The sequence below is a fragment of the Cupriavidus sp. AU9028 genome (genome assembly GCF_019795295.1).
In the GTDB taxonomy this organism is placed as follows: domain Bacteria; phylum Pseudomonadota; class Gammaproteobacteria; order Burkholderiales; family Burkholderiaceae; genus Cupriavidus.
In genome coordinates this window covers 1-114,219 of sequence record NZ_JAIMCG010000015.1, presented here as the reverse complement: position 1 = coordinate 114,219, position 114,219 = coordinate 1, and the positions used below count along the sequence as shown (strand labels likewise).

Here is a 114,219-nt window from a genome sequence, read left to right as displayed (position 1 = left end):
TGCCCGCACTACGTGTTGCTGCCCGCGGCGCGCGGGTCCGGGAACAGGCGATCGGTCAGCTCGCGCGCCTGCATATGAATGAGGTCCTTGTTGACCTCGTCCACTACCACACCGGCGACCTGGCTCGGCAGCATCTTGCGCAGGCGGCCGAGGAAGCGCGGTGCAGCGGCAATCCGCAGCTCGTCATAGCGGCGCTGTTGCAGCGACTCGCCGAGGAACTCTGCCACCCGTCGGGCGAATGCCTCCGCTTCCAGGTGCTGCTGCTCCTCGCCGGCGGAAGCCGTCACGCTGGACGGGCCAAGCAGGTGGTGCTGCGTGTTCTGGCGCGTCTGGTCATTGCCGCCGCCCGAGCGGCGCCCGTAGGCATCGCGGCGAAGGTCGGTGCCTTCCGCATGCGCGGCGGGATGGGTCAGCTCCTGGACGGGCGTCAGTTCCTCGCCAGGCTTTTTTCCTTCGAGAATACGGGCGATGGCTTCGTCTGCGACGAGAACCCAGGTGGTCTTCATACGTTGCTCCTAGTGTCGTCGATGCCTGCTCAGGTGCAAGGGGCGTGCCCGTGGGGAAGGCGCCCCCGCGAGTTGCCCTGCCGGCGGGGCCGAGCCCGGCGTGCGGAGGCACGATGATAAAAATGCGGGGCGGCATGTAGGAGTTGCCTGCCCGCCATGCCGCCGCGCCGTTCAGGCGTCCGGCGGATCGCCGTCCTTGGCCGACGTCACCACCTTGACGTCCTTGAACTTCTCGCGGTCCTGCGCGTTGTCGCCGCCGCCTGCGGTGGTCCCGTCCCCCAGCGTGTTGCCGCTGCCCGAGGTACCGCCACTGGCCGCGCCTGCGCTGCTGTCGGTCGCATCGCGGCTGCCGACGCCTCCCGCCATGCCGCCGCCGGTGCCCGGGCTGGTCGCGCCACCGCCGGTGTTGGCCCCACCGGTGCCACCGCTGGTGCCGCCGGTCATGCCTTCCCGGCTGGTGCCGCCCGAGCCCTCGCCGCCCTGCATGCTGCCCTGCTCGGCGGCACTGGACTGGCCGCCGGGGGCGCCGCCCGTGCCGCTACCCGTGCCGGTGGCGGTACCCGCCGCGGTGTCCTCCGACATGGCGGTTTCATCGGTATTCGCCGCTTCCGGATCGACACGTCCGTTCTGTTGCGCGCCCGGCATGCCGCCGCCCTGGCCCGGATTGTTCTGCTGAACCATGGTGTCCTCCATCTGGTTAGACTGAGTGTTGCGCGCACCCGAGGTGCGGCGCATGGCGGGAAAGGTGCAAGAAACCTGCCATCGCGGCATCACGCCGCGGGCTGCGCCACGCTGCCGTGCTGCCCCTCCTGATCGGCGCGCAGATAGCGCGGCAAGAAGCGGCGGATATCGCCATCGGGAAAGCGCACGTCGACGCGCTCCAGCGTGGTCGCAACGACGATGCCGGCGCCATAGCGGCGGGCCCGCACCCGATCGCCTTCCGCAAAGCGCGGCGCCGGCACATGGCCCGCGCCCTTTTCCGTCGTGCTGCGCGTCTGGGGCAGCGGATCGACCGGATGGCACGCCGCCTCTTCGGCCCGCAGACAGCTGTCACAGGTGCCGCAGCGCTCGGGCCCGCCCTGCTCGCCGTAGTATTCGAGCAGCATCGACCAGCGGCAGCGCCCGCTGCGCGCATAACGCAGCATCGCTTCGAGCACCGCGCGGTCCTCGCGGCTGCGCGTCTCATACTGTGCGGCGATCGCCTCGACGGCCGCAGTGACGCCGCCGCTGCCGCCACCACTCTCGCCTTCCGCGGGCGCCTTCGCCTCGATCCGGCGATAACGGCCGCGCCGGTCGCGCTGCGCCACGCCCGCATCGCAGAGCATCTTCAGCGAGACCTGCAGCTTGCGCTGGCCCACCTTTGGCAGGGCCTCCCGCAGCACCGCCGCGGTGACCGGTCCCTGCTTGCCGGCCGCATCGAGCGCGCGCACCGCTTGTTCCAGCGTATCGACCGAGGGATACCGGTTGGCGAGGAAGAACTGCTGTACCTGCTTGTCCCGTTCATCATGCAACAGCGTGCATTGCGCGCGTTCGCCGTCGCGTCCTGCCCGCCCGGTCTCCTGATAGTAGGCGTCGAGGCTGCCAGGCAGCTGCGCATGCACGATGAAGCGGACGTCGGGCTTGTCGATACCCATGCCGAAGGCATTGGTCGCCACCATCACGCGGACGTCGCCCGACATGAAGGCGGACTGGCTGTCGCGGCGCTGCGCCGCAGTGCACTTGCCGTGGTACAGCGCGACACTCTCGCCCGCCTCTTCCAGCCCCGCATGCAGCCGCTGCGCTTCGCGCACGGTCGCGCAATAGACGATCCCGCTGCCGGCGGTATTCGTCACCAGCTGCCGTACCGCCTGCATCCGTTCCGCGTCGCCACGCACATGCTGCACGGCGTAGACGAGATTGGGCCGGTAGAGCGCGCCCTTTATCACGCACAGCGATCGCAGCCGCAGTTGCGCGGCGATATCGTGGATCAGCTTGTCCGTTGCCGTCGCCGTAAGCGCGAGCACCGGCGGGCGTCCCAATGCATCGATCGCATCCGGGATGCCGAGATAGGCGGGACGGAAGTCATGCCCCCATTGCGAGATGCAGTGGGCCTCGTCCACCGTCAACAGCGCGATGCGGTTGCGCCGCAGCGAGGCGATGACTTCGGGGTCCTGCAATTGCTCCGGTGTTGTCAGCACGATGCGCTCGTCGCGCCGCGCCACGCTTTCCAGCGCCGCGTCCGCCGCGGCATCGCCCACCGCGCTGTTGACCACGGCTGGTTCCATATCCAGCTCGTCGAGCTTCTCCGCCTGGTCCTGCATCAGCGCGATGAGCGGCGACACCACCACCGTCAATCCGTCCAGGCAAAGCGAGGGAACCTGATAGCACAGCGACTTGCCGCTGCCGGTCGGCAATACGGCCAGCGTGTCGTGGCCCTGGAGCACGCTCTCGATCACCTCGGCCTGGCCAGGGCGCAACGCGGTGATGTCGAACCGCTCACGGAGCAGTTCGACCACATGGGGTGGAAGTGTCGTCGACATGCGGCGGCAGGGTGCAATAAGCATGCCGCGCCAATCGTCGCCCGCTGCGCGTTGCCCGCCGTCGGTGTGCTCCCCTCGCCCGCTTGCGGGAGAGGGGCCGGGGGAGAGGGCAACGGCCACTGGCCCTGCGACCGCGGCGGAAATACAACCGCCCACTCTTCAGTGGCCCCTCTTTCCGGATGGCATGAGACGAACCTCGGCCGTCCAGAGGCACCCTTTGAAAAATTGACAACCCGCCCCGCCCCGACTTACCCTCGCCAGACGCGGGCGGTGCGGCCTTGCCGGCGCCCGCCCGCGTCCACGACAACATCCACAACAACAAATCGGGAAGCCGACTCCCGGCGCCGCCCTGGCGCCATGACGCCGGATCGCCTGCTGGCGTGCCTGCCCGAGCTCCCGCGAGACAAGCATCGTGACCGACCGCCTTTCCTCCCTTCGCCCGGCGTTGCCCATTCTGCTCGGCGCGTCGGTCATGTTGAGCCTGGCGATGGGATTGCGGCAGAGCCTGGGCATCTTCATGCCGCCGCTGACCCGCGACATCGGCATCTCGGTGTCGGACTTCACCATCGCCATCGCGGTCCAGAACCTGGTATGGGGCATCCTGCAGCCGTTGGCGGGCGCCTGGGCCGCGCGCGTCGGCTTTCGCCCGCTGATGGTCGGCGGTGCCTTGCTCTATCTCGTCGGCCTGGTATTGCTGGCGACCTCGCAGGGCATGGTCACCGTGACACTGGGCGCCGGCATCGCCATTGGCGCTTCGATGGCCTGTACCGGCAGCGCGATTGCCATGGCAGCCGCCGCGCGGCCGGTCTCCGCCGCGATGCGCAGCACGGTACTGGGCATCGTGTCCGCCGCCGGATCCATCGGCGCGCTGATCGCCGCGCCGCTCGGGCAGGTGGTCGCGCAGGAATATGGCTGGCGCTTCGGCCTGGGCGCCTTCGTCGTGCTGGCACTGGCCATGGTGCCTGCCGCGTGGATGGCCGGCCGCGTCGATCGCCTGCCATTGCCGACGGTCGCCGGCGCCCTGCAACAGAACGCGCGCGAGGCGCTGCGCAGTGCGCTGCGGCACCCACCGTTCGTGGTGATGGCGCTGGCCTATTTCGTCTGTGGCATGCAGCTGGTGTTCCTCACCACCCACCTGCCGTCCTACCTGGAAGTGTGCGGCATGGACCCGATGCTGAGCGCCCAGGCACTCGGCATGATCGGCGGCTTCAACGTGCTCGGCAGCCTCTTCTTCGGCTGGGCCGGCGGACGGGTCAACAAGCAGCTGCTGCTCGGCGGCATCTATCTGACGCGCTCGGCGACGCTGATCTGGTATTTCTCGTCGCTGCCCACGCCGTCCAGCACGCTGCTGTTCGCCGGCATCATGGGCTTCCTGTGGCTGGGCGTCGCGCCGCTGGTGTCCGGCTGGATCGCGCAGACCTTCGGCCTGCGCTGGCAGGCCATGCTCGCGGGCGTCGCCTTCTTCAGCCACCAGATCGGCAGCTTCGTCGGCGCGCTCGGTGGCGGCCTGCTGTACGACGCGCTCGGCTCGTACACGCTCGCCTGGCAGGTTGGCGTGGGCCTTGGCCTCGGTGCAGGGGTGGTGCAAGTGCTGTTCGCCGTTCGCGCCCGCCCGGGGCCTCCGCGCGCCGCCGCGACTGCCTGACCAAAGATTCGCGCCCCTCGCCTGCTTGCGGGAAAAAGGAGCAAACCCCCAGCGATGCGACATGCTCTCGGTTTGCTCCCCTCGCCCGCTTGCGGGAGAGGGGCCGGGGGAGAGGGCAGCGGGCGCTCGGGCTACCCCTGGAGCGCATTGCCCGGCTTGTCGGATTAGGCCGACAAGCGAAGCGGGACCTCTCCCATGGTGGCCCTCCGGCCCCAGCCTCTATGCTGCGGGATGGGCATTTCGCCCTTGCGCGTGCGTGGAGAGTCGATGGACTGGATCGATATGCTGCAGTGGCCGGCGATGGTCGTGACGGTGGGCGCCACCTGGCTGGTGGGCTCGAGGTCCGCCACGCGGCGCAAGCTCGGCTTCTGGGTGTTTATCGTCAGCAATGTGCTGTGGGTGATCTGGGGCGTCTACAGCAGTGCCTGGGCGCTTGTTGTGCTGCAGTTCGCCCTGGCGGCACTGAACCTGCGCGGCATGGTCAAGGCGCGCAAGCTGGAGGCGAGCGCCCCGCCGGACCCGTCGGCCAGCGTACCGGAACGCGGCTGACGTTCGCGGCGCGCGCGCCGTCAGACTGACTCAACCCACGGCCAGCCGCGCCGGACCCGCATCGATCCGATAGCGCGCGATGGCGCGCTCCAGCGCCATCGCCTGATCCCGCAAGGTGGTCGCGGCGGCCGCGGCCTCCTCCACCAGCGCCGCGTTCTGCTGCGTGGTCTGGTCCATTTGCGCAACGGCCTGTCCCACTTGCGCGATGCCGCTGCTCTGTTCCAACGACGCCTGGCTGATCTCGCTGGTCATGGTGGCGATGCGGCGCACGGCGTCCACCACGCTGCGGATGGTCTCGCTCGCCTGATTGGCCTGCTCGAAGCCGTTCTCGATCCGCTGCACCGAGTGCGAGAGCAGCGTGCCGATCTCGCGCGCCGAGTTGGCCGAGCGCTGCGCCAGGCTGCGCACTTCCTGCGCCACCACTGCGAAGCCCCTGCCGTGCTCGCCCGCACGCGCCGCTTCCACCGCCGCGTTGAGCGCCAGAATGTTGGTCTGGAAGGCGATTGCGTCGATCACCCCGATGATGTCCACCACGCGCGCGGAATCGCCCTGGATCGCCGCCATCGTCTCGCGCACTTGCTCGACGGCGGCGCCGCCCGATGTTGCCAGTCCGGCGGCCTCGTTGACCAGCGTGCGTCCCGCCGCGGCATTGTCCGCGTTCTGCCGCACGATCGCGGTCATCTGTTCCATGCTGGCGGCGGTCTCCTCCAGCGCGCTGGCCTGCTGCTCGGTCCGTTGCGACAGGTCCTGGTTGCCTTGCGCGATCTGGCCGGCCGCCACCAGCACGCTCTCTGCACTGATGCGCGTCTCACGCACCAGCCGGCGCCAGGTCTCGATCATGCCGCCCAGGTGCCGCAGCGTCTGGCTCAGTTCATCGTGGCCGTCCGAATGCAGCTGCACGGTCAGGTCGCCGGCATTGATGCGCTGGACCGCTTCGGCCACGCGCGCCACGTCGCCGCGCATGCCATGGCTGAAGCCGGAGAACAGATAGAACGCGAGCGCGACGGCAAGGAGCGCGCTGGCCCCGACCAGGGTCAGGGCGCGCGTCTGCGCAGCGGTACGGTCCTGCAGCATCTGCTCGACGAGCGCGGCGAACGCCAGGTTGGCAGTCGATACCGCCTCGATGGCGGTCGTGCCCTCGTCGAAATACGCCTTCGCGTCGATGCCGATGCCGGTGGGGCCGAGCACGCGGTTCTGCAGCGTCGCGAGGAAGCCATCCATGGCCGCCAGCCTCGCCAGCTCCTGCTCCACCCGGGCGCGATGCGCCGGGGCAGCGCGCAGCACGCGCGCGACATCGAGGCGTGCCAGTTCCAGCCCTTCGCGGATCTGCTCGGCCATTGCCACCAGTTCTGCCTGTTGCGCGGGCCCGCTGAAGCCGCCCTGCGTGATGATCGCCGCGCCCCGGCCGCGGCTGACGGCGGCAAGCTCGGCCAGCCTCGGCATCGGCGCCACCATCAGGTTGATCAGGTAATACGAGGCGCTTTCGGCATCGAGTGCCAGCGTGCTGTGGTTGGCCACATCGCCGATATAGAAGCGAATCCGCTTCACCAGTTCGGTATGGTCGGCAAAAAGCGCCGGCGCGGGGCGGTCCAGCCCCGCCTTGCGCAGTTGCCCCACCGCTTCCGCGATCGCAGCGGTGCGCTCCACGATCGCGCGGTTGCCGGTGGCATCCGCGGCAGTGCCCAGTGCGATGAGGTGTTGCCCGATACGGCCGTCCGCCGCCTCGTAGAGCGGGCGGAAGCTGGCGTTGCCCGCCAGCAGCGACGCCGCGGCGCCGCGGCGCACCTGCATGTCGCGCATCAGGTCCAGGCTCGACTTCACCACGCGCAGGCCATCCAGCTCCGCGCGATTGGCGTGGATGGCGTGGAGGCGGTCTTCGAAGACCAGGTAGAGCGTGCCGCTCAGCGGCAGCAGGAACAGGGCCGCCAGCAGCGCCAGCTTTCGTGCAATCGTCAGTCGCGCCATCAGGCGCACCGCGGGGTGAAGCAATGCGGTCACGTGCGTATCTCGATCAGGGGTGGAAAGGCCTGCTAACGGCAGCGATTTCGCGCGCCTGAAGGCTTCGGCGGCAGGCATTCTTGCGCTGGATCAAGGATTCACGGCATTGGTGCAGGATGTGCCAGCAATGCGCAGGAATCTGCCCGGCCGCGCTGCGCATGCCCCGCCGTGAGGCACGCCCATGGCCGGGCATCGCATACACTCTCGTCCTGTCCGCCCCGGCCAACCGTAGCGGCAGTGCAGCCCCACCAGATCCACCATTCCCGAAGACACCGTGCAGGTATCCGACACCGCCGCAGACCGCTCCACCCTGCTTGCCGTACTGGCCCTGATGGGCTCGATGGCCTCGCTGTGCATTGGCACCTCGTTCGCCAAGAGTCTGTTCGACGCGGTCGGCGCGCAGGGCACCACGGCGCTGCGGGTCGGCTTCTCCGCGTTGATCCTGCTGATGGTCTGGCGCCCCTGGCGCTGGCCGCTGGCCGGACGCGACGCGCGTGCCATCGCGTTGTATGGGTCGGCGCTCGGCATGACCAACCTGCTGTTCTATATGTCGCTGCGCACGGTGCCGCTCGGCCTTGCCATCGCCATCGAGTTCACCGGGCCGCTGGCGGTAGCGATCGCCTCGTCGCGCCGGGCGCTGGACTTCGTCTGGATCGCGCTGGCGGTGGCAGGGCTGCTGCTGCTGTTGCCGCTGCGCGCCGATGCCGCCAGTCTCGATCCGGTCGGCATGGCCTACGCACTGGCCGCCGGCGTCGGCTGGGCGCTCTACATCATCTTCGGGCAGCGCGCCGGCAACGCGCACGGCGGGCAGGCGACCTCGCTGGGCCTGCTGATGGCCGCGCTGGTGGTGTCGCCGTTCGGCATCGCGCATGCCGGTACCGCATTGTTCTCGCCCACGCTGCTGCTCGCCGGCCTGGCGGTTGGCATCCTGTCCAGCGCGATCCCCTATTCGCTGGAAATGGTCGCGCTCAAGCGCCTGCCGCGCCGTACCTTCGGCATCCTGCTCAGCATGGAGCCGGCCATGGGCGCGCTGGCGGGGCTGGTGATGCTGCACGAGAGCCTGAGTCCCACGCAGTGGCTGGCGATCGGCTGCATCATCGCCGCCTCGGTCGGCTGCACCGCCACCGCCCGGGCGCCGCGCGGCGCCGACTAGCGCATCGAGAACCAGTCCTCCGCCAGCCAGGCGCCACGCGCCGCTTCCGATTGCCGGGCCGGCCGCTCGGCAGCGAACGTCAGCCGGATCTGATGGACGGTCGCATCGCCGGGATGGCGGGCGACGCTGAACCCCTGGTCGCGCGCGAGCGCCAGCATGCGCCGGTTCTCGCTCAGCACCTCGCCATGCAGCGCTTGCAGCCCCCGTTCGCGCGCCTCGCGCACCAGCCGGCCCAGCAACGCCCGGCCAATGCCGCGCCCCTGCCAGCGGTCGTCGACCACCAGCGCCAGCTCGGCCTGCCCGTGCGCGTCGGGGACGAAATGGCCGTTGGCGACGATCCGTTCCCCCTGACCATCCTCTTCCGTCACCGTGACCAGCAGGCCGTCCGGCACCGACACCACCGCCGTGGCGATCTCGTCGGGTACGCCGCCCCCCGTCAGGAAGCGCAAGTAGCGGCTTTCCCGCGACAGGCCCTGCACGAAGGCGCGCTGGGCGATCAGGTCGGAGGGGCCCGGCCGCCGGATCGTCAGCGGCAAGGCGCTGCGCCCCGTGCGCATGGTGCCAAGGGTCTCGGTCGGCATGGCTGGCTCCTGACTATGAATCGTGTAGCCAGAGTATAGGCGCAATCCTGACTTTTGCAAATGAAGCCAGACTGCTAAGCTTCGGCTATGACTCGATCCGCCGCGTCCACCGCCCGCCCGTCCCGTCCGGCGCCGGCCTCGTCTCCCGCCCCGGCGCCCGCAGCCGATCCTGCCGCATCGCTGCTGGAGGACCAGCTGCGGCGCTGCTCGATCGCGGCCACCCTGGCGCTGATCGGCGAGAAGTGGTCGATTCTGATCCTGCGCGATGTGCTGCAGGGGGTCAGCCGCTTCGACGACTTCCTGGCGCGGCTGCACTGCTCCCCGGCTGTGCTCTCCGCCCGCCTGAAGACGCTGACGGAGGCCGGCCTGCTGCGGCGGGAAACCTATCGGGAGCCGGGTGCGCGGGCGCGCGACGCGTATCGACCCACGCGCGCGGCGGTCGAGCTGCTGCCGGTGATCGTCGGCCTGATGCAATGGGGCGACCGCCACCTTGCCGGCGAATGCGGCGGTCCTGCCGAGGTGCGCTCGACCCGTAGCGGCCTGAAGGTCCATGCCGCACTGATCGACGAAGCGGGTACGCCGGTCTCGCCTGCCGAACTGAAGGTGGTGCCGGTCTTCCCGCGCGAGGGCAAGCGCTAGTCCGGTCGACTGGCGGCATTCGGCCGGCAGGCCCCATCGGCGGCGCCCACCGCGCCGCACCATCGTCGTGCCGCCGCACCCCGACGCGCCCCATTGCGGCGCACCATCGCCGCGCCCTTGCCCCGTTTTGGCGGGGAAAAGGGCGTTTTCCCGCTTTGTGCAGCACAAAATCGCTGGCACACCGCTTGCAAAATATCTGGCAAGCGGATCAACGGCGGTCCGCTTCCCCAAACGAGCGCAGGTACGGTCTTTACCGTGCCTGCAAGGACAACGGCGTCCCCTGAACCGATGCACGCAAGCGCGATGCGACGGTTCGCGGGACGCCATTTGCTTTTGGAGCGACGATGGCAGCGACCTCCTCGGCGGCAACTACGGCGGCAACTACGGCGGCAACAACGACAGCATCGGCACCGGCGTCCGCGGGCGCAGCCCCGCGGGCCACCCGCATCAACCTGTTCTCGATGGCCACGCCGCAGATGCGCGCGTTCCATCTGACCTGGCTCGCGTTCTTCGTCTGCTTCTTCGGCTGGTTCGCCTGCGCGCCGCTGATGCCGATGCTGCGCGGCGAGTTCGGGCTCACGCCCGATCAGGTCGCCAACATCAACATCGCGGCGGTCGCCGTCACCATCCTGGTCCGCCTGGTGGTCGGCCCGCTGTGCGACCGCTTCGGCCCGCGCAAGACCTATACGGGGCTGCTGGCGCTCGGCGCCATGCCGGTACTGGGCGTAGCGATGGCGCAGAGCTACGAAGCCTTCCTCTTCTTCCGCCTGCTGATCGGCGCGATCGGCGCCAGCTTCGTCATCACGCAGTACCACACCTCGGTGATGTTCGCCCCCAACGTGGTCGGCACCGCGAATGCCGCCGCGGCGGGCTGGGGCAATGCCGGGGGCGGCGCGGCGCAGGCGCTGATGCCGCTGATGCTGACGGGCGTGCTGATGCTTGGCGTCAGCGAGACGCTGGGCTGGCGCGTTGCGCTGGTGGTGCCGGGCATCGCCATGCTGCTGATGGCGGTGCTGTACTGGCGCTACACGCAGGACTGCCCGCAAGGCAACTACGCGGATCTGCGTGCCGCCGGCATCCCCATCGAAGGCGCGAAGAGCGGCAAGAGCAGCGGCTGGTCCAGCTTCGTCGCCGCCAGCTCGAACTACCGGGTCTGGCTGCTGTTCGTCACCTATGGCGCCTGCTTCGGCATCGAGATCTTCATCCACAACGTCGCGGCGATGTACTACGTCGACCGCTTCGGCCTGTCGCTGAAGACCGCCGGACTTGCCGCGGCGAGCTTCGGCCTGCTGGCGCTGTTCGCCCGCGCGCTGGGCGGCTGGCTCTCCGACAAGGTCGCGCTGCGCCGCGGGCTGGACGCCCGCGCGGCGGTGCTGTTCGTGCTGATCCTCTGCGAGGGCCTGGGCCTGCTGTGGTTCTCGCAGGCCGGCAGCGTCGCGATGGCGGTGGTCGCCATGCTGGCCTTCGGTCTCTTCACCCACATGGCCTGCGGCGCCACCTATGCGCTGGTTCCCTTCATCGACCGGCAGGCCCTGGGCGGCGTGTCCGGAATCATCGGCGCGGGCGGGAATGTCGGCGCGGTCGCGGCGGGCCTGCTGATGAAGGGCATCGGCGACCTGCAGCAGACGCTGTTCATCCTCGGCGCGCTGGCCACGCTGTCCGCGCTGTGCGCGGTGGCGGTGCGCTTCTCCGCCGAGCACAAGGCCCGCGAGCAGGCCCTGATCGAGCGCGCGCTGGCGGGGCGGGCATGACCGCGCAGGCGGAACCAGACCTTCGGCTCTCCCCCTCCTCCGCTCGCGGTTTGCTCCCCTCTCCCGCTCGGGGGAGAGGGGCCGGGGGAGAGGGCAGTGAGCATTCGCGATGCCGGCCCCGCTGGAAGACCAACCCCTCTCCCCGTCCCTCTCCCCTTGAAGGGGAGAGGGGGAAAGCCGGCAGGTTCCGGAAGCCACAAGAAACGTCAACCCAAGGATCACGCTCATGAAGCTCGTCATCGTCGGCCACGGCATGGTCGGACACAAGCTGCTCGAATGCCTCGCACAGGCCGGTACCGCGGCCGACGTTACCGTCATCGGCGAGGAACCTCGCCCCGCCTACGACCGCGTGCACCTGTCCGAGTTCTTCGCCGGCAAGAGCGCCGACGAGCTGTCGCTGGTTGAACCCGGGTTCTTCGAGCGCGAGGGTTATGCACTGCGGCTGGACACCCGCGCGGTCGCGATCGATCGGCAGGCACGCACCGTGGCGCTGGCCAACGGCGAGACCGTTCCCTACGACAAGCTGGTGCTGGCAACCGGCTCGACGCCCTTCGTGCCGCCGCTGCCCGGCAAGGACCGGCCCGGCTGCTTCGTCTACCGCACCATCGAGGATCTCGAAGCGATGCGCGAATGCGGCAGCCGTTCGCGCTCCGGCGTGGTCATCGGCGGCGGCCTGCTCGGGCTGGAGTGCGCCAAGGCGCTGCGCGACATGGCGCTGGACACCCACGTCGTCGAATTCGCGCCGCGCCTGATGGCGGTACAGATGGACGAAGGCGGCGGCGCGATGCTGCGGCGAAAGATCGAGGGGCTCGGCGTGTCCGTCCACACCGGCAAGAACACCGTGGAGATCGTCGATGGCGTCGGCGGACGCCACCGCATGCGGTTTGCCGACGGCTCGCATCTGGACGCCGACATGATCGTCTTCTCCGCCGGCATCCGCCCGCGCGACGACCTCGCCCGCGCCAGCGGACTGGAAGTGGGCGAGCGCGGCGGCATCCGCATCGACGATCATTGCCGCACCTCCGACCCCGACATCTTCGCGATCGGCGAGTGCGCCCTGTGGCAGAGCAGGATCTTCGGCCTGGTGGCCCCGGGCTACGACATGGCCCGCACGGTGGCACGTCAGCTGGCCGGGGAGAGCGCCGCCTTTGCCGGCGCCGACATGAGCACCAGGCTGAAGCTGCTGGGGGTGGACGTTGCCAGCATCGGCGATCCCCACGGTCTTGCGGCCGGCGCCCGCTCCTGCCAGTTCGTCGACGAGCGCAAGGAGGTCTACAAGAAGCTGGTGATCTCCGCATGCGGCAAGTATCTGCTCGGCGGGGTGCTGGTGGGCGACGCCAGCGAGTACGGCACGCTGCTGCAGATGATGCTGAACCGCATCCCGCTGCCGGCGTCCCCCGAGTTCCTGATCCTGCCCGCATCGGATGGGCAGGACCGCCCCGCCCTCGGCGCGGACGCGCTGCCCGACAGCGCGCAGATCTGCTCCTGCAACAACGTCGCCAAGGCGGCCATCTGCGCCGCCGTGCGCGAGGGTGCCACCAGCATCGGCGCGGTCAAGTCCTGCACCAGGGCCGGCACCGCCTGCGGCGGCTGCGTGCCGCTGGTCACGCAGGTGATGAAGGCCGAGATGAAGAAGCAGGGCATGGCCGTCAACAACCACCTGTGCGAACACTTCGCCTGGTCGCGCCAGGAGCTGTATCACCTGGTCCGCGTTGGCGGGCTGCGCTCATTCGAGGCGCTGTTGGCCGCCCATGGCAACGGGCACGGCTGCGATATCTGCAAGCCTACCGTCGCCAATATCCTTGCCTCCTGCTGGAACGACTTCGTGCTGCGGCCCGAGCATGCAAGCCTGCAGGACTCCAACGACTACTACCTGGCCAATATCCAGAAGGACGGCACCTATTCGGTCGTGCCACGCATGGCGGGCGGCGAGGTCACCCCCGACGGCCTGATCGCGGTCGGACACGTCGCGAAGAAGTACGGCCTGTACACCAAGATCACCGGCGGCCAGCGCGTCGATCTGTTCGGCGCACGGGTCGAGCAGCTGCCGCAGATCTGGGAAGAACTGATCGCCGCCGGCTTCGAATCCGGCCATGCCTATGGCAAGGCACTGCGCACGGTGAAGTCCTGCGTCGGCTCGACCTGGTGCCGCTATGGCGTCGGCGACTCCGTCGGGCTGGCGATCGCGCTGGAGAATCGCTACAAGGGCCTGCGTGCCCCGCACAAGATCAAGTTCGGCGTGTCCGGCTGCACGCGCGAATGCGCCGAAGCACAGGGCAAGGATATCGGCGTGATCGCCACCGAGAATGGCTGGAACCTGTACGTCTGCGGCAACGGCGGCATGAAGCCGCGCCATGCCGAGCTGCTGGCCAGCGACCTGGACCGCGACACGCTGGTGCGCTACATCGACCGGGTGCTGATGTTCTACGTGCGCACCGCCGACCGCCTGCAACGCACCAGCGTCTGGCGCGACAACCTCGAAGGCGGACTGGACTACCTGAAGGCAGTGGTGATCGACGACAGCCTGGGCATCGCCGCCGAGCTGGAGGCGCAGATGCAGCACGTCGTCGACACCTACGAGTGCGAATGGAAGAAGGCCGTCACCGATCCGCAGACGCGCAAGCGCTTCCGCCATTTCGTCAACAGCGAGCAGGGCGACGAGCATGTGGTGTTCGTGCAGGAGCGCGGCCAGATCCGCCCCGCCACCACCGCGGAACGGCAGGCAACCGGCCGCCTCGCTGCGCCGCGCGGCAACGCCATGCCGGCGACCGCCCCGGAAGCGCGCGCCGGCGTGGCCGAAGCCGACACCGTCGTTTGAGGAACCGCGTCGTCCCTGCAGCCGGGCACTCGAATCCAATATTCATAGCAAGCCAGCCATCATGACCGACACCGCCACCTCCCGCCAGGACTCCTGGATTGCCGTCTGCGCGCTGCGCGACATCTTGCCCGACACCGGCGTTTGCGCCCGCATCGAGCAGGAGCGCGGCATCGCGCAGATCGCGGTATTTCGCGTCGGCGCCAGCGAGCAGGTCTACGCCATCTCCAACTACGATCCCAACGCCGGCGCCGCGGTGCTGTCGCGAGGACTGATCGGCAACCTGGGGGAGCGGATGGTGGTCGCCTCGCCGATCTACAAGCATCATTTCGACTTGCGTACCGGCGAGTGCATCGAAGCACCGGAGCACTCGGTGCCAGCGTGGCGCGCGCGCGTTGCCGACGGCAAGGTATGGGTGGCCGCATGAGCAAACCCCGCCTGGTGGTGGTCGGCAACGGCATGGCCGGCATGCGCACGGTGGAGGAGTTGCTGGCGCTCGCGCCGGACCTCTACGACATCACGGTGTTCGGCGCCGAGCCGCACGGCAACTACAACCGCATCCTGCTATCGCCGGTCCTCGCCGGCGAGAAGGAGGTCGACGACATCATGCTGCACCGTCGCGCCTGGTACGAACAGCATGGCATCACGCTGTTCGCCGGCGAGCCGGTGGTGGCGATCGACCGCCCGCGCCGCCTGGTGCGCGCGCAGTCCGGCCGGGAGGTCCGCTATGACCGGCTGCTGCTGGCCACCGGCTCCCAGCCCTTCATCGTGCCGGTGCCGGGCCACACCCTGGACGGGGTGATCGCCTTTCGGGACTTGCAGGACGTCGAGACCATGCTCGCCGCCGCGCGCCAGCATCGGCATGCGGTGGTGATCGGCGGCGGCCTGCTCGGACTGGAAGCGGCCAACGGGCTGCTGCGCCGCGGCATGGACGTCACCGTCGTCCATCTGGGCAAGACGTTGATGGACCGTCAGCTCGACCAGCCGGCCGCGGCGCTGCTGCAACGCACGCTGGAACACCGGGGCCTGCGCATCCTGCTGGGCGCGACAACCACCGAGATCGTCGGGAAGGATCGCGTCGAGGGCGTGCGCTTTGCCGACGGCAGCGCGATTGCAGCCGACCTGGTGGTGATGACGGCGGGCGTGCGGCCCAATGTCGCGCTGGCGCAATCGGCCGGCCTGCACTGCGAGCGCGCCATCGTCGTCGACGACACGCTGCAGACCTTCGATCCGCGCATCTACGCGGTCGGCGAATGCGTGCAGCACCGCCGCGCCACCTTCGGGCTGGTCGCGCCGATCTGGGAACAGGCGCGCGTCTGCGCCGCCCATCTGGCCGGCGCCGGCCACCGCCGCTATGTGCAGCAGGCCACCGCGACGCGGCTCAAGGTCAGCGGCGTGGATCTGTTCTCCGCCGGCGACATCGTCGGCGGCGAGGACAGCGAAGACCTGGTGTTGCGCGATCCCCGCCGCGGCATCTACAAGCGGCTGGTGCTGCAGCAGAACCGGCTGGTGGGCGCCGTGCTGTATGGCGACGTGCAGGACGGCCCCTGGTATTTCGATCTGATCCAGCAGCGCACCCCGGTCGGCGCGCTGCGTCAGCGCCTGCTGTTCGGCAAAGCGCAATGCGACGCCATTGCGGCCTGACCCATGTATCGACGGCGCATCCGGTTCTGCAAGCCGGATGCCACGACTCTCCCACGGCGGCGCGAGCCGCCCCTCGACCTCACGCCGCAGGCACCACCTTGAAACTGTCCGATATTTCCGTAGCGGCCACGATGCCAGCGCCCGCCGCCGATCCGAGCGCCGCCAGCGGCAGCGCCGCTGACGCGGCGCCATCTCCCGTGGTGGCCTCCGTTCGCACCACCTGCCCCTACTGCGGCGTCGGCTGCGGCGTGCGCGCCGAGCGCCGCGCCGACGGCAGCGTGGAAGTGGCCGGCGACGCCGACCACCCCGCCAATGCCGGCCGCCTGTGCGTGAAAGGCGCGGCCCTGGCCGAAACCGTCGATCTGCAGGGCAGGCTGCTGTATCCCAAATTCCGCCAGCCGGACGGCACCCTGGCCCGCATCGACTGGGACGACGCGCTGGACCGCGTCGCCGGCGGGCTGCACGACACCATCGCCCGGCACGGCCCGGACTCGGTCGCGCTGTATGTGTCGGGCCAGCTGCTGACCGAGGACTACTACGTCGCCAACAAGCTGATGAAGGGGTACATCGGCACCGCCAATATCGACACCAACTCCCGCCTCTGCATGTCGTCGGCAGTGGCGGGACACAAGCGCGCCTTTGGCGAGGACCTGGTGCCCGGCTGCTACGAGGATCTCGAGCTGGCGGACCTGGTGGTGCTGGTCGGCTCCAATGCGGCCTGGTGCCATCCAATCCTGTTCCAGCGCATCGCCGCCGCCAAGGCGGCGCGTCCGCAGATGAAGCTGGTCGTCGTCGATCCGCGCCGCACCGCCACCTGCGACATTGCCGACCTGCACCTGCCGGTGCGCCCGGGCACCGATGTGTGGCTCTTCAACGGGCTGCTGCAGTATCTGCGCAACAGCGATGACGCCTCCACCGCCACTGCGCTCGATGCGGACGAGCTCGAACAGGCGCTGGCCGCGTCCGCCGGACAGGCCGACCCCGCCGAGGTCGCGCGCGCCTGCCGCTTGAACCTGGAAGACGTGCTGACCTTCTACCGCTGGTTCGCCGCCACGCCGAAAACCGTCACGGCGTTCTCGCAGGGCGTGAACCAGTCCTCCGCCGGCACCGACAAGGTCAACGCGATCATCAATTGCCATTTGCTGACCGGCCGCATCGGCCACCCCGGCGCCGGCCCCTTTTCATTGACCGGCCAGCCCAATGCGATGGGCGGACGCGAAGTCGGCGGGCTTGCCAACATGCTGGCTGCGCATCTGGAGCTGGGCGACCCGTCCCACCGGGAGCTGGTGCAGACCTTCTGGGCTTCGCCGGCCATTGCCGCGCGGCCGGGGCTGAAGGCCGTCGAGCTGTTCGACGCCATCGATCAGGGGCGGATCAAGGCGGTCTGGGTGATCGCCACCAACCCGGTGGTCAGCCTGCCCGACGCCGACCTCGCGCAGCGCGCCCTGCGCAAGTGCGAGCTGGTGATTTCATCCGACATCGTCGAGCGCAGCGACACCAACGACACCGCGCACATCCTGCTGCCCGCGCTGGGCTGGGGCGAGAAGAATGGCACGGTCACCAATTCCGAACGGCGGATCTCGCGCCAGCGCGCCTTCCTGCCCGCGCCGGGAGAGGCAAGGCCGGACTGGTGGATCCTCGCGCAAGTCGCGCAGCGAATGGGCTACGACGGCTTCGGCTACACCGCCCCGCACCAGATCTTCGACGAGCATGCGCGACTGTCGGCCTGGCGCAATGGCGACGATGCCGACACCAGCGTGCCGCGTGTGTTCAATCTCGCTGGCCTGACCGGCCTGGGCGAGCGCGCCTGGGATGCGCTGGTCCCGATCCAGTGGCCGGTGCATCGGGCCGGCATCGGCACCGAGCGCCTGGCCGTGGCAACCGGCGCGCGCATGGTCGCCACCGCGCCACGCGCCCCGGTCCACGCGACGGACGACGACTTTCCGATGGTGCTCAATACCGGCCGCGTGCGCGACCAGTGGCACACCATGACGCGCACCGGCAAATCCCCGCGGCTGGCCGAGCATCTGTCCGAGCCGTTCGTCGACATGCATCCGCAGGACGCCCTGCTTTGCGGCGTCGGCGAAGGACGGCTGGCCCGCGTCACCTCGCGCTGGGGCGGCGTGGTCGTGCGCGTGCGGCATGGTGGCGGCATTGCGCGCGGCAGCGTCTTTGTGCCGATTCACTGGAACGGCCGCTTCAGCTCCGATGCGCGGGTAGGCTCGGTGGTCAACCCGGTCGTCGATCCGGTTTCCGGCGAACCCGAGTTCAAGCACACGCCGGTGCGGGTCGATCCGTTCCCGGTCTCGTGGCAGGGCGTTGCGCTCGCGCGCGGCGAACTCGATTGCAAGGACCTGACCTGGTGGACCCGCGCCACCGGGCGCCAGTTCGAGCGCTACGAGTTCGCCGGCCGCGAACCAGTGCGCGACCGCTCGGCATGGGCACGCGCCCTGCTCGGCGTCGGCGATCCCGAGGCGGACTGGCTTGAATTCGAGGACCGCGCCGCGGGCATCTACCATGCCGCCTGGCTGGTGGACGAGCGCGTGCAGGCATGCGTCCATGTCTCGCCGCGGGCGGATCTGCCCGCGCGCGCGTGGCTGGGCGGACTGTTCTCGCGCGAGCGCCTGGACGATCTCGACCGCATGGGGCTGCTGCTGGGTCAGCCCGCCGAAGCGGTGGCGGACGTGGGGCCGACGGTTTGCTCGTGCTTCGGGGTCGGTCGCAATACCATCTGCGATGCGATCCGGAAGCACCAGCTGACCAGCGCCACCCAGATCACCGCCTGCGTCAGGGCCGGCGGCAACTGTGGCTCCTGCGTGCCGGAACTCAATGCGCTGCTCGCCGCAAGCCGAGTTGGGGAGGATCAACCGGTGTTTGCCGGCTGACTCGGAGGCCAGGGGATCAGCGGCCGTGCATCGGCCTCTTGCGCAACCGTAGGTGGCCGCGAGGCAGGGTGTAGACCGTGCCGATTCCCGCTCGCGACCGGCGTCGAATCTTTTGCTTGCTATTTCATCGCGCGCTATCTATACTGCGACACATGAAAGCCAAGCCGCAATCCCGACCCGATTTCTCGTCCGCCCTGCTGCTGGACCGGCAATTCTGCTTCTCGGTCTACTCGGCATCGCTGGCGCTGAACAAGCTGTACCGCAAGCTGTTGCGGCCGCTCGGGCTGACCTATCCGCAGTATCTGGTGATGATGGTGCTATGGGAGAAGGATGGACTGACGGTCACGGAAATCGGCACGCGCCTGAATCTGGACTCGGCCACGTTGACGCCCCTGCTCAAGCGGATGGAAGCGCAGCAATGGCTGACCCGGGAGCGGGCCAGCAATGACGAGCGTCAGGTGATCATCAGTCTTACGCGCAGCGGTCGTGCCTTGCAGGCAGAGGCCGCCGATATCCCGGAATCGGTGCTGTGCGCATCCGCCTGCAGCATGGAAGAGCTGACCAGCCTGAAGCAGCAGCTCGATCGCGTCAGCGCCACGATTGCCCGGGCCGGCGTGGATTGAACCGACGCTGGGCCAACACACTGCCCGCGTCGAACCGCAGTAGATATATCGCGCGCGATTCACTCGCGCTCGATGGAAAGGCAACCACGGAACAAGGCGGGTGGCTGCAGGGTCCCTGTCTTGTCCATGCGGCAACCTTGCAGTACCCGACGTACCCCTAAACCTCAATTCACAAGGAGCTTGTCATGTCGATCGAAAAAGTCCTCTACCGCGCCCAGGCCAAGGCAACCGGCGGCCGTGACGGCCGTGCCGTTTCGTCGGACAACGTGCTGGACATCCAGCTGAGCACGCCGCGCGAACTCGGCGGCGCGGGCGGCAATGGCACCAACCCCGAGCAGCTGTTCGCCGCCGGTTACTCGGCCTGCTTCCTCGGCGCGCTCAAGTATGTGGCCGGCCGCGAGAAGGTCGCGCTGCCGGCGGAGACCAGCGTGACGGGCAATGTCGGCATCGGCGCCATTCCCACCGGTTTCGGCATCGAAGTCGAACTGCAGGTGTCGATTCCCGGCATCGACCGTGCGCAGGCACAGGCGCTGGTCGACAAGGCGCACGTGGTATGCCCTTACTCGAACGCCACGCGCGGCAACATCGACGTCACGCTGACGCTGGTGTAATTGGCGGGGCGGCGGCGGCACGTCCGGTGCCCGAGGCCCTCTCCCCCGGCCCCTCTCCCGCAAGCGGGCGAGGGGAGCAACCCTCTGGACTGCGATGGGTGTTCTCCCTCTCCCGCTTGCGGGAGAGGGCCGGGGAGAGGGCAAGGACGCCGCCCCCGCCGCAAGGTGGTCAAGCACCCTTCGGCTTGATCACCAGCGTCTGGTGCGCGAAGCCGATCGGCCCATCCTCGTCATGCAGCGTCGAGCGCGTCAGCCCGACTCCGTTGTCGCCGACGATGGTCTCCGCGTCCACCCCCACCCATTCGCCGCGCGGCTGCCGATGCAGATACACCGTCAGGTCGGCATTGGCGAACAGGTACCGCTCCAGCGGTATCGTCCAGCTGATGCCATTGGCGAAATCGGCTGCCGCCGCGGCGCGCGCACAAGGCGGCGTCTGCCAGCCCTCCACCAGCGGGACGCGGAAGCGAAACCATGCCGCTGCCGGTCCCGGCGCGCCCACTTCTCCCGCCGCCACTCGGCTCTCCATGGCCTCGTAGTGAAACGACGTCTGCTCCGCCATGCCGGGAATCCGGATGGGATCGGTACATAGCCGCGGCGGCCGCAACCGCACGCCCGCCCGCGACGCCGCCAGATCGATCGTGCGCTCGCGCACAAAGAGCGCAATGGCGCGCGCCACCACCTCGTCGCCATGACGCAACGCAAGCGCGACACGGCGAACCGACCCGCCGGGCTGCACGTCGAGCTCGACTTGCAGCGGTGCCACCGGCACTGGCCGGGGAAACTCGACGGTCAGTCGTGTCATGAGCCACCCTTCTCCAGCCGGCATCGCCCGTTGCGCCATCGCCGCCAGCAGCGCTGCCGGCGCCCCGCCGTGCTGTGCCGACGGATGCCAGGGGCCGCGTGACAGTTCGGTCGACGCCACCCGATCGCGGTCGACCACGAACACGCTAGCGGGTGATGGCATCGCAAACCTCCACAGGATCGAAGCGCATCGCGGGTACCCTCTTCATCGTTGGTCCTCCATCAATCTATACCGGAAAACCCAACCTTGCACGAAGAAATGAATGCGTGGATACTCTTTCCATGCCCTACCGTCGCACGCCCAAAATGGAAGCCCGCCTCGCCGAAACCCGGGAGCGGATCATTCAATCCGCCCTCGGCCTGGTCGCCAGCGGCGGCTATGCCGCCGCGAGCATTCCGGCCATCGCGGCCGAGGTCGATATTTCCGCCGGCCTCATCTACCGGCACTTCGACACCAAGGCGGACCTGTTCAACGAAGTATTCCGGCGCGCCGCGCAGATGGAGATCGATGCCTGCGAGGCGGCCGCGGCAACCGGAGGGACCGTGCGAGAGCGGCTCGCCAATGTCGTCTCGACCTTCGCCACGCGCGCGCTGCGCGGACGCCAGCTGGCGTGGGCGCTGCTGGCCGAGCCGGTCGATCCGGTAATCGAGGCGGCGCGCCTGCAGTTTCGCGAGCCCTACCGCGCGATCTTCGCCCGGCTGATCGACGAAGGCATCGACAGCGGCGAGATCGCGCCGCAGCCATCCAGAGTCGCGGGCACCGCCATCGTCGGCGCGATCGCCGAAACACTGGTCGGGCCGCTCAGCACGCCGACGCGCCGCGGCGCCGACGCCGGACTCGTCCAGGCGCTGACGGCGTTCTGCGTGCGCTCGCTCGGCCCCGTGCCCGGCGACAAGGTCGAGACAAGCGACAGCAGCACGGCCACGACAACCCGGCGAACAAGGAGACGACATGCATGACGACCCGTGCGGCGGCGCGCCCGCCTTCCATCAGGAGCCACCGCAGCCCACCAACCGCTTTCGCACCGATCCCACGCTGCGTCTGACGCTGGAGCGGCTGCTGCCCGCCGAGGTGTTCGCCGATGCCGCGCCGATGCTGGACCGGATGGGCGAGCGCGTGCTCGACGAACTGATGCCGCTGGCCGAGCAGGCCGAATGCAATCCGCCGCAGCACGTCCCTTACGACGCCTGGGGCCGCCGTGTCGATACGGTGCAGGTCGACCCGGCCTGGACGCGGCTGGTCCAGATCGGCCAGCAGGAAGGGCTGGTCGCGCTCCCCTATGAGGCTCCCTACGGCGAACACACCCGCGTCGTGCAGGCTGGCCTCGTCAACCTGTACGACCCCGCCAGCGCCGTCGCCGATTGCCCGCTGGTGATGACCGACGGTGCCGCGCGCACGCTGCTGCAGCACGACCGTCAACTGGCCGACCGCTACGTGCCGTTGCTGACGACGCGCCGGAACGCATGGACCTCTGGCCAGTGGATGACCGAAAAGGAAGGCGGCTCCGATGTCGGGCGCAGTTCCACTGTTGCACGCCGGCTGCCCGATGGCCGCTGGTCGCTGCACGGCACCAAGTGGTTCACGTCCGCCACGACCGGTCAGATGGCCCTCGCGCTTGCGCGCCCCGAGGGCGCCGGCCCGGGCAGCCGCGGGCTGTCGCTGTTCCTGCTCGAGCTGCGCAAGGCGGACGGCAGCTGGAACGGCATCGAAGTGCGCCGGCTCAAGGACAAGCTGGGCACGCGCGCGCTGCCCACCGCGGAGATCGATCTGCGCGGCGCCATCGCCGTGCCGGTCGGCGAGATCGGTGCAGGTGTGGGCAAGCTGGGCGGCCTGCTGAACATCGCGCGGCTGTGGGCGTCCTGGGGCGGCCCGGCCGGCGTCGGCCACCTGCTCGATCTGGCGCGCGGCTACGCGCCCAAGCGCGAAGTCTTCGGCAAGCCGCTGGCCGAGCAGCCGATGCATCGCGCCTGGCTCGCGCGAATCTGCGCCGAATACGAAGCGATGCTGGCGCTGAACTTCCACACCGCGGGTCTGGTCGGCGCCGCCGAGCATGGCGCCGACCCGACGCTGTCGCGGATCATGGCGCCGCTGACCAAGCTCGCCTGCGCCCGTCAGGCCGTGTGGGCCGGCTCCGAACTGCTCGAGAGCTTCGGCGGCGCGGGCTACGTCGAGGACACCGGCTTGCCGCGCGTCTTCCGCAACCTGCACGTGCACTGCATCTGGGAAGGCACTACCTCCGTACTCGCGCATGACGTGCTGCGCGCACTTCGCGCCCCGGAGCACGGCGAGGCGTGGATCGAGGATGTGGTGCAGCGGCTGCGCACCCTCGCGCTCGACGTCACGCGCCCGTTACGGCAGCGCATCGAAGCGGCACTGGACACCCTGATTCCGCTGATCAACGCGCCCGACGAACGGCAGGGGCGGCGGCTGGCGTGGGGCATGGCCCGCACCTGCCAGGCGGCGCTGCTTGCCGAAGCGGCCGAGTGGCGGCTGCGCGTGAAGAACGATGCCAGCGGGCTCGCCGCGGCGGAGTTGTTCGCCGCCGATGGGCTGGTGCCGCCCCGGATCGACGGACTCGGCGCGCAGCCGTGCGACGCACTTGCCCTCGGCTTCGCCGCCTCGCCCGTCCAGAGCGAAGCGTTGCACGCCTGACCCCGAGCTTTTCTCAGAGGTAGCACCATCCAGAACAACCGGCCTCGAGGCCAAGGAGGAGACCATGGTGTGGACCATCAACCAGGTGCTGGAAAGCGTCGCCATGCAGCAGCCCCGGCAGCTCGCAGTGATCGACGGGGACCAGCGTATCGACTATGGAGAACTGCGCCAGCGCGTGGCGACGATGGCGGCGTGGTTGCGGCTGCGCGGCATCGGCAAGGGCGACAAGGTCGCCCTGCAGGGCAGGAATACCGCCGCCTGGGTCGTCGCCTACTACGCGGTGCTCGACCTCGGTGCGGTGGCCGTGCCGGTCAACCACAAGCTCGCCGCGCCCGAGACCGGCTACATCCTCGCCCATAGCGAGAGCCGCCTGTGGCTGGTCGATTCGGACCTGTACCGGCCGATCGAAGGCGCGCCCCAGGCATTCGCACTCCATGGCGGCGGCAGCGACGCGCTGCCCGCCATCGACCTGTCGGGCATCGAGGCATCCGCACCCGCACCCGCCGGCGCCGAAGTGCAAGCCGACGATCTCGCCGAGTTGATGTACACCTCGGGCACCACCGGCCGTCCCAAGGGCTGCATGCACTCCCACGCCAACATCCTGCTCGCCGGCACCGGCTCCAGCCTGGTCTACGGCCTGGGGCCGCAGGACCGCGTGCTGATCGCCATGCCGGTATGGCACAGCTTTCCGTTGAACAACCTGCTGGTCGGCACTCTCTTCGTCGGTGGCACCGTGGTGCTGCTGCCGGAGTTCCACCCGGCACACTTCGTGAAAGCAGTACAGCAGCATCGCTGCACGCTGTTCTTCGGTGCGCCGATCGCCTATCTGCTGGCGCTGAAGACAGTGCCCGATTTCGCGGACTACGACCTGTCCAGCATGCGGGTATGGCTGTACGGCGGCGGCCCCATCGACGCAGCCACGGCGCGCCTGCTCTCCGAGCGTTATCGCTCGGGACAGTTCTATCAGGTCTTCGGCATGACCGAGACCGGTCCGACCGGCACCGCGCTGCTGCCGCACGAACAGGTGTCGAAGGCCGGCTCCATCGGCCGGCACGCCGTCAGCGGTTGCACCGTCCGGGTCATGGCCGGCCCCGAGCGTGAAGCGGGACCGGGAGAGATCGGCGAGATCTGGATGCGCTGCCAGTCGATGATGCAGGGCTACTATCGCGACCCCGCCGCCACCGAGGCGGCGTTCCACCGCGGCTGGTATCGCAGCGGCGATCTGGCCAGGGTCGATGAGGACGGCTACCTGTTCATCGTCGACCGGCTCAAGGACATGATCGTCACCGGCGGCGAGAACGTCTATTCGAAGGAGGTGGAGGACGTCCTGGCGGCGCACCCATCGGTGTCCGAGGTGGCGGTGATCGGCGTGCCGCACCCCGAATGGGGCGAGAGCGTGACCGCCATCGTCGTGCCGCGAGAGCCGGCCAGCGTCACGCTGGAAGAAGTGCAGGCGTTCTGCCAGGAACGGCTGGCGAAATACAAGGTTCCGCGGCGGCTGCAGCTGGTGCAGGCGTTGCCGCGCACGCCCACCGGCAAGGTGATGAAGTATCTGCTGCGGCAGCAGGCGGCGCCGGGAGAGGCGGCTTCCCGGGCATAAGCCTCGCCAGCGGCCTTCATGCTGGTCCCCTCGTAGCGGCATCGCAGTCGTCGTCAGGGCCGCGATGCACGCCGCGCGCCTGTCAGAACCCGATCACGGCGCGACGCAGCAGCAGTCCGGCGAGCACCAGCATCGTCAGTCCCACCAGCGAATCCAGCATCCGCCACGCCCCCGGCCGCGCGAACCACGGCGCGAGCCAGCGGGCCCCATACCCCAGCGCGGCAAACCAGCCGAGGCTTGCCATGCTGGCGCCCGCCACGAACCAGCCCTGCAGCGCCACCGGCTGCTGCGCGCCGATGCTGCCAACCAGCAGCACGGTGTCCAGGTAGACATGCGGATTCAGCAAGGTGAAGGCCGCAGCCTGCGCCATCGCCGCCCCCCTACCTAGCGCCCCGGCCGACGCGCCCGGCTGCAATCGCCCCGGTTGGCGGGCCCGACGCAACGCTCGCACGCCGTACAGCGCAAGGAAGGCCGCCCCTGCCAACGCGAGGCCGCGCGCCAATGCGGGTTGCTCCCCGAGGGCGCGCGCCATGCCAGCGACGCCGGCGGCGATCAGCAGCCCGTCGGCCACCGCGCAAAACAGCACCACGCTGCCCACATGTTCGCGGCGCAGCCCCTGTCGCAGCACAAAGGCGTTCTGTGCGCCAATGGCGACGATCAGGCCAAGGCCGAGGGCCAACCCCTGGCTCAGCGCCGCGACAGCCAACGAGGGGGACGAGGAGAAGGACAAGGTCGACATGCCCGCCAGCTTGCCTGTCCCGCTCGATGAAGACAAACTATTCTTTCTTATTCCACATTAGAAATACTGAACCATGCTCGACTACCCCGGGCTGCATGCACTGGCGGCGGTGGTGCGCGAGGGCAGCTTCGAACGTGCGGCCCGCGTGCTCAACGTGACGCCGTCCGCGGTCTCGCAGCGGATCCGCCTGCTCGAAGAGCGCATTGGCTGTGCGCTGGTCGTGCGGGAGCAGCCCTGCCGCGCCACGGAAGCCGGCCGCCGCCTGTGCCAGCATCTGGACCGCGTACGGCGGCTGGAGCAGGAACTGCAGGACACCATGCCGGCGCTGGCGCCCGAAGGGCCGGCGCGGGTGCCGCTGCCCATCGCCGTCAATGCCGACAGCCTTGCCACCTGGTTCGCGCCCGCGCTGGCCACCTTCGGCGCCGACGCGCCGGTGCTGATGGAGGTGCTGATCGACGATCAGGATCACACCACGGAATGGCTGCGCAGCGGCGCGGCGCTGGCTGCGGTCACCGCCACCGCCCGGCCGGCGCCCGGATGCAACAGCAGGCCGCTGGGAGCAATGCGCTATCTGGCGGCCGCCAGCCCCGCCTTCATCGCCCGCCATTTTCCCGATGGCGTTGGCGCCGGCAGCCTGGCGCGGGCACCGAGCCTCGTGTTCAACGCCAAGGACCAGCTGCAGGATCGGTGGGCCCGTCGGCACTGCCATCGGCACGTCGACCTGCCGCGGCATACCGTGCCATCCTCGCACGCATTCGTCAGCGCCGCGCTGGGCGGAATGGGATGGGGCCTGCATCCGCAGGCGCTGATCGCGCCGCATCTGCAGGACGGCTCGCTGGTGGAACTGGTGCCCGGTGCGCCGCTGGACGTGCCGCTGTACTGGCAGCAGGCGCGTGTCGCCTCGGCGCTGCTGGAAGGACTGACGCGGCAGGTAGCGGCGAGCGCGCGGGCAGCGCTGCTGCCGCCCTGAAGCCCCCTGCGTTATGCCGGCTGGGCGCGCCCCAGCACCTGCCCTCCCCCATAGCTGGACTGCACCGGCTCGGGTCCGCCCAGCGTCATCCGCACCGCGCAGTACTTGAACTCGGGAATCTTGCCGAAGGGATCGAGCGCGGGGTTGGTCAGCTTGTTGATGGCGGCCTCGTAGTAGCAGAACGGCACGAACACCGCGCCGCGCGGCGTGCCATCGTCTGCCCGCGCGTAGAGCGACACTTCGCCCCGCCGCGATTGCAGCGTGACGATGTCGCCGGGCCTGCCGCCAAGGTCAGCCAGGTCCAGCGGATGGACCAGCGCGACCGGGTCCGGTTCGAGCGCATCGAGGACGCCCGCGCGCCGCGTCATGCTGCCGGTATGCCAGTGCTCCAGTTGCCGGCCGGTGATCAGCACGGTCGGATAGTCGTGGTCGGGGCGCTCGGCGGCCGGAACGATATCGGCGGGAACGAAGCGCGCACGGCCGCTGGCGGTCGGGAATCGCTCGGTGAAGATCACCGGTTCGCCGGGATCGCCTTCGTGGCGGCAGGGATAGGTCACCGCATGCTCGCGCTCCAGCCGCTCCCAGTCGATGCCGGCAATGCTCGGCATCGCCGCGCGCATCTCCTCGAACACGTCGCGCACGCACGTATAAGGCCAGTCGAGTCCTAGTCCCGCCGCCATCTGCTGGAGGATCCAGATATCCTGGCGCGCCTGCCCCGGCGGATCGACGGCCTGCCGGCCCAGCTGCACGGTGCGATCGGTATTGGTGAAGGTGCCGGTCTTTTCCGGGAAAGCGGAGGCCGGCAGCACGACGTCCGCAAGGCAGGCGGTCTCGGTCAGGAAGATGTCCTGCACCACCAGGTGGTCCAGCGCCGCGAGCGCTTCACGCGCATGACCGGCATCGGGATCGGACATCGCCGGGTTCTCGCCCATGATGTACATGCCGCGCACCTCGCCGCGGCAGATCGCGTCCATTACCTCGACCACCGTCAGCCCCGGGCTGCGGTCCAGCGGCGTGCCCCACAGCGCTTCAAAACGCGCCGCCGCGTCCGCATCGTCGACGCGGCGGTAGTCCGGATACATCATCGGGATCAGCCCCGCGTCGGACGCGCCCTGTACGTTGTTCTGCCCGCGCAGCGGATGCAAACCGGTGCCGGGCCGGCCGATCTGCCCGGTCATCAGCGCCAGCGCGATCAGGCAGCGGGCATTGTCGGTGCCGTGCACATGCTGCGACACGCCCATGCCCCACAGGATCATCGCGCTGCGCGCCGTGGCATAGAGCCGCGCCACCTCGCGGATGGTGTCCGCGTCGATGCCGCAAACCGGCGCCATCGCCTCCGGGCTGTACGCCGCGACGTTGCGCTCCAGCTCGGCATAGCCGATGGTGCGCGCGTCGATGAAGCCGCGGTCCACCAGCCCTTCCTTCACGATCACATGCATCATCGCGTTGAGCAGCGCGACATCGGTGTCGGCCTGGAACTGCAGGAAGCGATGGGCGAAGCGGGCCAGGTCCGAGCGCCTGGGATCGGCGACGATCAGCTTCGTGCCGTTGCGCACCGCGTTCTTGATCCAGGTGGCGGCGACCGGATGGTTTACGGTGGGGTTGGCACCGATCAGCAGCACCACCTCCGCCTGCGCCACGTCGATCACGGGATTGGAGACCGCGCCGGAGCCAATGCCTTCCAGCAGCGCCGCCACCGACGACGCGTGGCACAGCCGCGTGCAATGGTCGACGTTGTTGCTGCCGAATCCGGTACGCACCAGCTTCTGGAACAGATAGGCTTCCTCGTTGCTGCCCTTGGCGGAGCCGAATCCGGCCAGCGCGCGCTTGCCATGGATGTCGCGAATGCGCGCAAGACCTTGCGACGCCCGCTCCAGCGCCTCCTCCCAACTGGCCTCGCGGAACACCTCCATCACCCGCGCCGGGTCCATTTCCACGTCGGCGCGCTTTGGCACGCCCTCGCGCCGCACCAGCGGCACCGTCAGCCGTTGCGGATGGGCGGCGTAGTCGAAGCCATAGCGGCCCTTGACGCAAAGCCTGCCGCGGTTGGCCGGCCCGTCGCGGCCTTCGACGAAGAGGATGCGGTTGTCGCGGACGTGATAGGTCAGCTGGCAGCCCACGCCACAGTAGGGGCAGACCGACTCGACCTTGCGCTCGGGCTCGACCATCGCCGCATCGCGCGCCGGCGCCAGCGCACCGGTGGGGCACGCCTGCACGCACTCGCCGCACGCGACGCAGGTGGACGCGCCCATCGGATCGCCCATATCGAAGACGATCGCCGCCTGGCCGCCGCGATACGCGATACCGATCACGTCGTTGGCCTGCTCGTCCCGGCACGCGCGCACGCACCGCGTGCACTGGATGCAGGCGTCCATATGGACGGCGATGGCCGGATGAGAAAGGTCGGCGGCAGGCGCGGGACGTGGCGCGAAGCGCGGCGGGAAGGAAGGTGCGCCTGCGGCAAACTGCACGCTCCAGTCGTCCAGCTCGTTGTGGCGCGTGTAGTCGGCCTCGGGCATGTCCGCCTGCAGCAGTTCCAGCACCATGCGCTGGGCATGCCGGGCGCGTGGCGAGGCGGTATGCACGGCCATCCCTTCGGCCGGATAGCGGCAGCAGGACGGCGCCAGCGTGCGCTCGCCGTCGATCTCGACCATGCAGGCCCGGCAGTTGCCGGCCGGGTCCGGTCCATCCTGATAGCACAGATGCGGCAGCGCGATGCCCTCGCGCCGGGCCACCTGCAGCAGCGTCTCGCCGGGCCTGGCAGCGACGGCGCGGCCGTCCAGTTCGAAGCGAACGGTGGCGCCGTCCTCGGCGGCGGCGAGCGCACGGGCGCGGGTCAGGGCGTTCATGATCGGGCGGCAGGAGCGGCCTGCGTCAATTCGTGGGGAAAATAGCGAATCACGCAATCGACAGGATTGGGCGCCGCCTGACCCAGGCCGCAGATGGAGGCGTCGCGCATGACCGCCGACAGGTCCGCCAGCATATCGAGGTCCCAGCGCGGCGCGGCGATCAGCGCCTGCATCCTGACCGTGCCGACGCGGCACGGCGTGCACTGGCCGCATGACTCGTCGGCGAAGAACGCCATCAGGTTGCGCGCCACGTCCACGGCGCTGTCATGATCCGACAGTACGACGATCGCGGCAGAGCCAATGAAGCAGCCATGCGGCTGCAAGGTATCGAAGTCCAGCGGAATATCGGCAAGCGCGGCCGGCAGGATGCCGCCGGACGCGCCGCCTGGCAGATACGCATAGAAGCGGTGCCCCTCCAGCATGCCGCCGCAGTACTCCTCGATCAGTTCGCGGGCGGTGATGCCCGCGGGCGCGAGATGCACCCCTGGCCGGTTCACGCGGCCCGATACCGAGAACGAACGCAACCCCTTGCGGCCATGGCGGCCATGCCCGGCGAACCACGCCGGCCCCTGTTCGAGGATATCGCGCACCCAGTACAGGGTCTCGAAGTTGTGCTCCAGCGTCGGGCGCCCGAACAGGCCAACCTGCGGGACATAGGGGGGACGCAACCGCGGCCAGCCGCGCCTGCCTTCGATCGATTCGATCATCGCCGACTCTTCGCCACAGATGTAGGCGCCCGCACCGCGCCGCAGCTCGATGACGGGCAGCGGCACCGGTGCGCGCTCGCGCAGCTCGCGCAGCGCCTCGGTCAGTATCGTTCGACAGCCGGCATACTCGTCGCGCAGATACAGGTAGATCGCATCGACCTGCACCGCCAGCGCGGCGATCAGCATTCCTTCCAGAAAGCGGTGTGGATCGCGTTCGAGATAGAAGCGGTCCTTGAAGGTGCCCGGCTCGCCCTCGTCGATATTGACCGCCATCAGCCGCGGGGCCGGCTCGCTGCGCACGAGTCGCCATTTGCGCCCGGCGGGAAAGCCGGCGCCGCCCAGGCCGCGCAAGCCCGCCTGCTCCATCGCCGCGATGGCTTCCTCCACCGGCAGCGTTCCGTCGGCGATCGCCGCGACGGTGCGATACCCTCCGGCCTCGCGATAGGCGTCGTAGCGCAACCAGGGTCCCGGTTCTTCCTGCCAGGCCTGGCTGGCCACGCACTGCACCACACGTTCCCGCGTGGCCGGCGCCACGGGATTGGTGCCGACCAGCACCGCGGGTGCCCGCTCGCAGCGGCCGATGCAGGGCGCCGCCACGACGCGCACATCGGTGGCCAGCCATTCCGGCAGCTGCTGCAACAGGTCCTTCGCGCCGGCCAGCTCGCACGATATGCCGGCGCAAACCCGCACCGTGACGGTGGGCGGCGACGCCAGCTCGCCCTCCCCGTCCAGCCCTTCACCGCGGACCACGTCGAAATGATGGTAGAAGGTCGCCACCTCGTAGACCTGCGCCTGCGACAGACCCATTTCCGCCGCCAGCGCCGCCAGGTGCGGCAGCGACAGCTGGCCGAAGCGATCCTGCAGCGCATGCAGATACTCGATCAGCAGATCGCGCCGGCGCGGCATGCCCTCGATCGCCGCGCGCACCTGCGCCAGCGCGGCGGGTTGCACCTGCCTGCCTTTGGGTTGGGCGCGCTTGCGCCGCCGGACGATGGTGTCGACCGGAATGGGAATCTCGACGTGGCTCATGGGGATCGGTTGGTCACGGCAGGCGCGGCCGAACCCGGCCTCGCACCGCCTGGCTCCATTGCACCGCAAAGGACGCCGATCGCCAGTCCGCGTTTTCCCTAGGATGCCGGCGGCACCCTTGCCGTCAGAACTTGGGAATCCGCAGCGTCTTGCTGATCATCAGCGAGCCGGATACCACGAACAACAGCACCAGCGGATGCAGCGTGCCCGGGCCCAGCGTCCAGCTGCCCAGCGGCAGCGCGTCGCCGATCCGTTGCTGCCACGCGCACCATGCCAGCACGGCGGTCAGCACCACGCTGGTGGGAATCGGCGTGCCCTCGAAGTAGCGCACCTTGCCGCTCGCGTCGCCGGCCAGGCTCTCGGCCGTGACATTGAAGCGCGCCAGCCGGCTGACCCCGCAGCAGACGAAATAGATCAGCGCCAGCAAGTCCCAGCCGCCGCGCATGCCGGCGGCATAGGCCAGCGCCGCCGGCGCGACGCCGAACGAGATGATGTCCGCCAGCGAATCGAGCTCGCGGCCCAGCGCCGAATGCGCGTGGCGCCAGCGGGCGACGCGACCGTCGATCACGTCGAAGAAAAAAGCGGCTGGCGCGAAGGCTGCGGCGATCAGGAATTCGTTCAGCGCACCGCTTCCCAGATACGACATCGCGAAGAACACGCCGGCCATGCCGCAGGCCGCGTTCGCGAGCGTGAAGACGTCCGCGAGCGCCAGCTCGCGGATCATGGAAAAGTGCCGGGGTCGGTCATCGGATGCGGGCATTCGGTTCCTCGCTTGGGCGGTCGTCGTGGCAGGGCCGCAGGGCAGGGCCGGCTTCCCGCGCAGGGGCAGCACGGCCGGGCCGCGACGCGAGCGCGCCATTGAATGTGACGGATGTGCCTTGCACTATTCGTGCCGGCGCGCGGCGCCGCGCATCATGCCGCGCCGCTCCCGCGCCAGGTTTGCAGCCAGATAGGCCACGATGGCGGCGTTCGCGATGGCCAGCCCGATATGCAACAGGGTCGGATGCACCGCCGCTTCGTAAAGTTCCAGAGGGATGTAGATGGCCCCCGACCAAACGCCGAGCCACTGCGCCCAGGTCCGGTCGTGCCACAGGCCATACGCCTCGGCAAGCCGCATGGCGACGTAGACCAGCGCCGAAGCCCCGATCGCCCACAGGCGCGGGTCGTCCGGATTGGACGCGATGGACAGGAAGATGCCGGGCACCTTGCTGCCGGGATTCAGGTGCAGACGCGCCACGATCGCCTCGGCGAACGCCTGCGCATCGCGGTGCCAGAAGGCCGCGATGCCCGCCCCCGCGACCAGCACCGCCACGCCCTTGGCCGCCTCGAACAGCGCGATACCGCGCAGCCCGACTGGCCCTGCCCCGTTGCGTGCCATCCCTCGTCTCCTCAGCGGCGCGAGCTGCCGGAATCAGCTGAACACGCGGTTCTTGTCCGAGACCTGGTCGTTCAGCGTCCAGAAGTCGTACAGCACCCCGATCACGAAGAAGCCGCCCGTCACCAGATACAGCAGGCCGGTCAGCCATTTGCCCATATACATCCGATGCACGCCGAACACGCCGAGGAAAGTCAGCAGCACCCAGGTCAGGTTGTAATTGATCCGGCCGGGCGAATAGCGGCGGTCGGCAGCGCGATCCATCGAGGGAATCAGGAACAGGTCGATCAGCCAGCCGATGCCGAAGAGGCCAAGCGTCAGGAACCAGATCGTGCCGGTCACCGGCCTGCCGTAATAAAACCGGTGCGAACCGGTAAAGCCGAAGATCCAGAGCAGATAGCCAATTACCTTGCTGTGCGTGTCGTGCACCATGTCGTTCCTTTTTTCAATCGTTGCCAATGATGCCATAGGCATCCACTGCGCCGGCTGGTTCCTCCGGAGGAGGGCAATCGCATGCGCGCGGGCAGGCGCGGCCTTTCCGCGACGAAACGCTTTGCATCAAGAAAAAACACTGTTATAGTTGCGCCCCTCGCGACGCAAAACGCAATGCAGCGCGAAACGGTTCCGGTCCCCTTCGTCTAGAGGCCTAGGACATCACCCTTTCACGGTGAGTACAGGGGTTCGAATCCCCTAGGGGACGCCAGCTTGACCGGACCAGGTGGAGTTGCCAGGCAGATCGCCTGTCATGCCGCCAGTCCAGCGCCAGTGCGCACCGGCAGGTGAGCACGGCAAACCGACACGGAGTGGTAGTTCAGTCGGTTAGAATACCGGCCTGTCACGCCGGGGGTCGCGGGTTCGAGTCCCGTCCACTCCGCCAAAAAGAAAACCCGCCAGGTCCGCCCGGCGGGTTTTTTTCTGCCTGCTCCCCCAGGTTTCGGCTGCGGCCGCTTCTGGCGTCCACCATCTGGCGACCACCATTCCGTGCCGCTGTCATCCCGACGCCGATTGCCCGTTGCCGGCCAGTTCGCCACAATGGCAATTCCCCTGCGCAATCACCGGGAGCATGCCATGCATCTGGAAGGTTCGTGCCATTGCGGCGCGGTGCATTTCACCGTAAACGCCGATTCGCCTTACCCCTATCTGCATTGCCATTGCTCGATCTGCCGCAAGACCGCCGGATCGGGTGGATACGCCATCAATATCGGTGCCGATATGCGCTCGTTGCGCGTGCGCGGACGCAAGCATATCGGCGTGTACCACGCCGTCATGCGCGAGCCCGGCAAACGCCCCTGGCGCTCGCCGGCCGAGCGCCACTTCTGCCAGTTGTGCGGCAGCGCCCTGTGGGTCTGGGACCCGCGCTATCCGGAGCTGGTGCATCCGCATGCCTCGGCCATCGACACGCCGCTGCCCCGCCCGCCCGAAACCGTCGAGGCCGGGCTGAAGTGGGTGCCCGAATGGGTCGACGTGCCGCGCGGCAGGCAGCATGTGCACTGCGCCACCTGGCCCGAAGAATCGTTGGCGGACTGGCACCGCCGCCACGGATTCTCGCCGGAGCGCGGCTGACTGGCCACGGGCCCCTCCCCTCGCTCGCCTGCCCCGCACCGCCGGTGGTCATCGCCAGAACTTCCACCGGTGCCGCCCTTCCAATCTGCAAGCCCCCACTGGAGACAACCATGAGCGCCATTGCGCAAGCCACCGTCCGCTCGGCCGGTCCCGACTATCGGCACGAGGTCACCACCGGCACGCATACGCTGGTTGCCGATGAACCGAAGCACGCCGGCGGGGAAGATGCCGGGCCGGCGCCCTACGATCTGGTGCTGGCGGGCCTCGGCGCCTGCACCGCCATCACGCTGCGGATGTACGCCGCGCGCAAGGAGTGGCAGCTCGGCGAGGTCACCGTCGAACTGACGCTGCACAAGGACCGCGACGGCAACGCCACCATCGACAGGACACTGCGCTGCTCTGCACCGCTGTCGGACGAGCAGTGGGAACGCCTGCTCGACATCGCCGGCAAGACGCCGGTCACCCGCAGCCTGCAGGCCGGCATGCCGATCGCCACCACGCGCGCCGGCTGAACCAGCGCCACGGCCGAGGAAACGCGCGACGATGGCACGCCTGTTTCGCTGGCTATGGTGGGTCGGCGTGGCCGCTGCCCTGTGGTGGGCCTGGCCGCGCATCTATCCGGCCATCGACCGCATGATCTACGCGAGCCGCCTCGCGGCAATGGCCGCACCGGCCAGCCTGCCGGTTCCCGTCAGCGGCGTATCGGTCCGCGCGCTGCGCGACACCTGGCACGGCGCACGCTCCGGCGGCCGCAAGCACGAGGGCATCGATATCTTCGCGCCCAGAGGCCGTGAAGTGGTGTCTTCCACCGAGGGCATCGTCTCCCGCGTCGGCACCAACAACCTCGGCGGCAAGGTCGTCTGGGTCATGGGGCCAGGCCGGCAGATGCACTACTACGCCCACCTGGACGACTACGCCGATATCGCCCCCGGCGACCGCGTCATGCCCGGCACCGTGCTGGGCTTTGTCGGCAACACCGGCAACGCGCGCGGCACGCCGCCCCATCTGCATTACGGCATCTATACCGCGTCGGGGGCGATCAACCCTTACCCGCTGCTGACCGCACCCATCGCGACATCGAAGTAGCGCGATTGCCGCTACCGTGGAGCCATCCCATGAGCAAACCGAGCGACATCGACGCCGAGTTCGAACCGCGGCTGATCGCCTTTACCGGCGGCCCTGGATCGGGCAAGACCACCTTGCTCGATGCCCTGGCAGAACGGGGACTGGCCCGCTCCGAGGAAGCGGGCCGGGCGTTGATCCGAGACCAGACCGCCATCGATGGGCCCGCGCTGCCCTGGCGGGACCGCGCGGCCTTCGCCGAGCAGATGCTGGGCTTCGAGATGCGCTCGCATCGCCTGGGGTTGGCCCGTGCCGGCCTGGTCCTGTTCGACCGGGGTGTGCCCGATGTGATCGGGTATCTGCGCCTTTGCGGACTGCCGGTGCCGGATCACGTCTGGCGCGCGGCGCGGCGGTTCCGCTATCGGCGGGAGGTGTTCATCGCCCCGTTCTGGCCGAAGATCTACCGGACCGACGCCGAGCGCAAGCAGACACCCGACGAAGCGCAGCGGACCTTCCATGCAGTGGCCGATGCCTGGCGGGAGTGCGGCTATACCCTGGTCGAGCTTCCGCTCGCTGGCGTCGCGGAGCGGGTGGATTTCGTGCTGGCGCGGATGAAGGACGGGTGATAATCCCGGCTCCACACTCGCTATCCTCGCCCCACGCCATGCAACCCGAAGACCTCGAAAAGCTGCTGACGCGCAGCATGCCGTACGGCAAGTACAAGGGCGTCCGTATTGCCGATCTGCCCGGCAATTATCTGAACTGGTTCGCGCGGGAGGGGTTTCCCGAGGGGGAGATTGGCCGGCTGCTGGAGTTGATGCATGAGCTGGATCACAACGGCTTGAAGGAATTGCTGGCACCATTGCGCAAACAAATGCCAGGCGGCCACCAGGAACCGGAAAATCGGTGCCGGTGACTTTTCGTCCGCCTCAGATCAACTACAGTTCGGGATGGGCCACTCGGCGCCGGCGAGCGTCCATCCGGCCTCTGGGCAGACCGCGGATCACGTGCCCCGCACTCTGCGCATCGCATCCTCACTTTGCACCGAAATTCCTATGACTCTGTCCGACTTCATTGAAGCAGAGCTGGATGGGCTGGTTGAAGACTGGACCGAATATGCTCGCGCCCTCGGCCCGAAGGACATCCATCTTGACGATGCGCAGTTGCGCAATTCCGCACGGGAGCTTCTGCTGGGGATAGCGGCGAACATGCGCGGCGTGCAAACGGACGCAGAGCAGATCGCCAAGTCGCATGGTGAGAAGTCGGGCGCCGATTCCGACTTCAATCACATCGGGCGCGAACACGCGGATGACAGACAGGCACACGGCTTCGAGATCAATGCCCTGGTCGCCGAGTATCGCGCGCTACGCGCGAGCGTGTTGCGCCGCTGGCAGGGAACCGGTCAACTCGACGCCAAGGCGTTGCAGGAAATGATTCGCTTCAACGAAGCGGTCGACCAGATGGTGGCGGTGTCGGTGCGGCAGTTTGCCCAGACCACGGAGCGTATCCGCGACCTCTTCGCCGGCGTGCTCGCACACGACATGCGCTCGCCATTGGCGGCGATATTGAATTCGGCACAGGTGGTGCTCTGCGACGAGCACCTGTCCGCGCGCAGTGCGCGGGCGGGCGCCAATCTGCAGCGCAGTGCCGAGCGGCTGAAATGGCTGATCGACGATCTGTTCGTGTTCGCTCGCACGCGCCTCGGAGACGTGTTGCCACTCGAGCCCAGCGAGCACGATCTGGCTGCGATCTGTCACGGCGCAGGGGAGGAGGTCCGCGCCTCCAACGCCGACGCGCAGATCGAGATGGAGGCAACGGGCGAGCTGCGCGTCGTTTGCGACGCCGCCCGCATGAACCAGTTGATCGTCAACCTGCTGACCAACGCGGTGCAGTACGGTCACGGCTGCATCCGGGTGAAGGCGGCCGGTGAGGCCGACCAGATCGTGCTTGCCGTGTCGAACGCCGGTCCGCCGATACCGGCGGACGCATTGCCCACGCTGTTCGATCCCCTGACGCGTGCCAATCCGTCGCCCGCGCCCGGGCGCGCCTCATCGGGCGTCGGGCTCGGGCTGTACATATGCCGTTGTATCGCTCACGCCCATCACGGAACGATTGCGGTTCGATCCGATCCGAACGAGACCGTATTCACGGTGCAGATCCCGCGCGACTTCGCCCCTGCTTCCTGAAATGTGTCGGGCACGGGCCGTCGTCGCACGTCACCGAGGGGCCGCCATGCACGCGGCATGAAAAAACCGCCCGTCGCACCCGGGAACGGGCACGGACGGGCGGCTGCCGGCCACCGGCGGGCGGCGGGCGGCGGGCGTCAGGCCATCGTCACGCCGCGGCAAGCCGGTGCAGCGCTCCCGCCGGCTCGCGGCGTGCGCTGCGGGTGTCCGTTTGCGCAGCGTCCGGCAGCCGGAATACCGCCACCGCCTCGGCCAGGCGCCGCGCCTGCGACTCCAGCGAGGACGCTGCCGCAGCCGCTTCCTCGACCAGCGCGGCGTTCTGCTGGGTGACTCCGTCCATCTGCGACACGGCGCCATTGACTTGCTCGATGCCGCGCGCCTGCTCGTCCGATGCCGAGGAGATCTCGCCGATGATGGCGCTGACGCGGCCCACGGCATCGAGAATTTCCTGCATGGTGCTGCCGGCCGTCCTGACCTGGTCGGAACCCACCACGACCTTCTGCACGGAGCTCTCGATCAGTTCCTTGATCTCGCGGGCGGCGCTCGCACTGCGTTGCGCGAGGCTGCGCACTTCGCTGGCCACGACCGCGAAGCCCTTGCCCTGCTCGCCGGCGCGTGCGGCTTCGACGGCGGCATTCAGTGCGAGGATGTTGGTCTGGAACGCGATGCTGTCGATCACGCCGACGATCTCGGCGATGCGCGACGAGCTGCTGGCAATCTCGTTCATCGACTGCACCACCGTGCCGACGGCCTGATGGCCGCGATGCGCCACTTCCGACGCGGCGCTGGCCATGCCGTTGGCTTCGCGCGCGCTGTGGGCGTTCTGCTTGACGGTGGACGCCAGCTCTTCCATGCTCGCGGCGGTCTCTTCCAGGGAGGCGGCCTGCTGTTCCGTGCGGCTGGACAGGTCGACGTTGCCGGAGGAGATTTCGCTGGCGCCGATGTTGATTTCATCGACGCCCTGCCGCACGGCGGTCACGGTGCGCGTCAGGCTGTCCTGCATGTCCTTCAGCGAGGCGATCAGCTGGCCGACCTCATTGGTGCCGGCGGGCTCGATGCGGCTGGTCAGGTCACCGCCTGCGATACGCTTGAGCAGTTCGCCGGCGCGCTGCAGCGGCACCACCACGAAGCTGCGTGCGATCTGGTTGGCGACGACGGCGACGACCAGGCTCGCGGCGAGCAACGCGATCAGGGTGATGACGAACGCGCGGTGCAGCGCAGTGATGTCGTCCATCGCGGCCTGGCCGCTGGCTTCGGCGCGCTCCATGAAGGCGATGCGCTCCTTCATGAAGCGGTCCTGCACGCCTTGCGTGCCCTGCTTCATGTAGGCGTCCAGATCGCCGGCCTCCAGCACGCGCCCCACGCCGCGCAGGTTGCTGTCGAAGGTCTTGTAGGCGGCGATCAGCGCCGCGGCGTCGGCCTTCTCTTGCTCGGCCAGTGCCTGTTCGAAGGACGAGAAGCTCCTGGCGGCCCTTTCAAGGTGCGCCAGCGCCGTGTTCAGCGACTTCTTGTCGTCGCCGCTGCCCTGCGCCACACGGCTGGAATACCGGCTCATGTCCGTGCGCGCCGCGACCAGCGACAGCGATGCTTCGTTGATGTTGTTGCCCTGCTGCACTGCCGTGCGATGCAGCAGCGAGACGTCGTCGTTCAGGCGCGCAATCGCCGAATAGCCCAGGATGCCAAGCACCACCTGGTACAGCACGAACAGCACGACAACAGCGAGCAGTGCCTTCGCTATCTTCAGATTCTTCAACATACCCCGTTGCTCCATCGTAAAGGCGCCGGTATGGCGCGGGCGGACCGTCTCCGCCGTGGCGGGGCAGCGTCATGGCGCCGCCTCTCGCACTTCTCTATTCAGCAGTCCTGCACGAGTCCGTCATGCCGACGGACCCGTCGATACGGTCAATCGGCCTGCTCAGTCCAGCTGCAGCTTGGCCTCCGTGGCGACCTTCTTCCACTTGGCGATTTCCGCGCGGCGGAACTTGTCCAGTTCAGCAGGGCTGGAACCAATGATCTCGGCGCCGAAGCCTTCCAGGTGCTTGACCACGGCCGGGTCCTTCAGCACCTCGGCCAGCGCGGCGGAGACCTGGTTCAGGATCGCGGGCGGCGTGCCGGCCGGCGCGAACACCGCATTCCACTCGTAGCTCTCGTAACCGGCGACGCCCGACTCGGCGATGGTCGGCAGTTCGGGCGCGGCCTTCGAGCGCGTGCTGCCGCCAACCGCGACCGGACGCAGCTTGCCGCTCTTGATATGCGGCCATGCCGAGCCCATGCTGGCGAACATCACCGGCACCTGCCCAGCCATCACGTCCACCATCGCGGGACCGCCGCCCTTGTAGGCGACGTGCTCCAGCCTGGTCTTGGCCAGCGAATTGAACAGTTCGCCAGCCAGATGCTGGGCCGAACCGTTGCCGGCGGAGGCGAAATAGATCGGTTGCTTGTCGCCGGCGGCCTTGCTCTTCTGGATCAGCTCCTGGACCGACTTGACCGGATAGGACGGCGTGACCACCAGCGCGTTGGGCACGCGCAGCAGCAGCGAGACCGGAGCGAAATCGCGCAGCGTGTCGAACTGCATGCGGCTGTGGATGGCCGGGTTCTGCGCATGGTTGGAGGCGTCGAGCATCAGCGTGTAGCCGTCCGGCTTGGCGCGCGCCACCATCGCGCCGCCAATCATGCCGCCGGCGCCGCCGCGGTTGTCGATCACCACCGTCTGGCCAAGTTTTTCGCCCAGCTTCGGCGCGATAAGACGCGCCACCACGTCGACGGTGCCGCCGGGGGGATACGTCACCACCAGCATGATGGGCTTCTCGGGATAAGCCGCGGCCGCGCTACCCGCGATACCGGCCAGCGCCACACCGGCGATGGCCTTGCGCGTACGGCGCGACAGTTGCTGATACAGGGAAAACACGGTCATGCTACTTCTCTCTCAAAGTGAAACAATTGCAGTGAAGTATCGGTCAATATTGCCGAAACTTGAGGGATATCTTCGATCCAGTCGGCGATCCACTGGCGCGTCGGGCCGTACGACACGGCCGGATGCTGGGTATGTGGCCAGTCGCTGCCCCACACCAGCCGCTGCGCACCGAACGCCTCCAGCAGCAGCCGCGCGGCCGCGCGCGGCGCTCTCGCGCAGTGCGCGAGCGGCCAGATGCGATAGGCGGCGGACAGCTTGACCCAGACACGGCCGCTATCGGCCTGTTCGATCAGATAACGAAACCCGGCGTCATTGGTGCCCAACGCGGGGTCCGGGCGGCCGAAGTGGTCCACCACCACGCGGCATCCCGCAGCCAGCAACATCGGCACGACTTCCTGCAGACGGCCTGCCTGGATGTGCACCTCGACATGCCAGTCCAGCGCATTGACCTGTTCCAGCAGCCGCTGCCAGCCGGGACTTGCCAGGTCGGGGACCGGCAGGCCGACCAGGTTCAGACGCATGCCGGCGACGCCTGCACGGTGCATCTGCTGCAATTGCACCGGCTCGATGCCCGGCTCGATCACCACCACGCCGCGTAGCCGTCGTGGCGCCTGGCGCAGCGCTTCGATCAGATAGGTGTTGTCGGTCCCAAGGAAGCTCGGTTGCACCAGCACGCCATGCGTGACGCCGTGCTGGTCCAGCTGGGCCAGGTAGTCCGGCAGGCGCGCGTCGTAATCGGGGCGGTAGCGGCGGTTGGCGGCCAGCGCGAGACCCTGCTCGAACACGTGAGCGTGGGAGTCGACCACGACGGCGGCGGTCTCGTCGCGGGAGGGAAACATCGTCAAGGGAACATCTCCGGAGGGCGGGCGTGCAACGACAGCGGTCGTTTTCGCCTTCATATATGGCGTTTGATTCTAGGAACGGGCGCTATAGTTTTGTATTCTTCCGCCCCGCTATATTCATATCGCTTCGTTATGGAAACCCGGCACCTGCGCTACTTCCTCGCCGTCGTGGATCACGGCAGCGTCAGCCATGCCGCCGACTGGCTGGGCATCGCCCAGCCCGCGCTGAGCACCGCGCTGTCCCGGATGGAGAAGGAACTGGGGGTGCGGCTGTTCGAGCGGTCGCGCCGCGGCGCGGCGCCCACACCGGCTGCGCTGGCGATCCTGGAGGACGTGCGGACCAGCGTCACGCGGATCGATGCGGCGGCGCGCCGGGCCCAGGAGATCGCGCGCGGCAGTGCCGGGCAACTGACCGTGGGGCTGGTGTCGTCGGCGCTATTCGACACGTTGCCGCGCGCGCTGCGCGAGCTGCGCCGCCGCGCGCCGGGCGTGCGCGTGGTGCTGCGCGAGATGAGCAATGCGGAGCAGGCCGAAGCGCTGCAGACCGGTGAGATCGACATCGGCCTGATGCACACCCCGGTCGCGGTCGGCGGACGGATGCGGGAGCGGCAGCTACTGCGCGACCGCCTGCTGGCAGCGGTGCCCGACGAGTTCGAAGTGGGAGCGGATGGGATGGTGTCGCTGGCGCAGATCGCCCAGGCCGGGCTGGTCATGTATCCGCAATCGCAACTGCCCTCGTTTCATGCGGGCATTCTCGATGCGATCCGCAAGGCCGGACACGAGGCGGTGGTCTCGCAGGAAGCGAACCGGACGCTGACGGTGCTCTCGTGCGTCGCTGGCGGTTGCGGCGTCGCACTGCTGCCCAGCTGGATCCGCGCCATGGACTTTCGCGGCGTGCGGCTTTGCGAGGTACGCGATGGCCAGGCGCTGCCAACGTTCGACCTCAGTGCGATCTGGCCCGCGCGGTCGGTGCCGACGCTGGCCGACCTGTTCGCCAGCCTGGACCTGGCCGGAGCAGGCGTCCAGGGCGAGCACCGGCTGGTTGCCGGGTGAGCCCGGGCTGGCCGCTCAGCTCTCGTCGATTTCGGGACGGCGGGACATATAGAGCCGTTCGTGGCGCTCCTGGCAGGGCGCACAACGCTCGGCGACCGGATAGGCCTGCAGCCGCGCCAGCGGAATCGGTTCCTCGCAATCGACACAGATGCCGAAGCTGCCCGAGCGAATCCGCTCGCGGGCCGCGTCGATATCGTGCAACTGGCCGCGGTAGTGGGCGAGCAGCGCACCGTGGCCGCTTTTCTCGTTGTTCCACTCGGCACGGTCGCCTTCGTCGCCCACTTCCCGGGTCTGTACCTCCCCGGGAGCCGGCGCCTCCTGATTCAGTCCGGGCAGGCGGCCGGTCAGGTCCGCTTCCAGTCGGTCCAGCCGCTGCTCGATATCGCGTAGTTCCTCTGGGCTGAGCGCGTCCATTGGCTTACCTCCATCTCGGGGCCGAGGCATTCCCCTTCTGACACACGGAGGAAAGGCTTGGTTCGCCGTGTAGCGTGCGAGTTACGCGGCTCTGCCGACGTTGAAAGTCAGCAGGCCGCGCAGGGCAGGGATGGCGGTACCCTCTAGCGGCCGTCACGGGCGGCCGATTCCGGCTCGCCGGCCGGACCCCAGCCGCCGCCAAGACTGCGCACCAACGACACCGTCGCCGCCGCGCGCAGCCCGGCAACCTGGTTGGCCGCGCGTTGCGACTGCAACACCGTGCGGTCGGCATCGATCACCGTCAGATAGTCGACCGCGCCGGCGTCGTAGCGGCTGCGCGAGATGCGTGCGGCACGGCGCGCGCCGCCCAGCGCCTCGTCCAGTGCCCGAGCCTGCTGACTGAGCCAGCGCACATCGGCCAGGCCGTCCTCGACCTCGCGGAACGCCACCAGCACTGTTTGCCGATAGCGCGCCACCGTTTCCTCGTGCGCGGCGCGCGCGCCGGCCAGATTGGCGCGATTGCGGCCGCCGTCGAAAATCGGCGCCGCAATGGTCGAGCCAATCAGCGGACCGAGCAGCCAGGCGCGCGAGGACCAGCGGAACAGGTTGGACAGCTCGCTGGACTCGAAGCCAAAGACGCCCGTCAGCGAGATACGCGGGAAGAAGGCCGACTTGGCCACGCCGATGCGGGCGTTGGCCGCGGCCATGAACCGCTCGGCCTGGGCGATGTCCGGGCGCCGCTCCAGCAGGTCCGACGGCAGGCCGGCGGGAATCGACACCAGCGGGACATCGAGCGGGCGCGCGCTCAGGCCGAACTGCGACGGCGAGACACCGGTCAGCACGGCCAGCGCATGCTCCTGGTTGGCGCGGCGGCGCTCGATGTCGGCCAGGTCGGCACGCGCGGTACCGAGCTCCGCTTCGGCCCGGGCGGGATCGAGATCGGTGGTTTCGCCGGCATCGTAGCGCTTGCGCAGCAGGCGCAGCGCGTCCTCGCGCAAGGCAATGGTGGCGCGCAGCAATTCCCGCTCCGCATCCAGCGTGCGCAGCGCGAAATACGACTGCGCGACGTCCGCCTGCAGTGCCAGCAGCACGGAGCGGTACAGCTCCTCTTCGGCCTGGCCTTCGGCACGGGCGGCGCGCACGCTGTCGCTGACACGGCCGAACAGATCGACCTCGTAACTGGCGATCGCCCGGGCACGCAGCACCGTGCGCGGCGCGACGGCCGTGCCATCGGGTAGCCCCAGCGATGCCGCGGAAGGCTGGGTCCGGGTCGGGTCCAGGCCCACGCTCAGTTGCGGATACAGGTCCGCCTCGGTAGCGCCGGTGAAGGCGCGTGCCTGCCGCACTCGGGCCGCGGCGACCGCGAGGTCCTGGTTGCCGGCGGTGGCGGCGTCGATGAGCCGGTCGAGATCGGCGTCGCCGAACACTTTCCACCATTGCCCGCGTGCCGCTCCCTCGGACGGCGTGGCCACCTTCCATTGCGCGCCCTCGGCCTGGGCCGCTTCGGCTTCCTTGTAGGCCGGTGCGGCGCCAGCGTCGGGCACCTCATAGGTGGGCGCCAGCGAGCAGCCGGCCAGCACCAGCGCCGCGACCAGCGTCGCCAGGCGGGGCATTGTCGATTGCAGAATGGCTGACATGTTGATTCGTTCCTTGTTGTCGTTGCGCGATCGGTTATTGCTCTTTCCCTCAAGCGGGCGAGGGGAGCAAACCCGCGGTGTTTCCATTGCTCCTGGTGTTCCCCCTCTCCCCTTCAAGGGGAGAGGGCCGGGGAGAGGGGTTGGTCTTTCCCGCGGCGCCGAACATGGCTGCCGCTCGCCTGCCCTCCCCCCCGGCCCCTCTCCCGCAAGCGGGCGAGGGGAGCAAACCGGCCGCATATCCATTTCCCTCGGGTTTCCCCCTCTCCCGCAAGCGGGCGAGGGGAGCAAACCGGCGGTATTCCGCTCGTCAGTGCTGGACCTCCGCCAGCGCCGGCACATCCTTCGCCGCCGGCTGCACCGGCTCCGGGTCGCGCTGGCCGCGTGTGGCCAGCTTGCGCAGCGCGACGTAGAACACCGGCGTCAGGAACAGCCCGAAGAACGTCACGCCCAGCATGCCGGCGAACACTGCGATGCCCATGGCCTGGCGCATCTCCGCGCCCGCGCCGGACGACAGCACCAGCGGCACCACGCCCATGATGAAAGCGAACGAGGTCATCAGGATCGGACGCAGACGCAGGCGGCTGGCTTCGATCGCCGCCTGCACGATGCCGCGGCCCTGATGCTCCAGCTCCCGGGCGAACTCGACGATCAGGATCGAATTCTTCGCGGACAACCCGACCAGCACGATGAAACCGATCTGGGTGAAGATGTTGTTGTCCCCCCGCGTCAGCCACACTCCGGTCAGCGCGGCCAGCAGCGACAGCGGCACGATCAGGATCACCGCCAGCGGCAGCGTCAGGCTTTCGTACTGCGCGGCCAGCACCAGGAACACCAGCAGCACGCACAGCGGGAAGATCCAGATCCCTGCGTTGCCCGCGAGGATGTCCTGATAGGTCAGCTCCGTCCATTCGAAGGCGATGCCCTTGGGCAGCGTCTCGGCCGCAATGCGCTCGGCTGCCGCCTGCGCCTGCCCCGACGAGAAGCCGGGCGCGGGTCCGCCGTTCATGTCCGCCGCGGTGAAGCCGTTGTAGCGCACCACGCTGTCGGGGCCGAAGCTCTGCTTGACCTGCACCAGCGAGGACAGCGGCACCATTTCGCCGGACACGCTGCGCGTCTTCAGCCGCAGGATGTCCTCCGCGGTGGCACGGAACGAGGCGTCCGCCTGTACCTTGACCTGATAGGTGCGACCGAACTTGTTGAAGTCGTTGACGTAGGCCGAGCCCAGGTAGGTCTGCAGCGTGTCGAACACCTCGGTCACCGGCACGCCAAGCTGCTTGGCCTTGACACGGTCCAGCTGCACGTCCAGCTGCGGCACGTTGACCTGGTAGTTGGTGAAGACACCGGCCAGCTCGGGCGTGGCGCGCGCCTTGTTGGCGAACGCGTTGGTCGCGTCGAACAGCGCTTCATAGCCCTGCGCCGCGCGGTCCTCGATCATCAGCTTGAAGCCGCCGATGGTGCCCAGTCCCTGCACGGGCGGCGGCGGGAACACGGCGATGAAGGCGTCCTGGATGCCGGCGTACTGCTGGTTCAGCTGCTGCGCAATGGCATTGCCCGACAGGTCGTCCCCCTTGCGTTCCTCGAACGGCTTGAGCGTGGCGAACACGATGCCGGCGCTCGGGCTGTTGGTGAAGCCGTTGATCGACAGGCCGGGGAAGGCCACCGCCGATTCCACGCCCGGATGCTTCAGCGCGATGTCGGACATGCGGCGGATCACGTCTTCGGTGCGATCGAGCGTGGCGCCGTCGGGCAGCTTGGCGAAGCTGACCAGATACTGCTTGTCCTGCGCCGGCACGAAGCCCTTGGGCACCAGCTGGAACACGCCCCAGGTCAGCGCCAGCATCACGGCATAGACGCCGAACACCGCGCCCTTGCGCCGGATCACGCCTTTCACGCCGTGGCCGTAACGCTCGGCGCTCGCGCCGAAAAAGCGATTGAAGTGGCGGAAGAAGCCGCCCAGCGTGCGGTCCATCGCCCGCGAGAGCCAGTCCTTGGGCTGGTCATGCCCGCGCAGCAGCAGCGCGGATAGCGCCGGCGACAGCGTCAGCGAGTTGAAGGCCGAGATGATGGTCGAGATCGAGATCGTCAGCGCGAACTGCTTGTAGAACTGGCCGGTCAGGCCACTCATGAAGGCGAGCGGCACGAACACGGCGCACAGCACCAGCGCGATGGCGATGATGGGGCCGCTGACCTCGCGCATGGCCTGGTAGGTGGCCTCCTTTGGCGACAAGCCCTGCTCGATATTGCGCTCGACGTTCTCCACCACCACGATGGCGTCGTCCACCACGATGCCGATGGCCAGCACCAGGCCGAACAACGACAGCGCATTGATCGAGAAGCCGAACGCGTACATCAGGCCGAACGTGCCGACGATCGACACCGGCACCGCCAGCAGCGGAATGATGGAGGCGCGCCAGGTCTGCAGGAACAGGATCACCACCAGCACCACCAGTGCGATGGCTTCGAACAGCGTATGCGTGACCGCCTTGATGCTGTGGCGCACGAACTGCGTCGGGTCATAGACGATGCTGTAGTCGATGCCTTCCGGGAAGTTCTGCTTGAGCTCCTCCATCGTCTTGCGCACGTCGTCCGAAATCTGGATCGCGTTCGAGCCCGGCGCCTGGAAGATCGGCAGCGCCACCGCGCTCTTGTTGTCCAGCAGCGAACGCAGCGCGTACTCCGACGCGCCCAGCTCGATGCGCGCGACATCGCGCAGATAGGTCACCGCGCCATCGGCGGAAGTGCGCACGATGATGTCGCCGAACTGCTCTTCGCTGGTCAGGCGGCCCTGGGCATTGACGGACAGCTGCAGGTCGGTGCCCGGCAGCGACGGCGAGGCGCCGATCACGCCGGCCGCCACCTGCACGTTCTGCTCGCGAATGGCGCGCACCACGTCGCTCGCGGCAAGCTGGCGCTCGGCCATCTTCTCGGGATCGAGCCAGACCCGCATCGAGTAGTCGCCCGAGCCGAACATCTGTACCTGGCCGACGCCCTGGATGCGCGCCAGCCGGTCCTTGACGTTGATCACCGCGTAATTGCGCAGGTAGGTCATGTCATAGCGGTCGTTCGGCGAGACCAGGTGCACCACCATGGTCAGGTCGGGCGAGCTCTTGACGGTGGTGATGCCCAGCCGGCGCACGTCCTCGGGCAGCCGCGGCTCGGCCTGCGCCACGCGGTTCTGCACCAGCTGCTGGGCCTTGTCCGGGTCGGTGCCCAGCTTGAAGGTGACGGTCAGCGTCAGCAGGCCGTCGCTGTTGGACTGCGAAGACATGTACAGCATGTCCTCGACGCCGTTGATCTGCTCTTCCAGCGGCGATGCCACCGTTTCGGCGATCACCTTCGGGTTGGCGCCCGGATACTGGGCGCGGACCACCACGGAGGGCGGCACGACTTCCGGATACTCGGAGATCGGCAGGCGGAACATCGCGATCGCGCCGATCAGGAAGATCAGCACCGATAGCACGCCGGCGAAGATCGGCCGGTCAATGAAGAATTTCGAGAGGTTCATGACGGATCTCGACGAAAACAGGGGCCCCTGGCGCGCCCATCAGGCGCGCCAACAGCATGGCTTGGATAGGGTGTGCGGGTGCCGGGGAGCGCCGCTTGAATCAGCCGCTTGAATCAGCCGATGGCTCGGCCGAAGTGCGCGGCGGCCCGGTCGGGGAAGCGTGGGCGGAGCGCTCGGCGGTCAGCTCACGGTGCCCTTGCCTTGCGGCGCGTCACCCTGGGCGCGGCTTTCGCTGCCATCGTTACCGGCAGCGCCGGCGCTCTGGCCCGCGGTGCGCTCCAGCTCGCGCTTGAAGGCCATCTGCACCGGAGTCGGCGCGACCGTGTCGCCCGGCCGCACCCGCTGCAGCCCGTTGACGACGATCACCTCGCCGGCCTTCAATCCGGAGCGGATCACCCGCAGTCCTTCATAGGTGGGGCCCATCTGCACCTCGCGATAGGCCAGCTTGTTCGCCTGGTCCACCACCAGCACGAACTTCTTGCCCTGGTCGGTGCCGACGGCGCGATCGTTGACGAGCACGGCGTCGTGCGGTGCGCTGCCGCCCAGCTTGACCCGGGCATAAAGCCCCGGCAGCAACCGGCCATCCGGGTTGTCGAATACCGCGCGTACGCGGATGGTGCCGCTGCGCGGGTCCAGCCGGTTGTCCACCGACTGGATACGGCCCTGGTGCGGATGGCCGGTTTCGTTGGCCAGGCCCAGCATCACCGCCATGCCCTTGCCGTTCGCCCCGCTGGCGCCCGGCGCGGTGTAGCGCAGGTAGCTCTGCTCGTCGATCTCGAAGCTGGCGTAGACCGGCGACACCGACACCACCGTGGTCAGCGGCGGCGAGCCGGCGCCCGCGGCCACCAGGTTGCCGACGGTAATCTCGGCCCGCGAGACGCGGCCGGTGACGGGCGCAACGATGCGGGTATAGGCAAGGTTCAGCCGCGCGGCTTCGAGCCCGGCCTGGGCCGCGCGCACGTTGGCGGTGGTCTCGCGGACCGCGTGCGTGCGCTCGTCGAACTCGCGGCGGGAGATGGCGTTGTCATCCAGCAGCCGCTGCGCCCGCTCGCCCTCGCTGTGGGCGTGGCCGGCGCGCACCTGGGCGGCGGCCAGCGCCGCTTCCGCGCGCGCCACCTCGGCGGCGTACGGCCGCGGATCGATGGTGAACAGCAGGTCGCCCTTCTTCACCAGCTCGCCTTCCTTGAAGTGGACGGCGTCGATGGTGCCGCTCACCCGCGGCCGGATCTCGACGCGGTCGACCGCCTCGATCCGCCCGGAAAATTCGTCCCATTCGGTGATGGTCTTGCCCAGTGCCGCTGCGACCTCCACTGCGGGCGCCGACTGGGCGGGGCCGGGCACGGCCTGCGCTTCGCCGGCATGCCAGGGTTGCAGCAGCGTGGTGGCCAGGCCGGCCCCCAGCACCAGCACGATGGCGACGGCAATCAGGTTGCGTCGGGATGGTTGCTTCATTTCTTCTCTCCGGATTTCGTTTCTGTTCAACTGGAAAGCAAAAGGCCGAGCGCCGCCCTCCCGCGCGCGCTGGCAAGGCGCCGCTGGATGAACGAGGCATGTTCTGGATGGCGACGGCGGCGGGCGTCTCCTGCCCGCCGCCGTCCGTCACGGCGCCCAGCCCGAAGGCTTGGCGGCGGGCCGGGTCACGGCCTGAGGCGAGGCGTCGTCGTCCGCGGAAAACCGCTCCCGCAGGAATCGCGATCCTTCATCGATCCAGACCTGACATCGGTCGTGGCTGGTTTCAACGCCGGCGCCACAGGCACCGGCCATGATTCTGGTTTCGGCCGCCACGCCGCAGGCGAGCAGCCGGCCGGCAAAGGCTTCCCCTTCGGGCCGCAAGGCGTCCTCCTGCGCGACCTGGATCAGCGTCGGTGGCAGCCCGGACAGCCGCATCGCATGGGCCGGCGCGGCATAGGGATGCACGCAGGCGGCGGGCGTCGGCAGGTAGTCGCGATAGTGCGCGGCCAGCCGCTGCAACGTCTCCATCGGCACCTTGCCCGCGCCGCCGCACGATGCGTGCTGCAGGCAAGGGTCGGTGACCGGCCGGATCAGCCACTGCGCCCGGGCCGGCGTCATGCCGCGGTCGCGCAGCATCTGTGCGACCGCGATCGCCAGGTTGCCGCCGGCTTCCTCGCCGACCAGCGCAAAGCGCGTCTTGTCCACCTTCAGCCGCCGCGCATTGCGAATCACCCATTCGGCCGTATTGAAGGCGTCCTCGGGCGCCGCCGGAAAGGGATGGTCCGGAGCGAGCGAATACTCGGGAGCCACCACCACCGCCGGCACGGCCACCGCCAGCCGCTGTGTCAGCTGGACGGCATGCTCGATGCCGCCATCGACGAAACCGCCCGCATGCAGGTACAGCAGCCAGGGCAGCGGCTGTGCCGCCCAGGCGGTCGGATATCCCGGGGGGTAGCACACGTGCACTGCAACAGTGCGATCCCAGCTCTCGAGCGAATGGCGCACGACACGAGCGCCGCTGCCGTTCGCGGCCTTGCTGCCCTGCATCGTCGATTTGCTCGTCATGGTGAATCCTTGGCGCCGGCTCCGCTGGCGAAGACCGGACAGGTAATTGCAAGTTGGGTTGAGCGGATTATGGTGGTTGACATGGACGGGATAAAGCGGGTCTTTGCCAATGCACTATTCTGCCGGTGAAATAATCCAGCGTCCTGTTCCAGCTCGTGCGAACGCATAATCGCATCCGCGGCAAAGGACCGGCTCGCGGATGCCTTTGTTGCAATCGCGCCAACAAGGTGGCAGCCGGGAGACCCTACGCTGCATATGCCTTCCATAGTGCGTAATATTCGCGGCTACGACCCCTTGCGGCAGCAACGCGGGCGGCGCCGGCCGCCGCCTCTGACTGGATAGCCATCATGGACCGCTTCGTATCAATGCAGGCCTTCACCCGAGTCGTCGATTTCGGCAGCTTCGCCCGCGCGGCGGAGTCGCTGGACCTGCCCAAGGCGACCCTGACCCGGTTGATCCAGAACCTGGAATCCCACCTCGGCGTCAAGCTGCTGCACCGGACCACCCGGCGCATCAGCGTGACCTCCGAGGGCGCGGCCTATTACGAACGGTGCGTGCGCATCCTGTCCGATGTGGACGAGGCCGAGCAGTCGCTGACCATGCAGAACCAGACGCCCAAAGGCACGCTGCGGGTCGATACGATCGGCGGGCTGGCGCGTCTGGTACTGGTGCCGCACCTGCATGAGTTCATCACGCGGTATCCGGACCTGAAGGTGGAGCTGACGATCAACACCAAGCCGATCGACCTGTTAAAGGAAGGGGTGGATGTGGTGATCCGCGTCGGCGACACGGTGGACGACACCATGGTGGCGCGCCGCATCGGCGAGCTTCGGCTGGCGTTCTATGCCTCGCCGATCTATCTGAAGCAGCACGGCACCCCCTCCACTCCGGACGAGCTGCGCGAGCATCGGGCGATCAATTACATCTCGACACGGACCGGCCGGGAAATGCCGTGGATCCTGACCCGTGGCGACGAGCGGCACGAGCTGCTGCTGCCTTCGGCCATCTCGACCAACGATCCCGAGGTCTATATCGGCTGCGCGCTGGAAGGCCACGGCATTGCGGTGATATCGCGGCTGATGGCGCAGCCCTATCTGGAGAGCGGCCGGCTGGTGGAAATCATGGCCGACTGGCAGGAAGAGGAAATGCCGATCTCGGCGATGTACCCGCAGAACCGCAACCTGTCGGCCAAGGTACGGGTGTTCGTCGACTGGGCCGCCGAGCTGTTCGCGCGCGATCCCGAGCTGCAGCGCCAGGGCGGCCCGCTGCGGCCGATTGCGCCCATTGCGCCGATCGGGCCAATCGCGCCGATTGCCGCAGGGGCGCGGCCGGGCGCACCGGCGGCGGTCGCCGCGGTACCGGCGCCCGCCTGACATCGCGCGCCTGCGGACTTGGCCGTTGCGGCTCGCTCAATGCAGCTTGCCCAACTCCTTGGAGATGTCCGCCGGCGTTTCGTACTCTCGCTCGGGGATCTGCTCCAGCTCCGCGAGAATGTCCTCGCTGGCGCCGCCGTCGCGCGCCTTGCTGACGATATCGTCCTTGCTGGCAGGGAAATCGAGCCCCTTCAGCGACTTCTGCACGTCGATCGGGCTCGGCTCCTGACGGCCTCCCTGCTGCTGGCCGCCCTGCTTGCCGTTGCCATTGTTTTCCTGGCCTTGCTTCGAGGTCATACGCTGCTCCGGTTGGTGGGAGGATCGATTTCCGTACGGGGTACCCCTGCCGAGGCCGTCGGCGTCTCGGCTCCATCGAGCGCGGCATCGATCAGCCGCCGGCCTTCGAGCAGGCAGGCTTCGACCGCCGTGGCGGCATTGTCGTAAGCCAGTTCGATGTCGGAGGCGAACGCGCGCGGCACGGTGGAGACGAGGCCCTGGCTGCGTTCCTCCGCGGGCAGGATTTCGCCCTGGTAGCCGTAGCGCACGCCGGTGCTGGCGCCGACCGGCACCGCGTGCGCGGCGATGACATGATCGCGGTAGAACATTTCCTTCATGCAGGCTCCTTGCTGGATGCTCAAGGCCGTGGGCCGCGGCGTTGCGATGAACGTCGCGGCCCGCGGGGGAAAAGGCTCGGCGGCTCGCGGCGAGCCGGCGCTCAGGACGCTTCCGTGACGACCGCGCGCTCCAGCCACTGCTTGATGGTCGCCATGTGCTCGTTCTCCTCGATCAGCGCCTGGCGGAACTTGTCGGCCATCTCGGTGTGGCCGGTGGAGTCCGCCAGCTTGATCAGAAGCTCCCAGCCGGCGTTGTCCGTCATCTCCGCCGTCAGCAGCGCGTTCAGGCATTGCGGCACCGTCGTGCGCGGATCCGCGATGGCCTGCAGCACGCCCATCGAGGCAACCGCCGCGACATCCGCACAGGGCGTCATCGCGGTGGGATCGGCGCCCAGCGCCCGCATCGATTCATCGACCAGGGCAAAGTGCTCGGCTTCCTCGTCACGGAAATGGGACAGCGTGCTCAGCACGTCTGGATCGAGGGCCGAGGTATCCATCTCCCGGCACTTGGCCATCATCAGCTCGTACAGCCGGGTGCCCTGCCGCTCGAAGGCCAGGCGCTCGCCCAGCTTGTCGATCAGCACCTCCGGCCGGTTGCCGGTCAGCTTGTCCATCGTCGTGCTCATCGCGCCCTTGACGGTGCCCGGCAGCGGCACCGAGCCGACCAGGTGCGCTTCGTCGATGTACTGCGCGCGCAGTTCCGCTGCCGGCTGCGCTTCGGCAGGGGCGTTCATGTCGTCGATGCCGACGTCCGGGCCCATCGATTCCGAGTAGCGCTCCATCTTCTCGGTATCCATGGGGGACATCTGTGCGCCGGTGCGGTTCATGCCCATTTGCGAGGTGGGTTCCATCCGTATTCTCCTGTTTGTGGGGTCCAACACAGCTGCCGGATATCAGGCGGCGCGCAGGCGCGCCAGCTCGGTACCCGGGGTCCAGACATAGCCGGACGAGACGATCTGCGTCGGCGACCCCTCCGAATTCATATGGTTGCGATACTCGATCGAAGCCGGGCTGTCCTGGTCCAGCGGCACGAAGTCCATGCCGTTGGCGCGCATATCGACCTCGTCGGCGAGCACCTTGCGCACGAAGTCGCGCTGGCTGGCGAAATCGATCGGCTTGGGCAGCGGGCCGGACAGGATCTCGGCCGGATCGCGGCCCTCGTGGCGCTTGAGCATTTCGCAGGCGACATGCAGATGGCCCAGCTCGTAATCCAGGAAACGCTCCCAGATCGCCTTGATGCGCGGGTTGCTCTCCTGCTGCACACAGCTGTAGTAGTTGTAGGCCTCCATCGCTTCATGGATGACCCACTTCTCGATCATGCTTTCGTCCGGATCGGTCAGCGAACCGTACTGCGTCACGTGCTGCTCCTCGATCGAGGCGATCTCGGCGTACAGCTGGCGCGCCAGCGGGTCGGTGAACAGCGGGCCGATATTCATGTAGTAATCGTGGGTCTGGTACTCCGCCGCGGTAATCATGGCCGCGTGAATCTTGGTGATCAGTGCGGCGCTGTTGCGGTCATAGCTGTCGCGCACATCGTCCTGCGGGGCGCGGTGCTCCACCCAGGTCGAGCGGCCCGGCACGATGTCTGAGTAGCCCTGCGTGATGTTGTTGGGGTCCTTCCCTTCCAGCCGGTCCAGCATCGCGCTATAGCGATACAAGTGGTCGAAGTCTTCCAGCAGGCCGAAACGATAGGCCTGCGCCTGATACGGGTCGGGCTCGTTCTGCGCGACCGCGGCGGTCACTTCGACGGCCACCTGCTCGTAGGCGATGGTGGTTTCCAGCGGGGAATGGTCGGCACCGATCAGCCAGTTGATCATCGTGGCCTGGTGTTGCTCGACACGGCGCACCTGTGCCAGCGGAATGCGCAGCTCCCGGTTGCAGCGCGCCATGATGTGCTTCAAGCGCAGCGCATCGAGCTCGATGCCGTTCATCAGGATGATCCGCACGCGGGTGAAGGCGTCATCGTCGAGCTTGCTGATCGGCTCCTGCACAAGCTCTTTCCAGGTAAAACGTTGCTGGCCAAGCGGTGTGCCCTTGGCGTCCAGCAGATCGGTCAAGGTATCCATGGAAACTCCGATGTGGGGGTGGACGTAATACCTCCGCGCGTTTCTCTGCGTCTTTCGCGGTGGCTCGTAGTCCTTCTTTAGCAACGCGCGTGCCGACACTTCCCGGCGCGGGCCGATTGCCACCGCGCAAACACCCGCTGCCGCCCGGGGACACGGCTTGCGTCCGCATCTCCCCCCACGAAATCGGGGCTGCCGCGCAAATTGCGCACGTTCGTGCATGAGCAAATGACTACTGGAAGGCGAAAATTGCCGATTCGATCGGCGCTTAATTAAAGCGCCGGCCGCCAGACATACCGCCAACCGTTCCCGGGATTTGCCGGACCGATGGCGCCGTATGCGCTCGACGCATGCAATTTGCGGGGCAATTCAGGGCCAACACTCCACGCGTTGCAAAACTTGCGTGTGCGCCGGCAGGAATGAAGCGAAAGAAAGGAAAGGAAGGCGAAGAAGGGAGGAGGAAGGAGGAACGGCGAGCAAGCGAAGGAACCGGAGTCGCGGCAGCCGCTCCAGCGGTGGCTGGCCCCATCCACGGGGCCAGCCACCCAGGCTCTCAGGGACCAGTACGAAAGCGCTGCGGTCAGCTCGGCTGCTGCACCGCGATGCGATTGACGACCTCCTCGACGCCCTGCAGATACCAGGCATCGCGCTCGGCCTGCCGGCGCGCACCTTCGGTCGCAAACCCTTCCAGGGTCACCACCCGGTTCTCGGTCTTGATGACGATCTGGTCGGCATCGACCAGTGCATCGGTTTCCAGCACCAGGCGCAGCGCCTCGCTGATTTCCTCGTCGTTGTCGCGCTCGGCGGGTTCGATCTTCAGTTCATTGATCACGCAGCGGCAGCCCGGCGTCCACCACGCCAGCACCCCCGCCAGCCGCATGTGCGACAGGCTGATGACCTGGCCGCGCAGCGTAACCACGCCGTCCTCGGTATGCACCGCGATTTCGCCCCAGCACTCGCCCATGGCCTCGCGCATCGTCTCCGACCGCCCCTTGGCATGGGAGCAGATGCGGAAGCTGCGGAAATCGATGCTCTGCAGCAAACGCTCGCAGACGGCATTGCGCAACTCGCCGTCGCCGCCCGTGGTCGAGCCGTTGGCGACCCGGATGTGGTCGACCACGTTGACGCCATCGATCCTGCGAATGCGCGTCGCCGCGCGGGTCTTTGCTTCGATGTCCGGAACTTCGCCTTCCAGCACCAGCGCGCCGTCGACAAAGCGCAACTGAATGGACGGTTGAACCGGCTGGCCGTGATGCGTCAGGCTGGCCAGCGCCGAGCGGGCCTGTGCCAGCACTGCTTCGCTGCTCTGCATATCGATCGCCTCCATGAAGTGAGGGGGCAGCGCGGCGGCCGGCGTGATGGTGCCGACCCCGGTCGATGCCCACATCAGTATAGAAAGCCGGTTGATTCGCAGGTTCCTGACTTTACGCGAGTGCTCTTTGCGTCACGATTCCAGCCGCGCGTCCATCGTGATGGGCGCCTTCATCAGCTTGGACACCGGACAGTTCTCCTTGGCGCTCTGCGCGCACTGCTCGAACGCCTGCGTCTCGGCGCCAGGAATGCGGGCCGTGACGTCCAGGTGGATCGCCGTGATGCTGTAGCCGCCGCCCTCCTTCTCCAGCGTCACGGTGGCGCGCGTCTCGATCGAGTCGGCGGTCATGCCGGCCTCCCCCAATATCAGCGACAGCGCCATCGAGAAGCAGCCCGCGTGCGCGGCGCCGATCAGCTCCTCCGGGTTGGTTCCCGGCCCGCCTTCGAAACGGGCGCGGAACCCATAGGACGCGCCATTCAGGACGCCGCTCTGGGTCGATATCGTGCCGCTGCCATCCTTGATGCCGCCCTGCCATCTTGCCGATCCGATCTTCTGCATCGTCGCACCTTTCCTCGCTGGTCATGGAAAAGCCCGTGCGAGGCCGTGCACCGCGATGTGGCGCGGCGCGGTCAGGGCTGCACGGGTCCGGGAGCCGGGCGCACCGTGTTGGCGCGGCCGAACCTGTCAACAATAGGTGCAGCGTGCCCGCAAGGCCAGAAAAGCGCCTCCCGCCACGGGATTTCCTTGTTCTCCCAGCGCACGCGACACCGAGCATGGTCCTTGCTCTCCTGTGACTGCTACGTCTCATGCCCCTGCCGCGCCATGCTGCATGCGCGCCAAGGCAACGGGCCACAACAGAGACGAAGCGCTACGAGAGAGAAATCAAGGGTCAACCATGGAGGTCCATATGAAGAAGAAAACCATGCCGGCGCACGCGCTGGAGAACGCCGCGCGGCTGCTGGTTGCCGCCACGGCCTTGCACGGGGGTCATGCGCTGGCGCAGTCCAGCGTCACGCTATACGGCCAGGTCGATTCCTTCGTCGGCAGCAGCAAGGCAATCGGCGGCGAGCGCGCCTATATCGTCGGCGGCGGCGGCATGCAGACGTCGTACTGGGGGATCAAGGGCACCGAGGATCTGGGCGGCGGCCTGAAGGCGATCTTCGACCTGAACGGCTTCTATCGCGCCGACAATGGCCGCGCCGGCCGCTTCGACGCCGATGGCATGCTGACGCGCAGCGCCTATGTCGGCCTGCAGAGCGACAAGGCCGGCACGCTGCGCCTGGGCCGGAACACCACGCCGTACTTCCTGTCGACCATCCTGTTCAATCCGCTGGTCGACTCGTACTGGTTCTCGCCGGCGATCTTCCAGACCTACCAGACCGCCACCGGCACCAACGTCTACGACCCGGGCCTGATCGGCGACAGCGGCTGGAGCAACTCGGTGGTCTACTCCTCGCCCAAATTCGGCGGGCTGTCCTTCAATGCGATCTACGCCTTCGGCGAGCAGGCCGGCGAAGCCGGCGAGAACAAGTTCGGCGGCAACGTGATGTATGCCAGCGGCCCGTTCGCCGCCACCGTCGCGTTCCAGCAGGTCAAGTTCAACAACACCCCGGGCGACGTGACCTCGCCTGCCACGCTGGTCGGCTTTGACAAGCAGACCGCGGTGCAGGCCGGCGTCAGCTACGACTTCAAGGTGGTCAAGCTGTTCGGCCAGGCGCAGTACATCAAGTCGGACATCGACGGTCCCACCGGCGACCTGAAGCACGTCAACGGGCAGGTGGGCGCGGCGGTGCCGATCGGCGCGGGCAGCCTGCTGGTGTCGTACGCCTATGCCAAGGTCGACAACGACGTGGGCGACTTCCGCCGCAAGACCGCCGGCATCGCCTACGACTACAACCTGTCCAGGCGTACCGACGTCTACGCCGCGTACTTCTTCGACAAGGTCAGCGACCGCTCGCACGGCGACACCTACGGCGTCGGCATCCGCCACCGGTTCTGACCGGCCACGGCGCCGCCCGGCCCGTCTCTGGTATAAGCATCGGCATATTGTCACGCCGATGCCTGTACCGAGAGCCCATGGAGCTGCGCCAACTGCAATACTTCGTCCGCGTCGTCGAACTCGGCAGCATGAGCCGCGCCGCGCTGGAGCTGGACATGGTGCAGTCCGCCGTCAGCCAGCAGATCAGCCGGCTCGAGAGCGAGTTGTCCACCCGCCTGCTGCTGCGCACGCCGCAGGGCGTCACGCCCACGGAAGCCGGCCTCGCCTTCTTCCATGAAGCGCAACTGACGTTGCGCCATGCCGAGCAGGCCCGGCGCGCGGCGCAGCACGCCCGGCTGTCCGGCACCGTGAGCGTGGGGCTGGCGCCGACCACGGCGTCGATGATCGGCGTGCCGCTGATCCGCGCCATGCACGAGCGCTATCCCGACGTCCGCCTGCATATGGTCGAAAGCCTGTCAGGCCATCTGACGGCCATGCTCAACGCCCGGCAGCTCGACGTGGCGGTGTTGTTCGACACCCATGCCGCCCGCCGCTGGACCGTGCTGCCGCTGCTGGAGGAAACCCTGTTCCTGATCCGCTCCCGGCATCGCTACCCGGGCGGCGAGCCGCGCGAGGACCGGCTGGCGATCACCGATCTGGCCGACATCCCGCTGATCCTGCCCACCGGGCACCACGGCCTGCGCAGCACGCTGGAAGCGGCCTTCTCCCGCGCCAAGATCGTTCCTCGCGTGGTGCAGGAAATCGACTCGCTGGCGATGCTGATGGAAGCGGTCGACATGGGTCTGGGCGCGACATTGCAGCCGTGGGCGGCGGTCGGCCGCTACGAGGACGCCGCGAGCCGCTTCCATCTGGCGCAGCTCGACGACCCCGCGGTGGGACGCCGCAATCTGGTGTGCAGCCTGTCCGACGACGAGCTTTCCCCCGCGGCCCTGGCGTTGCGGGCGGTATTGATCGACACCGCCCGGGGGCTGGTCGCTTCCGGCCGTTGGGGCGGGACCCGGCCCAGTGCGCTGTGATTTAAGTGCCGTAATAATCGCAAATACCCCGAAGGCAATCACTTTTCGTGATACCCCCATTTCATCGGAGGCATTAGCAGGGCGACGGGGGGTCGGTAGAGTCGCGTCACTCCTACAAGCGACGCAATCGTGCCCATCTTCCCCACGACCTCCTCCGAGGACGCCGCATCATGATCGACGTCCTCGTCATTGGCGGCGGCAATGCCGCCCTGTGCGCAGCCCTGATGGCGCGCGAAGCCGGCGCCAGCGTGCTGCTGCTCGAAGCCGCCCCACGCGAGTGGCGCGGCGGCAATTCCCAGCACACCCGCAACCTGCGCTGCATGCACGATGCGCCGCAGGATGTGCTGGTCGACGCCTACCCGGAAGAAGAGTACTGGCAGGACCTGCTCAAGGTGACCGGCGGGCTGACCGACGAATATCTGGCCCGGCTGGTGATCCGCGCCTCGTCCAACTGCCGTGACTGGATGCGCAGCCACGGCGTGCACTTCCAGCCGCCGCTATCCGGCGCGCTGCACGTGGCCCGCACCAACGCCTTCTTCATGGGCGGCGGCAAGGCCCTGGTCAACGCCTACTACCGCAGCGCGCAGAAGCTGGGCGTGCAGATCCGCTACAACGCCCCGGTCGATGCCATCGAGCTCGACGGCGACCGCTTCGTGGCCGCCCGCATCGGCGAGGAGCGCATCGAGGCGCGCAGCTGCGTGCTGGCGGCCGGCGGCTTCGAGTCCAACCGGGAATGGCTGCGTGAGGCCTGGGGCCAGAACGAGCGCGGCGAATGGCCGGCCGACAATTTCCTGATCCGCGGCACCCGCTTCAACCAGGGCGTGCTGCTCAAGTACATGATCGACGCCGGCGCCGATGCCATCGGCGACCCGTCGCAATCGCACTGCGTGGCCATCGATGCGCGCGCGCCGCTGTACGACGGCGGCATCTGCACGCGCATCGACTGCGTCTCGCTCGGTGTGGTGCTCAACGCCAATGCCGAGCGCTTCTATGACGAAGGCGAGGACTTCTGGCCGAAGCGCTACGCGATCTGGGGGCGCCTCGTCGCGCAGCAGCCAGGGCAGATCGGCTACTCCATCATCGACGCCAAGGCCGTGGGCCGCTTCATGCCGCCGGTATTTCCGGGCGTCACCGCGCAGACGCTGCCGGAACTGGCGCGCAAGCTCGGCCTGGACGAAGCGCGGTTCATGCAGACCATCGGCGACTACAACGCCGCCTGCCGCACCGGCACCTTCGACCACACCGTGCTGGACGACTGCCACACCGAGGGCCTGACGCCACCGAAAACCCACTGGGCCCGCCCGCTGGACACCGCGCCCTTCTACGGCTACGCGCTGCGCCCGGGCATCACCTTCACCTACCTCGGCCTGAAGGTCAACGACAAGGCCGCGGTCCACTTCGGCGGCAAGCCCAGCCCCAACCTCTTCGTCGCCGGCGAAATGATGGCCGGCAACGTGCTGGGCAAGGGCTACACCGCGGGGGTCGGCATGTCGATCGGCACCGCCTTCGGCCGCATCGCCGGCACGCAGGCCGCGCTCGCCGCGCGCCAGGCTCCCGCCGGGCATGGCACCGCACCGGTGCGCACCGCAATCCAGGAAGAACAGCATGAAGCATCTTGAAGCGCTGACGCGCGAAGCGGCGGCCCTGGCCCAGTCCACGCTGCCCCTGACCGCCGACGAGAGCGAAGTCTCCCGTACCCTGCAGATCTGCAATGCCTGCCGCTATTGCGAAGGCTTCTGCGCGGTATTTCCCGCCATGACGCGCCGGCTCGAATTCGGCAAGGCGGACATCCACTACCTGTCCAACCTGTGCCACAACTGCGGGGCCTGCTTTCATGCCTGCCAGTACGCGCCACCGCACGAATTCGCCGTGAATATCCCGCAGGCAATGGCCAAGGTACGGGTGCAGACCTATGGCGACTACGCCTTCCCCGCGGCCTTTGGCGCACTGTACCGCCGCGCGGGGCTGACCACCGCACTGGCGCTGGCGGGCGGGCTCGCGCTGTTCCTGCTGATGGCGGTCGCGCTGCGCGGCTCGCTGCTGCATGAACCGCTGGCTGGCAACTTCTACGCGATCTTTCCGCACAACCTGCTGGCCGGCATGTTCGGCGCGGTGTTCCTGTTCTCGGTGTTCGCCCTCGGGGTGGGCGTGACCCGGTTCTGGCGGCAGGTCTCGCCGGGCACGCGGCCCGGCGAGACGCGTGCCCCCGCGGCGCGCGGCGCCGTGCAGGACGCGCTGGCGTTGCGCTATCTCGACGGCGGGCACGGCGAAGGCTGCAACAACGACGACGATGCCTTCACGCTGGCGCGCCGGCGCTTCCACCATTTCACCTTCTACGGCTTCATGCTGTGCTTCGCCTCCACCGTGGTGGCGACCGGCTACCACTATCTGCTGGGACTGCAGGCGCCGTATGGCTATACCAGCCTGCCGGTCATCCTCGGCACGCTGGGCGGCATCGGCCTGCTGATCGGTCCCGCCGGCCTGCTGTGGCTGAACATCAAGCGCGACCCGCGTACCGGCGATCAGGCGCAGCGTCCGATGGATCGCGGCTTCATCGCGCTGCTGTTCCTGACCAGCGCAACGGGGCTCGCCCTGCTGGTCTGGCGCGACACCGCCGCGATGGCCGCGCTGCTGGCAATCCATCTGGGTATCGTGATGGCGCTGTTCGCTACCCTGCCCTACGGCAAGTTCGCCCACGGCATCTATCGCAGCGCCGCGCTGCTCAAGTGGCATATCGAAAAGCGCCGCCCGAGCGAATTGGCACTGGGCGCGGACTGACAGGGCCTGGCTCGACAAACGGCAGTACCCAAGGAGGAGACACCCATGAGCAAACCCGGCGTTCTGACCATCCCGTCCATGCGCGATCGCTGCAGCGAGGCCGAATGGAAGGCTCGCGTCGATCTCGCCGCCTGCTACCGGCTGGTCGAGCTGTACGGCATGGCCGACATGATGGCCAACCATATCTCGGTGCGCGTGCCCGACGAGGAAAACGCCTTCCTGATCAACCCCTACGGGATGATGTACGAGGAAATCACCGCGTCCTGCCTGATCAAGGTCGATCACGACGGCAACATCCTCGCCAGGCCGGATTTCGGCGAGCTGAACTACGGGATCAACAAGGCCGGCTATGTGATTCACAGCGCCGTGCACCACGCCCGTCCGGAAGTGGCCTGCGTCATCCACACGCACAGCTGGGCGTCGATGGCGGTGTCGGCACTCGAATGCGGCCTGCTGCCGATCACCCAGACCGCGATGCGCTTCCTGAAGATCGGCTACCACGACTATCAGGGCGTGGTGCTCGACACTGCCGAGCAGGCCTCCCTGATCGAAGACCTGGGCAAGGGCGAAGCGCTGATCCTGCGCAATCACGGCGCGCTGACGGTTGGCAACACCGTCGGCGAAGCCTTCAACTGGATGCACCGGCTCGAACTGGCGTGCCGTGCGCAGATCGGGGCGATGTCCTGCAACACCCCGCTACAGAACGTCGGTGCCGACGTGCTCGAAGCCACCTGGAACAACTACCAGCCGGGCACGCGCCGTCCCTACGGCGTGATGGAGTGGCCCGCGCTGCTGCGCAAGCTCGACCGCCTCGATCCGAGCTACCGGGACTGACCGCGGCGACTGACGGCGCCGCCATCCACGATCAAAATCCGTCAAACCATAACGACATACCGAGGAGACACCATGACCCGCTTCCCCCGCTCCCTGCGCGGGCTGGCCCCCGCGCTTGCCTGCGCGCTCGCCAGCCTCACCGCGTCCGCCCACGCCGACGATGCCTATCCGACCAAACCGGTGCGTGTCATCGTCGCCTTCTCGGCGGGCGGCACCACCGACATCCTGGCCCGCACGGTCAGCCAGCAGCTGTCGCAGCGCTTCAAGCAATCGTTCGTGATCGACAACCGTCCCGGCGCCGGCGGCAATATCGGCACCGAGGTGGTGGTGCGCGCTCCGGCCGATGGCTACACGCTGCTGGTCAACTCGGTCGGACCGATCTCGATCAACCAGACGCTCTACAAGCGACTGAGCTACGACCCGCTGACCGACCTGGTGCCGGTCGTGCAGATCGCCGACGTGCCGAACGTGCTCGTGGTCCATCCCTCCATGCCGGCGAAGACGCTGGAAGAGTTCGTCGCCTACGTCAAGGCCAACTCCGGCAAGCTGAACTACAGCTCCACCGGCGTCGGCACCTCCTCGCACCTGTCCAGCTTCATGCTGACCGAACGCATCGGCGCCACCGCGACCCATATTCCCTACAAGGGCGCGGACGCGCTGAACGACCTGATGGCCAATCGCGTGCAGTTCATGTTCGCCACCATTCCCTCGGTCATTCCGCACATCAAGTCCGGCAAGCTGCGCGCGCTCGCCGTCAGCAGCACCAAGCGCTCGCGCTCCATGCCGGATGTCCCCACCGTCGCCGAGAAAGGATTCCCCGGCTTCGAGGCCGGCTCCTGGTTCGGCTTCTTCGCGCCGAAGGGCACGCCCAACGACGTCGTCAAGCAGCTGAATCAGGCGGTCAACGAGGTACTGCCGTCGCTGCAGGCGCAGATGATCCGCGAAGGCGCCGACCCGGTCGGCGGCACGCCGGAGCAATTCGGCAAGTTCACCCGGGCCGAATACGTCAAATGGAAGGAAGTCGTGAAGGCGTCCGGCGCCACGGTGGAGTGATGACGCAAGCCGCCGCTTCGACCGAAGCGTGGGGGATTGCCGATGCCGCGGCGCCCCTGCGCATCCTGCTGTCCGAGCAGGCTGCGCGTACCGTCGGTGCGCGCATCGACCAGGTACTGCGGGGCCGCCGCTGGACGGCGGTCTCGCCGCCGGCCATCGACGACGCGGGCGCGATCGACGCCGACATCGCTTTCGTCTCGCGCGACGTGACCGGCCTGTCCACCAAGCACGAGGTGCAGCCTGCCACCGCGCGCTTCTACACGGCGATGCTGCAAGCGCCGTCTCTGCGTTGGGTGCACGTCCATTCGGCGGGCGCCGACCGCCCGGTGTACGTCCAGCTGCGCGAGCGCGGCGTGGAGGTATCGACCTCCTCCGGCGCAAACGCCGCCGTGGTCGCGCAGACCGCGCTGGCCGGACTGCTGGCGCTGGCACGGCATTTCCCGCAGCTGCTGGACGCGCAGCGCGAGAAGCGCTGGGCCCCGCTGATCGCCAGCGGACTGCCCCGCGACCTGCAGGGGCAGACCGCCACCATCGTGGGCTGGGGCCCGATCGGCCAGCAGATCGGCGCGGTATTGCGCGTGCTCGGCCTGCGCGTCGTGGTGGTACGCCAGAGCGCGCAGCCCGCCGGCGATGGCCTTGAAACCATCGCATTCTCCAATCTCGACGAAGTCCTGCCGCGCACCGACTGGCTGGTCCTCGCCTGCCCGCTGACCGCGCAGACGCGCGGACTCATCGACGCACACGCCCTCGCGCGACTGGCCCACGGCGCGCGAGTGATCAACGTCTCGCGCGGAGAAGTGGTCGACGAAGCGGCGCTGATCGAAGCGCTGCGCAGCGGCAAGCTGGCGGGCGCCTACCTGGACGTCTTCGCGCACGAGCCGCTGCCTGCGGACTCGCCGCTGTGGGACATGCCCAATGTTCTGGCTACCCCGCACAGCGCCGGCTTCTCCGACGGCAACGCGGCGCGTGTCGTGGAAATGTTCCTGAGCCGCTTGCAAGGCTGGGCGGCGGTCAACACCTGAGTCAGCCGGGCTGACGCCCGATGCCCTCTCCCCCGGCCCCCTCCCGGGGAGCGGGAGAGGGGAGAAGACAGACGGCCTCTCCGGCACCAGCGGTTTGCTCCCCTCTCCCGCCCTGCGGGAGAGGGGACGGGGGAGAGGGCAATGCACCGCGAGCACCCACCGCCAGACCCGAAGGACGAGGTACAGGCCGCGAACGAGGACAGATTCACCGAGCCGGGCGGACGAAGACCCGGAGCGCCCCGCGACGAGCGGGGCCTCACCCGGTCACATCGGCCGCCAGCTCCATCAGCAACCAGTCCCGAAACCGCATTGCCACCGCACGCGTGCGGGGGTTGCCCGTGACCACCAGCTCGTATTCCAGGCCGTCGGCCGCATGGTCGGGAAACACCACGGCAAGCCGGCCTTGCGCAAGCGCGGGCAGGATCAGCGGCGCGCGGCCGATGGCAATGCCCGCACCCTGGAGCGCGGCCTCGACCACATGGTCATAGCGGGAAAAATACAGGCAGGGTTGATCGGGCATCGGTTGCAGGCCGAGCCGCGCATACCACTGCGTCCACGACATCCAGCCAAAGCGCGTGCCCGGGTCGTGAAACACCAGCAGCGGCACCCGTTGCAGGTCCTCGGGCTGCCGCAGGCGCGCCGCCACCTCCGGCGCGGCGACCAGCATCAGCCGCTCGCGCAGCAGCGGCTTCTCTTCAAGCTGCCCCGGCATCCGCAATCGGATCGCGAGATCATAGCCGTCGCGCTCGAGACTTGCCATTGCTTCCGACGCATCGATGCGCACATCGATCTCCGGCGCGTACCGCTGCAACCGGGTGAGCCGCGGCACCAGCCATAGCGAGGCGAACGAGGGCGTGGTCGTCACCGCCAGTGCGGCGCGTGGCGGGGTGACGATGGTGCCGACCGCGTCGCCCAGCGCGTCGAGCGCGGTCCGGGTGGCCTGCAGCAGCAGGCGGCCTTCCTGCGTCAACGCAAGCCCCTTGCCGCCACGGCGGAACAGCGCGGTGCCGAGCGCATCCTCCAGGCTCTTGACCTGCTTGCTGACCGCGGACTGCGTCAGGTACAGCTCGTCGGCCGCGGCGGTGAAGCTCAGATGCCGGGCGGCGCTGTCGAAGCCGCGCAGCGCGTCGAGCGATAGCGCGCGGAGGGCAGCGGCGATGTCGGGGCGGTTCGGCGTCATGAATGGGCGGCATGGCTCGGATGACCAAACATCCGGGCATCGTGACCGGGGCAAGCCCAGAATGCAAGCAGACCAATTCGCGAGGACGGGGGACAACATGGAACCGCGACTGCTTGGCGGCTGGATCGAAGGCTGGATCGACCGGGGGCCGTGCCGGCTACGCGTCCCGGACGGCTACCGCCTCCTCTGCCTGCAAGGAACGCTGTGGCTGACCTGCGAATCGCGGGTGGCTGGTACAGCCGTGGCCGACCTCGTGCTGCAGGCCGGCGACCAATGGCAGATGGACGGCGAGGCGTCGCTGATCGCGTCCGCGCTGGGAGGGCAGCCGGTCAGGCTGGCCTTTGCCCTTCAGGCGCCGCGGCGAAACGCCGGCAGCACGGCATCGGCGAGCTCATCCAGCATGGACGCATGCGGCCGCCCGTTGCCTGCCAGGTTCAGCGCGACGTGATGCGTGCCCTCCTCGCGCAATTGCTCGAGGATCGGCACCAGCGTCCGGCTACCGGCTCGATAGCCCAGTGGCAGCGCCTGCGGCGGTGCATCGGGATCATCGTCGAGCTCGAGCCGCATCGACACGCTGAAGCTGCGGAACGCCTCGGGCACGATACGCTCCACTGCGCGCCGCCACAGCCGATAGCGTTCCCGCTGGATCTCGGGCGCGCGGTGATAGGTGGCCCAGCCGATCGAATGGGCCGCGATCCACTCCACGCTTTGCCCTGCCGAACCGACTGTCAGCATCGGCACCGGCCGCGCGGGCCGGGGCAGCAGCGTAAAGCCCTGCGTTTGCGCGGGACCGTCGGCTGTGTGCATCGGCACCAGGTCGGGGACGATGCGACTGTCGGGAGCGAGGGCCGCCGCGACGATGTCCCAGTTGTGCCGGAACAGGGCGCGACGCGCGTCCGGCGCCCGCCCGAAGGCCGCATACTCGGCGGGCCGGTCCCCCGACCCCAGGCCCAGCAGCAGCCGTCCTTCCGACAACGCCCCGACTGACACGGCGGCCTTGGCCACGTGCAGGGGATGACGCAGGGTCAGGACGATGGCCCCTGTCACCAGCGCAATGCGTTGCGTGCGCACGGCCAGCGCCCCGAGCGCGACCCAGGGGTCGATATGGCCGAGCGGATCGGGGTAGTCGGGGGTATTGAGCGGAACGTCACGGATCCACAGAGCATCGAAGCCGAGCTGGTCAGCCTGGACCGCAAGCGCCAGCTGCTGCGCCAGATCGACCTGCACGGTACCGGGGCGAACCAGCGGCATCACCAGCCCGATGCCCATCTCCCCTTGGCGGAACAGCACTTGATCGACGCCCGCGGGCGTGTCGGATTCGACGTTCATCGGCAAAGGCTTCCGGAAGATCGCACCCGCGCCAGGGCGGCGCGGCTGCCGATGATTATAGAGGTACGGGTACGGGCGCCAGCCGTCGGGTGCGAAGGGGCGTGTCGGCGCGGATACCGCTGGAGCAGCTTGCCTGCATCCACCACCCTTTCGTTATGGGGTAATTGCTTAACTAAATCTCACCGCAGTGCAGCAAGAGAGAAAGCGCCCTATAAGCCCCACATTAACACCAGCGCGATTCACATGAGCGCCTTCTCCTGCGCGTTGGCTGCCCGCCTGTTTCAAGCCCGATACAGTCCGCGCGAATAGACCGACCGTCCGGTATATCCGTTCCCGTCAACGGTCAATCGTCGCCCGTTATGGCGACGAAATGCGCGGATTATTCGGCGATCAGGAACTTGTCCCGGTTCTTGCCCAGCCAGGCCGGTGCGCGGCCACGGCCGGACCAGGTTTTGCCGGTCTTCGGATCGCGGTACTTCGGCGGCAGTCCGCTGGCGGACGCCGGGTTCTTGCGGGGCCGGCCCCGGCGTCGTGGCGCCAGATCCTCGATAGTGAGGCCGTACTCTTCCATCAGCCCCTGGATCTGGGCAATGACGTCGGAGATTTCGTTCCGGCGAACTTCCTCCAGCTGGGCCTCCAGTTTTTCCTTTTCCGCCAGCAATTGCTTGTAAGTAGCCATTCGATATTCCTTCGGGGAAGTTGTTCTGGATAGAAACACGGATCGGGGATAGTGATGCCGCTGGCAGGCCTTCCCCGATCGGCCGATATCCGCCAATGGACGGATCGGGCCGGCTTCGCGTCAATCACCGCCTTTACGGCAGGAGGCGTCAAAGGAAGACCTGGGCCGTATTAATCGGTGAGTGGCCATTATGCTAGCGCACTGCAACAGACCTCGTCATCGGGATTTGCACCGTGCCCAAAAAAACAAAAACCGCCCCACAGCCTAAAACGGCGCCGTGGAGCGGAACGGGGTAAGCGGCAATCCGGAATATGGATGAAGCTGGGGCCAGCGATGGGTTGCGCCGGCGAACCGTTTTCCCCAGCCCCGCTGGCGGACGAGGGGCCGGGGGAAGCGAGGTTGCGCGAATCAGGCCGACAACTTCGCCAGCGCGTCACGCAAGGCGGTACGCAGACCTTCCTCGACAACCGGGTGATAGAACGGCATCGCCAGCATCGCCTCGATGGTCAATCCCTGCTGATACGCCCAGGCCAGCAGGTGGGCGATGTTCTCCGCGCGCGGACCGGTCCATTCCGCGCCGAGGAAGCGGCCGCTCGACCGGTCGGCATATACGTGCATCAGCCCGCGGTTCTTCAGCATGACGCGGCTGCGGCCCTGGTCCTCGAAGCTGACCTCGCCGATAACGAAGCTGCCCGTTTCCAGATCGGCGTAACGCTGTCCGACCATGGCGATCTGCGGATCCGAGAACACGATGCCCAGCGGCGCGCGACGTGCCAGCGGCCTGACCTGCGGCCACGATGCCGCGTTTTCCCCGGCGGCCTTGCCTTCGTCGGCGGCCTCGTGCAACAGCGGCAGCACGTCATTGGCATCGCCGGCGATAAAGACCGGCGAGCTGCCGCATTGCAGGGTCGCGGCATCGAACACCGGCACCCCGCGCTTGTCCAGCTCGAGGCCGGTATTCTCCAGGCCCAGGCCGCGCACGTTGGGCGTGCGGCCGGTCGCGGCCAGCACGTAGTCGAAGCGTTCGGTCACCGTATTGCCCTCGCGATCGAGGAAGGTGATGACCGCCTCGTCGCCCTCGCGCTGCATCCGCGACACCTTGGCGTCCGGATCCAGATGGAACTCCTCACGGAAGGTCCCCGCGGCGTAGTCACGGATGGCGGGGTCGGTCAGCGGACCCACGCCACCGCGCACGCCGAACACGCGCACCCGCACGCCAAGACGCGAGAGCGCCTGGCCCAGTTCCAATCCGATCACGCCAGGGCCGAACACGGCGACGCTGCGCGGCAGGTCCTCCCACGCGAAGACGTCATCATTGACGATCAAGCGGTCGCCGAAAACGCGGAACGGCTCGGGCACGGCGGGGCTGGAGCCGGTGGCGATGACCACGCGGCTGGCCCGCACGAGGGTATGGCCGCCCACTTCGAGCACGGTGTTGTCGATGAATCGGGCGTACCCCCGGATGCGATCCTGTTCCGGAATTTTCTCGACGCCGCGCACCACGAAGCCGACGAAGCGGTCACGCTCGCGGCGCACCCGGTCCATCACCTCGCGCCCCTCGATGCGGATCTGGCCATCGACATGCACGCCGAACGGCCCGGTATGGCGCAGCTCGTGCGCGGCCTCGGCGGCGGCGATCAGCAGCTTGGACGGCATGCAGCCGACCCGCGCGCAGGTGGTGCCGTATTCCCCGCCCTCGATGATGACGGCCCGCTTGCCGGCTGCCTTGGCAGCGCGATAGGCGGCAAGGCCTGCGGTACCGGCGCCAATGACGGCAACATCGGTCTGAAGCGTGGTTTGAAGCGCGGTCTCGGTGCTCATGTTATTCCTGAAATGCTGTTGATCCGTTGACTGGTTTATCCACCTAGGGGCGGCGCCAATCGATTCGAGAAATTCTGGGTAACGTCAATCCTCGGACCCGATGGCAGCACGCCACCATCGGGTCCGGCGACTGCCGGAACCGCGCCCCGTTTTTGGCGGGGGACAAACGCAGGACGCGGGTGGGGGAGAATTGACCGGGCGTCAGGCCTTCAGGAACGCTTCGAGCTGTTCCGCGCCGCCGATCAGCTTGCCGTTGATGAATACCTGCGGGGCGGTCATCGTGCCGGACACGGCGCCGAGCACCTTGCCGCGGACCTTGTGTTCCAGCGGCAGGTCGACGTAGTCGTAGCCGTTATCGGCCAGCAGTTGCTTGGCCTTGGCGCAGAAGGGGCAGCCTTCCTTCGAGAACACCACCGCCTGGTCCGGCTTCTTCGCGTTCGGCGCGACATAGTCCAGCATCGTGTCGGCGTCCGACACCTTGAACGGGTCGCCCGGCTCTTCCGGCTCGATGAACATCTTCTCGACCACGCCGTTCTTCACCAGCATCGAATAGCGCCAGCTGCGCTTGCCGAAGCCGAGGTCGGCCTTGTCCACCAGCATGCCCATGCCTTCGGTGAACTCGCCGTTGCCGTCCGGAATCATCACGATGTTCTGCGACTCCTGGTCCTTGGCCCACTCGTTCATCACGAAGGTGTCGTTGACCGACACGCACAGGATGGCGTCGACACCGTGCCTGGCAAAGACCGGCGCCAACTCGTTGTAGCGGGGCAGATGGGTCGACGAACAGGTCGGGGTGAAGGCGCCCGGCAGCGAGAAGAGAACGATGGTCTTGTTGTCGAACAGTTCGGCAGTGGTCAGGTTCTTCCACTCGTTGTTCTCGCGGACGCGGAACGTGACGTTGGGGATGCGTTGGCCTTCGCGGGATTGCAGCATGAGATCTCTCCTGTCCTGGATACTGGGTAAGTTGTCTGTCTTGCTTGTGGCTGGCTGTTCATTGCAGCGACGGACGAATTGTGCGGATGTCGCCGAAATTTGTGAAATTCATCGTTTCAACCATGTCGATTAGGTTTATCTATTAAGGCTTCGGCGCTACTGGAGTGGAGTGCCGCCCAGCGACGCTCGTTACCTGGCGAAACAACTTTCGTACCGGCGCGGGCCGAGTGGATTTGCCGTCTCTACAGGAATGGTTTAGCCTGCCCCGATGCATGACACCGACCCCAAGGACGTTTCCACGCGGCCCCTGCTGCGTGGACTGGCCCGCCTTCCTTACCGGGCCCTCGCCACCACCGCCGCGCTGACGGCCGGGGCCTTCATCGGCTATTGGACATACCTGGCGGTCAACCAGGGGCGGCTGCTGTTCGACGCCCGGCGGCGCGAACCGCGCGAACTGCCGGAGGGCATTACGGCCTACTCCCATGCGATCCCGGGCGGCATGCTGCGCGGCTACGCCTGGCGAGCCGACGCCCGGCAGGATGTGACGGACCTGCTCTTTTATCTGCCCGGGCGCGGGGAAGATGTGCTCGACACGATGAAATTCCTGGACTGGCTACCGGCCCAGGTTGGCTTCGCCACCTTCGATTACCGGGGCATGGGCGATTCCGACGGCGAGCCGTCGGCCGCCGCCGCGGTGGCCGACGCCAGCCAGTTCCTGCTCCACCTGCGCCGGGTGCTGCCGGGGGTGCGGGTGCATGTCGTGGGCCGCAGCCTGGGCACCGGCGTCGCGGTCCAACTGGCCGACCTCCAGGATTTCGAGAGCCTGCAGTTGATCACTCCCTACGATTCGCTGATCGAGGTGGTGCGCAAGCGCTTTCCGCTGGTCCCCTTGCGGCAGCTGATGCGACACCACTTCGATTCGATCGCACATTGCAAGAAAGTCGTGCAGCGGACGAAGGTGCTGCTTGCCGAAGTCGACGTGGTGGTGCCGCACGAGTGTTCGGAGCGGCTCATGGCCGCCTGGCCGGGACCGGTTGCGGTCGAAACCATCGCCGGCACCGATCACTCGAGCATCGTTGCCCACCGCCGCACCTGGGAAGCGATGACGGAGTTTGCGCTGCACTTCGCGCGGCATCCCGAACTTGACGCCCATGGCAACCGGCTGGACGAAGTCGACATGCCGGCGCCCGTGCCAGCCGACGAGACACCGCTGCACGTGGCCGGAACTGGTGGCGGGTGAACCACCTGCTTCCCGCTGGAATGGACATGTAGGACGAATCCTCGGGCTAATCAGTCCATCGCCTACGGCAAGCCGGACGACGCTGCCGGATACTCGGGGAGAACCAACAAACCCGCCGCCCGTCGTCGTGCTCACCTTTCTGCTGATCACTCTCGCCGGCCTGGGCCTTATCGCCATCGTCATCTATTTGTCCCGATGACACGAGCAAGGACGGCTTGACTTCGGCCCTTCCTTTGCCCACGCTTTTTGCAATGGGCGAGGACCGTGCCGCCCCTGATCCGTCAACGCTTTCGCCGCAGCCAGCCGGCCGATATGTGCCACGTTTTCGCCGCGTCCCCCGCGTGCAACCGGAGAGCCTGATGCGCCCCCATGCCGCCACCCAATACGATCTCCAGGACATCAAGGGTCTCTTGATTACCTGCGGCCTGCCTTGCCAGGGCCTGCCGGACCATCCCGGGGCGTATCTGGTGGTGCGGGACACCGCGGGCATGCTCGGCTGCGCCTGCGTCGAGCCGTATGGGTCGGTCGCCGTGCTGCGCGCCATTGCCGTCGCTGAACGCGGGCGCCGCGCCGGTCTGGGGGAGCTGCTGATGGAAGCCCTGGTATCCCAGGTGCGCCAGAGCGGCGTACAGACCCTTGTCCTGCGCTCGCGCGACGCCAGCGGCTACTTCATGCGGCTTGGATTCACGCCGCTCGAGCCTGCCGCCGTGCCGCCGTCGGTGCGCGGGGCTCCGGGATTTGCCGCCGAGGGCGCCAGCGGCATCGACAAGGACCTGCTGATGCAGGCCGAGCTCTGAGCGAGGCCAGCGCCTTCCCTCCCTGAACGCGGTCGAGCCGCCGGCCGTGCAACGGCTCTCATGCAACTTCGGCATGAAGCGCCGCCTTCACCTGTGAAAGAATTGGCTGGTCCTTTCCTACCATGCAGAAGGACTGCCGGTGGCGTTGGCCCTGCCCTGACGCCGCCCTCTTTCCGACCCAGCCAGCGCCATCGCACCGCCCATGACTGTCCCCACCGATTCCATCGTGTACCTGAACGGCGAGATGCTGCCTATCGCCGACGCCCGCATCCCGGTCCTGGACCGCGGCTTCATCTTCGGCGACGGCGTGTACGAGGTGATCCCGGTCTACGGCGGCAAGCCGTTCCGCGCGCAGGAGCATCTGGCCCGGCTGGCGCGCAGCCTCGACGCGATCGGTATTCCGAATCCGCATGACGAGGCCGGCTGGCGTGCGTTGATCGCGGACCTGATGCGCGCCAATCCGATGCCGGACCAGATGGTCTACATCCAGGTGACGCGCGGCGTCGCCCGCCGCATGCATGCCTTTCCGAAGGACGCCACGCCGACCGTGTTCCTGATGGCAAGCCCGATGGCCCTGCCCCCGGCCGCCGCGGTGGAACGGGGCGTGGCGTGCGTCACGATGGAGGACCGCCGCTGGCTCCACTGCCAGATCAAGTCCACCTCGCTGCTGGGCAACGTGTTGGCCGCGCAGACCGCTGCCAGCCACGGCGTTACCGAGGCGATCCAGTTCCGCGACGGCCTGCTGACCGAAGCCTCGGCCTCCAACGTCTGGGTCGTGCGCAATGGCGCGGTCGCGGCGCCGACGAAGGACAACCGTATCCTGGAGGGCATTCGCTACGGACTGATCGAGGAACTGTGCGAGGGCTTCGGCATCCCGCTGGTGGCGCGCGACATCCCGCGCGACGAGGTGTTCGCCGCAGACGAGGTGCTGCTGTCGTCCGCCAGCAAGGAAATCCTGCCGGTGGTCACCATCGACGGCAGGACAATCGGCAGCGGCAAGCCGGGGCCGGTCTTTCGCCAGCTGTATTCGGCATACCAGCACGCCAAGCGCGGCTGATGCCCTTTCCCCTGGGAAAGCGAGACGCAACCCGGGGATTGTTTGCGCCGGCTGAACAGCCTGCGCAGGATTTGCCCGTTTATCGGGCAGCGCGTGGACAGCATCATTGGGCATCACCGACAAGGAGCCCAACCATGATGCCGAATTCCTCTTCCTCCCTGCCCTCCGCCGACGCGGTTCGCAACACCAGCCCTTCGCCCGCGCAGCGCGTGGCCATCGTGACCGGGTCCAGCCGCGGCATCGGCGCCAGCATCGCCAGACGCCTGGCCGCCGATGGCTTCAGCGTGGCCATCAACTACACGCGTGGCTCGGCGGATGCGGAATCGATGGCGGCCGGACTGAACGGCGCGGGCCACCGCGCGATCGCGGTGCAAGCCGACGTTTCCGACTCCGCCGCGGTGGCGCGCATGTTCGATACCACCGAGGCAGAGCTGGGCAAGGTCGACGTGCTGGTCAACAACGCTGGCATGCTGCTGACCGCGCCGCTTGCCGAGATCACCGACGAGCAGTACGCGCGCATCTTCGCCATCAATGTGCAGGGCAGTTTCAATACGATGCGCGAGGCGGTGCGCCGGCTGAACGATGGCGGCCGCATCGTCAATCTCTCGAGCACGACGCTGGCCCTGCACCTGCCTGGCTACGCCATTTACAACGCGACCAAGGGCGCGATCGAGGGCATGACCATGGTGGTGGCGCGTGAACTGCGCGGGCGCCGGATCACGGTCAACGCCGTCGCCCCCGGCCCCGTTGCCACCGAACTCTTTCTGTCCGGCAAGACCGAGGAGCAGATCGCGCATTTCTCGCGGATGCCGCCGCTCGAGCGCCTGGGCCAACCCGAGGACATCGCCGGGGTCGTCGCCTTTCTTGCCAGTCCCGAGGGCGGCTGGATCAACGGCCAGGTGGTACGGGTCAACGGCGGGCTGGCCTGACCGCATCAGCGCGGGGCACCCGCAGGACGAGGGCATCGGCATGGGCCGCGGCAATGCTGGCCCACGCAAGCGCCACCTGCTCCTGCAGGAAGACGTCGCGCGAAGCGCGGTCGTGTGCTGTTTCCGCGCGGGCACGCGCGCCTGCGATTTCCCTGTCGGCCTCGTTGAGATCCTGCAGCCCTGGCCGGACCGCCAGTGTCGCAAGCGCTGCGCGTACCTGGTCGACCCGATGCCGCGTCGCGTCGGCCACCGATCCCGCCTCCTCGCCGCCTGACGCTTCCGCACGCAGCAGCCCGGCCAAGGCCGCCATGCGCCGCAGCGTGGCATGCAGGCTGGCGAATGCGCTGGCCGTGGCCGGAGCGATGTCGGACCCGGCCTGCTCCAGACACTGCTCGGCCCGCACCGACGCGCGTCCCGCCGCGACCCGCATCGCCTCCAGCGATGCCTCCCGCTGGGACGCGCCGTGTCGATCCAGCGCGGCCGAGAACGCGGCGCGCAGATAGATGGCGTGGACCTCCAGCGCATCCAGCGTGAACCGGCGTGCCCGCGACACTTCCGCCCGCTGGGTAAGCAAGGCGTAGCTGGCGAGCGCGATCAGGCAACCGAGCGCGGTATCCAGCCCCCGCAGCGCGGCGAAATGACTGCCATCGGCGCCGGGCTCGCCGATCCACGAAAACAGGATCACGGCAGGCGTCAGCATCGAGGCGAAGACGCCGAGATGCCCGGCCAGCCGTGCGCTATAGGCCAGGCCAAGACACCCTGCGCTGATCGGCAGGGCGAGCCACGGTGGCACCTGGCCAAGCGCCAGCATGAAGACCATCAGCGTGGCCAGCAGCGCGCCGGCAAGCGAGCCGGCGAAGCGCTGCAGCGTGATCCGCCGGGTGGTCTGCAGCTGGGGCGTCAGCACCATGATCACCGTCACGGCCACCCAGTACCCGTGGTCCAGTTCCAGCAGATGCCCGGGCAGCAGGCTCAGACCGCCCGCGAAGGCGAGGCGCAGCGCATGGCGGCTGACACGCGCGTCGCGCGCGAGATGTTCGACCAGCGCCTGGCGGCACTGCCGCAGCGTTAGCCACAGCGAGGGGCGCGGCCAGCGAAACGCGCCGCGCCAGTCCTCGAAGGCGCCAAAGCGGGCGAGCGTGGACAGCGCAGCCTGATACAGCGGCGGCGCCCCGCCGTTGGCCAGCTGACCGTGCAGGTGCCGCAGTTGCCGATGCGAGGCGCGCGTGAGCGCTGGCAGGTCGGGGCCGTGCGCCTTCAGGCCATCGCGGAGCTGCGCCCGCAGATCCTCCAGGCAGCGCGCCAGATGGCGCCAAGGCACCTTGGCATAGCCCGGGCGGCCGCGCAGTTCGGCGGCAACGATCAACAGGGCGAACAGCGCATCGGCCATCGCCGCCAGGTAGCGGTAGTGGAGCAACGCCGTCGCCTCGAACCATCCGCGACGAGACTGTACCGCGGCTAGCGCCTGCTCCAGGGCCTCACGGATACGCCGCTTGTCGGCGTTCAGCCGCGCCTCGGACGGCGCGCCGTCTTCCTGGACCGATGCCAGCCGGCGCGCGAGGGTGTCGAGCGCCGCATAGGCCGCCACGATTTCGGTGCGGGGCCGGCCATCGTATGCGGACGGCAACAGGGCCAGGCAAAACAGGGACGCGAACAGGCCACCGGCCAGGAAGTCGATGCCCGCTCGCAGCGGTAGCCACGCTACGCCGACTGCGTTGGCGCCTCCGGCCCACCAGGCGCCGGAGACTTCGGTCAGCGGCTGCAACATCGAGGCGATCAGCACCACATACAACAGCTTCGCGCACAGCGCCGCGACCGGACCACGGATTTCCATCATGCCGGCGGCAAGACCGGCCATTACCACCAGGACCAGCGCCAGCGCCGGCATGCCGGCTAGCGCGGCGCCTGCCGTGCTAGCCAACGCGCCCCCGAGCGCGACCGCGCCCATCGCTTGCAGGCGCCGCCTCGCCGTTCCACCGGGGTCGGCGAGGCAGGTCCAGATCGATGCGGTGGCGGACCAGAACAGCCCGCGATCTCCCTCCAGCCACGCGAGCCACGCCAAGGCCAGAAAGGACAACCCGTACACCAGCCCGCGGCGCCAGAAGCGGGCGTAGTCGCCTGGACGAAACGAAAAACCGGCAAGGGAGAGCATTGGCGAGCGGGGCATCGGAGAGATCGTGAAACGTCTCGAGCACTCTAGGCCACTGGATGCTGCATCGCAATAAAACGGGTTCCGGCGCGTTGTTTTCCTTGGCGCGGTGCATAACCTGTCAGGCCGCTGTCAACGCCGCACCGTTTTAGTGCAACCGCCCGATATAGACCGGCCTGCGCCGGCATATCGGCGGGGATGGGGGAAGGATGGGCTGAAATACAGGTGGATGCGGGCAAAAAAAAACCGCTCGGAGAACCGAGCGGCTGGAATCCACCGAGGTGGTGGAGGAGACAGATGCAACTATACAACAACTGCTGCGTTGCAGCAAGCAGGACGGAGATTTGCCTCGCTCTGCCAGCGCCCGGGCCACCATGGTGTTGCCGATATGCAACACCATGGTGGCGTCGTCGCTACCGGTGCCGATGCAACGGTTCGGCAACCTCCTCGAGCGGCTTGCGCTCCGCGTCCACCCCGTAACGCCAGGCGAGCAGGCCCGCGCTCAGCACCATCGCGGCGCCGAGCCCATAGCCAGCCGCCACCGCTGCGCGCTCGCCGCTCTCGATCAGCATGCCGAACAGGGCGGGTCCGAGGAAGCCGCCGGTGCCCGTGCCGATCGCAAAGAAGATCGAGATGGCCAGTGCGCGCATCTCCAGCGGAAACACCTCGCTGACGGTCAGGTAGGCCGAACTCGCTGCAGCCGACGCCAGGAAGAACACGGCCGACCAGCACCAGGCCAGCCCCCGGGCGTCGAGCGCCCCGGTCAGGAACGCCCAACCGGTCAACCCCAGGCCGACGCCGGACAGCGAATAGGTCAGGCCGATCATCCGCCGCCGTCCAACCGCGTCGAACAGCGGCCCCAGGATCAGCGGACCCAGTACGTTTCCCAGGGCGAAGGGGAAGATGTACAGCGCCACGGCGTCGTCCGGCACCGCATAAAAGCGCGTCAGCACCAGCGCATAGGTGAAGAAGATGGCGTTGTAGAAGAACGCCTGCGACACCATCAAGGCCAGCGCGACCACGGTGCGGCGGCGATAGCGATGGAGCATGACCTGCGCGACCATGGCCAGCGACGGCACCCGGCTCCGCACTGCGCTGGCGGCGCGGTCGCTTGCGGCCGGCGGCGGTACGTCATCCGGCATCCGCAGGTGGGAACTGGCGCGGCCGCCATGGCGGACCGCCGCTTCGATGGCCGCCACGACTTTCGCTGCTTCTTCCGCGCGCCCATGCGTGACCAGCCAGCGCGGACTTTCGGGCACATCCCGGCGCACCAGCAGGATCGCCACGGCAAGGACGGCGCCGAGCCCGAAGCAGGCGCGCCATCCCCACTCGGCGCCGAGCACCTGGGGATCGAGCAGCACCAGGCTCAAGCCGGCCCCGAGGGCCGCCCCCAGCCAAAAACTGCCATTGATGGCGAGACTGACGCGGCCGCGCACCCGGGCAGGCACCAGTTCATCGATCGCGGAGTTGATCGCCGCATACTCGCCCCCGATGCCCAGCCCGGTGACGAAGCGGCAGATCATGAACCAGACCACGTCGGGCGCGAACGCGGTAGCGAACGTCGCCCCCATATAGACTGCCAGCGTCAGCAGGAAGAGCCGCTTGCGCCCCAGACGGTCGGCGAGCCGCCCGAACACCAGCGCACCGACGACGGCTCCCGCGATGTACAGCGAGCCGGACCAGCCAAATTCGGATGCGGACAGCCCGAGGGTGTCGGGACGCTGCAGCACGCCGCCCAGCGAGCCGACCAGCGTCACCTCCAGGCCGTCCAGCACCCAGGCCACGCCAAGCGCCAGCACCACGCGCCAGTGCCAGCGCGACCATGGCAGCGCGTCGAGCCGGGCCGGGATGTCGGCGCCCGCCGCGCCGCCACCCGCCCTGGCGTCGGATCCGGTGCTCGCGGCGTGCGGCATAACGCCGCCATCCGCGCCGGTCATTTGCCCTTGCCTGCGGCTGCCTTGGCGGGCTTGTCTGCCGCCGCCATCTGCGTACGGGTCAGCGTGGCCAGCCTGGCGCCCCTGGACTTGCCGTCGTCCTTGCGCTTCTTGCCGCTCGCCTTGCCGCCCGCCGTCTTCTCGCTCCTGCCCTTCTTCGTCCGCTTCCCGTCCCCGCGCCTGTCGTCCTCGCCAATCCAGCCGGGCAGTCCGCGCGCCTTGCCGCTACGGGCCAGCTTGACCGCCAGCGCCAGTGCCAGCGCGAAATCCGCCACGGTATCGAGGGGGCCGTCGATATGGCGGCGAAAAAAGTCAGCCCAGCGAAAGTCCGGGTACGCCTGCTTGACCTTCTCATACCCGCCCGCCAGTTGCGCAAACGCCTCCAGGCTGCGGTAGGGGTCGTCGCGCATGTCTCCGATGGAGTGCGGCAGCGCTGCCAGCGCCTGGCGCTCGCCGTACTCGTCGTAGGGATGCACCAGATGCCGCGCCTCCATCTCAAGCCAGAAGCGGTCCGGCGGCAGCCGGCTCCAGTTGTGCTTGATCACCACCGGCACGCTTTCGATGCCCAGGTCGTGCCAGGCGCGCGCCCAGTGGTGATGGTCGATCACGTAGAACGCCGGCCCTGGCCCGATCACCACGTGCAGGCGGTGGCGGTCCAGCAGCTCGATCTGCTTGCGGCCCTGATGGCGCGCCGTCGTCGCCATCTTGCTGTGAACGTGGTGCAGCCCGACCGTCATCTGCGTCGGGTGCAGTTGCGCAAGGGGGAGCGTCACGCGGGCGCCCTTGCGCCAGGCATTACCGCTGAGTACGCCGCCCGGGCCCTGCTCCTGGCCGCGGAGCTTGCCCTCCCCCGCGCGGGCGGCCGTTGGCATCGTTGAAACTTCTGCAAAGCGCTTCATCCCGTCCCCTCGCTGTTTGAAAGAAATGGACACGCGAATGGGCCTCGCGGGCCGCATCGGCCGCTGACGCGGCAAGTTCCGTGCCTCTGGGCCCGGCTGCCGGGAAACGGGGCTTGAGGTAGTATTCCGGCACCGCCGCCGCCTCCGCTGGCCCCGTTTTCACCATGCCGCCACGCGTGGCCGTCGTTGTCCTGCAATGTCCGCACTGCCCTCCCCCCTGCCTTCCCGCCTGCCCTCGCTGCTCGCCGACGTGCGCGCCTGCCGCGCCTGCGAAGGCCAGTTGCCGCTTGGGCCGCGCCCGGTGGTCCGGGCAAGTGCCAGCTCGACCATCCTGATCGTCGGCCAGGCACCGGGCACCCGTGTCCATGCCTCCGGCATCCCCTGGGACGATGCCAGCGGCAAACGGTTGCGAGACTGGCTCGGCGTCGATGCGACAACGTTCTATGACGAAACCCGGTTTGCCATCGTGCCGATGGGCTTTTGCTACCCGGGGCGGGGCACAAGTGGCGACAACCCGCCGCTGCCCGAATGCGCCCGGCGCTGGCACCGGCCCCTGATGGCCGAACTCGGGCAGATCGGCCTGACCCTGCTGATCGGCCAGTATGCGCAGCGGCACTACCTGGGCGAGCGCTGGCGCGGCTCGCTGACGGAAACCGTGATGGGGTGGCGCGACGTTGCGCCGGATTACTTGCCCCTGCCGCACCCGTCGCCGCGCAATGTCGCCTGGTTCAAGCGGCATCCCTGGTTCGAGCGGGAAGTGGTGCCGATGCTGCGGGAGAGGATCGCCGGGCTGCTGCAGCAAACCCGGCAAACCCTTTAGAGAACCGGAATCGTTGCCGTGCGCGCGCGGGCGCCGTCATACACTCCGGGGGTTCAGATGCGGACCCTGGCAGCCGATATTCCACGGGATCGACTTCCCCAGACCATTCCATGACCGAAGCCATGCAAACGCTGTACGACGAACTCGCGGCCCTGAAGGACCGCGTGCCGGGTCTTCAGCTGAAGGTGAACGGACGCAAGTACGTGCACGGATCGGAACGGCCGGAGGATACCGACATCAATCACCTGGCCCCGCGCTGGGTCCATTTCGCCCACCGCGGCACGCTGGAGAAGATCGACGACCTGCTCCCGCATGAGGGTCCGCACGAGACCTTCGAACTGCTGGCCAGCGCGCGCACCTTGCTGGAAAACCTCGTGTGGCTGCGCCTGATGGAAGCCGACAGCGATTTCGGCCTGGTGTTCTACGGTCAACTGCTGCGCAACCAGCGCCAGAACTGCGAGATCTACCTGAGCCGGCTGGCGGACGAGGCCGCGCTGTTCGAGACCGCGGCCGAGATCGATGCCGAAATCGGCCGCGAGATGGCTGACGCCATCCTGCACGCCGGGGATCCGTCGGTGCAGAAGCACATCTGGGACGTCCGCATCCACGGTCGCACCCGATTGCTGGAAGACATGATCCGCCGCGAGTTCGCCCTCTATGCCGAGCAGGCCGGGCAGATCGGCTACAGCCTGCAGGCGCGGATCCTGCGCACCCGCACCGCGCCGCGCTGCCAGGCGCAACTGGACAACATCCTCGGCTTCCAGTCGGCCTTCGACAAGGCCCTTCCCCGGCTGCTCTCCCCCCGGCTGATGGAACTGGCCACCTCGGAATGGAACTGGCGCGAGCGGGCGGCCGAAGCGGGGCTGGAGAAGCATTACCGCTTTATCGACGGGCTGGTCAATCGCCTGCTGCATGCCACGCCGATCAACCTGATCGCCGACAAGCGGCTGGTCGACGAGGAGAAGCGGCAGGTGCTGGACTACATTGTCGTGACGGCCAGGGACCTGCTCGAAATCGTCGAGCAGTTCTCGCACCCCGGCATGACGAACCTGTCCTTCGTCAAGATGCAGTGAGGCGGCCCCTCCCGGCGAAAGAGCGGCAGGGTCATCGCCCCGCGGCCAGCATCTGCGACAGCGCCTGCGCCTGTGCCTGCAAGTCCTTGGCGAGCGCCTGCGCCCGGCTGGCAGCGAGCTGATCCGCGACCCCGGCGCCGACCAGGGCATGGGTCATGCGCCCGTGCGCGTCCAGTACCGGCACGGCGACCACCACCACGCCGCCGATGTAGTTGCCCCGGTCGATGCTGTACCCCTTGCGGCGCACCACCTCGACTTCCTTCTTCCACGCCTCCAGCTCGGGAGGCTGGTCCCAGCGCAGCGACTTGAAGCGGCGCTCCAGCTCCTCCTCCGGCAGATCGCCGAAAGCGGCGACCAGGCGTCCGGTCGCGCTGATCAGCGCCGGAAAGCGGCTGCCCACATCCACATGCAGGCTGAACGGCGAGCTCGACCTCGATAGGGCCAGCACCACCATGTGGTCGCTGCCCGCGACCTCGACACCGATGGTCGTGACATTCCACGCCGCGGACAGCTGATCCAGCACCGGCTGCACCAGCGCAGCGAACGAACTGGTCTCGATCACGCTCCGGGCGAGGGCCAGCATGCCGACGCCCAGGCTGTAGCGCTTGGTCGCGGCATCGACCTTGACCAGCCCTTCGTCCACCAGTACGCGAAGGATATGCAGGCAGGTGCTGGTCACCATGCCCAGCTCCTCCGAGATGGACTTCAACGTCATGGCGCCTTGCGCCCGTCCGAGCAGACGCAGGATGGCAATGGCCCGGCTGACCGCAGGCACGGGACGCAGGCGCGGGCCTGTGGGGGACGCTGCGCTGGTGGGATTCGCCACGGGGTCTCTCTCTCCTTCATTTGTCCATGGACAAGCATACACGCTGGAGGACAACTGCCGGGTCGCATTGCACCGGGACTGACGACGCCTCTCCAGGCAGGCCATCGCCCGCGCCTTCTATTGTCCATAGACAATTGATAGACGTATTTGACAATTTGGCGTCTAGCGACCATAGTGAATCCACCCTGTCGCCACCACAAGGCTCGAACGATGACCAAGTTGACGGAGTACACGTCGTACGCGGATGCGCAGCGACATTTCACCCAGCAGAAGCTGTGGGAGCTGTTCGACGGCGACAAAGCGTTCCTCAACATCGCGCATGAGTGCATCGACCGGCATGCGGGCGACGACCGCACCGCGGTGATCCTGGTGCGCGCCAATGGCGACGACGAGCGCTTCGGATTTTCCGAGCTGGCGGAGATCTCGTCGCGCTTCGCCCACTATCTCGTCGAGCGTGGCATCGAGCCGGGCGACCGCGTCGCGGTGATGCTGGAGCCGTCGCGGGAGTTCTACGCGGCGATGTTCGGCGCCATCAAGATGGGCGCCATCGCCGTGCCGCTGTTCACGCTGTTCGGCCCCGATGGCATCCGCCTGCGCGTGCAGGACTGCGAGCCGCGCCTGCTGCTGACGAACCAGGAGAAGGCCGCGCTGGCCGCCGGGTGCGGGTCCTCGCAGGTGACCGTCGTCGACCGCGCCTTCATCGACGGGCTGGAGCGATTCCCTTCGCACTTCGCGGCACGCACCCGCGCCGACGATCTGGCGATCTTCCAGTACACGTCCGGCACCACGCGCGAGTTGCCCGACGCGGTTCGGCATACGCACCGGGCGCTGGTGACGCTGATGAGCGCGGCGCTCTACGGCACCGGCGTGCGTCCCGGCGACCGCTTCATGTGTCCGTCGTCACCGGCATGGGGACATGGACTGTGGCACGGCACCCTGGCGCCGCTCGCGCTCGGCGTCACCATCGGCGCCTATGCCGGCAAGTTCCATCCGGAGCGCCTGCTGCAGGCGCTGCAGGACCACCGCTTCGACAACATCTCCGCCGCCGCCACCCACTACCGGATGATGCGCACCTGCGGCGCGGCATCGCGGTACCGCTACTACCTGGACAAGGTGTCCTTCACTGGCGAGCCCATCGACAGCGAGACGGCGCAGTTCATCGAAACGACCTTCGGCCGCCCGGCCTGCAGCATGTATGGCACCACCGAGATCGGCGTCTGCCTGGTCAACTATCCGGGCGCGCAGGATTTCACCGTCAAGCCCGGATCGCTTGGCAAGGCGGTGCCCGGCCTGCAGGTGCAGGTGCAGGACGCCAGCGGATCGCCGTGCCCGCCGGGCGTCACCGGCGAACTGAAGCTGTGGCGCCGCGGCCAATGGATGGCCACCAAGGACCTGGGCCGCATCGATGAAGACGGCTACTTCTGGCACGGGGGCCGCGCCGACGACGTCATCATCTCCGCCGGCTGGACCATGAGCGCGGTCGAGATCGAGGACGCCATGCTCAAGCACCCCGACGTGAAGGAAGCCGCGGCGATCGGCGTGCCCGATGCGTTGCGCGGACAGGTGGTCAAGGCCTTCGTGGTGACGGACCGCGATGGAGACGACGGCTTCGTGCAGGAGCTCCAGGAGGCCGTGCGTACCCGACTGAGCCAGCACGAGTACCCGCGCAGGATCGCCTTCGTCAGCGAGTTGCCCAAGACGCCGGCGGGCAAGATCCACCGGCGCAAGCTGCGCGAGCAGGAAGCGGCCGCACGGCAACAGACACCCGACAACGACCAGCGAGCGGCCCCTGCCGTTCTTTGACATCCCAAGGAGAGGAGACACTTATGTCGTACCAGACCGCCAGGACCTTCCCGAAGATCAGCGATGCCGGCCTCGATGAATTGCGCGAGCGCATCGGGCAGAAGATCGGCGCCACCGCCGAGCCGTGGTGCTACGAGGCCACGCGCGACAACATCCGGCACTATGCCCACGGCATCGGCGACGACAACCCGCTGTGGTGCGATCCCGATTACGCCGCGCAAACGCGGCACGGCGGGCTGATCGCCCTGCCGAGCTTCCTGTTCTCCACCAGCCGGATCGTATCGGGCTACGTCGGCGGCCTGCCCGGCGTGCATGCGATGTGGTCGGGTGCGGACTGGACCTGGCACAAGATCGTCCGGCGCAACGACACCATCTCCACCGAGGCGCATCTGAAAGACCTGGTCGAGCACGAGACGCGCTTCGCCGGCCGTGCCATCCAGCAGATCTATCACGTCGACTTCTTCAACCAGCAGGGCGACAAGGTGGCCGAGGCCGACAGCTGGTGCTTCCGCACCGAGCGCGACCACGCACGCGAACAGGGCAGCAAGTACCGGGAGGTGCGTGCGCGCGAGCCGCGCCGCTATAGCCGGGAGGAGATCGCGGAAGCCTGCCAGCTGTACGCCAACGAGGAGGTGCGCGGCAGCACTCCGCGCTACTGGGAAGACGTCAGCGAAGGCGAAGCCCTGCCCGTGATGTTCAAGGGGCCGATGACGGTCACCGGGTTCATTGCGTTTGCGCAGGGTTGGGGCGGCCTGTATATCCGCGCCAACAAGCTGGCCTGGAAGCTGATCGACGCGCATCCGGGCGTGGGCATCACCAATCGCTTTGGCATCCCCGACGTGCCGGAGCGCGTGCATTGGGAGGAGGATTTCGCGCTCGAGGTCGGCGCGCCCGGTGCCTATGATTACGGGCCCGAGCGCAACTCCTGGCTGACGCACCACCTGACCAATTGGATGGGCGACGACGGCTTCCTGCGCAAGTCATACTGCAAGATCCGCCGGCACAATCCCGAGGGGGACATGCTCTTCATCAAGGGCACGGTCAAGCGCAAGTACGTCGAAGCGGGCCGGCACCTGGTGGAGATCGAGCAGGAAGCGCGCAACCAGGACGATGAACTGTCGGTGCTTGGCGTCGGCGTGGTCGAGCTGCCGTCGCGGCTCTGATCGGTCCCTCCGGTGTGAGCGTCTCGCGTGGCAACCGTCGAGGCGGCTCACCCGCAGTGCCCAGGCAAACCCGGCCGCTGACATCGGGCCGATGAGGGGAGATGCATCGATGCTGCGACACGCCATCCATTCCGCGCCGGCCGACGCACGCGAGAAAACCGGCTCGCTTGCCGGCATCCGCGTCGTCGACCTGTCCCGCGTTCTCGCCGGCCCGCTATGCACGCAGATGCTGGCGGACCACGGCGCCGACGTCGTCAAGGTCGAGTCGCCGGCCGGGGACGAGACCCGCACGCTCGGTCCCCCGTTCGATGACAACGGCGACGCGGCTTACTTCACGGCCGTCAATCGGGGCAAGCGCGCCATCGCGCTCGACCTGTCCGGCGCGGACGGCCGGGCCGTATTGCTTCGCCTGCTAGAAGACGCCGATGTGCTGGTCGAGAATTTCGTGCCAGGCACGATGGCGCGCTGGGGCCTGGACTACGATACCGTGCTCAGGCCGCGCTTTCCGCGGCTGATCTACTGCACCATCTCCGGTTTCGGCGCCGACGGTCCGCTCGGCGGGCTACCGGGCTACGACGCCGTGCTGCAGGCACTGTGCGGCCTGATGAGCATCAACGGGGATCCCGCCTGCGGTCCCACGCGTATCGGCATCCCCATCGTCGATCACCTCACCGCCTACACGGCGCTGTCCGGACTGCTGCTTGCGCTGGTCGAGCGCGAGCGCAGCGGTCTCGGGCAATGCGTCGAAGCGACGCTGTTCGACACCGCGCTGAGCCTGCTGGTGCCGCACGCCGGCAACTGGATGGCATCGGACCGTACGCCGGAATTGCTCGGCAGCGCGCATCCCAACATCGCACCCTACGATCGCTTTGCCTGCCGCGACGGGGCGATCTTCCTCGGCATCCTCAACGACCGCCAGTTCGGCCGCTTCTGCGAACTGGTCGGGCTGGCGCATCTGCCCGACGACGAGCGCTTCACCAGCAACAGTCAGCGCCTGCAGCATCGTGACGCGCTACGCGCCGAGATCGAGAGGGTGCTCGCGCCGATGGGGCGCAACGCCCTGTGCCAGACCCTGATGCAGCATGGCGTTCCCGCCGGGCCGGTCAACACCGTGCCGCAAGCCTTCCAGCAGGCGCATGCCGGCCATCGTGGCATGCGCATCGAGCGGGACGACTATCGCGGCATCGGCGTGCCAACGCGCCTGTCGCGCACGCCGGGTCGCGCGGGATCGGCGCCGCCAGCGTTCGCCGCGGATGCCGAGGCGGTGCTGCGGGAAGCCGGCTTTGGCTCGGCGGAGATCGAGCGGCTGCGTCGGAGCGGCGCGCTGCCGACGCGACGCAACCACCCGCAATAGCGCGACGCAACCAGCGAAATCCGCGGCAGAACGATTCGAACGACCACTCGCACCAGACGAGGAGGAGACACCGATGAACATGCGCAACATCCTGGCTACGCTCGGCCTGACGGCAGGCATCTCGATCGGGATCATGACGCCCGCTGCCGCACAGCCCTATCCCGCGCGGCCCGTGAAGATCATCGTTCCGTATCAGGCCGGCCAGGGCACCGATGTCGCGACGCGGTATCTGGCCGACTACCTCGGCCGCGCCCTGGGCCAGCCCATCGTCATCGAGAACCGGCCCGGCGCTGGCGGCAATATTGGCGCGGCCGAAGTCGCGCGCGCCGCGCCAGACGGCTACACGCTGCTGATGGGCACCAACGGCACGCACGTGCTGAACCCATTTCTCTATGCCAGCGTGCCCTTCGACGTCGACAAGGACTTCGAGCCGGTCATGCTTGTCAGCACCTTTCCCATGGTGATGCTGGCGCCGGCCTCCGCGCCCTACGACAGCCTCGCCGACCTGCAGAACGCGGCGAAGGCGAAAGCGGACACCGTCAATGTCGCGCTGCCCAGCACCACCGCACGCCTGGTGCTCGAACTGCTCAAGCAGCGTGGGGTCAACAGCATCCGCGCCATCCCCTACAAGGGATCGGGCGCCTCGATGACCGACCTCATCGGCGGCCAGGTGTCCCTCGCCATCGACACGGTCAGCGCCGCCCGGCCCTTCATCGCAAGCGGCAAGCTGAAGGCGCTCGCCGTCACGTCGCTCAAGCCCTCCGCGCTGGCGTCCGGCGTCAAGCCAGTATCGATGCAGGGACTGGAAGGCTTCCAGGTGGTCGCGTGGAACGGCCTGTACGCACCGCGCGGCACCCCACCCGCGGTGGTGCAGCGGATCAATGTCGAACTGGAGAAAGTTCTGGCGCGGCCCGAAGTGCGACAGCGGCTGCTCGATCTCGGTCATGAGCCTGCCGGCGGTTCGCCGGCTGACCTGGGCGGCTTCGCCCGCAGCGAACGCGCCGCCTGGGCGCCGCTGATCGAGAAGGCGGGGCTGAAGGCAGAGTGACGCACCAGGACGGTGCACTGCGAATGCAAGGGGTGCGCAGTGACCGGATACCGCGCGACTTCGGTGCACCCCGACTGTCGCGCCGCACCCTTTAAGTGCTAAGCTCGCCCTCCGACCTGAAGATTGACGGAGACAGTAGTGAGCATTCCCACCCTCGAAGCCTTCCTCGATGGCGTGTCGCGGCGTGACCCGCATCAACCCGAATTCCTGCAGGCGGTCAAGGAGGTCATGATGACCTTGTGGCCGTTTGTCCAGCGCAATCCCCGCTACGCCGACCAGGCACTGCTGCAACGGCTGGTCGAGCCCGAGCGCGTCATCCAGTTCCGCGTCTCCTGGACGGACGACCGCGGCCAGGTGCAGGTCAACCGCGGCTTCCGCGTCCAGCACAGCTCGGCGATCGGCCCCTACAAGGGCGGCATGCGCTTTCACCCCACCGTCAATCTGTCGGTCCTCAAATTCCTCGGCTTCGAGCAGACCTTCAAGAATGCCCTGACCACGCTGCCCATGGGCGGCGGCAAGGGCGGCTCCGACTTCGACCCCAAGGGCAAGTCCGATGCGGAAGTCATGCGCTTCTGCCAGGCGCTGATGACCGAGCTGTACCGGCATCTTGGCCCGGACACCGACGTGCCCGCCGGCGACATCGGCGTGGGCGGCCGTGAAGTCGGCTACATGGCCGGCATGATGAAGAAGCTGTCGAACTCGTCGGCCAGCGTCTTCACCGGCAAGGGCCTCGCCTTCGGCGGCAGCCTGATGCGGCCCGAAGCCACGGGCTACGGCACTGTCTACTTCGCCCGGGAAATGCTGCACCGTACCGGCCGGGAGTTCGACGGCTTGCGCGTGCTGATCTCCGGCTCGGGCAACGTCGCGCAGTACGCCGCCGACAAGCTCATCGAGCTCGGCGCCAAGGTGCTGACGGTGTCCGATTCCGGTGGCGTGCTGCACTACCCGCAAGGCATGAGCGCGGAACAGCTGGCGGAACTGATGGCCTTCAAGAATGAAGAGCGCGGCCGGCTTGCCGACTTCGCCCAGCGTCATGGCCTGCAGTTCGAAGCGGGCCGCACGCCGTGGCACGTACCCGCGGACGTCGCCCTGCCCTGCGCCACGCAGAACGAGCTCGATGGCGAGGACGCCAAACGGCTGCTCGCCAATGGCGTCTTCTGCGTCGCCGAGGGCGCCAACATGCCGTCCACGCTCGACGCCGTCGACCACTTCATCGACGCGCGCATCCTGTACGCGCCGGGCAAGGCCAGCAATGCCGGCGGCGTGGCCACGTCGGGGCTTGAAATGTCGCAGAACTCGATCCGTCTGTCGTGGCACCACGCCGAGGTCGACGAAAAGCTGCACGCGATCATGAAGGACATCCATCAGAACTGCATCCACCACGGGCGCAAGGACGATGGCTATGTCAACTACGTCGAAGGCGCCAACATCGCCGGCTTCGTCAAGGTCGCCGACGCGATGCTGGGGCAAGGGGTGTTGTAAGCGAACAGGGATGGGCGCAATGCCCGCCCTGGATTGCTGACAGCGCTTGAACAACCAACACGTCGTTCCCGCGAAAGCGGGAATCCAGCGTCTTTGAAAGCCGCTGGGTCCCCGCTTTCGCGGGGACGACAGGGTGATTTTCAGCAGTGAGAGGGACGGGCGCAACGCCCGTCTTTTTCATTCCGCGTCCCCTGACGGGCAGCAAGTGCCGAAGATGCGGCATTGCAACCGCCCTTGACCCTGACGTAACGTAATGCCTCATCGTTCGGCTTGCGCAACCGACAGAGGTGAATCACGTGCGACTGAAAGTTGGAGAACTGGCCCGCCGCTGCGGACTGACGGTCCGCACGCTGCATCACTACGACGCAATCGGCTTGCTCGCCCCTTCGGCGCGCGCCGAGAACGGCTACCGGCTCTACGGTCGGGAGGATATCGCGCGGCTGCACCAGATCCAGGCGCTGCGTCGCTTCGGACTGTCGCTGGCCGAGATCGGCGCCTATCTGGACCAACCCGACACCGCGCTCGCCGACCTGGTCTCCCGCCAGATCGACATGCTGGACCGCCAGATCGAACAGGCCGGCCAGTTGCGCCAACGCCTTGCGCAGTTGCGCGAGCAGCTGCTCGATGGCGCGGAACCCGAGCTGGCCGATTGGCTGACCACGCTGGAATTGATGACCGTGTACGACAAGTACTTCTCCCAGGACGAACTCGACCGCATGCCGCTGTACCGCAATCGCCAGGCCAACGATCCGGAGTGGCCGGCGCTGGTGGCCGAAGTACAGGCGCAGCTGGACGCCGGGGTCCCGGCAGAGGACGAGCGGCCTCGGCAACTGGCCCTGCGCTGGATGGAAATGCTGGTGCGCGACACCGGTGGCGACCCGCGGCTGCTGGTGAAACTGAACTCGATGCATGAGCAGGAGCCCGCGCTGCAGGAACAGATGGGCGTCTCGCCCCGCCTGCTGGACTACGTGCTGCGTGCGTTCTCGGAGAGGCAGATGCGGATCTACGAGAGGTATCTGTCGCCGCAAGAGGCCGCCTATATGCGCGCCAACTACGGCAAGCGCGCGGGCGAGTGGCCGCAGCTGATGGCGGACGTGCGCCAGGCCCTGGAAACAGGCACCGCGCCAGACTCGCGCGCCGGCATCGAACTGGCGCGGCGTTGGCTGGACCTGTTTCGCAGCTACGCGGGCGACAATCCTGCCACCCACGCGAAATTCCGGCAGGCGATGATGAGCGAACCCGATCTGGCCGCCGGCTCCTGGGCCAGCGGGGAACTGCTGGACTTCATGCGGCAGGCCATGGGCGCATTGTCTGGGATGGCGGGATTGCGGCGTTGACTTGACTACCCACAAGCATGCCCTGGCTCATGCCCTGGCTGTCGCGGATGCAAACCCGATTCCCTTTCCGGCCTTCCACGGCTTTCCCCCACCTCCGTTTTCTCTTATGATGCCGCCCATCCATCCGGTCGGCGGGCGATGGAGACCGCCCCCCGAGAACCGATGCGCCGCGCCTGAGCCTTGATGCCATGGGACAGGTTCGGCGCCTGCTTACCTGTCCTGTCAATGAAAGCACAAGAAGGCGCGCACGCGCCCGGGCTGCGCCGCACGTTGCGCGCGCGCCATCTCACCATGATCGCCATTGGCGGTTCGATCGGCACCGGCCTTTTCGTCGCATCCGGCGCGACGATCGCCCAGGCCGGCCCCGGCGGCGCGCTGGCGGCCTATATCCTGATCGGCGCGATGGTCTATTTCCTGATGACCAGCCTGGGCGAGCTTGCCGCCTACATGCCAGTGTCGGGGTCGTTCGCCACCTATGGTGCACGCTATGTCGACGAGGGTTTCGGCTTCGCGCTGGGCTGGAACTACTGGTACAACTGGGCGGTGACCATTGCGGTGGAATTGGCCGCGGCCCAGCTGGTCATGCAGTACTGGTTCCCCGATACGCCGGGCGTGCTATGGAGTGCGCTCTTCCTTGGGCTGATGTTCGCGCTCAATGCAATCTCGGTGCGCGGCTTCGGCGAGGCGGAATACTGGTTTGCGCTGATCAAGGTCGTCACCGTGATCGCCTTCATCGTGATCGGCACGCTGATGATCTTTGGCATCATGCGCGGCGATTTCTCGCACGCGCAGGGGCTCGCCAACCTGACCGCCGGTGACGCGCCATTCGTCGGCGGGCTGCCGGCACTGATCGGCGTGGCGATGATCGCCGGCTTTTCCTTCCAGGGCACCGAGCTGATCGGCGTGGCCGCCGGTGAGTCGGCCGACCCGGCCAGGAACATTCCGCGCGCCGTGCGGCAGGTGTTCTGGCGCATCCTGCTGTTCTACGTGCTGGCCATCCTCATCATCGGCATCCTGATTCCCTACACCGATCCGAGCCTGCTCAAGAGCGACGTCGAAACCGTGGGCGTGAGCCCGTTCACCCTGGTGTTCCGCAACGCGGGCCTCGCCTTCGCCGCCGGCGTGATGAACGCGGTGATCCTGACTGCCGTGCTGTCGGCGGGCAACTCGGGCATGTACGCCTCCACCCGGATGCTCTACAACCTTGCCACGGAAGGGCGCGCACCGAAGGTATTCGCGCGGCTGACGCGCAACGGCGTGCCGCTGATGGCGCTGCTGGCGACCACCGCCGTCGGCGGGCTGTGCTTCCTGACCTCGCTGTTCGAAAGCAAGGCGGTCTACCTCTGGCTGCTCAGCCTGTCCGGCATGACCGGCTTCATTGCGTGGCTCGGTATCGCCGCCAGCCACTACCGATTCCGCAAGGGATTCGTCGCGCAGGGGCACGACCTGAACCGGCTCCCCTACCGCTCTCCCTTCTTCCCGTATGGCCCGATCTTCGCGTTCGCGCTGTGCATGATCGTGACGCTGGGCCAGAACTATCAGGCATTCACCGCCGGCAATATCGACTGGGTGTCGGTGGCGGCGACCTATATCGGCATCCCCATCTTCCTGCTGATCTGGCTCGGCTACCGCATCAAGCGCAAGACGCGTTTCGTGCGCTACGCCGACATGCAATTCCCCGCGCTGCCCGACACCAATGCCCCCACCTTGCGCGGCGTGGGCGCAGCGGCCGGCGAATAGGGCACCACCCGAGCGCCGCCCCGGGCGCTTTCGACAACACCACAAGAAGAAACCCAGCACGACAACAAGGAGTCAACGTGAAGAAATCCGTCCGCACGAGCCTGCTGGCGCTGGCCGCCATGGCCGCCCTGCAGGTCCACGCCGCGCCCACGCTGGTGGAGTCGGTGCAGGGCTACACCCTGCAGAACGACAAGCTCGCCACCTTCAGCGGCCTGGTGTTCGACCACGGCAAGGTGATCGCCACCGGCGACGCCGCCGCGCTGCGCAGCCAGTATCCCGACGCAACGCGCATCGACGGCAAGGGCAAGACGCTGTTGCCGGGCCTGATCGACGCCCATGGGCACGTGTTCCGCCTTGGCTTCAAGACCACCGAGATCTCGCTGTCCGATACGCGGTCGCTGCAGGAAGCCCAATCCCGGATTCGCGCCTACGGTCAGAAGAACCCGCAGCGCCAATGGCTGCTCGGCTATGGATGGAATCAGGTCAACTGGAAGCTGGGCCGCTTCCCCACCGCCGCGGAACTCGATGCCGCCGTGTCGGACCGCCCCGTACGGCTGGTACGGGTGGACGGCCACGCCGCGTGGCTGAACACCAAGGCCCTGCAGGCGGCCGGCATCACGCGCGACACCAAGGATCCGGTGGGCGGCCGCATTGAACGGGACGCCAGCGGCAACCCCACCGGCGTGCTGGTCGACAAGGCCATGGCGCTGGTCAACGGCGTCATCCCGCCCTACTCGGACGACGATCGCCGCGCGGCACTGAGCGCCGCCCTCTCGCACATGAACGGGCTCGGGCTGACGGCTGTCGGCGATGCCGGCGTCACGGTGACCGACGACCGCATCTACCGCGAGTTCGCCGACCAGGGCAAGCTGACCACGCGCATCTACGCGATGATCCGCGACACCGGAGACGACTTCAAGGCCCTGTCGGCCAAGGGTCCGGTGATCGGCTACGGCAACGACCGCTACCACCTGCGTTCGGTCAAGCTGTACGGCGACGGCGCGCTGGGCAGCCGCGGCGCCGCATTGATGGAACCGTACACCGACGACCATGCGCATAGCGGCCTGCTCTTCATGAGCGATGCCGCGATGCAGGCCAGTGTGAAGGCGGCGCTCAAGGCCGGCTTCCAGGTCAACGTCCATGCGATCGGGGACAAGACCAACCATCAGGTGCTCGACGCCATGGAAGTGGCCTACAAGGATGTCGGCGGCCGCGAATTGCGCAACCGCATCGAGCACGCGCAGGTGGTATCGCTGCCGGATATCCCGCGCTTCAAGGCGCTGGACCTGATCGCGTCGATGCAGCCGACCCACGCGACCAGCGACATGAACATGGCCGAAGACCGTATCGGCAAGGAGCGGATCAAGGGCGCCTATGCATGGCAGACCTTCCTGAAGCAGGGCACGGTCATCGCTGGGGGTTCGGACTTCCCGGTGGAGTCGGCGAACCCGTTCTATGGCCTGCATGCCGCGGTCACGCGTACCGACCATGAAGGTCGTCCGATCCACGGCTGGCATCCGGAAGAGGCGATGACCCTGCCGCAGGCGTTCCGCGCGTTCACCCTGGACGCGGCGTTCGCACAGCATCAGGAGAAGACGTTGGGGTCGCTGGAACCGGGCAAGTGGGCGGACTTCATCCTGGTGGATCGGGACCTGTTCAAGGTCGCGCCGGCCGATATCTGGAAGATCCAGGTGGAGCAGACCTGGGTTGCAGGAGAGAAAGTGTTCGAGAAGGGCAGTCCCTCCGCGCCGCGTTGAAGCGCGATGCGCGGCCCGGACGCCGGGCCGCGCCGAACGCCCAAAACAAAAAACCCCGCCAATCCTGGCGGGGTTTTTTCATCCAGCGCTGAGCGGGTTCAGACCGCTTCGATCTTCGTCGCAGCCGGACCCTTCTGGCCCATGCCCGCAACGTAACGCACCTTCTGGCCTTCCTGCAGCGTCTTGAAGCCGTTGCCCTGAATTTCGGAAAAATGCGCGAACAGATCGTCGCCGCCTGCGTCAGGCGAAATGAAGCCGAAACCCTTCGACTCGTTGAACCACTTTACGGTACCGGTATCCATGTAGGAACTCCTGATAGATTCTCGCCCGCGGAAAATACGGACAAGGCATGACGATCAAGAAGAAACATGGAGAGAAAGTGGCCCCAGGAGGGTGCGCAGCTGACGCTGTGAGGCTAACTTGAAGATCCTGCCCGATTGGTTATACAGGCATACCGCATCGGCGTCAACGTGCGCGTGAATCTGCCGGTGTTCCCTCCCGGCACAGCGGGCGCCGGCAAGGAATGCACAAGGGTGCTACTATGCGGTCTCCCGTCGACAATCTCGACGCAGGCGCCGCTGTACGACATCACCACTAGAAAAGCGTCATCGGCCACCCGGTGTACATCGGGCTTTCAGGGCAACTGCTGCCCGTAACCAGAACGACCAGCGGCACGCGCCCGCTCCGCAACCCAGCCCCTGTACAGCTGCTGAGGTGCGCAAGTTTGGTCAAGCATCACGCGCATGTCACCGCCCGCGCAAGCGAGGCAACGACGCGCCCCCTTCTTACCCAAAGACCACCATCACACACGGTGGTTGCGACGAATCCGGTCCGGCACATCATGCTGACCGCTGCATCGGCGCAGAACAGAGAACAATTTGAATCACAGCTCCACTCCTTTTACCGTTTCCGTTTTCCCGATTGAGCAAGAACCCGGCCTCTGGTTCGGCAGCTACATGATCTCGGAGTATCGAGACGGCTACGAACGTGTCGTGGCCAACGTTTCCCTGCGCCACATCACGTTCGCGACCGAAGCGAAGGCCAAGCAGGCCGCTCGCCGCGCCGGCGACAGCGCGGTCGCCGGCATGCGACCGGCGGCAAATGGGAACGGCCTGCAGAACCGCCACCGCTTCATGCAATAACCCTGTCTCACTACACCGGAGTAAAAAATGGCTAAAGAAGAATTGGTGGAATTTGGCGGCAAGGTGTCCGAAGTCCTTCCTGACAACCGCTTTCGCGTTGTCCTCGAGAACGGCTTCGAGGTATGGGCCTATTCGTCGGGACGCCTGAAGAAGAACCGCATTCGCGTTCTCGCCGGGGATCGGGTCACGCTCGAGATGTCGCCTTACGATCTGACCAAAGGCCGCATCAACTATCGCCACAAGTCCTGATTGGACGTCCCGCAAGCCGCAACGTGAACGGTACGGTCACGCCCGCGTCAGCCTCTCCCGCTGCGCGGCCGCGATCTCCAGCCACGCCTCGTCCAGTCCGATTTGATCCACGAGGCCTGCGGCCGAGCGCACTGGCTCGCCCGCCTCGCCCCCGTGCGCGAAGCGCACCGCCGGATCGGCCTGCAGCTTGCGATACAGCCGATCCAGATTCCGGTAATCGGAGCGGCTGACAACGCCGTGATAGTCGGTCCAGCGTGCAATGCCAGCGAAGTACGCGTCCGCCACGCTGGGACGATCGCCCAGCAGCCACTGGCCGTCGCCAAGCATGGCGTCAAGCTGCTCGTGTGCCTTCCTGACCTTCACCGCGCCATATTCGCGCAGCACCGCCTTGGCCGTGTCGTCGCTGGCATGCTCATACAGATGCCACAAAGGCGCGAAGGCGCCAAAGAAGGTCGTATTCAGGTAGCCCAGCATCCGATTGAGTCGGTCGAATGCCTCGGTGCCCTGCGCAAACCCCAACCCATGCTCCATGCCTCGTGCGCCGATCCAGTTGAGGATTGCCATGCTTTCGGTGACGATCGCCCCGCTTTCGGTAGCCAGCGCCGGGGTTTCGCCAACGGGATTGATACGGCGGAACGCTTCGCTGGTCACGACGTCGGGCATGTCGATACGGCACAGGCGATAGGGCTGCCCGAGCCATTCCAGCGCGACGATGGAACCGAAGGAGCATCCCGAGGGGACGCCATAGAACAGGATGGGGGTCATGGTCAGTTCTCCGAATATGGGACCAGCCGGAGGGCCGGTCGACACGGAGGACTGTAGATCGCTGGACATTGCGGCGGTAGCCGGCAAAAATTCAACGCATCGTCCACGCCTGTGGACTTTGCAGCCCCCCTGTCCCCCATGCTGAACCTGAACGATCTCGTGCTGTTCGCTGCCGCCGTCGAACACGGCGGTTTCGCCGCGGCCTCCCGCCAGCTTGGCATACCCAAGTCCACCCTGAGCAAGCGGGTAGCGGAGCTGGAGCAGCAGCTGGGGGCGCGGCTGATCCATCGCAACTCCCGCAGCTTCGCCCTCACTGACGTTGGACAAGCCTTCCACGAGCACGCGCGGGCGGCACTGATCGAGGCCGAGGCCGCGCAGGACGTGGTACGCCAGCGCGTGGCCGAACCTGCCGGCACGGTGCGGCTGACCGCCTCGGTCCCGGTCGCCCAGCACGCCCTCGCGCCGCGCCTGCCCGAGCTGGCGCGAGTCTATCCCAGGCTGCATCTGCAACTCGATGTGTCGGACCGCTTCGTCGATGTGGCACAGGAGGGCTTCGATCTGGCCATCCGCAGCCACTTCGCGCCGCTGCCCGATTCCGATCTGGTGCAGCGGCTGCTGTCCACCGAGCCGATCATCCTCGTCGCCTCGCCCCGCTATCTCGAAGTCAGTGCTCCGCTGGAAAGCCCCGAGGCGTTGAGCCGGCACGATGGCTTGCTGACAGGAAAGCTGGCCACCAGCTGGCGACTGCACCGCGACGGCCAGACCATCGCCGTCAGCCCGCTGCCCCGGATGACAGCGAACGAATCGACCGCGCTGCTGTGCGCCGCGGTGGCGGGCCTGGGCGTGGCTTGCCTGCCGCAGTCCATCTGTCGCCGGGCGCTGCAGGAAGGCGACGTCCGGCGTGTCCTGCCGCAATGGACGGCGGGCGAAGTCATGACATCGATCCTGATGCCGCACCGGCGCGGCCAGTTGCCGGCCGTTCGCGCGGTGGTCGACTTTCTTGTGCAGTGTTTCGCCGAGCAGTGACGGTGGCCCAGCAAGCCGCTGTGCTGTCACCGGCGACCCGCCAAGCGGCTCCCGGGTCGCGAAATCGCCCTTCAAGCAGCATGGTCAAGCAAATCTACCAAAGGTATCCTACCATTCGTAGGTAACGTTATCCCAGAGGGGAGCCATCATGCACGCACTGATCGTCGTTTCGCATCCCAATCCGAAATCCTTGACCCATGCCGTCGGAGAAGAGATCGGACTTGGCTTGTCCGCATCCGGCCAAACGCACACCTTCGAGATCGCCGACCTTGCCGCCGAGGGCTTCGACCCTCGCTTCACGGCGGCAGACCTGGCCCTGCATCTGCGCGAAGCCCCGCCACCGCCCGACGTCGCCGCTGAGCACGCCCGACTGGAGCGGGCGGATGCGCTGGTGCTGGTTTTCCCCGTCTACTGGTGGTCGTTCCCGGGCATGCTCAAGGGCTGGATCGACCGCGTGTTCACCAACGGCTGGGCCTACGAGGAAGAACCGGGGGGCAAGACAGTGAAGAAGCTCGGCCATCTTGCCGTCCACCTGGTCGGCATCGGCGGCGCGAATATGGGCACCTACGACCGGCACGGTTATGCCAACGCCATGAAGACGCAGATCGATCACGGCATCTTCGGATACTGTGGCGCGCCTGTCGCGACGTCCGAACTTCTGCTACCTTCGGACTTCGAAACCGCAACTTCGCACATCGCCAGGGCGCGCCAGATCGGCCAGCACCTCTTCTCGTAGCACGGAATGCCTCCACAACCGAAGCGCACCTCGTCCGGGGACGACCCAGCAGGCCCGTCCCCGTCACCGCGCCGCAGACTGCCGCGCGACCAGCGGCAGCGGCAACTGCTCGACTGCGCCTGGAAACTTGTCAGGGAAGAAGGATCCGACGCCCTGACCATGGGGCGCCTGGCGGAACTTGCGGGAGTCGCCAAACCGGTCGTCTACGATCACTTCGGCACCCGCAATGGACTGCTGGCCGCGCTCTATCAGGATTTCGACGAACGGCAGACCGCCATCATCGACGCTGCCATCGCGGCGAGCCGCCCCACGCTGAAAGACAAGGCGCGGGTGATTGCGGCCAGCTATGTCGATTGCGTGCTGACACAGGGGCGCGAAATGCCGGATGTGTTGTCTGCGCTGAACGGCTCGCCCGAACTCGCAACGCTCAAACGCCAGTACGAGCAGGCGTTCATCGCGAAGTGCCGCACGATTCTGGCGCCGTTCTCCGGGCCAGGCGGCGTGTCTGCGGGGGGGCTGTGGGCGATGCTGGGGGCGGCGGATTCGCTGTCTCATGCGGTGGTTGCCGGCGACCTCACCGAGGAGCAGGCGCGGGATGAGCTGATCGAGGTCATCGTGGCGATGGTCAAGCGCAGCCGGTAGGGGGGCCAATGAGCCGGGCGAATGAGCCGGCCCAATGGCCCACCGCCAGTATCATGGGCGAGCCCTTTCAAGGAATCATCGCAATGCAAGTACTCGTCGACGCAGACGCCTGCCCCGTTGTGGTCAAGGAAATGCTCTTTCGCGCGGCCCAGCGCGTCCAGGTCTGTGTCACGCTCGTCGCAAACCAGTACCTGCGCACGCCGCCTTCCCGCTTCATCAAGGCTCTGCAAGTCCCGGCCGGCTTCGACGTGGCTGACCAGCGCATTGTCGAACTGGCCGCGCCCGGCGACCTCGTGGTGACAGCCGACATTCCACTGGCGTCCGCTGCGCTGGACAAGGGGGCGCATGTGCTGGACCCCCGAGGCAACTGGTTCACGCGGGAGAACATCCAGGAGCGGCTGACGATGCGCGAGGTCATGGATCAGCTGCGGGCATCGGGCATCGATACCGGAGGGCCGGCGGCGTACTCCGCGCAGGACAGCAAGGCATTCGCCGGTCAGCTGGACCGATTTCTGGCACGGCACGCGCCGCCCAGGGCGCCATCGTGACGCGGCCGGTGCCGCTCATCCTCGACTGTTCTGTTCCCCACCGATGAACGGAGCCAGCATGTCTCTTTCCCTGCTGCTTTACTGTACCGACCTGCGGCAAACCGAAGCATGGTATGCGGCGCTGGGCTTCGATGTCCGCGCATCGCAGCAGAACACCATCACGGTGGAGCGGCACGGCTGCAAGCTGCTGTTCACCGAGCAGGATTTGTGGAACGCACCGCCCGCTCTTACCGGGACGATCTATTGCACCATCCCGGACGTCGAAGCGTTCTACGAGTCGGTGAAGGGCCGGGCCACCATGGCCTGGCCGTTGCAGCGCATGCGCTATGGGTCCATCGAGTTCGCCTTGATCGATTGCAATGGCTATCTGCTCGCGTTTCAGCAGCAGGTCTAGCGATCGATTCCAGCCGTTGGGCCGATAATGGCGGCTGGCGCAACACCCGCCACCGTATAGCCGCCCATGCCCCGTCATAACCTCAACGACCTGCTCGCCCTCGTCACCGTAGCGAAGGAGCGCAGCTTCACCCGCGCCGCTGCCAGACTTGGCGTCACGCAATCGGCCCTGAGCCACACCATCCGCGGACTCGAAGCCAAACTCGGCGTGCGGCTGCTGACGCGCACCACGCGCAGTGTGTCCACTACCGACGCGGGAGAATGGCTGCTTCGCTCGCTGGGGCCGAAGTTCGAGGAAATCGAGGCCGACCTCTCGGCCGTGGCCGAACTTGGCGAGCGCCCCGCCGGCACCATCCGGATCACGTCGGTGGACCACCCCATCGACGCGATCATCTGGCCGCGACTGGCCAAGGTATTGCCGCAATACCCGGAGTTGAACGTCGAGCTGACGGTCGACTATGGCCTGACCAATATCGTCGGCGAGCGCTATGACATTGGCGTGCGCTTTGGGGACCAGATCGAGAAGGACATGATCGCGGTCCGCATCAGCCCCGACGTGAAGATGGCGATCGTGGGCGCCCCCTCGTACTTCAAGGGCCGCCCGAAACCGGCGACGCCGCGGGACCTGCTCGGGCAGCGCTGCATCAATCTGCGGCTGGCCACCAGCGGCGGCCTGTATGCCTGGGAACTGGCCAAGGGATCGAAGAAAGTGCAGGCGCGCGTCGAGGGGCAGGTCATCTGCAACAGCACCAACCAGATGCTGAATGCCGCGCTGGACGGCTTTGGCCTGACGTTCCTGCCCTATCCGATGGTGCAGCCCTATGTGGAAGCCGGCCGACTGGTCCGCGTGATGGAGGACTGGTGCCCGACCTTCCCGGGCTATCACGCGTTCTACCCGAGCCGCCGTCAGTCCTCCCGCGCGCTGAAGATCGTGATCGACGCCATCCGCCATCGGCCCGACGGCAGCCGCCGCTAGGCCTGCGCCAGCTGGTCGCGGATGGGCAGCGAGCGGATGCGCACGCCTGTCGCGGCGAAGATCGCATTGCACAACGCCGGAGCGATCGGCGGCACCGGCGGCTCGCCTACGCCACCGGGCGGCACATCGAAGCCGCCGCCCACCATCCAGGTATGAATGGCGCCCGGCGCCATGTGCGAGCGCAGGATCTCGAAGTCGTGGAAGTTGCTCTGCTTGACCCGGCCTTGCTCGAACGAAATCTCGCCGAGCATCGCCAGGCTGACGCCCATCACGCAGCCGCCTTCGACCTGCGAGCGGATGCGCTCCGGATTGACCTGCGGTCCGCAGTCGATCGCCATGTCGACACGCGGGATCGAAATCTGGCCTTTCTCGTCGACCGTCACTTCCACCACTGTCGCGACATAGGTCACGAAGCTATAGGCCATCGCGATGCCAAGACCATGTCCCTTGGGCAGCTTCCGTCCCCAACCCGCGCGGCTGGCGGCCTCCTCGATCACGGCGCGCATCCGGCCGGTGTCGAGCGGGTACAGGTCGGGCGATTCGGTGTAATTCCACTTGTCCGACAGCGCCGCGGGATCGATCCTGCGCGGCGGACCGATCAGCTCCAGCAGGTAGTCCTTCGGATCCCGGCGGGCCTCGTGCGCCAGCTCCGCAACGAAGCTCTGCACGGCGAAGGCGTGCGGGATATTGGAGACCGAGCGGAACCAGCCGATGCGCGTGTGCGCCGGCACGTCCGCCGACTCCAGACGGATCGACGGAATCTGGAACGGAATGTTGATGGCCGTCATGCCCGCTTCGAACTCGGCCTTGCCCTTTGCCCCTACCGCGAAGGTCGAGGCGATCGTCGGCGCCGCCGAGCGGTGGCGCCACACCGCAGGCTTGCCATCCGCATCGAGCGCGGCTTCCATCCGCTCGACCGACACCGTGTGGTAGTAGTCGTGCCGGATGTCGTCGTCGCGCGTCCACTGCAGCTTGACCGGCTTGCCGCCCATTGCCTTCGATACCAGTGCTGCCTCGGAGATGAAGTCTGCCATCGACTTGCGGCCAAACCCGCCGCCGAGCAGCGTGACGTGCAGCGTCACGTCCTCCGCTTTCATTCCGAGATGCCCGGCGACGCTCTCCAGGGCGCCCTGCGGGGCCTGGGACGGCGCCCAGATCTCGCACTTGCCGCCGACGAACCGCGCGGTCGCGACCGGCGGCTCCATCGAGGCATGCGCGAGATGGGGAATGTAGTACTCGGCGCAGACCGTGCGCTGTCCCTTCGCGCCGGCGGCTGCCAGCGCGCCGACTGCATCGCCGTCGTTGCGCAGCGGCTTGCCCGGCTGACGCACCGCCGCCTCCAGCGCACCGCGGAACGTCTTCGAGTCGTAACCGGCATTGGGACCATCGTCCCACTGCAGCTTCAATGCCGCACGGCCCTGCATTGCTGCCCATGTGTTCTTCGCCACCACGGCAACGCCGCCGACCGGATTGAACAAGGGCGGACCGTCGAAGCCCTTCATCTCGATCACGCGCAGCACGCCCGGCACCTTCATCGCCTCCGTGCTATCGACGCTGCGCAGCTTGCCGCCATAAACCGGTGGCCGTGCCATCACGGCGTAGAGCATGCCCGGCAGGCGCACGTCGATCCCGTAGATCGCCTTGCCTTGCGTGATGTCCCGGCTGTCGGTCGGCACGATCCTGCCCTTGCCGATATAGCGGAACGCTTCGGGCTGCTTCAGCTTCAGCTGCGCCTGCGTGGGCACCGGCTGCCGCATGGCCGCGTCCGCCAATGCGCCATAGCCCAGCCGCCGGCCGGTCGGCAGGTGGATCACCTCATGGTTGCGGGCCGCCACTTCGGCAACCGGCACCTGCCATTGAGCCGCGGCAGCCGCCTCCAGCATCTGCCGCGCGGCGGCACCCACGCGGCGCATCGGCGCGAGGAAATGCCGCATGCTGCGGGAGCCGTCCACGTTCTGGCTGCCGTAGCGCGCTTCGTTGGCGTCGGCCTGCACGATCTTCACACGGCTCCAGTCGGCCTCCATCTCGTCGGCAACGACCATCGGCAGGCTGGTCCGCACGCCCGTTCCCATCTCGGCGCGGTGCGCGATGATGGTCACCGTACCGTCCCGGGCGAGAGAGACGAACACCAGCGGATCGTCGACGACGCCGCCGGGCATGGTGTCGGCGCCGTACTTCGGTGCCGACTTGCCGGCGGCAGCGTCGTCTGCCTCGGCCGAGCTCGCCTTCGCGATCAGTCCGCCGAACTGCAGCGACAACACGAAAGCCGCGCCGGCTTGCAGCACCCGGCGGCGCGACGGTTGCTCCAAGGAATGGTTGTCGGCGCGGGTCATGCCTTCGCTCCCGTCCGGTTGCCCTGCAGGCGTTGCGATGCCAGCCGCACCGCTGCATTGATGCGTTGATAGGCACCGCACCGGCAGAGGTTGCCGCTCATCCCCGCCACGATCTCCTCGTCCGTCGGCTTCGGGTTGCTCTTGAGCAGCGCGGTCGCGGTCATGATCTGGCCCGCCTGGCAGTACCCGCACTGGGCCACGCCCAGTTCCACCCATGCGTCCTGCACCGCCTTGCCGACCGGGTCCGACGCCATTGACTCGATCGTGCGGACCGGCTTGCCGCCCACCGCCGAAACTGGCGTCACGCAGGAGCGCACCGGCTGGCCATCCACGTGGACGGTGCACGCACCGCACAGCGCCATGCCGCAGCCAAACTTCGTGCCGGTGTAGCCAAGTTCGTCGCGCAGGGTCCAGAGCAAGGGGGTATCGGGGGAAAGATCCACGTCGTGGACCTTGCCGTTGATCTTCAGCGATGTCATCGGGTTCGAAGGAACAGTAGGGACGGGTAGGAGACAGATAGGGGATCGCGGGATGGTAGCGGAGAAGCCTGCTGTGGATTCATTAGCTCATGCGCATAGTGTTATGAGCCGAATCGATAAATGGTTCCGATCCGACCGCCAGGCACCGTGCCAATACTGCCCCCGCTATTGATGAACCGGCTTCATATCGGCAATGTGGATTGATGATCTAGTCTCGCGCGCCAATCCCGCACAGAATGCCGCTCCATGGAAACTTCAGTGCAACGCCCGACCGGAGCGTCTTCCGGTGTCTGCCCATCGGCCTCCAGCCATTGGAGCGGCGTCTTCGCGATGACCCTGTGCGTCTTCGCGCTGATCGCCTCCGAGTTCATGCCCGTCAGCTTGCTCACACCGATGGCCGAGGAACTACGCGTCACCGAAGGCATGGCAGGCCAGGGTATCGCCATCTCCGGCGCATTCGCGGTCGTCACCAGCCTCTTCATCTCCATGCTCGCCGGGCGCATCAACCGCAAGACCCTGCTGCTGGGCCTGACCGCCTTGATGGCGGCGTCGAGCGCCATCATCGCCATCGCACCGACCTATCTGGCCTATATGGCGGGTCGTGCGCTGATCGGTGTCGTCGTCGGCGGCTTCTGGTCCATGTCCGCTGCCGTCGCCATGCGCCTCGTTCCGCCTGCCCAGGTTCCTCGTGCGCTGGCGGTCTTCAATGGCGGCAATGCCCTTGCCACGATCATCGCCGCGCCGCTGGGCAGCTACCTCGGTGCCGTGGTTGGCTGGCGCGGCGCGTTCTATTGTCTCGTGCCCGTCGCAATTCTTGCCCTGATCTGGCAATGGATCAGCCTGCCGTCGATGCCCGTCAAGCCGGACGAGGGCCGCCACGGCAACATCTTTGCGCATCTGCGCAGGCCGGTCGTCGCATTCGGCATGCTCGCCGCTGGTGCATTCTTCATGGGGCAGTTCACCCTCTTCACCTATATCCGGCCCTTCCTCGAAACGGTAACGGGCGTCGAACCTCGCACCCTCTCGCTGGTCCTATTGGTTATCGGTATCGCCGGATTCGTCGGCACCACATTGATCGGCACTGTCCTCAACCGAGGGATGTACGGCACACTGGCGGCAATTCCCGTGCTGATGTCCGTCATCGCACTCGCGTTGGCCGTCCTCGGTCACCAGACCGCCGCGGTCATTTCCTTGCTTGCGGTGTGGGGACTGGTCGCCACCGCGGCGCCCGTGGGGTGGTGGAGCTGGGTCGCGCGTACGTTTCCGGAGCACGCGGAGGCGGGCGGGGGCCTGATGGTCGCCACCGTTCAGCTGTCGATCGCCATGGGCTCCACTGTCGGTGGCGCGCTCTTCGACACATTCGGCTATCGCAGCACGCTGGAGGCGAGCGCCCTGCTACTGCTCATCGCCGGCGGACTTGCGTCGCTCACCTCGCGCTCGGAAGGGAAGCTCGCCGCCCGAGACCTCGAACCCTCCCCAGGAGAACTACGTTGACCGTCAAAGCTTACGGCGCACAAGCCGCCGACCGGCCCCTCGAATCGCTCGACATCGCCCGGCGCCAACCGGGTGCCCATGACGTTCAGATCGACATCGCCTATTGCGGCGTCTGCCATTCCGACCTCCACCAGGTCCGCTCGGAATGGGCGGGCACCCTCTACCCCTGTGTCCCCGGCCACGAGATCGTCGGGCGAGTCAGCGCCGTGGGCGCGCACGTCTCCGGCTTCAAGGAAGGCGATCTTGTCGGCGTCGGCTGTATCGTCGACAGCTGCCAGCACTGCAGCGAGTGCGAGGCGGGACTGGAGAACTACTGCGACAACATGGTCGGCACCTACAACGGTCCCACGCAGGACCCGCCCGGCCATACGCTGGGCGGATATTCCCAGCAGATCGTCGTGCACGAGCGCTATGTCCTGCGCATTCGCCATCCCGAAGCGGACCTGGCCGCCGTCGCGCCGCTGTTGTGCGCAGGCATCACCACCTACTCTCCGCTGCGGCACTGGAAAGTCGGCCCCGGTCACAAGGTAGGCGTGGTTGGCATCGGCGGCCTGGGCCACATGGGCATCAAGCTCGCGCATGCGATGGGCGCGCACGTCGTTGCCTTCACCACCTCCGAATCGAAGCGAACCGACGCGCTGGCTCTCGGTGCGGATGAGGTCGTCGTCTCTCGCAACCCCGACGAGATGGCAGCCCATGCGAAGAGCCTGGACTTTATCCTCAATACCGTAGCGGCACCGCATGACCTGGATGCGTTCTTCACGCTGCTCAAGCGGGATGGAACCATGACGCTTGTCGGTGCCCCAGCCACGCCGCATCCCTCGCCCGAGGTCTTCAACCTGATCATGAAACGCCGCAGCCTTGCCGGCTCTCTGATCGGCGGCATTCCCGAAACGCAGGAGATGCTGGACTTCTGTGCGGAGCATGGCGTTGTCGCCGACATTGAAATGATTCGCGCGGATCAAATCAATGACGCTTACGAGCGGATGCTCAAGGGCGACGTGAAGTATCGGTTCGTCATCGACAGCGCGTCGTTGGCTGCCTGACGTTCTTCGAAGGAAAAAGCCCCGGAAGGTTTCGCTTCCAGGGCTTTCTTCGCGTTCAACTACTACGCCAGCTTCAACTGCGCCTGATTTCTCCGGGACGCAGGGTCAATACCCGCACGCCATCACGAGTCACTGCCACGGTGTGCTCGAACTGCGCCGACAACTTGCCATCGCGCGTAACGACGCTCCAGCCATCGTCCTCGGTAAAAACGGCGGCCCGGCCCTCGTTCACCATCGGTTCAATGGTGAACACCATGCCCTCTCGCAGCATCAAGCCCGAGTGCGGCCTGCCCCAATGCAATACCTGCGGCTCCTCGTGCATCTCCCGCCCGATGCCGTGGCCACAGTATTCCTTCACAATCGAATAGCCGTTCGTCCTGGCATGCCGCTCGATCGCATAGCCGACGTCGCCGAGTCGCGCGCCCGGACGCACCGCCCTGATCCCTTTCCACATCGATTCATAAGCCACCTGCACCAGCCGCCTGGCCGGCGGTGACACGTTGCCCACCAGATAGGTCTTGCTGGAATCGGCGATATAGCCGTTCTTCTCCAGCGTGATGTCGAAATTGACGATGTCCCCGCTTCGCAGGACGTCCGTGGTCGCGGGAACCCCGTGGCAGACCACGTTGTTGCGGGATGCATTGAGCGAGAAGGCGTAGCCGTATTGCCCCTTGCTGGCCGGCCGCGCTTGCAGTCGCTCCACGATCAGGTTCTCCACCAGATCGTTGACCTGCATGGTCGACATCCCCATCAGATCCAGTCCGTCCAAATAGACGAACACGTCCGCCAGCAACCTGCCCGACTCCGCAAGCAAGGCGATCTCCCCCGGCGTCTTGATCATGCCGATGCGGCTTTCATCGGTTGCGCGACGACTCCAGCGGCTCTCAGCTCTCGTGCCACGATGTCATTGAAAGACAGCGTGGGATTCATCTCGCTGAGCATGCCGACCTTTATCCAGAAGGCGGCTTGTGCGTTGATGGACCGGCACGATACCGCGCTCGCCTTGCGTAGCTGATCGTGCAGATCGTCGTCGATATTGACTATGCCCACCCTGCTCTCCATATATGGAACGTACATGGATTGTATATTCCCGCGCAGCTCAATACAACCCGCACCCCACCAGCACCCGGTGCGGAGCCCGGATCCATTTCGTAGCGGGATTGCGCATGAAGCAGAAAGCCCCGGGGCTCGCACCTCCGGGGCCTATCCTGCCGAGGAGCCGATCGGCAGCTATCGAGTAGCCGAATTCCTGGCGATGATTGCGAACTGGCCATCCTCATGCAGCCGCGCCCAGAAGGCGCCGCGTGCCGCGTCCAGACCGACAAGCGCATCGCCTGCGCAAGCGCCAGCCACGTCGGACGGCTGCGAACTTTCGAGGAAGTCCGCGCGATACGGTTGCCTGCTCACGCATCCCGCGTCGGCGAGAGCAATCCAACGCTGGCCATCCCACCGAGCGAGCGCGACCGCATCGGTGGCTGTGTCCTTGGGCAGCGAGAATTCCAGCACGTAGGCATGTCCCGTCTTGCCCGGCTTCAGTTCCCACTCGCGGGTGGCACCTGCCGGCAACGTGACCGGCGCCTTGCCCTGTTCCGAGCCATCGCCAAGACTGCCGGGCAAGCCCGTTTCCGCCGTGATGTCCTTCAACCGGCCGTAGGGGTCGGTGTACATCCCGGTCTGGCCACTGATGCCGGAGACCACCAGCACGTCCGACAGCGTATTGCCCGCGCTGGCTTTCCACGACAGCGACACCAGTTTGGCGAGATCGATGGTGGTCTCGCGGATCTCCACCGCTTCGCTCGCCGTACCCTCGTTGATGACGCGTGCGCGTTGGCTATTGTTCAGGTTGCGACGCCAGCTTGCATCGCCAATGAACATGTAGCGGTACATCAGCGACTGAAGCTCGCGATTGGTACTGGCAAACGTCACGCCCGGCTCGACCGCCATGCTGCGCGTGCGCGTGTCATAGCGGTTGAACAGGGTATTGCGCCCGTCCAGGATGCGCGCGTTATGTCCCGCGGGCGACGCGCACGCGCTGGTGCGATAGCTGGGGTCGTAGACGTTGTTGCTCTGGATGCCGGCCGGCACGCTGGAGGGATAGACCATCTTGTCGCAGCGCGTGGCAGTCCGCGTGAACCGATCGAACAGACGCCAGGACGGCGCGGCCAGCTCCTTCGGGCCATCGGCATTGGCGTACACCGTATGCGGCGCGTAGAAGGCCTGGTAGTCGATGGCACCGCCTTGCACCGTGAAGAGCGAGACGTTGGTATCGATCGATCCCGAGACGTCGGCCGCGACCTTCACCATCACGGTATTCTGCACCTGCTCGTGTTCGCCATACCGGTTCTCGTAGCCCTTGTACGCCGCACTGCCGGCGACGATCTGCGTGAAGGCGCGCTGCGTGGCATCGCGAATCTGGCTGCGCGAGTACATGTGCTCGTGCCCCGCGACGTAGATCACATCGTTCTCCGCCAACAGCGCACGGAGCTTGTCATGCACGTCACGGAAGGCGGCATCCGAGGGTTCGGACAGATAGCCCTCGAGGATCTTCTCGCGAAGCAAGCCGTAACGGTTGCCGACCAGAGGATTGTGCGTCATCAGGATGATGTGCTCGACACGATTGCGATGCTGCAGGATCTGCTTCTCGACGAAGTCGTAGGCGAATGGCAGCCAGTCGTACGAGATATTGATGAAGAGAACGTTCTCGCGCACCAGCGCGTAGTTCTTGTACTTCGAGCCCGGCATGTGTTGCGCGTCGGCCGGAATGAGGGCGCTTACCGTGTCGAAATAGTCCTGGTCGATGCCCTTGTTGTCATGGTTGCCCATGATCGGCAGCAGGACCATGCGGTCCGTGTAATTGCTGGCGATGGCGCGCCATTGCGCGTATTCGGCCGCCGTGCCGTTCTCGGTCAGGTCGCCGGCCATCAGCACGATGGAAGCGCCTTCCTGTGCGAGCTTGTCCAGAGCCGCGCGCATCGGGTGCTCCGCGACGCCGGAAGCGCTGCCCTGCGTGTCGGGCAACACGCCGATGCGCAGAGTCTTGGCTTGTTCGGGTGGCGTTGGGGCTGGCGCGGGCGCCGGGGCCGGATCGGGATTCACTGGCGGGTGGGCGGTTTCGTCGGAATCGCTGCCGCATCCCGCCAAGGCCAACAGCAGGCCCGCGATGGCGCCGATGCGGCGGTAATGGTGGTACAAACCACGTCTGTTGTGCATTGTTGCTCCCCGTTGTAATCCGGCGAGCGTAGGAATATTTGGTTACATACCGGTGACTGAATGGTGGCAATTCAGAGTGGCGGTGGAGCGGTCCAACCAACTGCTCGTAGTCGCCCGAAGTCCGTGGGTGCAGTGCCAATAAGAAACCCCGGAAGCTCTCGCTTCCGGGGTTTTCCTTTGCCTTGCCCGCTTACTTCCCTGCCAGTGCCGAGAATTGCGGGTTGGTCACGACCTGCTTCAGCAGCTCCTGCACGGCGGGACCGAACGCATCCGCAACGTTCTTGCAGGCGCCGGCAGCGGTCCAGCTGGTGTCGAAGGGGTACTTCACCGACACCTTGTAACCGTTGTCCACCGGCGACTTCACCGCCATCGTGATCTGCCAATATGCCGGCGAGACCGAGCTGAACTTCAGCTCCTCGATCCGCCCTTCGATCGGCGCGCCCTTGATGTCATACGACTGCGCCAACAGAATCTCTTCCTGCAGCGCGTCCTTGATGTACTGCGAAGGCGTCTTGCCCGGCGCGACCTTCACCGGACCGTTCAGCCGGCACAGCGGGCTCTCGTCCACGCCCGGAGCCAGGCCCACGTCGGCGACGCTGACCTTCTTCGGCTGCAAGCTTTGCTGAATGGCGATGACGTTGGCGGCAGATGCCTTGTAGGGAATCGAATTCGTGGTCTCGCAGCCGGCCAATACAACGGCTGCTGCGCAGATGCTGGCGACGAGCGCAATCCTGCTTTGAATCATGTTGTTATCCACATCGGTTAAGGGCTCGACGGTATGTGCGCCCCGTGGAATAACGGATGGGACGGGAGGGCGAAGCACCCCTCTTTCGGGGGGTATCGGCAGGGGGCGCGCCTCTGAAGCTCAAACAGTGTTTACGTCAGCCCTGCGGCGAATCACATCAAGCAGTTGCGCGTGGATGTCGGGATGCGCGTCGGCCAATCGCGGATGGTCCGCTCCCTTTGTCCCGACTATCGGAAGGCCATCCAGAGGCTGCAGGCGAGCAGGATCCATACACATAGCACCAGCGCTATGCCCCAGTAGCTGGTCGGCCTTGCCTTTCGTTCCGCTATCCATCGTTCCGCCTGCGACCGGCACACCGCAAGAACGTCCCTGGGCATCAGGCGAACTGCCAGCCAGATCAGCGCCGGCAGAAGCACTATCTCGTCAAGGTAGCCGAGCACCGGGATGAAGTCCGGAACGAGGTCGATCGGGCTGAGCGCGTAGGCGACGACGAAGGCGCAGAGGATCTTCGTCAGCTTCGGGGTAGCGGGATGGCGGCAAGCGAACCATAAGGTGACGCCATCGCGTTTGATGCGCCTTGCCCAGTTGCGAAGATTGCCGGGGAGCGCATTGAGGGGTGGCATGGTGTTGTTGCCGCAGTCGCACGAGGCGTCATTCTATAGGGTGGCAGGGGCGACCCCTGACAGGTGGCAGGCTTGCACATTCTTCATCGATCTGCTGACTCACAGATCTGGTTCGCACACGATCCTGAGATTTCTGGCCGCGGCGAGGTCGCCCGGGCGGCACCTCTTGGCAGTACTCCTGAAAATGAGCAACAAGTCGAACGTGGCGTTTTATCTCAAAATTCTGATTATTTGAACGCGGCACATTGAATCGAACATGCTCGCCTGATCCGTTATCTCCTCGCCGCCGTACTTAGTAATCTTTGGTCGCCACCAAGCACTATTTGGGCCGATATCATAAGTAAGCCGATATCTTTCTCCGGCTTCCGCGAAAAATCGCATTGTTGCGACTTCTGACTTTCGACAAAGCAGAAAGAACTGCACTTCAACCTCATGCTCGCCGGGCAACATTTCGACTATCTCACGGCGTTTCCCAGCGGAATGTACCAGAGCTCTTTCACCAGGCTTTTCGGTCTTATTATCAAAGCGACGCACAACCACATGTGGATCGACATACAGTTGCGCCACGCTGTCAGCGTCTCTCACCAGTCCATCATATAGTTTTACCTTTGAATAAACTGTACATCCAGAGAGTGCGACCGCTGCAAGAATGGCCAAAATGATCCGCATTTCCGTGTGTATCGGCAAAGTGAGCGATGCGGGATTGTAGAGGATCCGCATGTAGCCATGCCCCCTACCCTCGAGGGTAGGTGTGACTCAGCACGCCAAAGGCACGCCTGAGTCATGAAGTCTCTCCTTTGCGTGGACAAGCGCTAGTTGAGCGGGGATGGCATCGGCAAAAACGACTGCTTTGAAGAAGCTCGGGTGTCCACAACGGGTTGACGACAGCCGCCGGTCGGAAGCAAATCCGCCAACCGCTCCCGCTAAGTTTGCGACCTCCACTATGAGCAACACGACGGGCCCAGACCACGACCTAAATAAGGCGACGACCGGCAGGGCACTCCAATGATCGAGCTTCTCCTGCGCCGCCACTACGGCCAGCTACAAGCAAAAAAAGCCCCGAAGGCTCACACCTCCGGGGCTTTCTTCTTCCAAACACCAGCCAGCAGATTCAACCCGCCAGCATTCGGTGCCTCAAACCGTCACCGTATCCGCCACGCCCTTGAAATCCTCGATCTGATCGAAGTTCATGTAGCGGTAGATCTTGTCGCCATTGGCATTGATGACGCCGATGTCTTCCATGTACTCCTGCTTGGTCGGGATCCGACCCAGACGGGAGCAGATGGCCGCCAGTTCGGCAGAACCCAGATACACATTGGTGTTCTTGCCCAGACGGTTCGGGAAGTTGCGGGTCGAGGTCGACATCACCGTGGCACCTTCGCGAACCTGTGCCTGGTTGCCCATGCACAGCGAGCAGCCCGGCATTTCGGTACGCGCACCAGCGGTGCCGAAGACGCCGTAGTGGCCTTCCTCGGTCAGCTGCTTCTGGTCCATCTTGGTCGGCGGGGCGACCCACAGCTTGACCGGGATGTCGCGCTTGCCTTCCAGCAGCTTCGATGCTGCACGGAAGTGGCCGATGTTGGTCATGCAGCTGCCGATGAACACTTCGTCGATCTTGGCGCCGGCGACATCGGACAGGGTCTTGACGTCGTCCGGGTCGTTCGGGCAGGCGACGATGGGCTCGTGCACGTCGGCCAGGTCGATTTCGATGACGGCGGCGTATTCCGCGTCGGCGTCCGGCTCGAGCAGCTTCGGATCGGCCAGCCACGCTTCCATGGCCTTGATGCGGCGCGAGAGGCTGCGGGCGTCCTGGTAGCCTTCGGCGATCATCCACTTCAGCAGCGTGATGTTGCTGTTGATGTACTCGATGATCGGTTCCTTGTTCAGGCGCACGGAGCAGCCGGCGGCCGAACGCTCTGCGGAGGCGTCGGACAGTTCGAACGCTTGCTCGACCTTCAGGTCGGGCAGGCCTTCGATTTCGAGGATGCGGCCGGAGAAGATGTTCTTCTTGCCTTGCTTGGCAACGGTCAGCAGGTCCTGCTTGATGGCATACAGCGGGATGGCGTTGACCAGGTCACGCAGGGTGACGCCGGGCTGCATCTTGCCCTTGAAACGGACCAGCACCGATTCCGGCATGTCCAGCGGCATGACGCCGGTGGCAGCCGCGAAGGCGACCAGGCCCGAGCCGGCCGGGAAGCTGATGCCGATCGGGAAGCGGGTGTGCGAGTCGCCGCCGGTGCCGACGGTGTCGGGCAGCAGCATGCGGTTCAGCCACGAGTGGATGACGCCGTCGCCCGGGCGCAGCGAGATGCCGCCGCGGGTGCTGATGAATTGCGGCAGGGTATGGTGCGTCTTGACGTCGACCGGCTTCGGATAGGCGGCGGTGTGGCAGAACGACTGCATCACGAGATCCGCGGAGAAGCCGAGGCAGGCCAGATCCTTCAGTTCGTCGCGGGTCATCGGGCCGGTGGTGTCCTGCGAGCCAACCGAGGTCATCTTCGGTTCGCAGTAGGTACCCGGGCGCACGCCCTTGCCTTCGGGCAGGCCACACGCGCGGCCGACCATCTTCTGGGCGAGGGTGAAGCCCTTGCCGGTGTCGACCGGGTTCTGCGGCAGGCGGAACAGGGTCGACGGGGGCAGGCCCAGCGCTTCGCGGGCCTTGCCGGTCAGGCCACGGCCGATGATCAGCGGAATGCGGCCGCCGGCGCGCACTTCGTCGAACAGCACTTCGGACTTGACCTGGAATTCGGAGATGACTTCGCCGTTCTTCAGGGCCTTGCCTTCATAGGGACGCAGCTCGATGACGTCGCCCATTTCCATCTTGGAGACGTCGAGTTCGATCGGCAGGGCGCCGGCGTCTTCCATGGTGTTGTAGAAGATCGGGGCAATCTTGCCGCCCAGGCACACGCCGCCGAAGCGCTTGTTCGGCACGAAGGGGATGTCTTCGCCGGTGAACCACAGCACCGAGTTGGTGGCGGACTTGCGGCTGGAGCCGGTACCGACCACGTCGCCGACGTAGGCGACGAGGTGGCCCTTCTCTTTCAGCGATTCGATGAACTTGACCGGACCGCGCTTGCCGTCTTCCTCGGGCTGGAACGCGGCGCCTTCGCGCTTGTTCTTCAGCATGGCGAGGGCGTGCATCGGGATGTCGGGGCGGGTGGTGGCGTCCGGGGCCGGCGACAGGTCGTCGGTGTTGGTTTCGCCGGGCACCTTGAAGACGGTGATGGTCAGGCTTTGCGGGACTTCCGGACGGCTGGTGAACCATTCGGCGTCGGCCCAGCTTTGCAGGACGGCACGGGCGTTGGCGTTGCCCTTGTCGGCCTTTTCCTTGACGTCGTGGAAGGCATCGAACATCAGCAGGGTCTTCTTCAGCGCCTCGGCGGCAACCGAGCCGACATCGGCGTCATCGAGCAGCTCGATCAGCGGCGAGATGTTGTAGCCGCCGAGCATGGTGCCCAGCAGTTCGGTGGCGCGGGCGCGGTCGATCAGGGGGCAGGTTTCCTTGCCCAGCGCGACGGCGGCCAGGTACGAGGCCTTGACCTTGGCGGCGTCATCGACACCGGCGGGCACGCGGTAGGTGATCAGCTCCAGCAGGTTCTGCTCTTCGCCCTTCGGCGGGTTCTTCAGCAGTTCGATCAGGTCGGCGGTCTGCTGGGCGGACAGCGGCAGCGGAGGAATGCCGAGCGCAGCGCGTTCGGCGACATGGGCGCGATAGGTTTCGAGCATGGGAGCCTGCGGGGTGATAGGGTTTAAGAAACACCGTTGTGCCCGCGATTGTACGATTTCTGCACTTGGGGGTCAAATGTCTTATATCTTATATAAGAGTTGGGGGCCGAAGGTGTTGTTGGTGCTCGACGGCCCTCTCCCCCGGCCCCTCTCCCGCAGGGGCGGGAGAGGGGAGCAAACCGTTGGTTGTTTATGGTCTGCGGGTGTTCTTGTAGTGGTCAAGTTTTTTCAGACAGGTGTTTAGGTGGTCTGGTGGAACTTGTCCTCGTAGTGCTGTGGTGACTGGTAGTCCAGTGTGGAGTGCAGCCGTACCGGGTTATAGAAGCCAACGATGTAC

General features: G+C 67.1%; 101 protein-coding genes and 2 tRNA genes. 57 read left to right on the top strand and 46 right to left on the bottom strand.

The genetic code is table 11. The annotated features are described in order from the left end of the window. Window positions 1-8 precede the first annotated feature (8 nt). The 3 genes from K6V06_RS16485 to K6V06_RS16475 form a co-directional block, all read right to left on the bottom strand. Window positions 9-506, bottom strand: a complete 498-nt coding sequence (locus tag K6V06_RS16485) for a host attachment protein (RefSeq protein WP_222245121.1) — start codon at window positions 504-506, stop codon at window positions 9-11. Between the two features lie 171 nt (window positions 507-677). Next, the gene (locus tag K6V06_RS16480; RefSeq protein ID WP_222245120.1) at window positions 678-1,187 is read right to left on the bottom strand and encodes a hypothetical protein; all 510 of its coding nucleotides are present in this window, start codon (window positions 1,185-1,187) and stop codon (window positions 678-680) included. Window positions 1,188-1,276: 89 nt separating this feature from the next. Then, the gene (locus tag K6V06_RS16475) at window positions 1,277-3,025 is read right to left on the bottom strand and encodes an ATP-dependent DNA helicase RecQ (protein WP_222245119.1); all 1,749 of its coding nucleotides are present in this window, start codon (window positions 3,023-3,025) and stop codon (window positions 1,277-1,279) included. A gap of 472 nt (window positions 3,026-3,497) precedes the next feature. On the opposite strand from K6V06_RS16475, the gene K6V06_RS16470 reads away from it, so the two are divergent. Then, the gene (locus K6V06_RS16470; RefSeq protein ID WP_222245158.1) at window positions 3,498-4,670 is read left to right on the top strand and encodes an MFS transporter; all 1,173 of its coding nucleotides are present in this window, start codon (window positions 3,498-3,500) and stop codon (window positions 4,668-4,670) included. Between the two features lie 267 nt (window positions 4,671-4,937). Beyond that, window positions 4,938-5,219 carry a hypothetical protein gene (locus K6V06_RS16465; RefSeq protein WP_222245118.1) on the top strand — a complete coding sequence of 94 codons (282 nt, stop codon included), beginning with the start codon at window positions 4,938-4,940 and terminating at the stop codon, window positions 5,217-5,219. Between the two features lie 30 nt (window positions 5,220-5,249). On the opposite strand, the gene K6V06_RS16460 is transcribed toward K6V06_RS16465, so the two are convergent. After that, on the bottom strand, window positions 5,250-7,217 hold the full coding sequence (locus K6V06_RS16460; RefSeq protein ID WP_222245117.1) for a methyl-accepting chemotaxis protein: 1,968 nt from the start codon (window positions 7,215-7,217) through the stop codon (window positions 5,250-5,252). Window positions 7,218-7,548: 331 nt separating this feature from the next. On the opposite strand from K6V06_RS16460, the gene K6V06_RS16455 reads away from it, so the two are divergent. After that, the gene (locus K6V06_RS16455) at window positions 7,549-8,370 is read left to right on the top strand and encodes a DMT family transporter (protein WP_222245156.1); all 822 of its coding nucleotides are present in this window, start codon (window positions 7,549-7,551) and stop codon (window positions 8,368-8,370) included. On the opposite strand, the gene K6V06_RS16450 is transcribed toward K6V06_RS16455, so the two are convergent. Next, a complete protein-coding gene (locus K6V06_RS16450; protein ID WP_222245116.1) occupies window positions 8,367-8,951 on the bottom strand; it encodes a GNAT family N-acetyltransferase in 585 nt (194 codons plus the stop codon). The two genes, K6V06_RS16455 and K6V06_RS16450, sit on opposite strands and share 4 nt — an antisense overlap. A gap of 87 nt (window positions 8,952-9,038) precedes the next feature. On the opposite strand from K6V06_RS16450, the gene K6V06_RS16445 reads away from it, so the two are divergent. The 8 genes from K6V06_RS16445 to K6V06_RS16410 all read left to right on the top strand — a co-directional run bounded on the left by K6V06_RS16445 (window position 9,039) and on the right by K6V06_RS16410 (window position 19,919). Next, entirely contained in the window at window positions 9,039-9,590 is a 552-nt protein-coding gene (locus K6V06_RS16445) for a helix-turn-helix domain-containing protein (RefSeq protein ID WP_222245115.1), read from the top strand. A 461-nt stretch (window positions 9,591-10,051) separates the two neighbouring features. After that, window positions 10,052-11,341: an MFS transporter gene (locus K6V06_RS16440; RefSeq protein ID WP_255581899.1), complete on the top strand. Its 1,290-nt coding sequence runs from the start codon at window positions 10,052-10,054 to the stop codon at window positions 11,339-11,341. A gap of 226 nt (window positions 11,342-11,567) precedes the next feature. Continuing rightward, window positions 11,568-14,159, top strand: coding sequence for a nitrite reductase large subunit NirB (gene nirB / locus K6V06_RS16435; RefSeq protein ID WP_222245113.1), 2,592 nt, complete (start codon window positions 11,568-11,570; stop codon window positions 14,157-14,159). Window positions 14,160-14,220: 61 nt separating this feature from the next. Further along, window positions 14,221-14,583 (top strand): nitrite reductase small subunit NirD, encoded by a 363-nt coding sequence (nirD, locus tag K6V06_RS16430; protein WP_222245111.1) that lies wholly within the window; start codon window positions 14,221-14,223, stop codon window positions 14,581-14,583. Continuing rightward, complete coding sequence (locus K6V06_RS16425) at window positions 14,580-15,800, top strand: NAD(P)/FAD-dependent oxidoreductase (protein ID WP_222245109.1); 1,221 nt, start codon at window positions 14,580-14,582, stop codon at window positions 15,798-15,800. The genes nirD and K6V06_RS16425 overlap by 4 nt, the downstream gene beginning before the upstream one ends. Before the next feature lie 98 nt (window positions 15,801-15,898). Continuing rightward, entirely contained in the window at window positions 15,899-18,685 is a 2,787-nt protein-coding gene (locus K6V06_RS16420) for a nitrate reductase (RefSeq protein ID WP_255581894.1), read from the top strand. A 152-nt stretch (window positions 18,686-18,837) separates the two neighbouring features. Then, entirely contained in the window at window positions 18,838-19,308 is a 471-nt protein-coding gene (locus K6V06_RS16415; protein ID WP_222245107.1) for a MarR family winged helix-turn-helix transcriptional regulator, read from the top strand. 185 nt (window positions 19,309-19,493) lie between these two features. After that, window positions 19,494-19,919, top strand: coding sequence for an organic hydroperoxide resistance protein (locus K6V06_RS16410; RefSeq protein WP_222245104.1), 426 nt, complete (start codon window positions 19,494-19,496; stop codon window positions 19,917-19,919). 169 nt (window positions 19,920-20,088) lie between these two features. On the opposite strand, the gene K6V06_RS16405 is transcribed toward K6V06_RS16410, so the two are convergent. Continuing rightward, complete coding sequence (locus K6V06_RS16405; protein ID WP_222245102.1) at window positions 20,089-20,883, bottom strand: thioesterase family protein; 795 nt, start codon at window positions 20,881-20,883, stop codon at window positions 20,089-20,091. Between K6V06_RS16405 and K6V06_RS16400 the strand changes: the two genes are divergently transcribed. From K6V06_RS16400 to K6V06_RS16390, 3 genes are all read left to right on the top strand, one after another. After that, entirely contained in the window at window positions 20,877-21,680 is an 804-nt protein-coding gene (locus K6V06_RS16400; protein ID WP_255581893.1) for a TetR/AcrR family transcriptional regulator, read from the top strand. The two genes, K6V06_RS16405 and K6V06_RS16400, sit on opposite strands and share 7 nt — an antisense overlap. Beyond that, window positions 21,673-23,373 carry an acyl-CoA dehydrogenase family protein gene (locus K6V06_RS16395; RefSeq protein ID WP_222245100.1) on the top strand — a complete coding sequence of 567 codons (1,701 nt, stop codon included), beginning with the start codon at window positions 21,673-21,675 and terminating at the stop codon, window positions 23,371-23,373. The genes K6V06_RS16400 and K6V06_RS16395 overlap by 8 nt, the downstream gene beginning before the upstream one ends. A gap of 64 nt (window positions 23,374-23,437) precedes the next feature. Then, window positions 23,438-24,973 (top strand): class I adenylate-forming enzyme family protein, encoded by a 1,536-nt coding sequence (locus K6V06_RS16390; protein WP_255581892.1) that lies wholly within the window; start codon window positions 23,438-23,440, stop codon window positions 24,971-24,973. 82 nt (window positions 24,974-25,055) lie between these two features. Here K6V06_RS16390 and K6V06_RS16385 read toward each other — a convergent pair whose 3' ends face one another. Beyond that, window positions 25,056-25,712: a LysE/ArgO family amino acid transporter gene (locus tag K6V06_RS16385; protein WP_222245097.1), complete on the bottom strand. Its 657-nt coding sequence runs from the start codon at window positions 25,710-25,712 to the stop codon at window positions 25,056-25,058. Window positions 25,713-25,785: 73 nt separating this feature from the next. On the opposite strand from K6V06_RS16385, the gene K6V06_RS16380 reads away from it, so the two are divergent. After that, on the top strand, window positions 25,786-26,682 hold the full coding sequence (locus K6V06_RS16380; protein ID WP_222245095.1) for a LysR family transcriptional regulator ArgP: 897 nt from the start codon (window positions 25,786-25,788) through the stop codon (window positions 26,680-26,682). Between the two features lie 11 nt (window positions 26,683-26,693). Here K6V06_RS16380 and fdhF read toward each other — a convergent pair whose 3' ends face one another. The 5 genes from fdhF to K6V06_RS16355 all read right to left on the bottom strand — a co-directional run bounded on the left by fdhF (window position 26,694) and on the right by K6V06_RS16355 (window position 33,074). Next, a complete protein-coding gene (gene fdhF, locus K6V06_RS16375) occupies window positions 26,694-29,531 on the bottom strand; it encodes a formate dehydrogenase subunit alpha (RefSeq protein ID WP_222245093.1) in 2,838 nt (945 codons plus the stop codon). Then, a complete protein-coding gene (locus tag K6V06_RS16370) occupies window positions 29,528-31,267 on the bottom strand; it encodes an NADH-ubiquinone oxidoreductase-F iron-sulfur binding region domain-containing protein (RefSeq protein WP_222245091.1) in 1,740 nt (579 codons plus the stop codon). Before K6V06_RS16370 ends, fdhF begins: the two co-directional genes overlap by 4 nt. A gap of 124 nt (window positions 31,268-31,391) precedes the next feature. Further along, the gene (locus K6V06_RS16365; protein ID WP_255581891.1) at window positions 31,392-32,027 is read right to left on the bottom strand and encodes a phosphatidylcholine/phosphatidylserine synthase; all 636 of its coding nucleotides are present in this window, start codon (window positions 32,025-32,027) and stop codon (window positions 31,392-31,394) included. A gap of 123 nt (window positions 32,028-32,150) precedes the next feature. Continuing rightward, on the bottom strand, window positions 32,151-32,645 hold the full coding sequence (locus K6V06_RS16360) for a DUF2127 domain-containing protein (RefSeq protein ID WP_222245089.1): 495 nt from the start codon (window positions 32,643-32,645) through the stop codon (window positions 32,151-32,153). Window positions 32,646-32,678: 33 nt separating this feature from the next. Continuing rightward, complete coding sequence (locus tag K6V06_RS16355; RefSeq protein WP_222245087.1) at window positions 32,679-33,074, bottom strand: TM2 domain-containing protein; 396 nt, start codon at window positions 33,072-33,074, stop codon at window positions 32,679-32,681. Between the two features lie 195 nt (window positions 33,075-33,269). Here K6V06_RS16355 and K6V06_RS16350 point away from each other — a divergent pair. The 8 genes from K6V06_RS16350 (at window position 33,270) to K6V06_RS16315 (ending at window position 37,453) form a co-directional block, all read left to right on the top strand. Then, window positions 33,270-33,345: transfer RNA gene (locus K6V06_RS16350), tRNA-Glu, on the top strand. A gap of 97 nt (window positions 33,346-33,442) precedes the next feature. Continuing rightward, a tRNA-Asp gene (locus tag K6V06_RS16345) sits at window positions 33,443-33,519 on the top strand. Between the two features lie 191 nt (window positions 33,520-33,710). After that, window positions 33,711-34,205 carry a GFA family protein gene (locus tag K6V06_RS16340; protein ID WP_222245085.1) on the top strand — a complete coding sequence of 165 codons (495 nt, stop codon included), beginning with the start codon at window positions 33,711-33,713 and terminating at the stop codon, window positions 34,203-34,205. Window positions 34,206-34,315: 110 nt separating this feature from the next. Next, on the top strand, window positions 34,316-34,717 hold the full coding sequence (locus tag K6V06_RS16335; RefSeq protein WP_222245083.1) for an OsmC family protein: 402 nt from the start codon (window positions 34,316-34,318) through the stop codon (window positions 34,715-34,717). 31 nt (window positions 34,718-34,748) lie between these two features. After that, window positions 34,749-35,291, top strand: a complete 543-nt coding sequence (locus K6V06_RS16330) for a M23 family metallopeptidase (RefSeq protein ID WP_222245081.1) — start codon at window positions 34,749-34,751, stop codon at window positions 35,289-35,291. 5 nt (window positions 35,292-35,296) lie between these two features. Further along, on the top strand, window positions 35,297-35,893 hold the full coding sequence (locus tag K6V06_RS16325) for an AAA family ATPase (protein WP_370637484.1): 597 nt from the start codon (window positions 35,297-35,299) through the stop codon (window positions 35,891-35,893). 38 nt (window positions 35,894-35,931) lie between these two features. Next, on the top strand, window positions 35,932-36,183 hold the full coding sequence (locus tag K6V06_RS16320) for a DUF3820 family protein (RefSeq protein WP_222245077.1): 252 nt from the start codon (window positions 35,932-35,934) through the stop codon (window positions 36,181-36,183). Between the two features lie 139 nt (window positions 36,184-36,322). Next, complete coding sequence (locus K6V06_RS16315; RefSeq protein ID WP_222245075.1) at window positions 36,323-37,453, top strand: sensor histidine kinase; 1,131 nt, start codon at window positions 36,323-36,325, stop codon at window positions 37,451-37,453. 148 nt (window positions 37,454-37,601) lie between these two features. Here K6V06_RS16315 and K6V06_RS20835 read toward each other — a convergent pair whose 3' ends face one another. The 3 genes from K6V06_RS20835 to K6V06_RS16300 all read right to left on the bottom strand — a co-directional run bounded on the left by K6V06_RS20835 (window position 37,602) and on the right by K6V06_RS16300 (window position 41,206). Next, window positions 37,602-39,209 (bottom strand): methyl-accepting chemotaxis protein, encoded by a 1,608-nt coding sequence (locus K6V06_RS20835; RefSeq protein WP_222245073.1) that lies wholly within the window; start codon window positions 39,207-39,209, stop codon window positions 37,602-37,604. 159 nt (window positions 39,210-39,368) lie between these two features. Continuing rightward, window positions 39,369-40,367 carry a tripartite tricarboxylate transporter substrate binding protein gene (locus K6V06_RS16305; RefSeq protein WP_222245071.1) on the bottom strand — a complete coding sequence of 333 codons (999 nt, stop codon included), beginning with the start codon at window positions 40,365-40,367 and terminating at the stop codon, window positions 39,369-39,371. Beyond that, a complete protein-coding gene (locus K6V06_RS16300; protein ID WP_222245148.1) occupies window positions 40,364-41,206 on the bottom strand; it encodes an amidohydrolase in 843 nt (280 codons plus the stop codon). The genes K6V06_RS16305 and K6V06_RS16300 overlap by 4 nt, the downstream gene beginning before the upstream one ends. A 135-nt stretch (window positions 41,207-41,341) precedes the next feature. On the opposite strand from K6V06_RS16300, the gene K6V06_RS16295 reads away from it, so the two are divergent. After that, a complete protein-coding gene (locus K6V06_RS16295) occupies window positions 41,342-42,262 on the top strand; it encodes a LysR family transcriptional regulator (protein ID WP_222245069.1) in 921 nt (306 codons plus the stop codon). A gap of 15 nt (window positions 42,263-42,277) precedes the next feature. Here the strand turns inward: K6V06_RS16295 and K6V06_RS16290 are convergent, their stop codons facing one another. The 5 genes from K6V06_RS16290 to K6V06_RS16270 form a co-directional block, all read right to left on the bottom strand. Continuing rightward, complete coding sequence (locus K6V06_RS16290; protein WP_222245067.1) at window positions 42,278-42,676, bottom strand: TraR/DksA family transcriptional regulator; 399 nt, start codon at window positions 42,674-42,676, stop codon at window positions 42,278-42,280. 143 nt (window positions 42,677-42,819) lie between these two features. After that, window positions 42,820-44,313 (bottom strand): efflux transporter outer membrane subunit, encoded by a 1,494-nt coding sequence (locus K6V06_RS16285; protein WP_222245066.1) that lies wholly within the window; start codon window positions 44,311-44,313, stop codon window positions 42,820-42,822. Between the two features lie 307 nt (window positions 44,314-44,620). Next, window positions 44,621-47,818 carry an efflux RND transporter permease subunit gene (locus K6V06_RS16280; RefSeq protein WP_222245065.1) on the bottom strand — a complete coding sequence of 1,066 codons (3,198 nt, stop codon included), beginning with the start codon at window positions 47,816-47,818 and terminating at the stop codon, window positions 44,621-44,623. A gap of 180 nt (window positions 47,819-47,998) precedes the next feature. After that, window positions 47,999-49,270 carry an efflux RND transporter periplasmic adaptor subunit gene (locus K6V06_RS16275; protein WP_222245064.1) on the bottom strand — a complete coding sequence of 424 codons (1,272 nt, stop codon included), beginning with the start codon at window positions 49,268-49,270 and terminating at the stop codon, window positions 47,999-48,001. A gap of 147 nt (window positions 49,271-49,417) precedes the next feature. Continuing rightward, a complete protein-coding gene (locus K6V06_RS16270; protein WP_222245063.1) occupies window positions 49,418-50,335 on the bottom strand; it encodes an alpha/beta hydrolase in 918 nt (305 codons plus the stop codon). 347 nt (window positions 50,336-50,682) lie between these two features. Here K6V06_RS16270 and K6V06_RS16265 point away from each other — a divergent pair, with 347 nt between their 5' ends. Beyond that, window positions 50,683-51,708 (top strand): LysR family transcriptional regulator, encoded by a 1,026-nt coding sequence (locus K6V06_RS16265; protein ID WP_255581890.1) that lies wholly within the window; start codon window positions 50,683-50,685, stop codon window positions 51,706-51,708. A 36-nt stretch (window positions 51,709-51,744) separates the two neighbouring features. Here K6V06_RS16265 and K6V06_RS16260 read toward each other — a convergent pair whose 3' ends face one another. From K6V06_RS16260 to K6V06_RS16235, 6 genes are all read right to left on the bottom strand, one after another. Beyond that, window positions 51,745-52,005, bottom strand: coding sequence for a DUF2795 domain-containing protein (locus K6V06_RS16260; protein WP_222245062.1), 261 nt, complete (start codon window positions 52,003-52,005; stop codon window positions 51,745-51,747). Continuing rightward, window positions 52,002-52,322: a hypothetical protein gene (locus K6V06_RS16255; RefSeq protein WP_222245061.1), complete on the bottom strand. Its 321-nt coding sequence runs from the start codon at window positions 52,320-52,322 to the stop codon at window positions 52,002-52,004. Before K6V06_RS16255 ends, K6V06_RS16260 begins: the two co-directional genes overlap by 4 nt. Window positions 52,323-52,423: 101 nt before the next feature. Next, window positions 52,424-53,173 (bottom strand): demethoxyubiquinone hydroxylase family protein, encoded by a 750-nt coding sequence (locus tag K6V06_RS16250; RefSeq protein WP_222245060.1) that lies wholly within the window; start codon window positions 53,171-53,173, stop codon window positions 52,424-52,426. A 42-nt stretch (window positions 53,174-53,215) separates the two neighbouring features. Continuing rightward, complete coding sequence (locus K6V06_RS16245) at window positions 53,216-54,388, bottom strand: hypothetical protein (protein ID WP_222245059.1); 1,173 nt, start codon at window positions 54,386-54,388, stop codon at window positions 53,216-53,218. 577 nt (window positions 54,389-54,965) lie between these two features. Then, window positions 54,966-55,697, bottom strand: a complete 732-nt coding sequence (locus K6V06_RS16240; RefSeq protein ID WP_222245147.1) for a BON domain-containing protein — start codon at window positions 55,695-55,697, stop codon at window positions 54,966-54,968. A 132-nt stretch (window positions 55,698-55,829) separates the two neighbouring features. Next, complete coding sequence (locus K6V06_RS16235; RefSeq protein WP_222245057.1) at window positions 55,830-56,255, bottom strand: OsmC family protein; 426 nt, start codon at window positions 56,253-56,255, stop codon at window positions 55,830-55,832. A gap of 349 nt (window positions 56,256-56,604) precedes the next feature. Here K6V06_RS16235 and K6V06_RS16230 point away from each other — a divergent pair, with 349 nt between their 5' ends. The 7 genes from K6V06_RS16230 to K6V06_RS16200 all read left to right on the top strand — a co-directional run bounded on the left by K6V06_RS16230 (window position 56,605) and on the right by K6V06_RS16200 (window position 64,399). After that, entirely contained in the window at window positions 56,605-57,696 is a 1,092-nt protein-coding gene (locus K6V06_RS16230) for a porin (protein ID WP_222245056.1), read from the top strand. 77 nt (window positions 57,697-57,773) lie between these two features. Beyond that, the gene (locus K6V06_RS16225; protein WP_222245055.1) at window positions 57,774-58,712 is read left to right on the top strand and encodes a LysR substrate-binding domain-containing protein; all 939 of its coding nucleotides are present in this window, start codon (window positions 57,774-57,776) and stop codon (window positions 58,710-58,712) included. Window positions 58,713-58,882: 170 nt separating this feature from the next. After that, window positions 58,883-60,331, top strand: coding sequence for an FAD-dependent tricarballylate dehydrogenase TcuA (gene tcuA, locus K6V06_RS16220; RefSeq protein ID WP_222245054.1), 1,449 nt, complete (start codon window positions 58,883-58,885; stop codon window positions 60,329-60,331). After that, entirely contained in the window at window positions 60,318-61,490 is a 1,173-nt protein-coding gene (gene tcuB, locus K6V06_RS16215) for a tricarballylate utilization 4Fe-4S protein TcuB (RefSeq protein WP_222245053.1), read from the top strand. Before tcuA ends, tcuB begins: the two co-directional genes overlap by 14 nt. Before the next feature lie 45 nt (window positions 61,491-61,535). Then, window positions 61,536-62,324, top strand: a complete 789-nt coding sequence (locus tag K6V06_RS16210; protein WP_222245052.1) for a class II aldolase/adducin family protein — start codon at window positions 61,536-61,538, stop codon at window positions 62,322-62,324. Between the two features lie 72 nt (window positions 62,325-62,396). Further along, entirely contained in the window at window positions 62,397-63,377 is a 981-nt protein-coding gene (locus tag K6V06_RS16205; RefSeq protein ID WP_222245051.1) for a tripartite tricarboxylate transporter substrate binding protein, read from the top strand. Next, window positions 63,377-64,399: an NAD(P)-dependent oxidoreductase gene (locus K6V06_RS16200; RefSeq protein WP_222245050.1), complete on the top strand. Its 1,023-nt coding sequence runs from the start codon at window positions 63,377-63,379 to the stop codon at window positions 64,397-64,399. Before K6V06_RS16205 ends, K6V06_RS16200 begins: the two co-directional genes overlap by 1 nt. A gap of 256 nt (window positions 64,400-64,655) precedes the next feature. Here the strand turns inward: K6V06_RS16200 and K6V06_RS16195 are convergent, their stop codons facing one another. Continuing rightward, the gene (locus tag K6V06_RS16195) at window positions 64,656-65,579 is read right to left on the bottom strand and encodes a LysR substrate-binding domain-containing protein (protein ID WP_222245048.1); all 924 of its coding nucleotides are present in this window, start codon (window positions 65,577-65,579) and stop codon (window positions 64,656-64,658) included. On the opposite strand from K6V06_RS16195, the gene K6V06_RS20890 reads away from it, so the two are divergent. Then, window positions 65,557-66,027: a DUF2917 domain-containing protein gene (locus K6V06_RS20890; RefSeq protein WP_370637483.1), complete on the top strand. Its 471-nt coding sequence runs from the start codon at window positions 65,557-65,559 to the stop codon at window positions 66,025-66,027. The two genes, K6V06_RS16195 and K6V06_RS20890, sit on opposite strands and share 23 nt — an antisense overlap. On the opposite strand, the gene K6V06_RS16185 is transcribed toward K6V06_RS20890, so the two are convergent. The 4 genes from K6V06_RS16185 to K6V06_RS16170 form a co-directional block, all read right to left on the bottom strand. After that, on the bottom strand, window positions 65,928-66,908 hold the full coding sequence (locus K6V06_RS16185) for a TIGR03571 family LLM class oxidoreductase (RefSeq protein WP_222245044.1): 981 nt from the start codon (window positions 66,906-66,908) through the stop codon (window positions 65,928-65,930). The genes K6V06_RS20890 and K6V06_RS16185 overlap by 100 nt on opposite strands. A gap of 379 nt (window positions 66,909-67,287) precedes the next feature. Continuing rightward, the gene (locus K6V06_RS16180; protein ID WP_222245042.1) at window positions 67,288-67,587 is read right to left on the bottom strand and encodes an H-NS histone family protein; all 300 of its coding nucleotides are present in this window, start codon (window positions 67,585-67,587) and stop codon (window positions 67,288-67,290) included. Between the two features lie 408 nt (window positions 67,588-67,995). Continuing rightward, entirely contained in the window at window positions 67,996-69,408 is a 1,413-nt protein-coding gene (locus tag K6V06_RS16175) for a dihydrolipoyl dehydrogenase (RefSeq protein ID WP_222245040.1), read from the bottom strand. A gap of 201 nt (window positions 69,409-69,609) precedes the next feature. Further along, window positions 69,610-70,341: a glutathione peroxidase gene (locus K6V06_RS16170; protein WP_222245037.1), complete on the bottom strand. Its 732-nt coding sequence runs from the start codon at window positions 70,339-70,341 to the stop codon at window positions 69,610-69,612. Between the two features lie 268 nt (window positions 70,342-70,609). On the opposite strand from K6V06_RS16170, the gene K6V06_RS16165 reads away from it, so the two are divergent. From K6V06_RS16165 to K6V06_RS16150, 4 genes are all read left to right on the top strand, one after another. Continuing rightward, the gene (locus K6V06_RS16165; protein WP_255581889.1) at window positions 70,610-71,581 is read left to right on the top strand and encodes an alpha/beta hydrolase; all 972 of its coding nucleotides are present in this window, start codon (window positions 70,610-70,612) and stop codon (window positions 71,579-71,581) included. A 359-nt stretch (window positions 71,582-71,940) separates the two neighbouring features. Beyond that, a complete protein-coding gene (locus K6V06_RS16160; protein ID WP_222245035.1) occupies window positions 71,941-72,378 on the top strand; it encodes a GNAT family N-acetyltransferase in 438 nt (145 codons plus the stop codon). A 202-nt stretch (window positions 72,379-72,580) separates the two neighbouring features. Next, window positions 72,581-73,435 carry a D-amino acid aminotransferase gene (locus K6V06_RS16155; protein ID WP_222245033.1) on the top strand — a complete coding sequence of 285 codons (855 nt, stop codon included), beginning with the start codon at window positions 72,581-72,583 and terminating at the stop codon, window positions 73,433-73,435. Between the two features lie 134 nt (window positions 73,436-73,569). Further along, complete coding sequence (locus K6V06_RS16150; RefSeq protein ID WP_255581888.1) at window positions 73,570-74,364, top strand: SDR family oxidoreductase; 795 nt, start codon at window positions 73,570-73,572, stop codon at window positions 74,362-74,364. Here the strand turns inward: K6V06_RS16150 and K6V06_RS16145 are convergent. The 3 genes from K6V06_RS16145 to K6V06_RS16135 form a co-directional block, all read right to left on the bottom strand. Next, window positions 74,345-76,531 (bottom strand): FUSC family protein, encoded by a 2,187-nt coding sequence (locus tag K6V06_RS16145; protein WP_255581887.1) that lies wholly within the window; start codon window positions 76,529-76,531, stop codon window positions 74,345-74,347. The two genes, K6V06_RS16150 and K6V06_RS16145, sit on opposite strands and share 20 nt — an antisense overlap. A 395-nt stretch (window positions 76,532-76,926) precedes the next feature. Next, on the bottom strand, window positions 76,927-78,426 hold the full coding sequence (locus K6V06_RS16140; RefSeq protein WP_222245143.1) for an MFS transporter: 1,500 nt from the start codon (window positions 78,424-78,426) through the stop codon (window positions 76,927-76,929). Between the two features lie 20 nt (window positions 78,427-78,446). Continuing rightward, entirely contained in the window at window positions 78,447-79,319 is an 873-nt protein-coding gene (locus K6V06_RS16135) for a ParB/Srx family N-terminal domain-containing protein (protein ID WP_222245031.1), read from the bottom strand. Between the two features lie 223 nt (window positions 79,320-79,542). Between K6V06_RS16135 and K6V06_RS16130 the strand changes: the two genes are divergently transcribed. Next, a complete protein-coding gene (locus K6V06_RS16130) occupies window positions 79,543-80,166 on the top strand; it encodes a uracil-DNA glycosylase family protein (protein WP_222245029.1) in 624 nt (207 codons plus the stop codon). Window positions 80,167-80,276: 110 nt separating this feature from the next. Then, the gene (locus tag K6V06_RS16125) at window positions 80,277-81,239 is read left to right on the top strand and encodes a hypothetical protein (protein WP_222245027.1); all 963 of its coding nucleotides are present in this window, start codon (window positions 80,277-80,279) and stop codon (window positions 81,237-81,239) included. A 31-nt stretch (window positions 81,240-81,270) separates the two neighbouring features. Here the strand turns inward: K6V06_RS16125 and K6V06_RS16120 are convergent, their stop codons facing one another. Further along, entirely contained in the window at window positions 81,271-82,014 is a 744-nt protein-coding gene (locus K6V06_RS16120; RefSeq protein WP_370637487.1) for an IclR family transcriptional regulator, read from the bottom strand. 261 nt (window positions 82,015-82,275) lie between these two features. Between K6V06_RS16120 and K6V06_RS16115 the strand changes: the two genes are divergently transcribed. The 8 genes from K6V06_RS16115 to K6V06_RS16080 all read left to right on the top strand — a co-directional run bounded on the left by K6V06_RS16115 (window position 82,276) and on the right by K6V06_RS16080 (window position 93,749). After that, entirely contained in the window at window positions 82,276-83,868 is a 1,593-nt protein-coding gene (locus K6V06_RS16115) for an acyl-CoA synthetase (RefSeq protein WP_222245023.1), read from the top strand. Between the two features lie 23 nt (window positions 83,869-83,891). Next, a complete protein-coding gene (locus K6V06_RS16110) occupies window positions 83,892-85,031 on the top strand; it encodes a MaoC family dehydratase N-terminal domain-containing protein (RefSeq protein ID WP_222245021.1) in 1,140 nt (379 codons plus the stop codon). Window positions 85,032-85,140: 109 nt separating this feature from the next. Then, complete coding sequence (locus K6V06_RS16105; protein ID WP_222245019.1) at window positions 85,141-86,385, top strand: CaiB/BaiF CoA-transferase family protein; 1,245 nt, start codon at window positions 85,141-85,143, stop codon at window positions 86,383-86,385. A gap of 73 nt (window positions 86,386-86,458) precedes the next feature. After that, complete coding sequence (locus K6V06_RS16100) at window positions 86,459-87,433, top strand: tripartite tricarboxylate transporter substrate binding protein (RefSeq protein WP_255581886.1); 975 nt, start codon at window positions 86,459-86,461, stop codon at window positions 87,431-87,433. 138 nt (window positions 87,434-87,571) lie between these two features. Continuing rightward, a complete protein-coding gene (gene gdhA, locus K6V06_RS16095) occupies window positions 87,572-88,915 on the top strand; it encodes an NADP-specific glutamate dehydrogenase (RefSeq protein ID WP_222245017.1) in 1,344 nt (447 codons plus the stop codon). Between the two features lie 296 nt (window positions 88,916-89,211). After that, window positions 89,212-90,252 carry a MerR family transcriptional regulator gene (locus K6V06_RS16090; protein WP_222245015.1) on the top strand — a complete coding sequence of 347 codons (1,041 nt, stop codon included), beginning with the start codon at window positions 89,212-89,214 and terminating at the stop codon, window positions 90,250-90,252. Between the two features lie 225 nt (window positions 90,253-90,477). Next, window positions 90,478-91,992 carry an amino acid permease gene (locus K6V06_RS16085; protein WP_222245013.1) on the top strand — a complete coding sequence of 505 codons (1,515 nt, stop codon included), beginning with the start codon at window positions 90,478-90,480 and terminating at the stop codon, window positions 91,990-91,992. Between the two features lie 77 nt (window positions 91,993-92,069). After that, window positions 92,070-93,749 (top strand): amidohydrolase, encoded by a 1,680-nt coding sequence (locus tag K6V06_RS16080; RefSeq protein WP_222245011.1) that lies wholly within the window; start codon window positions 92,070-92,072, stop codon window positions 93,747-93,749. A gap of 98 nt (window positions 93,750-93,847) precedes the next feature. Here K6V06_RS16080 and K6V06_RS16075 read toward each other — a convergent pair whose 3' ends face one another. Continuing rightward, window positions 93,848-94,051 (bottom strand): cold-shock protein, encoded by a 204-nt coding sequence (locus K6V06_RS16075; protein ID WP_222245009.1) that lies wholly within the window; start codon window positions 94,049-94,051, stop codon window positions 93,848-93,850. Between the two features lie 576 nt (window positions 94,052-94,627). Here K6V06_RS16075 and K6V06_RS16070 point away from each other — a divergent pair. Together K6V06_RS16070 and infA are read left to right on the top strand one after the other, a co-directional pair. Further along, window positions 94,628-94,891, top strand: a complete 264-nt coding sequence (locus K6V06_RS16070; RefSeq protein WP_222245007.1) for an isochorismatase — start codon at window positions 94,628-94,630, stop codon at window positions 94,889-94,891. A gap of 27 nt (window positions 94,892-94,918) precedes the next feature. After that, on the top strand, window positions 94,919-95,140 hold the full coding sequence (infA, locus tag K6V06_RS16065; protein WP_133094266.1) for a translation initiation factor IF-1: 222 nt from the start codon (window positions 94,919-94,921) through the stop codon (window positions 95,138-95,140). Window positions 95,141-95,176: 36 nt separating this feature from the next. On the opposite strand, the gene K6V06_RS16060 is transcribed toward infA, so the two are convergent. Further along, window positions 95,177-95,905: a glutathione S-transferase family protein gene (locus K6V06_RS16060; protein WP_222245005.1), complete on the bottom strand. Its 729-nt coding sequence runs from the start codon at window positions 95,903-95,905 to the stop codon at window positions 95,177-95,179. 138 nt (window positions 95,906-96,043) lie between these two features. Here K6V06_RS16060 and K6V06_RS16055 point away from each other — a divergent pair, with 138 nt between their 5' ends. The 6 genes from K6V06_RS16055 (at window position 96,044) to K6V06_RS16030 (ending at window position 100,226) form a co-directional block, all read left to right on the top strand. Next, a complete protein-coding gene (locus tag K6V06_RS16055) occupies window positions 96,044-96,931 on the top strand; it encodes a LysR substrate-binding domain-containing protein (RefSeq protein ID WP_222245004.1) in 888 nt (295 codons plus the stop codon). A gap of 148 nt (window positions 96,932-97,079) precedes the next feature. Continuing rightward, entirely contained in the window at window positions 97,080-97,667 is a 588-nt protein-coding gene (locus K6V06_RS16050; RefSeq protein ID WP_222245003.1) for an NAD(P)H-dependent oxidoreductase, read from the top strand. Window positions 97,668-97,673: 6 nt separating this feature from the next. Further along, window positions 97,674-98,309 (top strand): TetR/AcrR family transcriptional regulator, encoded by a 636-nt coding sequence (locus K6V06_RS16045; RefSeq protein WP_222245002.1) that lies wholly within the window; start codon window positions 97,674-97,676, stop codon window positions 98,307-98,309. An 83-nt stretch (window positions 98,310-98,392) separates the two neighbouring features. Continuing rightward, window positions 98,393-98,857: a YaiI/YqxD family protein gene (locus K6V06_RS16040; protein ID WP_222245001.1), complete on the top strand. Its 465-nt coding sequence runs from the start codon at window positions 98,393-98,395 to the stop codon at window positions 98,855-98,857. A gap of 58 nt (window positions 98,858-98,915) precedes the next feature. Beyond that, window positions 98,916-99,251, top strand: coding sequence for a bleomycin resistance family protein (locus tag K6V06_RS16035; RefSeq protein ID WP_222245000.1), 336 nt, complete (start codon window positions 98,916-98,918; stop codon window positions 99,249-99,251). Between the two features lie 66 nt (window positions 99,252-99,317). Then, window positions 99,318-100,226, top strand: coding sequence for a LysR family transcriptional regulator (locus tag K6V06_RS16030; RefSeq protein ID WP_222244999.1), 909 nt, complete (start codon window positions 99,318-99,320; stop codon window positions 100,224-100,226). Here the strand turns inward: K6V06_RS16030 and K6V06_RS16025 are convergent. Together K6V06_RS16025 and K6V06_RS16020 are read right to left on the bottom strand one after the other, a co-directional pair. Next, the gene (locus K6V06_RS16025) at window positions 100,223-102,559 is read right to left on the bottom strand and encodes a xanthine dehydrogenase family protein molybdopterin-binding subunit (protein ID WP_222244998.1); all 2,337 of its coding nucleotides are present in this window, start codon (window positions 102,557-102,559) and stop codon (window positions 100,223-100,225) included. The genes K6V06_RS16030 and K6V06_RS16025 overlap by 4 nt on opposite strands. Beyond that, window positions 102,556-103,038: a (2Fe-2S)-binding protein gene (locus K6V06_RS16020; protein WP_222244997.1), complete on the bottom strand. Its 483-nt coding sequence runs from the start codon at window positions 103,036-103,038 to the stop codon at window positions 102,556-102,558. The genes K6V06_RS16025 and K6V06_RS16020 overlap by 4 nt, the downstream gene beginning before the upstream one ends. A gap of 330 nt (window positions 103,039-103,368) precedes the next feature. On the opposite strand from K6V06_RS16020, the gene K6V06_RS16015 reads away from it, so the two are divergent. Beyond that, window positions 103,369-104,532: an MFS transporter gene (locus K6V06_RS16015; RefSeq protein WP_222245140.1), complete on the top strand. Its 1,164-nt coding sequence runs from the start codon at window positions 103,369-103,371 to the stop codon at window positions 104,530-104,532. Next, window positions 104,529-105,578: an NAD(P)-dependent alcohol dehydrogenase gene (locus tag K6V06_RS16010; RefSeq protein ID WP_222244995.1), complete on the top strand. Its 1,050-nt coding sequence runs from the start codon at window positions 104,529-104,531 to the stop codon at window positions 105,576-105,578. Before K6V06_RS16015 ends, K6V06_RS16010 begins: the two co-directional genes overlap by 4 nt. A 73-nt stretch (window positions 105,579-105,651) precedes the next feature. Here the strand turns inward: K6V06_RS16010 and map are convergent, their stop codons facing one another. The 7 genes from map to acnB form a co-directional block, all read right to left on the bottom strand. After that, window positions 105,652-106,419 carry a type I methionyl aminopeptidase gene (map, locus tag K6V06_RS16005; RefSeq protein ID WP_222244993.1) on the bottom strand — a complete coding sequence of 256 codons (768 nt, stop codon included), beginning with the start codon at window positions 106,417-106,419 and terminating at the stop codon, window positions 105,652-105,654. Beyond that, on the bottom strand, window positions 106,416-106,628 hold the full coding sequence (locus K6V06_RS16000; RefSeq protein ID WP_222244991.1) for a ParD-like family protein: 213 nt from the start codon (window positions 106,626-106,628) through the stop codon (window positions 106,416-106,418). Before K6V06_RS16000 ends, map begins: the two co-directional genes overlap by 4 nt. Before the next feature lie 180 nt (window positions 106,629-106,808). Further along, on the bottom strand, window positions 106,809-108,788 hold the full coding sequence (locus K6V06_RS15995) for a metallophosphoesterase (RefSeq protein WP_222244988.1): 1,980 nt from the start codon (window positions 108,786-108,788) through the stop codon (window positions 106,809-106,811). 190 nt (window positions 108,789-108,978) lie between these two features. Next, the gene (locus tag K6V06_RS15990; RefSeq protein ID WP_370637482.1) at window positions 108,979-109,545 is read right to left on the bottom strand and encodes a hypothetical protein; all 567 of its coding nucleotides are present in this window, start codon (window positions 109,543-109,545) and stop codon (window positions 108,979-108,981) included. Between the two features lie 215 nt (window positions 109,546-109,760). Next, window positions 109,761-110,156: a YkvA family protein gene (locus K6V06_RS15985; protein ID WP_222244986.1), complete on the bottom strand. Its 396-nt coding sequence runs from the start codon at window positions 110,154-110,156 to the stop codon at window positions 109,761-109,763. 210 nt (window positions 110,157-110,366) lie between these two features. After that, on the bottom strand, window positions 110,367-110,876 hold the full coding sequence (locus K6V06_RS15980) for a hypothetical protein (RefSeq protein WP_222244984.1): 510 nt from the start codon (window positions 110,874-110,876) through the stop codon (window positions 110,367-110,369). A gap of 414 nt (window positions 110,877-111,290) precedes the next feature. After that, the gene (gene acnB, locus K6V06_RS15975; RefSeq protein WP_222244982.1) at window positions 111,291-113,882 is read right to left on the bottom strand and encodes a bifunctional aconitate hydratase 2/2-methylisocitrate dehydratase; all 2,592 of its coding nucleotides are present in this window, start codon (window positions 113,880-113,882) and stop codon (window positions 111,291-111,293) included. Window positions 113,883-114,219 lie beyond the last annotated feature (337 nt).

Excerpts from the sequence above, each read along its gene's own strand:
- K6V06_RS16020 (WP_222244997.1), bottom strand. The coding sequence starts at position 103,038 with ATGACATCGCTGAAGATCAACGGCAAGGTCCACGACGTGGATCTTTCC.
- K6V06_RS20835 (WP_222245073.1), bottom strand. The coding sequence starts at position 39,209 with ATGTTGAAGAATCTGAAGATAGCGAAGGCACTGCTCGCTGTTGTCGTG.
- K6V06_RS16170 (WP_222245037.1), bottom strand. The coding sequence starts at position 70,341 with ATGCTGCAATCCCGCGAAGGCCAACGCATCCCCAACGTCACGTTCCGC.
- map (WP_222244993.1), bottom strand. The coding sequence starts at position 106,419 with ATGATCAAGACGCCGGGGGAGATCGCCTTGCTTGCGGAGTCGGGCAGG.
- K6V06_RS16360 (WP_222245089.1), bottom strand. The coding sequence starts at position 32,645 with ATGGCACGCAACGGGGCAGGGCCAGTCGGGCTGCGCGGTATCGCGCTG.
- K6V06_RS16155 (WP_222245033.1), top strand. The coding sequence starts at position 72,581 with ATGACTGTCCCCACCGATTCCATCGTGTACCTGAACGGCGAGATGCTG.
- K6V06_RS16040 (WP_222245001.1), top strand. The coding sequence starts at position 98,393 with ATGCAAGTACTCGTCGACGCAGACGCCTGCCCCGTTGTGGTCAAGGAA.
- K6V06_RS16025 (WP_222244998.1), bottom strand. The coding sequence starts at position 102,559 with ATGACCCGCGCCGACAACCATTCCTTGGAGCAACCGTCGCGCCGCCGG.
- K6V06_RS16445 (WP_222245115.1), top strand. The coding sequence starts at position 9,039 with ATGACTCGATCCGCCGCGTCCACCGCCCGCCCGTCCCGTCCGGCGCCG.
- K6V06_RS16280 (WP_222245065.1), bottom strand. The coding sequence starts at position 47,818 with ATGAACCTCTCGAAATTCTTCATTGACCGGCCGATCTTCGCCGGCGTG.
- tcuA (WP_222245054.1), top strand. The coding sequence starts at position 58,883 with ATGATCGACGTCCTCGTCATTGGCGGCGGCAATGCCGCCCTGTGCGCA.
- K6V06_RS16130 (WP_222245029.1), top strand. The coding sequence starts at position 79,543 with ATGTCCGCACTGCCCTCCCCCCTGCCTTCCCGCCTGCCCTCGCTGCTC.
- K6V06_RS15995 (WP_222244988.1), bottom strand. The coding sequence starts at position 108,788 with ATGCACAACAGACGTGGTTTGTACCACCATTACCGCCGCATCGGCGCC.
- K6V06_RS16455 (WP_222245156.1), top strand. The coding sequence starts at position 7,549 with ATGGGCTCGATGGCCTCGCTGTGCATTGGCACCTCGTTCGCCAAGAGT.
- K6V06_RS16145 (WP_255581887.1), bottom strand. The coding sequence starts at position 76,531 with ATGCCCCGCTCGCCAATGCTCTCCCTTGCCGGTTTTTCGTTTCGTCCA.
- K6V06_RS16185 (WP_222245044.1), bottom strand. The coding sequence starts at position 66,908 with ATGAACGTCGAATCCGACACGCCCGCGGGCGTCGATCAAGTGCTGTTC.
- nirD (WP_222245111.1), top strand. The coding sequence starts at position 14,221 with ATGACCGACACCGCCACCTCCCGCCAGGACTCCTGGATTGCCGTCTGC.
- K6V06_RS16340 (WP_222245085.1), top strand. The coding sequence starts at position 33,711 with ATGCATCTGGAAGGTTCGTGCCATTGCGGCGCGGTGCATTTCACCGTA.
- K6V06_RS16175 (WP_222245040.1), bottom strand. The coding sequence starts at position 69,408 with ATGAGCACCGAGACCGCGCTTCAAACCACGCTTCAGACCGATGTTGCC.
- K6V06_RS16395 (WP_222245100.1), top strand. The coding sequence starts at position 21,673 with ATGCATGACGACCCGTGCGGCGGCGCGCCCGCCTTCCATCAGGAGCCA.
- K6V06_RS16410 (WP_222245104.1), top strand. The coding sequence starts at position 19,494 with ATGTCGATCGAAAAAGTCCTCTACCGCGCCCAGGCCAAGGCAACCGGC.
- K6V06_RS16245 (WP_222245059.1), bottom strand. The coding sequence starts at position 54,388 with ATGGATACCTTGACCGATCTGCTGGACGCCAAGGGCACACCGCTTGGC.
- K6V06_RS16125 (WP_222245027.1), top strand. The coding sequence starts at position 80,277 with ATGACCGAAGCCATGCAAACGCTGTACGACGAACTCGCGGCCCTGAAG.
- K6V06_RS16380 (WP_222245095.1), top strand. The coding sequence starts at position 25,786 with ATGCTCGACTACCCCGGGCTGCATGCACTGGCGGCGGTGGTGCGCGAG.
- K6V06_RS16440 (WP_255581899.1), top strand. The coding sequence starts at position 10,052 with ATGGCCACGCCGCAGATGCGCGCGTTCCATCTGACCTGGCTCGCGTTC.
- K6V06_RS20890 (WP_370637483.1), top strand. The coding sequence starts at position 65,557 with ATGTCGGGGCGGTTCGGCGTCATGAATGGGCGGCATGGCTCGGATGAC.
- K6V06_RS16210 (WP_222245052.1), top strand. The coding sequence starts at position 61,536 with ATGAGCAAACCCGGCGTTCTGACCATCCCGTCCATGCGCGATCGCTGC.
- K6V06_RS16470 (WP_222245158.1), top strand. The coding sequence starts at position 3,498 with ATGTTGAGCCTGGCGATGGGATTGCGGCAGAGCCTGGGCATCTTCATG.
- K6V06_RS16085 (WP_222245013.1), top strand. The coding sequence starts at position 90,478 with ATGAAAGCACAAGAAGGCGCGCACGCGCCCGGGCTGCGCCGCACGTTG.
- fdhF (WP_222245093.1), bottom strand. The coding sequence starts at position 29,531 with ATGAACGCCCTGACCCGCGCCCGTGCGCTCGCCGCCGCCGAGGACGGC.
- K6V06_RS16250 (WP_222245060.1), bottom strand. The coding sequence starts at position 53,173 with ATGGAACCCACCTCGCAAATGGGCATGAACCGCACCGGCGCACAGATG.
- K6V06_RS16200 (WP_222245050.1), top strand. The coding sequence starts at position 63,377 with ATGACGCAAGCCGCCGCTTCGACCGAAGCGTGGGGGATTGCCGATGCC.
- K6V06_RS16195 (WP_222245048.1), bottom strand. The coding sequence starts at position 65,579 with ATGACGCCGAACCGCCCCGACATCGCCGCTGCCCTCCGCGCGCTATCG.
- K6V06_RS16385 (WP_222245097.1), bottom strand. The coding sequence starts at position 25,712 with ATGTCGACCTTGTCCTTCTCCTCGTCCCCCTCGTTGGCTGTCGCGGCG.
- K6V06_RS16100 (WP_255581886.1), top strand. The coding sequence starts at position 86,459 with ATGAACATGCGCAACATCCTGGCTACGCTCGGCCTGACGGCAGGCATC.
- K6V06_RS16225 (WP_222245055.1), top strand. The coding sequence starts at position 57,774 with ATGGAGCTGCGCCAACTGCAATACTTCGTCCGCGTCGTCGAACTCGGC.
- K6V06_RS16295 (WP_222245069.1), top strand. The coding sequence starts at position 41,342 with ATGGAAACCCGGCACCTGCGCTACTTCCTCGCCGTCGTGGATCACGGC.
- K6V06_RS16075 (WP_222245009.1), bottom strand. The coding sequence starts at position 94,051 with ATGGATACCGGTACCGTAAAGTGGTTCAACGAGTCGAAGGGTTTCGGC.
- K6V06_RS16255 (WP_222245061.1), bottom strand. The coding sequence starts at position 52,322 with ATGAAGGAAATGTTCTACCGCGATCATGTCATCGCCGCGCACGCGGTG.
- K6V06_RS16110 (WP_222245021.1), top strand. The coding sequence starts at position 83,892 with ATGTCGTACCAGACCGCCAGGACCTTCCCGAAGATCAGCGATGCCGGC.
- K6V06_RS16265 (WP_255581890.1), top strand. The coding sequence starts at position 50,683 with ATGGACCGCTTCGTATCAATGCAGGCCTTCACCCGAGTCGTCGATTTC.
- infA (WP_133094266.1), top strand. The coding sequence starts at position 94,919 with ATGGCTAAAGAAGAATTGGTGGAATTTGGCGGCAAGGTGTCCGAAGTC.
- K6V06_RS16180 (WP_222245042.1), bottom strand. The coding sequence starts at position 67,587 with ATGGCTACTTACAAGCAATTGCTGGCGGAAAAGGAAAAACTGGAGGCC.
- nirB (WP_222245113.1), top strand. The coding sequence starts at position 11,568 with ATGAAGCTCGTCATCGTCGGCCACGGCATGGTCGGACACAAGCTGCTC.
- K6V06_RS16115 (WP_222245023.1), top strand. The coding sequence starts at position 82,276 with ATGACCAAGTTGACGGAGTACACGTCGTACGCGGATGCGCAGCGACAT.
- K6V06_RS16335 (WP_222245083.1), top strand. The coding sequence starts at position 34,316 with ATGAGCGCCATTGCGCAAGCCACCGTCCGCTCGGCCGGTCCCGACTAT.
- K6V06_RS16240 (WP_222245147.1), bottom strand. The coding sequence starts at position 55,697 with ATGCAGAGCAGCGAAGCAGTGCTGGCACAGGCCCGCTCGGCGCTGGCC.
- K6V06_RS16370 (WP_222245091.1), bottom strand. The coding sequence starts at position 31,267 with ATGAGCCACGTCGAGATTCCCATTCCGGTCGACACCATCGTCCGGCGG.
- K6V06_RS16480 (WP_222245120.1), bottom strand. The coding sequence starts at position 1,187 with ATGGTTCAGCAGAACAATCCGGGCCAGGGCGGCGGCATGCCGGGCGCG.
- K6V06_RS16405 (WP_222245102.1), bottom strand. The coding sequence starts at position 20,883 with ATGCCATCACCCGCTAGCGTGTTCGTGGTCGACCGCGATCGGGTGGCG.
- K6V06_RS16390 (WP_255581892.1), top strand. The coding sequence starts at position 23,438 with ATGGTGTGGACCATCAACCAGGTGCTGGAAAGCGTCGCCATGCAGCAG.
- K6V06_RS16160 (WP_222245035.1), top strand. The coding sequence starts at position 71,941 with ATGCGCCCCCATGCCGCCACCCAATACGATCTCCAGGACATCAAGGGT.
- K6V06_RS16300 (WP_222245148.1), bottom strand. The coding sequence starts at position 41,206 with ATGTTTCCCTCCCGCGACGAGACCGCCGCCGTCGTGGTCGACTCCCAC.
- K6V06_RS16330 (WP_222245081.1), top strand. The coding sequence starts at position 34,749 with ATGGCACGCCTGTTTCGCTGGCTATGGTGGGTCGGCGTGGCCGCTGCC.
- K6V06_RS16285 (WP_222245066.1), bottom strand. The coding sequence starts at position 44,313 with ATGTCAGCCATTCTGCAATCGACAATGCCCCGCCTGGCGACGCTGGTC.
- K6V06_RS16205 (WP_222245051.1), top strand. The coding sequence starts at position 62,397 with ATGACCCGCTTCCCCCGCTCCCTGCGCGGGCTGGCCCCCGCGCTTGCC.
- K6V06_RS16475 (WP_222245119.1), bottom strand. The coding sequence starts at position 3,025 with ATGTCGACGACACTTCCACCCCATGTGGTCGAACTGCTCCGTGAGCGG.
- K6V06_RS16055 (WP_222245004.1), top strand. The coding sequence starts at position 96,044 with ATGCTGAACCTGAACGATCTCGTGCTGTTCGCTGCCGCCGTCGAACAC.
- K6V06_RS16015 (WP_222245140.1), top strand. The coding sequence starts at position 103,369 with ATGACCCTGTGCGTCTTCGCGCTGATCGCCTCCGAGTTCATGCCCGTC.
- K6V06_RS16260 (WP_222245062.1), bottom strand. The coding sequence starts at position 52,005 with ATGACCTCGAAGCAAGGCCAGGAAAACAATGGCAACGGCAAGCAGGGC.
- K6V06_RS16320 (WP_222245077.1), top strand. The coding sequence starts at position 35,932 with ATGCAACCCGAAGACCTCGAAAAGCTGCTGACGCGCAGCATGCCGTAC.
- K6V06_RS16425 (WP_222245109.1), top strand. The coding sequence starts at position 14,580 with ATGAGCAAACCCCGCCTGGTGGTGGTCGGCAACGGCATGGCCGGCATG.
- K6V06_RS16290 (WP_222245067.1), bottom strand. The coding sequence starts at position 42,676 with ATGGACGCGCTCAGCCCAGAGGAACTACGCGATATCGAGCAGCGGCTG.
- K6V06_RS16270 (WP_222245063.1), bottom strand. The coding sequence starts at position 50,335 with ATGACGAGCAAATCGACGATGCAGGGCAGCAAGGCCGCGAACGGCAGC.
- K6V06_RS15985 (WP_222244986.1), bottom strand. The coding sequence starts at position 110,156 with ATGCCACCCCTCAATGCGCTCCCCGGCAATCTTCGCAACTGGGCAAGG.
- K6V06_RS16035 (WP_222245000.1), top strand. The coding sequence starts at position 98,916 with ATGTCTCTTTCCCTGCTGCTTTACTGTACCGACCTGCGGCAAACCGAA.
- K6V06_RS16450 (WP_222245116.1), bottom strand. The coding sequence starts at position 8,951 with ATGCCGACCGAGACCCTTGGCACCATGCGCACGGGGCGCAGCGCCTTG.
- K6V06_RS16305 (WP_222245071.1), bottom strand. The coding sequence starts at position 40,367 with ATGACCGTGTTTTCCCTGTATCAGCAACTGTCGCGCCGTACGCGCAAG.
- K6V06_RS16315 (WP_222245075.1), top strand. The coding sequence starts at position 36,323 with ATGACTCTGTCCGACTTCATTGAAGCAGAGCTGGATGGGCTGGTTGAA.
- K6V06_RS16485 (WP_222245121.1), bottom strand. The coding sequence starts at position 506 with ATGAAGACCACCTGGGTTCTCGTCGCAGACGAAGCCATCGCCCGTATT.
- K6V06_RS16365 (WP_255581891.1), bottom strand. The coding sequence starts at position 32,027 with ATGCCCGCATCCGATGACCGACCCCGGCACTTTTCCATGATCCGCGAG.
- K6V06_RS16050 (WP_222245003.1), top strand. The coding sequence starts at position 97,080 with ATGCACGCACTGATCGTCGTTTCGCATCCCAATCCGAAATCCTTGACC.
- acnB (WP_222244982.1), bottom strand. The coding sequence starts at position 113,882 with ATGCTCGAAACCTATCGCGCCCATGTCGCCGAACGCGCTGCGCTCGGC.
- K6V06_RS16060 (WP_222245005.1), bottom strand. The coding sequence starts at position 95,905 with ATGACCCCCATCCTGTTCTATGGCGTCCCCTCGGGATGCTCCTTCGGT.
- K6V06_RS16150 (WP_255581888.1), top strand. The coding sequence starts at position 73,570 with ATGATGCCGAATTCCTCTTCCTCCCTGCCCTCCGCCGACGCGGTTCGC.
- K6V06_RS16415 (WP_222245107.1), top strand. The coding sequence starts at position 18,838 with ATGAAAGCCAAGCCGCAATCCCGACCCGATTTCTCGTCCGCCCTGCTG.
- K6V06_RS15980 (WP_222244984.1), bottom strand. The coding sequence starts at position 110,876 with ATGCGGATCCTCTACAATCCCGCATCGCTCACTTTGCCGATACACACG.
- K6V06_RS16165 (WP_255581889.1), top strand. The coding sequence starts at position 70,610 with ATGCATGACACCGACCCCAAGGACGTTTCCACGCGGCCCCTGCTGCGT.
- K6V06_RS16465 (WP_222245118.1), top strand. The coding sequence starts at position 4,938 with ATGGACTGGATCGATATGCTGCAGTGGCCGGCGATGGTCGTGACGGTG.
- K6V06_RS16235 (WP_222245057.1), bottom strand. The coding sequence starts at position 56,255 with ATGCAGAAGATCGGATCGGCAAGATGGCAGGGCGGCATCAAGGATGGC.
- K6V06_RS16400 (WP_255581893.1), top strand. The coding sequence starts at position 20,877 with ATGGCATCGCAAACCTCCACAGGATCGAAGCGCATCGCGGGTACCCTC.
- K6V06_RS16355 (WP_222245087.1), bottom strand. The coding sequence starts at position 33,074 with ATGGTGCACGACACGCACAGCAAGGTAATTGGCTATCTGCTCTGGATC.
- tcuB (WP_222245053.1), top strand. The coding sequence starts at position 60,318 with ATGAAGCATCTTGAAGCGCTGACGCGCGAAGCGGCGGCCCTGGCCCAG.
- K6V06_RS16275 (WP_222245064.1), bottom strand. The coding sequence starts at position 49,270 with ATGAAGCAACCATCCCGACGCAACCTGATTGCCGTCGCCATCGTGCTG.
- K6V06_RS16030 (WP_222244999.1), top strand. The coding sequence starts at position 99,318 with ATGCCCCGTCATAACCTCAACGACCTGCTCGCCCTCGTCACCGTAGCG.
- K6V06_RS16135 (WP_222245031.1), bottom strand. The coding sequence starts at position 79,319 with ATGCCAACGGCCGCCCGCGCGGGGGAGGGCAAGCTCCGCGGCCAGGAG.
- K6V06_RS16230 (WP_222245056.1), top strand. The coding sequence starts at position 56,605 with ATGAAGAAGAAAACCATGCCGGCGCACGCGCTGGAGAACGCCGCGCGG.
- K6V06_RS16140 (WP_222245143.1), bottom strand. The coding sequence starts at position 78,426 with ATGCCGCACGCCGCGAGCACCGGATCCGACGCCAGGGCGGGTGGCGGC.
- K6V06_RS16105 (WP_222245019.1), top strand. The coding sequence starts at position 85,141 with ATGCTGCGACACGCCATCCATTCCGCGCCGGCCGACGCACGCGAGAAA.
- K6V06_RS16045 (WP_222245002.1), top strand. The coding sequence starts at position 97,674 with ATGCCTCCACAACCGAAGCGCACCTCGTCCGGGGACGACCCAGCAGGC.